Here is a 115,343-nt window from a genome sequence, read left to right as displayed (position 1 = left end):
CTATAGTTTTTTTGACAGATAAATCGGCTGTACAGCCTGTAGTTGCTAGAGATACAACAACTGGCTCAGAAGGTGATGGGTCATCACAGTTCCCTGTATTAGTGGGAATATAAAAAGCATAATAAGTACCTACACCTACTTTGGTAGGCTCTGTAACAAGAGTACCTGCTGCACGGTTATTAGAAGTATACCACTCGATAGTATATCCATCAATCCCACTGCCTACAATAGCTTCCAAATTAAGATTTGCAGTTGTATTAGGACAAATTTCAACATTTTGTACATCTACTGTTGTGGGCGCACCGCAAATAGTCAATTCGTAAGTATCACCAAAGTTGTATTTAGATTCATTTGTACTCCCCGTGCTCCCTCCTCCCATACTTCCTTTGGTACTATGCCCCACATAACCAAATTTTTTAGAGCATTGTTTAACGGTCACCGTAGTATGCCCACCAGTTTCCACAGCAATTAAAACATCATTACTATTTAAACCTCCTGGCATATAAATAGGATCAAAAGCGCCAGTTCCTGTTCCTGCTCCAATCATCAGCCCATTATTAGTCCCCCAGGCATAAAGCTTACCTTCTTTTGTTAGCACGTTAATTGCCGCTCCACCACTATTTCCAGGATTATCATGTTCTTGCGGGCTTATCCAGGCTATTGGGTCCATATAATCTGTAAGAGAACTACTTTTCCTAACGCGCACCCAAGTGTTCGAACTTGTCGTATTATTAAAATTCCCTAATTGCTTCTGAGAATTATTTCCCATACTATATAGCCTGCCTTCTGTACCATCCATCAACACATAATAGCTTACAGCCGATGAGGTCTGTGTCATACCAATCATTTTCGGTTTTGATCCCGCTTGAATATCTGAAGGAAGACTAATTTCCGTCGCATAGGCTTTATTAGTAGCATTACCATTGTTTATATAAGTACCTGTACCCCAAGTATAAACCTTACCACTTCGTGTTAGCGCCATCATAGCACGGGATGTGCCCCTAACGGCGATTACGTCATTTAAAGGATTATTTTCAGCTGTTTGAACACGGGTCCACTTCGTACCATCATTTCCCGTCTTTCCGTCACCGTTCTTAGCATTAGAGTTCGACAGCATATAAGCTGCCCCTCCATGTGTTACAATAGCTAAAGTTTTATGTGAGCCAAAGAGCATTTTCACATCGCAAGGTTCTACACCACTAGGCATACCGTTAGCTCTGCCATCTACACTAACTTTTCCAAATGAACTGCTACTCCTTAGTGAAGTAGCTATGATATTGCCAGGACTTCCCCAAGCATAAAGACCATCCTTAGTGAGCAATACAAATTGCTCAGAAGTTCCACTACTTCCTCCTGCAAACTTTAGCACTGGGGAAGTAAGCGAGCTATGAAAATTACTATTTAAAACTGTAGGCGTATAGAGGTTATCAGCCGAAGCACTGATACCTTCTCCCCATACTTTTACAGTACCATCTGTCTCTCGGACCATACTACTGTGGAACGTAGAAATCATGTTGTCATATTCGATTGTACTAGGATCGTTTGATAATAAAAACGCATTATCGTTACAACCCCCAACGCAATTTCCCTGCGCTTGCACATTAGCCATGAGGCTCTGCCCAAACACAAAAAAGAGAACTAAGTATAAAATTCGATTCATATTAATTAATGAATTAGTTTGCTAAATGAAAAACGGTTCAATAATTGCGTATATCTTTTTGGACATTTTCTATACAACTTAAAAGCTGTAAAGAGTTCCTATTTTTTATCATAGGATAAAATAAAATGTCCTGGCATTTGCCGGGTAAATAGATTAACATTTTTATTGATACAGTTTGTTAGTAAAAAGCCTACATCTACTCAAAAACCGAGTATATGTATGCCCTTTTTAAAATTCGCACAAAGATGTATAAAGAAAACTAGATAGAATGTCTCATTTTCGATAATCGATAATAATTTCAAAATTTGAGACATTTTATTTTTCATAAAAAACTAATAAACAACTTTTTATGAAACACAATAAAATCAAAAACTTGTCTATCCGATTACCGAAAATGAACATTTGAGTATCTAAAACACTGTAGACATTCGACTACATAGTGCCATTTTTTGTAGTATAAGCGCGCACTTACCACTTTTTTATCTCAAAATTCATCACTTACCATTACTAGGAAAAAAGGTGAAAAAGCAGTTCTCTACCCAACATATTTCAGACTAAAAAAGGCTAAAATAAGTGAACACTCACCACGCAACTCTGTGCTAAAAAAAGGAGACTTTCTTCATTTTTATCAGGAAAAGCATATGCTAAAAAATGTTAAATATTTTGCAGTGGATACAAAACATATTTATATTTGTACTATCATAATTTAGGTTTATAATTGGTTAGTTTAAAAGGTTTTCATTCTCCCCGTTTGAAAACCTTTTTTTGTTTAACGCCTATAATTTCTAAATCATCATAAGCATACGTACATACAATATTTTTTAAAACAGCATTAAAATAAAGGCAAAAAGCCCAGTATTATTGGGCTTTTTACTATTCCTAATGGGTAAATACTCGCGTATTTCTGATAAAATAATACTACAGGCTTTTTATCAAAAGGAAAACCTCTTGGTTTTCTTCCCATAAACCATACACCAGCGCCTTTAGCTGGGCAAGTGCTTTTCGGCTTTCTGTCCCCCTTCCCTCCCCCGTAAGCATCGTGACGGGTGCAATACAACCCAAAAGCTCTTTCATAGCATCATTGGCTGCATGGATCAGTATAGCCTCCCGTTTCACTACATTCGGAATACCGATCTGTTCGCCATGTTTAAAATACTTGTGTTTTATCAGTTTATACCGCCCTTCAGGTATACAGCTTAGGCGCTGTATATTATTGCGCCAGGGCAATTCTATGGTATGGCATATATGCTCGCCCTGATAACGTATTGTGCCGTTTGTTCCCTGTGCTCCATAAACCCGTTGGAGAACTAGAGTTTTTTGCTTCATCATCTTTTTTTATTCTTATTCAGCCAGCTGTGCAACAATTTGCTCACCGCAAAACTTACGGCAGCACCAATAGCTGCGAGCACCACCGTGCGTAGAATATCTGCTGCCGGCAAGTGAAATAAAATCGAGCAGAGGGTACCACCAAGGGTACCCATCTGCACATCGTTGAACAGTTTCACTGTTCATCCTCCGCTTTTTGCTTCTCCGCCTCCGCTCCTTTCTTAGGCGGCGGGTTGTTGCTTACGTAATCTGCCACACCAAGTAGCCAGCCTACATAACGAACACCGATCCGCAGGGCTGCGGGAAGCTTGACAGGCGCAAGCAGTACAACATCTACCGCGTTGCGCAAAACTTTCATCAGTTTCTTCATCTGCCCCTCCCCTACCTAATTAAGAATTTCACCACCTGGCTCCAGTCTCCGGCTCCCATTCTATTTACTGCACGCACACGTACCTCGTAGTAGGAACCCGATTTTAAGGGAGCGATAATATTCCCCTTTGAAGATGTGGTAATCAACCGATCGCTCCACTCTTCCTCCATTTCGCTTGCTCGCCTGTAGGTGTATTCATAAATAAGCGTATCCTGCTGTTTCTCAAAATCGAGCCTTACTTGCCCCATTTGCCTACCATCGGACAGCTTCACACTTTCCACCTGTTTAGGCACTAAAGCTGGAGCTGTGTTTCCAACTATTCCAAAGCCCGAACTCAATAACGTGGATAGCTGGCCTTTTGCTATTGAATTGACGTAATGCCCTAGCTGCTGCATAGCCTCTTCAAGGATGGGTCTGCTTTCGTTTTTTAAAGCCGTATCTTCCGGCGAGCCTCTTTTGCGGGCGGCTTTTAACTTTGTTGTAAAATCATCGATCAAACTTTCGATATCCTCCAGTTCGGGCACAGGGCTAGGAAAATTAATATTTTCTTTCATTGCTCCGATGATGGTATTCACCAGGACTAAAAATGCATCGTCTGTCATCCGTGAAAAACTGATGCCTACTCTTTGGATTCTTGCCATTTTCTATTTTTTTAAAACGCTTATAGCGTTGGTTTAACATTTGTTCTTTTTTCCTCGCGAGATCATCGAACAATACAAACGTACATCGCCTATACACGGCAAATAGAATAGTGGCACGACTTGGCAGATATTGGCAATATTTGGCTATAACACAACGATATTTCAGAAAAAAAAGCCCCTAAACCGCTATTTTGAATACATACATAGCCATCTCGCACACATACATAGCCGTTAAGTATATTACATAAACGATTTGCGCACCTATCATAGAGCACAAAGAACAGTACATGGAACCTACATGTAATTACATGACGGCCAATTTCTGCAAAATAACAGCTCGCACAAGAACTTGGCGCTTAAAGAACAATACATAAACAGCAAAGGCTAATTACATACACGTGATGTATACATACTTAGCCTTCTAAGAATAAAACTTTGCTGCGTTTTGATCATACATGAGCTTCATGTAGTTGCAAAATGCTTCATGTACAGTGCGCTAGCCGCTCAAAAAGACAGCGCTAGCTCTATTGTACGGCAACAAAACCGTTCCTTCAAACCCGTCCTTTACGCCGGCTTTCTTCCAAAGCTTTCACTATATCTTGCTCATAATACTGATCGGCGCCGCTAAGGCGCATAGGGTCGAGCAAACCCCGATCTAGGTTACGGCTATACGTACGTTCGCTCATGCCGAGTTTGTCAATAACTTCTCGTTTGCTAAGGATTGACCGTTCCAGAAAAGGAACTGTTTCATGGCTACGTTTTTCTTTGATTTCGTGCAGCAATCTGATAATTTCCTGCAAAGCCGACAAAATGTTCTGCATTAACTTCATCATTTTAGACATAAGATTACAGACCCAAACCGAAACGAGACAGTGCCTGCTTACACAAACAAAGCTCTAGGATCTAGGGTTAAACATTTTTTTAATTAAAAGGCTGCCGTCAGTAGTCGAACAACTCTTCACGGCAGATAGGCAATAATTGGTCTCTATTTTTAAAACAATCTGCTACCTTTTTTCTAAACCGAGGGCTCACTGTAGTTACTTTTTCCCAAGCCTCTACAATAGCCAGTTGGTTTGTTTTCATCAATTCTAAAATCTGTGGTTCAACATCCAGTACATATTTCTTCACAAAACCGGGCTGGAAATACCACATATTAATATATACTCCTCTCTTGATTGGAACAAACCATTTCTTGTTGACCCATTTTGTTATAACGGATGAGGTTTGCTTAAATAATATGAACTCGCCGGTGTTGGTAATCATTCCGGAGCCCTGCCCTCCAAAAAACAATATCACTATATCGCATGTAGCTATCGCCCGACGATTAGAATAAGGCGTTGAGTAATTCGTATACAAGTCGTTTGTTAACATTTCCACTCCTCCTGCACATTAAAAAGCATAGATTTAATCTTAGCCAATAAATTAATATCAACAAACAGACAACTTTCTAACAGGAAAATTTTTGATTTAACCGACAAAGCCATCGTAGGCTGTAGCGAAGCAGAATGCTTAAAGAATGGTTTTGAGTACATAATAATAGGTTTTAATTAAAAAAAACTGCTCTGGCACATCAAAAAGACGCACTCACCTGTAAAACACTTGTTTTTAGATGTTTATAATTGTTGTTTTAGTTTATCAAACATATATATAAATTAATATTAAAACAAAACAGCCAACAGCGGCATAACAACCATTTTATAGAAAACGCCTTTTTAAACATTCTGCGCCTAGCCCTTCATATACCGAAACGATGAGGGGCTTTGTAACAAAACATATATGCAAAAGTCTTTACATATAAAACTATCCGATTATTTTGAGGCTACTGGTGCCAGCGATGCAGGAAACGCTACGCCCAGTTTACTAATGAAAGGCGCAGAGCTTACGCATTGGAGAAAAGGTTGCAACACGATTATCGAACAAGAGTTTAACGGCAAGTATGGATACCTCTACAGCTACGAGATAAACACAGTTGAGGAAATACAGATTCCTGTCCATGTAGCAAAAAATGACTTGCATGTGCTTTACCTTATGGAAGGCAGCTCTCCGCTTACGGTTTATACTTCGGCTGGTGCCAGGCTCTGCACCATTACGCCCAAAAGAGCCCGCTACCTTTATTTGCCTAGCGGCAACTATAAAATTGGCCTGCCCGTAGGTTATGCTTTACTTTTCGGTTTTTATTTTGATGGGAGTATCTTCCGTATGGGCAGCGAGCGTCCTTTTCGCTTTCTGCATAAGGTCATTTCAGACTATATTAAAAAAAGCCTTTCGCCCACTTACAGCATAGACTTTCACGTTGGGGCCGAAACCATTGCGCATATCAAGTATTTATGCAGCCAGCTGCGAAAGGGTGATTTCAACAACGAGTCGTTTATTTTTAACGAATTAAGCCGCCTGGTCATTCTATCCAGACAAAAGGTTTTTACCGAATATGAGCGCACCTCAGACCCCGAATTGCTCTTAAAAATATGCCGGAAGCGGCTACAAAAAGGCATCACTTTAAGCGGTAACATGACCAAAATAAAAGATATAGCCGTTGAGCTCCGTGTAAGTGTAGAGCACCTGAGCAGGCTCCATAAAAAACTATATAACGAAAATCTGAGTGACTACCGCAACCACCTGCTTATAGCCCATATCAAAGATTTACTATCCAGCCCCTACTCGCTGCTAGAAATAAGCATACAAGCCCGCTTTCATGGCCCAAACGAACTGACACGCTTTTTTAAAAAACACACTGGTCTTACTCCTCTTGAATATAGGCTTAGAAAGCCTTAACACGGCCATATATCCTAAATATCAAGTTTGGCATGTGCCTCATATCAAGTTTAGCATACCAACAGTCTTGTTATCAACACTATATTTGGGTTAACATATTATCTAAAAAACGAGAAGCAAGCAAAAGGAGGTAAAATATGCAAAGACAAACATTTCCGACTATCTGCTAAAGCAGGACTTTGGGCAACGTACCGAGAAAGAAGCTCCTGCCGAGATAGCAAAACAGACCCCTCGACCCTTTCAGAGGAAAAAGAAAGGACCAAACAATTTAAATTCAATTATCATGATCACAATTAAAAAAAGTGGGCTACGTGCCTTAAAAATTACGCTGTTCACATTGCTTATTATAAGCAGCTTGGCCATCATCGTCAAAGCTATGAACAGCAACAGCGAAGTAAAAGTAGTGGGTAAAACAACGGTAACAACTACTACTTGGTATTTTACAGGTGGAGAACATGACGACCCTTTAGATCCAAACAACTACTCCTTAACACCTCCAGCATCAGCCTGCGATCATGTTAAGGAGCAGATATGTGAGATCAACGCTCCTAATGTGGGTGGTAAACCAGACATGGCAGCACCTGTATCGGACAAACCTACAGAAACAGTTTACCAACAAATAAACGATGCTCAACTTTCTCTAACAGAAGAAGGTCGAGAACCGACCTTGAACGAAACTGTTACTGCTTTCCGCTCAATTCTTCCTTAAAAAAGGAAGTATAATGTCGCAGACTGGTCTGCGACATTATATTTTATATTAAATTTTGTTCATAGATATCCCATAACATTATTGTCCGTGGAATCGGATATATATACTGGATGGCACGAGGAAGAAGCTCATACTTTTCCAATTCTCCTTGAAAGTCAAACTCCCTTACCAATTTCGTCTCCAAACCACTTTCTTGATTAAGCCTGCGCAGATCACTCCATCTAAGGCCTCTACGAGGAAACTGTTTCCGTCTCTCTAACAATACATCTTTTAACAACTTATCTCTATTGGTGGGCACGTATGCAACGAACTCACCTTGTGCCCATCTTTTTTCTATCAATGCATTTAGCAATTGAGTACCTACGGTAATATCCCCGACTCGGGCCTCACACTCTGCTCTAATCAAATACAACTCATCAGTAGCTATTCCTGCAAAGTATGATGCTGCCGTACCATTATAATAACCTTTAAAAATAATATCTCCTGCGGCTGACTTGTTAAAAAACAGCTTCTTTCGCAAATCATTATCCTCATAAAGGTCAAACAAGCTTTTAGGTATATGAGCTCTAGCTGCCGTTAAAAGAAGTCCATTTGCTGTAAAAGAATAGTAAATAATCTCCTCATGAAAAACAGTAAAAGGAAAGGACTTATCTCTTTCAATACTATTATAATCGATTAAATTACTTTTCATTTTTAGCGCCTCTTCCGCTGCTAGATTTGCTTCACTAAAGAGATTCATATATAAATATGTCCGTGCCAATGCGGCGTAAGCTGCAGCTTTCGATGGCCTCGTAGGCAATGACACACTCTCTGGCAGCAAAACAGTAGCATGCAATAAATCATCAATAATCAAACTATAAGTTTCGGTGAGTGATGATCGAGCTATTTTTAGATTAAAATCTGAAGACAATCTTAAAGGAAGTCCTAGCTCCTCTTCACTCGTCTCTCGGTCATAAGGTTTACAATATATTTGAGAGAGCGCTAAATAGGCATAAGCACGCACAAATAGCGCTTCGCCACGTATCGTCTCTTTCTCTACTTTGCTTCCATCTACTCCTCTATCAAGAGCTTCTAATACTACATTACACATCATAATAGTTTTATAGGGAGAAGTCCAACTCCCTATATCACTCCTTAACTCACTCCGCTGCCAAGTGTAAATTAGTTGTTCAGCCTCTGGTCGTGATTTCAAAACCTCTGGTCGTACGTAAATATCGTCATTACCCATTTCTAATAATGCAGGCGCATATCTAATAATCTGGTCTTCATTATCTAACAGGGCCCTTAGATCTTTTAATGTTTCCGGAATAGCTAATCGACTGTTCGGTTTTTTATCTAAAAAATCGGAACAAGACAAAAACAGCATTAAACTTATGATGCTATATATTCTTACTTTTATCATTGATCTTAATTTTAAAATTTACAATTAATACCTAATGTATACCTACGAGAAGGTGGCACGCCTATATAATCAGGATCTAGGCCTTGGCTATTTGCTGACCACAATATAGCTACGTTATTCACGGAAGCAAACATCGAAATCGTAGCTTTTAATTTTCTTACAAAAGGTTTAAAGGTGTAATTTAAATTGACATCTTGCAATCGAATAACATCTCCTTTTTCAATATTAGCTTCTGAGTTCAAATAAAACTGATCTCTTGCGGAAGCTGCCGGATATACCATAGAAGGAACATTAGTTGTTAACTCATCGCCTAGCTTTTGCCATCTTTTTGAAAAATCACCATGTCCTGCCCATGAGTTGAACAGGCTACTGTAACTTATCGTTTCTTTTTGAAAATAATGACCGAGTTTATAGCTGATCAAGAATGAGAAATCAATATTTTTCCATGAAACAGACTGCTTTAAAGATCCATAAATTGGCGGTAGTCCCGAACCATAATATATTGCTCTCTGTAAGGAGTCTGTATACATTTTTTGATACTGCTTTGATATTTCGCCATCAAGCCAACCTCTTGGATCGCCGTTATCAGGATCTAACCCGGCCGAGCGTAGTGCAAAAACTGGATAAAGCCTTTTATCAGGCAGTGGTTGCAGACTTCTCCCTGTATGTGTCACATAACTATTTGCTGAAGAAACACTACCTCGATACTCCTGGACAATATCCTTAACAAAAGAGACAAAAGCTGTAGTCACAAGTTTTAGATTTCCTACAGCTTGTCTAGAAGTCAGTTTAATATCCCAACCACTTCCTTGCAGAACGCCCACATTTCTTGTAACACTATTCAAACCGGCTGTAGGATCAATATTATCGACAGATAACAGATCAGTAGATTTTTTATTAAAAAACTCAACCGACCCTGAAAGCCTATGAGCAAACAAATCAAAAGTTAAAGCTACATTTAGCATTCGTACGTTTTCCCACTTCAATGATGGATTCGGAAGTGAACTTATCATAGCTCTAGGAAAAGGAGTTACACTACCGCTCGCTCCTGAAGAATAGCTTATAGTTGGTAAGCTTGTTGAAACCCCTCCGGAATTACCGCTATGTCCGTAAGTAGTCCGCAAACGTAAACCATTAACCCAACCTATACCTTTTATAAATTGCTCCTTATCTAACTGCCATGCTACACCAGCAGACCATAGAGGATTCCATTTATCATTTGTATTGACTCCAAATAAATTAGAAGCATCTCTCCTTGCCGAAAAAGATGTTATATAACGATCTTTCCAAGTATAGGATGCATTTGTGAAAAACGAAACAAATCGACGCGTATTTTCATTAACACCCTGCACATACGGTATACGCGAATTGCCTGAAAGTCCATCAAAAACAGGATAAAAATTTACCACATCAACTTGTTGCCCGGTCATTAATATAGGGTCATAACCATATATCGTGTGATTTGCTATATTTGTTATGACAGAAGAAAGCTCCCCACCAATTATAGCACCAATACTATGTTGAGATTCTGAAAAACTTTTATCAATATTCAAACTTCCCCTCCACTTATGGCTATTAAACTTCTCATTACCCAACTGATTAATTGCACCTAATGGTACAATATGATTTATCTCTCCATTATTTATTTGTGTAAATCTATTAATCAAGTTTCGGGTATAAAAAGCATCTTTTGGTTGTATAAATTCGCTATCACCACGTTGTCCTTGATAGTTATAAACAGTATTTAATCTCAACCATTTTGTAGGTCTATAGTTAATTTGAAGCTGCATATCCATTTGTTGACGTCTACTGTTACCCATACTTTCCCCGACTTCATCTAATGGAATGAACCGCCAATCAAGTAATTGAGAAGTTATTAATGATTCAATATACTTGCTATTATATTGATAAGGAACATCTAAATGTTCTCCCTGACTATTTTTCAATTGCATATAGGGATACATTCTGGTTTTCCCTCCTCCTGGACTAAAATTATATTCCATAGGATTAGCATCATATGCTGATTTAGATTGTACAAAGGTTAATCGAGTAGATAGATCAACCTTATCTATAAGTCGCATTTCGTTTTGCAAGTTAATAGAGATAGTATTGCTTGCATCTTTAACCTTACTACCTCTACTATCATTATAAGCTAAGGATAGTCTATAGCCACTATAATCATTACCATTTGCTATAGAGATCGCATACTGTTGAAGTACTGTATTCTTATAAAGGTATTTTTGTAGTTCATCCCTATAGTCAACTTTCTTCCAGTCTGAAATTTGTTTTTCCATGTCATCAGTTGATAGAGCTCCGTTAAAGTTAGCATACAACATTTCTACTACAGGAGAAAAAATAGTAGTCTTTGTATTCAAGTTATTATAACTAGCATCATAAAATCGATTATCGAACAACATCTTTTCGACTTCAATAAAATCAGCAGAACTGATCATTGACAGCTCTTTAATTCTAACCTTACCTACCGAAGTATAATTTGACAAAAAATTAATAGAAGGTTTAGTTGCGTCCGGCTTTTTCAAATTAATAACAATGACACCATTGCCAGCCCTAGCCCCCCAAATCGATGTTGCAGCGGCATCTTTAAGGATAGTTACAGAAGCTACATCATCAGGATTTATATCCTCTATATTTCCCTCGTAAGGAAAGTTATCTACGACAATTAGTGGTCCGAGCAAGACCTCTGACATCGTATTGATCCCACGGACATTAATTTTTGCTTTACCTGTCCTATTATCATATTGTAAACCGGGCACCTGTCCTTCTAATTTATCTAAAACATTAGTGGAAGTTCGTAAACTTAAGTCCTTGGCGTTAATCTGCTCAAAACTACCTGTCGCTCGTTCTTTTGCTATTGTCTGATACCCTGTACTAACAACTTCCACCTCTTCAATCGAACGATCCACGGGCACCATAACAACCACATTATCTTTCTCAAAAAGAGAAACCTTTACAACTTTATTTTCATACGCTAGATGGGTGATAACTATTTCTTGTTCTTGATTAGTAGCAGTTATTTTAAAAAAACCTTCATCATCGGACAGGACAAAACTACCTTCTAAATATTTTACAAAAATTTTAGCCCCACTGATTGGCCTACTATCTTCATCTATAATCTTGCCTATCAGATGTTTTTGTGCATGAGTCATTAACGAACTCCATAAAAAAAGCAACACTATTATTATTCTCATTTACCGTCAATAAAAGGTGCAACATAATTTCTATCCAAGAGATTTCGAAAGGTTCGCAATTGCAGAACTCCTAAACTGTTTATCCACGCATAATGTGGATATGAGGTTGATGGAAGAATGGAAGCGAGATAATCATCCTCGATAATTGTTTCAAAATGTTCGATACCGAATTTTTTAAAAAAACCTTTTTGATACAAAGTGTTTATTTTATCAAAATCTTCACGTGTCTTTTTGCTATTAACCATAACTACTACCAGATCATCAGCATATTCATCTATAAAAGTTCTTATATCTTTCTGATGTAATAAGCATCGGGAACAGCCAGAGAACCAAAAATCCATCACCAGCATTTTTCCTTTATGTTCTTCTAATGTCTTACGGACAGTGTCCCCATTGACATAAAAGAGATGTTCTTTTGTCCAAAAATTCACTGGGACACCTCTTCCTATTCTCACCTCCTCTTGGCTAGTTGCCCCGCTTTGACGGGGCTCCTGAGCCTGTGCTTCCATAATGGAAGCAAAACTAAACAGCACACAAAATATTGTTAACAGCACCGCAGCATTACTTCTTCCGTCACTGCGAGCAATGCGAAGCAGTCTCTCTTTTACAACTCCCTTTTCTCTATTATCCCTATCCAGGAAATAGCCAGTTGTCCCGCGGGCGCGGGACTCCTGAACATTACAACTAAACTGATAATAAAACTTGCCTAAAAAAGACAGTATTAGGCATCTAAAGCCACTTAGGGAAGGGTCAGAGTATTTTTCGAGGGGTTTATTTAGGGCATACCTATCCCCTTTGCGTAAAAATCGCATCATAATCATTTGGTTTTTAAATCTATTTTTTAATAAATAAGTTAATAACCGACTTCCCTGCCCATGCTAAAAGCATAGGCAATGGTATATATTTTGGAATAATAGAAAATCAAGCTATCTTTAAGTGCAAAATAAAAATAAGACCGATTATTATTAACCCAAAAACAAGGTACACCATGTTTTAGTTGGAAAGTCGGTAAACAGATCTATCAGGACAGTTCAAACCCCTTTTGGCTTTTGAGCTGACAACTGGGTATTATTTAATACCGCAAGCTGTGGAAATGGCTTACGCCTCCTCCCCTTTTATACCTGTTTTATTTTAGCACAGCTTAGTCCGGAGGACAACACACGTTCTTTAAGAGTACATTTTGGGAATACCAAGACGACCGACGAGATATCGGTAGCTGATGGCTTTTGTTGGTTTTAAAATTCGTTCTCATAATTTTTAAAGTTTATGATAACGATGAAACTCGAAAAGATTGAAGAATCAAAAATTGGTATTGTAAACCAATAAAACACTCCAAAGCTCTGGTCGTGGTACCGCTAGGACCTCCTTGATAAATCAAGGCTCCACAGAGACTGATATGGAGCGCCTTATTGGCTCAAATATATAAATATAATTTGAATCCAATAATAAGGCGACACCACGTTCAACTCATATGGAAAATTAGCGGTTTTCGACCATGAGTGACATCGTTATTGAAAGCACGTAGCCTTCATTAATTGTCGCGTTTATAATAACTAATACAAATATAAGAAATATTTTTCACTTAGTCGATAGCGCGACGAGTTTATTTTTTCACTTTTTTAAACGAATTATGAATAGAAATATTGGACTAGATACTTACAAAGTATATTTAGTAGATTTTTTGTCAATAAAATTTTTAGATACCTATAAAGTAAATGGCCAAGAAGTTGCCAGAGATATCTATGCTAATGAGGCAGGTGTTGCTGGATCAACGTTATCAAAAATAAAACAGAGAAAACTGTATGACATGCCAATTTCAACGCTTTATAAAATATGTAAATTTGAAAATTACTCCATAAAGGATTTCTTTATCGAATTTGAAGCCTATCTGCAAGAAAAAGAAACTGAAACAATGAAGTAGGATTTCACTTAAGGCAATAGCCTAAAACCAATTAAAACGTCGAAAAAAACATGAGTAAAAGTAGAACTTTGCAAGTCCAAGAAATAAATGTAAATTTTAAAGTAATTGATAACAAGGATTACATATCGCTAACTGATATTGCTAAATACAGGAATCAACTCGAGCCCTTTTCAGTTATCAACAACTGGCTACGTACACGGAGTACCATTGAATATCTAGGTTTATGGGAAAAGTTAAATAATCTCGTTTTTAAACCTATCGAATTCGAGAGGTTTAGAACTGAATCGGGAAGCAACTATTTTACACTGTCCCCTCAACGTTGGATTGACGAAACAAATGCAATAGGTATCATTTCAAAATCTGGCCGGTATGGTGGTACTTTTGCGCACAAGGATATAGCTTTTGAATTTGCCTCTTGGATTTCACCAGAATTCAAGCTCTATTTAATAACAGAATTTCAACGTCTTAAAGACGAAGAGAGCAGCCGCCTTAAATTGGACTGGAATCTGCAACGGACTTTGGCAAAAGTGAACTACCATATACATACCGATGCAATAAAAGAAAATCTCATTCCGGATAAAATCACTAAGCAACAGATGGGGCTTGTATATGCTACAGAAGCGGATCTGCTAAACATGGCTCTTTTTGGTGTGACGGCCAAAGAATGGCGTGAAGCTAACCCTGAACTGAAAGGTAATATGAGGGATGAAGCTACAATAGAACAACTGGTCGTACTGAGCAATCTCGAAAGCATTAATGCATTACTCATCCAACAGGGACTACCACAGAGCAATAGACTAATCGAACTAAACAAAGTAGCCATCACGCAGATGAAATCGTTGTTACAGAGCGAAGCTATTAAAAAACTGAAACAATGAAGTAGGACTTCACTTAGGGCAATGGTCTAAAACTAATCATTCCCGTCGCCTTCAAGGAAGCGGGGAAAAAGTAATAATAAATAGATTAAGCCTAGCACTATAAGCTTGTAATACAACAGACCTTGTTTTAGAAGAATGTTGGAGGAAATAAGAAAAGGGTTACCATAAAATGATAACCCTTCAAAATATCTAAGGAAGAGAGTTAAATCGCGGAATTGTATCCAGAACCAAGATAACCTAGTCTTCCTTTTTTATCTTTAGTATACTTAACGTATCTTTATGTCAATTGTAAAACCTAGTACAAAGATACATTTTTTTTTAAAATGCAAGTAATCAATCACAAAAATAGTATACTGACCATATCTCAACGTTTTTTTATTGAAAAAATTGTCGAAATGCTTTATATGGGGACAATAGATTCTTACCGAGTGAGGCTAAATAATCCCTTAACAGTAATGGAAGAACTAAGGTATTGTTTGCAAGAGTTTAAGAATGGAAGAATAAAGCATTTTCAAACGATCAAAGCTAAAGAAACGAAAAAATATGCCCTAATTGATGAGTGTATAACTTCTCTTGCATTAGAGCCAAACTATTTGAGCTTTGGAAGCATATCTCAAAATTATCTGAATAATATCCTAAAAAACATTGATGAACATAATTACCTTAAAGTAATATCTTGTCTCAATGTATTACAAAAAGAAAATACTGACTATTTATCCCATATCATCGCAGGACTAAAACAATTGATCGCAAGCAATGATAATTCAATCGAGGTACTGGAAAAAATTGATGTCTCATTAAATATCTTATTAAGTCAGTTAATAAATATTGGATACTCTAAAGGTTACCTTTATAAAATTGCTTACGGAATTTTTGTAAACTCCCTTACGATGGATAAAAATTTTGAAGATCATTTTGAAAATTTTGAACAAAAAATCAATCATCCACCAAAAGAGTATCTAGTTATATTCAGAATGGATACAACCGATCAGGTGTATTCTGCTATCACTGATATTGTAACAGAAAGCTTTCAACTAGAAGATACTATCAACGGAATCGAGTTAATGGGGAATAGGCAAAATGAGTTCAATAATTTCAACTCGCAGCACGCTAACAGAAAATTCCTCAAATGCAATGTAACTGCGACAGATTATCTAGCGGCATTAAAAAAAGCCAGAAGTGTTCTTTCGGAATATCTCGATGTTATCAATCTCGGTTTCGCGGACGAAAACCTGAATATTCACAATCGTGTATTGGTGATAGATAATGATAATCCTGGCGCTGGGGATTTTCAAAATAATATAAACATACTTGATGGAAAGTACAAAGTTGCTATGGACCATTATCAACAATTTACTAGTAAGATTCCAGCGATATTAAATAATGTAGATATCCCCAATGAAACAAAAGATAAAATTAAGTCTGCTGTAAGATATCTACGGTTGGGAAATCAGTCAACTGAGGTAGAACATAAATTTATAAACTACTGGATAGGTCTAGAGTATCTTTTTTCAAACTATGAAAGTCAAAACACGATTAATAGAATAAAAGACCACTTTATAAATGCTCATGCTAGGGCTTATGTCAAAAGAAATTGCTTTGCTCTCCTAAAAGCTATAAATCAACTGAGTAATGCCGATAAACAAAAGATTCCTTTATTTACCAATGAATTAGCGAACTTTCTTAATCCAGATCTATACATACAAATCGAATCTGAATTGTCGGCACAACATCCGTTATTAGCCTATAGAACTAAGAAACTGTCTAAATGGTTTACCTAAAGAGACGGACCATTATCAGCTACAAAATATCTCAACAAACATAAAATAAATCTTGAAATTCACTTTACTAGAATATACCGTCTCCGAAATGAAATAATTCATGATGCAGCGACCAACACAAACAATGAACATATAACTTCCAACCTAAGATATTACTTAACATTCATTCTAAATGAGATAATTGACTACCTACATACAAACACGGTCTCTATTGAAGACTATTTCATATCAAATGAGATCGAGATAGGGAATATTGAACTTCATGGAAATATGCTTTCTGACATATTCAACATCAACTGTTCACTTGATTTTATAAATTAGAGGTTAGTAGTGATAAATACGGGAAAAAAAGCGATATTTCGCAAGGAACTCTTTCTAGACTAAAAAAAGGGGAAGGCTACGATGTGCCGACTTCTACAATATAAAGTAGGATTTCACTTAGGGCAACAGCCTAAAACCAATTATAACCTTGGGGAATTATGAGTAAAATAAAATATTGCAGGTTCAGATTAAGTATCGCTACTTATAAGCAAGTTTTTAAAGAGAATGAGTAGAAAAATGTAAATAACCCCATGCTAGTGCTTCAATGTTTGAAGTACTGACATTAACAATTGTTTGCCATACGAGCACTTATGCTACCGAGCTTATATATCTAATTTATGGAAGAGTAGCTAAAAGCTCCTTAGCAGGGACCTCTTTGATCTCACCGTCGATTTTTACGACCAAACTCTCGCCTTTGGCTGCACTTTCTTCGGCTAACTTTCGAAGTGCCTTTTGAACACCGCCACGGATACGCTCTCCCAAAGCGATTGTACTATTTTTTACATCTTCATTTGCTTTAGTCATTGTATTCTGCTTTTAATCTAAACCAAAGTTCGTTATTTACAATTGATTCTCCAAATTCGTGTCCTTGGGCAATAATCTCAGGCAAGAGATCCATATTATCAAAAACAAACCAGCGATCACATATTGGAAGATAAAGATTAAATAGATTAGTCAATCCTCTATGGTATCGCCGCTCAACAACATCATCTGGAATGTGATGAAGTAGGATTTCACTTAGGGCAACAGCCTAAAACCAATTATAACCTTGAGGAATTATGAGTAAGAATAAAAAGATTAACGTATGAAGGTAAAAAAATCACCATTATATTAGATAATGAAAAAGAATGGGGCATGTATATACTACAGAAAAAGGAGATGTGAACAAGTATATATACAAACCACAGCAGCGTTAACAACTTCAACCCAAGGTATATTAATCAGAATCACTAAAGTACAGAAGCTTAGATGAAAATATCGTATCTTTGTTATATTGATGCAATGAATATGACAACTTGGTATTGCTTATTATCTGGCATAACCAAATGGTGTTAAATAAAATTGAAAGGAAAATTGATTATGGAAGCAATATTATTACATCCAGAAAATAAGGAACAATTGGAGGCAATAAAAGCAGTTGCTAAAGCACTCAAGATGAAGTTTGAGACTACAGCTTCTGATTACAGCCCCTATAATCCGGATTTTGTAGATAAAATAAAGAAGGGGGACAAAGATTTGAAAGAGGGCAAAGGACGGTCAGTAACTCTTGAAGAACTTGATCGCTTATGGAAATAATATATCTCCCCGAAGCTGAAGGAGACCTCAACTATTGGATAAAAACAGGAAACAAAGCAATCCTTAAGAAAATAGCCCAACTCACCAAATCTATCCTTGAGAATTCCTATTAAGGACTAGGCAAACCAGAAGCCTTAAAATATGATTTAGCGCCAAAATGGTCAAGAAGAATCACTCATGAACATCGATACATTTATCACATTCAAGACAATAAATTATACGTCTATTCCCTAAAAGGACATTACAAATAGCTTTTCAGCTTCATCGTAAAACTAGAAAGTTCCAGCAATTCCTAAAAAACAAATTTATAACGCCATAAAAAACTGATGGTGTAGTGGTTAGTAGAGATAAATACGCAGAAAAAAGTAATTTTTCGCAAGGAACTCTTTCAAGACTAAAAAAAGAGGAAGGCTACGATGTGCCGACTTCTACAATATGAAGTAGGATTTCACTGAGAGCAATAAACTAAAAACGTAGCCCTGAAAAATAATGTAACATCTTACGAGGTTATTTATTTGCAATATATTCTCCGGCTCTTTTACCAGTAAAAATGCAACCACCTAAGAACGTCCCCTCCAACGCCCTATACCCATGTACACCCCCGCCACCAAAACCAGCTGCCTCTCCCACTGCATACAAACCTTTTATAATATCCCCCTCAGTGTTAAACACTTCGCCATTTAAGTTTGTCTCAATGCCACCTAGAGTTTTCCTAGTTAATAAGTGCAAACGCACTGCAATTAAAGGTCCGTTTTTACTATCCAAGATCTTGTGGGGTTTTGCAGTTCTAGCCAACTTATCGCCAAGATATTTTCTCGTATTTTTAAGATAATTCATTTGAATATCCTTTCCATACTTATTGTCTAGCTCTCGATCTCTCTCCTCGATCTGTTCTTTGATATGCTCATATATTAATAAATTATTTCCAGCAAGAGTATTCATCTGGCTTATTAAGTCTTTTAGGTTGTCGGCTACAATAAAATCTTCACCGTGTTCTTTAAAGTTTTCGACGGGTTTGGTAGCGTTTTTACCAAAAAGCCGACTGATCACTAACAGCAAGTCTTTATTTGTCAAATCTGGGTTCTGTTCAGAACCAGAAAGGGCAAATTCTTTCTTTATAATTTTCTGTGTAAGAATAAACCAAGAATATTCATAACCTGTTTCTTGAATATGCTTCAAGGTTCCCAACGTATCAAACCCGGGATAAAAAGGAGAAGGAAAACGTTTTCCGGTTGCATCTAACCAAATTGAAGAAGGCCCTGGCAAGATACGAATACCATGATTACTCCAAATGGGGTTCCAGTTTTTTACCCCTTCCGTATAGTGCCACATCCTATCCTTATTGATCACCCGCGCTCCGGCTTCTTCAGCCACCTCTATCATTTTTCCATCGACGTAATCGGGCACACCACAAATCATCTGCTGGGGTGCTTTTTTCAATCGCTGTGGCCAATTTCGTTTTACCTGTTCAAAATTAGCCCCAATGCCCCCAGAAGCGATGATAACTTCACTAGCCCGAAAAGTAAATTTACCTACTACTTCACGATTTGTTTTTTCGCCACGAGGCTTAGAATCTGCTGCTAAAATATCCCCTTCAACCCCTTGAACTTGCCCATCCTTTATAAGCAAACGGGTAACTCGGCGTCGAAATCGAAATGTTAATAATCCTTTCGCCTTTGCTTCATAAGCTTTATCTACAAAAGGTTTGATAACGGCAGGTCCAGTACCCCAAGTTACATGAAATCGGGGTACAGAGTTTCCGTGACCACTAGCGTCGCCTGCACCTCGCTCGGCCCACCCAACGATTGGAAAAAATTTGAGACCAAGCTCTGTAACGTACTTGTATTTGTCATAGGCCGCAAACCGGACATACGCATCAGCCCACTGCCTAGGCCAAAAATCATCAGGCCTATCAAAACCGGCTGTACCTTTCCAATCTTGCACGCCCAACTCATAAGAATCCCTCACCCCCATTCTACGCTGTAACGGGCTATTGATAAAAAACAACCCTCCGAACGACCAATAGGCCTGCCCTCCTATATTGGCCTCGGTTTCTTGATCGAGTAACACAACTTTCTTGCCTGCTTTAGTAATTTCATATGCAGCAACCAAACCAGACAAACCACTACCAATAATAACAACACAATCTTCAATCATAATTTAATTATTTAGGTACTCTGAAGATAAGCACTTTATATCAAAAAAAGAACAGAACAAAACCTCACAAAAAACAACACCAAAATCGATTGGCGTATTTATTGTACGTATGTATTTTATGAAGAAGTATATTACCTATTTGGCGGCAGTTATCGTTGCATTATCCACAGTGTCCTGCTATACCAGTAAGCAACATCCACACGGTCATCTTCCACCAGGACAGGCAAAAAAGGTTTATGGCGATAAATCTGCGAAAAGACATGCACCGGGGCAACAGAAGAAAAAACATAAAAAACCAAAGCATCATAAACACGACGCTTACTACCCCTCGAATTATAAGCACTAAGAGGAACTCTCTTGTTTACAGACTTTCAACAAGCCGTCGGTTTTTAAAAACGGACATGAGACTATCAGCTGCGTAACATCAACAGCAGGTTGTTTGCAAAATAAGGCGTTCATTAATCACATATAAAGTAAAACATACTGCAGTTTGGATAATACCATTATTCATTAAAAAAGCTACACCACTACAATTTTTAAAAAAATGTAATGGTGTAGCTTTTTAAAATTATGGCTAGGCACTACCGCAAACTGTGCGGTTATTTAACCTGCATTTCTAGACGTTCTTTCATTAATACAGTATTCTTGCCTATGGTGTATTCATAGGATAATAAAAATACGTTAATCACCCTACCGTACGACTCTTCAATCTCAAAACTATTGGGATAGTTAGTGTCGCCATCGACCATCGTGACTTTTATATCTTTGTATGGTTTTACAGTGACACTATTATCTTCGTTAACTTCTAAAATAATAGACTTCTCGTTGATACTCTTTTCAGTAGAACTAAATGTCTCATTACCTGCCACCACTCGAACTTTATTTTTACTTAACGGAAACATTTTTTTATTGCCCGCAGTCACCATACCATTAGCCATACCAGACATGCTATAAAATGAATTTTGCGCCAAAGAAGCGTAATCATTTTTAATCAGCACTTGGTAGAGTATGGTGTTTTTATTTTCATTTATTTCGACTCCTTCTCTGCCCGTCATTTTCAGACCAATAAAATATGTAGAGTCAGGCGACAGGCCCTCTGGGTTTAATTTAACCATTGTGCGCCCGGTCCGTTCACCAGCTTTTACCTGAATTGAATAGTTTTCAATTTCATATTTATCTGCTGGCAATAACTTAGCATAGAGCCGCTCGTCGCCGTAAAATTGCGACCAATTGTATTTATCAAGCGGAGCCTGATCTTCGGTTAAATCTACATTCAGATCTTGCGTAGGTGCTTGCGTACCTCCAACTGAGACGCTAATGTATCCTAACACCTCCCCGTCCACCAAAGCCACTTCTTCTTCAAAAATATTATGCTGGCCACTGCTTATTAAAGCAACGACATTTTTATACATTTCCTTTTCAAATATTGCATTATCATTGCAGGCTGAAAAAAGAAAGGAAAGTCCTATCAGCATCCAACTAGTTCTTTTCATCATCTTATACTATTTTCTTACTTTACATTTTCGATTAGTAACCAGGGTTTTGATCAAGAGAAGGTAGCCTTCTCAATTCTGTTCTCGGTATAGGTACCCAAATAGCTCTTTTATTAACAACCCTAGATAAGAAAGAAGAAGTAGCTGGTATGACGCGCTGATAATATGTTTCTTTCGTTGCGCCATCGGGGTTCATGCCTCGCATAGGCTCACGCTCTGTTTCTTCATAGATGCCCCACCGACGGACGTCATAATAGCGTCTATTCTCCCATAAAAACTCAACCATTCTTTCTCTTTCTAGTTGCTGCTGCACATCATCTCTACTTGCTAACTGCGCATCGGACAACCCAGGTAATCCAGCTCTGTAACGCACCTGGTTAAAAGAACCTTTAATTGCTTCTACATCGCGGCTTACTGTATAGGTTTGATCATCCAACTGCACTGTATGGCTTCCAGTAAGATTATTCAATGCTTCGGCATAGCTCAGTAAGATTTCAGCATATCTGATAATAGGATATGATTTTTCCATTCGCCGAGCTCCCGTTCCTTGAAAAGCATCCATAGGGTGTGCAAATTTCTTGATCACGTAACCCGTAATCGGATAGTTGGGCGAAGATGCTGTTACCCCTCCACGTCCATCAACATCTTGATAGTAATATTTAGCCACATGATTATTACGTGTCGAACTTGATAGCGCCTGCCAAACAGCCTCGTTAAAACCTATAGAAGCATAAAAACGCATTTCTCGATTGGCATACATATTATATACCCCTGATCTAAGCGGATAATCGGAGAAGTTTCTCGGCTCGGTAGTAAAGCCAGTCTCGGAGTAATAACCATCTGCTAAGGCTTGTTCTTTTGTCCGCCCGTCATCCATTAAATAGGCATCAACCACTTTCTGTGTCACAGAAAAACGTCCCCAACCACCTAATGACGGAGGAAAAGCTCCTTGGTTGATTGTCGTATTTATATAATTTGTATTTCTACCCCAAATCAATTCAGGATTGATGGCAGACACAGCCTCACCTGTAAAGATATTAGAATATGATTTGAATGGGTCAATCCCTGCTGCACCATTAGGATAGTTTCCATAAAACTTAGGATCGACATTTACGCCTGCAGGCAATGTCGGGGTTTTATCGTCGCTAGGCGTAGTATACAGCTTGTACATGCCCATTTCCATAACACGCTTAGCTGCTGCTGCTGCTACAGCCCATCTTTTTTCGTCGTATTCTTGCGAAACGTAGTGTACACCATCGGTAGAGCGTGTCCATGCGCCAAAATATGAGTTGGCAACTGGACCACCATTAAATAATGGACTAGCATGAATCAAGCGGAGACGCGCAATTAAAGCTAAGGCAGCACCTTTTGTTGGGCGGCCAAAATCTAAAATGGCAGTTTCGCGAGGAAGTAATAAAGCTGCTTTCTCCAATTCAGAGCAAGTATACTCCATAGCTTCGTCGTAAGTAGCTCTCGGGCGGTCGTAATATTCAATAGATTCATTGGTATTGACAATTTCATCGCCTAGTATAATTGGAGGCCCATAATCGATTAAAAGATTATAGTAAGCATACGCCCTGATAAAACGTGTGTAGCCCTCAATTCTCACTCGATCATCATTGGTTAAATCACGTGGTTGATCTAAATTTTGGAGAATATTATTTGTTTTACGAATAATCTTATAATAATTACCCCATTGATTGAGGTTGGGGCTCGAATCGCCAAAAAAATCAGAAGTAATACGTCCCGTAGCAAAGTCCATCCCATAATAAATATTACTAGAACCACTACCTGTTAAACCGTTAAAACCTTCATCCGTAGCCATAGGACCAGGCGTAAAACCATTACGTATAGTCTGAGCTTCGTCAGGAAACAGAGCGGCAGCGCCCCACATATAGGCCTCCATATAACGGGCATTCGTAAACGCAGAGTCGATATTAAACTCATCGTCGAAATAATCGTCAATATTCAGATAGTCTTTACAGGATGTTGCAAAGAGAATTACATGAACGATCAAAATTGCCTTTACTATTTTATTTGTGATATTATGTCTCATTTCTGCTGCTTTCTCTTAAAAGTTGATATAAACTTGGAGTGAATATGTAGATGGTATTGGGTATTTTCTGCCGTTATGTTCGGCTTGTTCAGGGTCATAAATCTTCACCTGATCCCATACGTATAAATTGTTACCGACAAACTGCAAATCCATTGACGAAACCCCAACCCTTCTTAAAAAGTCTTGATTTAACCTGTAACTAAGCGTTACTTCCTGTAGACGTAAATACTTAGAGTTTCCCTGCCAAAAGGTCGATCTCTGCGTGTTATTGGTATTATTGCCATATTGCAGACGAGGAAAACGAGCGTTAGGATTTTCTGCCAAAGCAGGATCTATACCGTTGGCTAAAGCGTAGTCCATAGGAATCCATCTGTTCGCAGGATCTGCCACCATACTGAGCACATTGCCGCTCGTGCCACCATAAAAAGGAACATACCCCATACCCCCATAGAAAAACGGAGTGTTACCTGTTCCTTTGAATAAAACACCTAATGTTAGGTTTTTATAGTTAAACTCCCCTCCTATACCATACATTAATAGCGGATAATTGTTATGAGCCAATGGAACCATATCTAACTTATCGATAACACCATCACCGTTGACATCTTTGTATTTAATATCTCCGGGCATAACGTTGCCGAAAGTCTGTTTCGGACTGTATTTAATATCAGCATCATCTTTAAACAAGCCAATAGCTTGATAACCGCGAAGCGCATTAAGTGGATAACCTTTATATTCTAAATAAGAATGCTCTAAATAGGCCTGTTCCCAATTTTGTACTTCATTTTTAGAATAGGTAAAATTGCCTCGGATCGTAAAACCATAGTCTTTAGATATTTTTGCAGAATAGCTGATATTACCGTCAGCTCCAGAGCTTTTCATCTTACCGACATTTGCAAAAGGGCTGGTTACGACACCCACATAGTCTGGCACCTGGACTCTCTTTTGAAATATTCCGTTTCGCTGATCTTTAAAGAAATCGACCACAAAATCAATCTTATTATTAAATAACTTCCCCTCAATACCTATATTAGATTTAATTGCCCTTTCCCACGCTAGATTATCAGCTCCGATCCTATTTTCATGAATTGTTTCTATACCAGGTACTCCCCATATATTCGCTGTACCTTCGTTAGCCTTTGTCAGGTATGGAAAACGAACATCAGAGATACGGTCATTACCTACAGAACCGTAAGAACCTCTAATTTTAAAATAATTCAACCAAGGCATAGATTCTTGGACAAACTTATAGCTAGAAGGTACCCACCCCATTGCAATAGATGGGAAGAACCCATATTGTCTGCCTGGCTGGAAGTTTTCTGAACCGGTATAACCAAAGTTAACATCTAAGAGGTAAGTATCTCGAAAGCCATAAGTCAAACGACTTGACACCCCTTGATAGCGTAATGGAATGGCTGACAAGTTATTGGTAGCATCTTTTGTATCTTTTGCATCACTAATATAATAATATATTAAAGCTGATGTACGGTGATCTTTACCAAAAACCTGATCGTAGTTTACGACTGACTCAAAGTGATATTTTCGGAACTGTCTAGTCGATCTAGTGTAGGACGCTTTCTGTTCTTGAACAGTTTCTTGCATAATAAGCTCGCCATTATAATCGCGCCCAAGCGCTCTATAAAGCGGCGGCTGAACACGCCTGCGCTCTTCGAAGTAACTATTAATATCATAAGCTCCCTGCACCCTAAATTTAAGCCCTTTTAATAAACTCGAAAGGTCTTGATTTAATGCGAGTGTAGCTTTTCCTTTATACACTTGGTCTGACGCTTTTCCTGTGCGGTTGATCATCACATAAGGTGAAGACCCATCGCCCGTACCGATGGCTGGGAAAAGACCATTTGAATACTGCGTTGGAACTGCCAAAGGAGTTAATCGGGCCTGCGCACCCCATATATAATCGGTATTGGCCAGCCCCGGCTGATCTAACTTTGATAGAAAACCATCTGATCCTAAGTAAACCTTAGTGGTGGGCGTTAAATTGACGTCTAAGTTTATTCTATAGTTATAATTATTAAAACCAACATTGGAACTATACACACTATTTTTATCAACCTTGTAAGCTGCAGTTTGGCTATTACCACCCAGACTTAAAAAATAGCGTGCTACTTCTGTACCGCCACGACCACTAGCATAAAAACTCTTACGCCAGAATGTTTTGTTCATTATTTCATCTTGCCAGCTTACATCAGGATACATGTCCAAATCTAAACCATCGCGAATGATGCCCATTTCGGTCTCGTCATATAGAGGACCTTCCCCGCGCACTATAGCCGCTTCATTAGCTAATGTTGCATAATCATTAGCACGTAAATATTTTGGCAGACGATTTAGAGTTGACAAAGTTGTATTTACACGTCCTGTGATCTGAATTCTATCAACCAATCCCTTTTTGGTCGTCACGAGGACAACACCATTCGCTCCACGTACACCATATACTGCTGTAGCAGAAGCGTCTTTCAAAATAGAAAAGCTCTCAATATCGGCCGGGTCTATCGTGTTCAGGTCGCCTTCCAAACCATCGATCAGAACAAGCGCACTGCTATTTGCTCCAAAAGTACCTATACCACGCACCCAGAAGTCAGCTATGTTTTTACCTGGCTCGCCACTCCCCTGCAAAGAGATGACACCAGCAGCACGTCCTCCTAATAAATTAGTGATTGATGGTGCGGGAGTCTGTAAGTCTTTCGTGTCAACAGTAGTAATCGCGCCGACAGAACTGATTTTTCTTTCAACCGCTCCTAACCCCACAACAACAACCTCATCAATAGCCGAACTTTTCTCAGTAAGTTGAATTCTCAGTCCAGCTACGGACTCAATGGCCAGATGCTCAAAAGGCTCGTAACCAACAATACTAACTACAATTTTATCGCCGTAGGTTACTTCAATATTAAACTTCCCTTGATTATCAGTTGATCCCCCGGTACTTGGTTTGTCTTTTAGATAGACAGATACATTACGTAACGGACCGCCCACTTCATCAAGCACAGTCCCGCTAATGGTTAACTTTTTTCCTTGCTGCCCATACGTGATACTAACGCACACACACAACAAAAAACACAAAATTTTAATTACTCTCATTATTATAATCTTACGGATTAGCTTTATTATTCGATAACTAGTTTACGGATGCGTGCATTTCCCCAATCGGCCACATAAATATCACCGTCATCATTAACAGCAACACCCCATGGGTCTTTAAATAATGACTCAATAGGCCCGCCATCTTTATAGCCAGATTTTCCGGGCTGTCCTGCCACAGTAGTCACAATGTTATCTGCAGAAACCATACGAATACAGTGGTTTCCATAATCGGCAACGAACATATTGCCATCATTATCAAATTTGATATCTTTAGGATAATTGAATAAGGCGTCTTCCAACGGCCCATCGCGAAACCCACTACCCCCTGGAGCATTTAAACGCTTAAAACCACCCGTACCATCAGGGTCACGAAGATCTAACACAGAGATACCTTGCCTAAATTCGGTTGGATTAGCATTAGAATGCAGTGTTATGTACAAGAGCCACGGCTTTGCTGGATTAATTGCCTGACCGTACTGCGAGCCGTAAGGCCCTTGATGTACAATCTTTGCTTCTAAAGTATTCGGGTTGATTTGAGCAACTTTACCATCACGGAAACGAGTGTATAGGTTACCGTCCCAAGGACTAAACGTAATAAAATTTTTATAGCGATCTCCATCAACAATAGAGTTTACATCAGCGGGAGAGAATTTCACGTTCTTTTGTCGTGGGTACCAAGCTTCGCGCGGATCGAACGTGAACATAACTTCTTTTACCGACTCATGTGCTGCCGTGAGTATCCCGGTTTCACGATCTACTGTCAAACCGTTAGCAAATAAAACTCTTTCTGCAGCTACAGCCTCGATCAGGGGAGTTACTACGTTTTGGCGCTCGCTGATACGGGCTACACCAAAAGTTCCGCCATCTCGCCATGACATAAAGATATTCCCCTCAGCATCCAATTCTAGATATTTACCATAGACCTCTGCTGCCGATAATGGACCTGCTGTAAACCTTTTCTCTCCGTTGCCAGTGACTGTACTTACCTGTGCCTGAATATTATATAAAAAAGAATTATCGTAGGTCATAGAATCCTTTCCGACAACCACCGATATTCGTGGATCGTCGCCTGGCAGACGAGGAACAATAGCATAAATACGCTCGCCGCTAGAAGATACTACAGAGGCTTTAGTATTGTTGAAATATACCTTAATCTTACTAGGATCTGTTCCAAAGTTACTACCATCTAAAAGAATTTTGTCACGCGCACCACCTTCTACAGGGTGGAACGAAGTTAAGGAAATAGGCTTGTTAGGATCGTGCTGTATCTCCAGTGTTGTCTCGGCAGCATCCTCTTTACAGGAGTACAAAGAAAGTGAAATCAGACACGACCAGAACGTCGTTCGGAAAATTTTAAAATGAATACCCATTGGTTTCTTCATCGTATTAAAAATTATTGATATTAAACTATATTTATCTATCATGAGTACTATGCGCAGTCTGTAAACACGTGATCTACATACCTACGCTATAAGAAAATTTCATTTTATACGTTCCTATTCATAAACCTTAGCTTTAAAAAACGGGAACAGCTTTGTTAATAATTTCAATTCAAATACAGTATGTATCTAAAATTCTTGCTTTAGTTCCTGTTGAACTAAAAAAACAAACCCTTTCATACTTACAATTTCATAAACGATATACCTCTATTTCTCACATCTGCCGATTTAACAAAAAGTTAATACAGAAAATTCAGTAACTAACATTAAACATTAAAAAACTACATTATTGCTTGTGAGATGTAGAAAATAATTGCTTCACGGCTAATATAACCGTGTAAAACAGAAAACAAAAAGCCAAACAGAGACTTAATAGTTTAATAATATCGACTTAACTATTACGCAATACAAGAGAGAGAGTTTTCAAAAGATTGTGATGCGACTTCTATACATCGCTGAAAGTCTGCTGCAGCAACAGCTTAAACTGTTGTACTGTAGGCTTAAAGAAAGAGGAGATTTGTGAAAGAAGTCAAAATAAAAAAAGCCGTCAGACGAACCCAACGACTTTATAAATTCAATTGTTTTTCTGACCGATTATTACTGCTTAGCTGCCCAAACTTCGATCTCGATTTTAAGGGTTTCGAGTCCCAGCCCTTTTCTATAAACAAAGCAGTAATAAACCTACGCATTTTCAAAAAAAAGGAGAGACTTCAGCTGATTGAAACCTCTCCACTATTAGAAACAATAAATAAAAAATTCTAATCTTCTAAACGTCCAAATTTACCAGCCTGAAAATCTTCCATAGCTTGAACTATCTCCTCTTGAGTATTCATTACAAAAGGCCCGTAAGAAACTATAGGTTCGTCAATGGGTTCGCCACTCATAACCAGTACAACCGCATCAGCTGTGGCTGTTACAGTAAACTCTTCAGCATTATTCTCGAACAGTACAAGATGATCTGTTGGGACATCTTCCTCATTATTTACACGTATGCTTCCTTCAACAACTAAAAGTGCTGTATTAAAACCTGTGGAAAAACTTAATGGAACTTCTCCCCCTTTGTTTAACCGAAGATTTAACAAATAAAGAGGAGTAAACGTAGAAGCACTTCCTAATACATCTTTATAATTACCAGCTATTACCTCTACATAACCACCTTCATTTGGAAGGTCGTATTTAGCGATATCAGCATTACGGATGCCTTGATATTTTGGTGTAGACATTTTATCCTTGGCTGGCAAATTAACCCATAGCTGGACCATGTGAAAATCGCCTCCCTCTTTACTGAAAGTTTCTTCGTGATATTCTTTATGCAAAACACCGGAAGCAGCTGTCATCCATTGTACGTCTCCCTCGGCAATCACGCCGCCACCGCCACTACTATCACCATGTGCCACTCGACCTTTATAGGCGATTGTGACTGTCTCGAACCCACGATGTGGATGTACCCCAACCCCACGAGGGGTATCAGTAGGTGGAAAGTAAAACTTGGAATTATAATCCATCAAAATAAACGGATTCATCCGCTTTTGATCCAAACCTGCTGCGCCAGGAATAAAGTTGTGAACTCTAAATCCATCGCCTACAAAATGTGGAGCGCTTGGTTTTACTATTCTTTCAATTTTTCTTGTAGCCATAATCAATTGTATCTGATTTATTTAGTACAAAAATACAGCCAATAACAAGCAAAAGCATTACCATAGGTTAAGAAAGAAATACAGGAAATTTAGGATATAAAAAAAGCCTCTCGTTTCGGAGAGGCTTTATAAATCTGGGGTGGATAATCGGGTTCGAACCGACGACCCCTAGAACCACAATCTAGTGCTCTAACCAGCTGAGCTATATCCACCGTGATTTTGATGATACAAAAGTAGGATAATAATCGATATCATCCAAATATAATTAACACAAAAACACAGTTAAAAAGCGAATAAGTTCATTTCTAATGAGATAATTTAACACAAACTATTTTCAACCATTTATTCTAACCTAATATAGGGGGCAAACAATGCTAAAAGCTCCCTATGCATACAAAAATAACACGGAGAGAGCTCGCTCTAAAAACGCTTTAAAAGCAAATGGATTATATATTCCTTCCATATTAGCAACAAGCAGTAAACATAAACCGGATGCTATAGTATCGGGTAAATTGTTGTAATAAAAAAAAGGCTGCCCTTTAGAAAAAGTGACAGCCTCTTAAAGTTATATAGGGTTTTTCTTAAATCAACTCCACACTACGCTTTACAAAAGAAGTAAGGTCTGCGCCTGTCAATAAACCACGCGATAATAAAGCTAAATCAAAAGCCTGTTTAGCCAATTGTTCTCCTTCTTGTTCTGTGCTTTCCAAGATACGTTTCACCAATGGGTGATTACCATTAACTGTTACTTTATAGCTGTCTGGTATCGTGCCGTAGAAGCCCATGCCACCGCCACCGGTTTTTGCCATATCTTTCATACGACGCATAAACTCATCCATCGTAACAGAAACAGGAAGTTCATCTGTCGCAAGCGCTTCGATTTCAACTTTCATATCCGCTCTTGATATCGCTTTCTCAAAAATAGAAGAAGCTTGCTTGCTTTCCTCTTCAGATAGCACTAGCTCCACCTTTTCGTCTTTCTGAATAAGTTTATCAATCGTGTCGGCATCAACACGCTTGGCTTGGATTTTCTCGCCGCCTTTTTGCTCCAGATAACCTACAAAGTGTGTATCAAGCTGACCATCCAAGACAAGCACATCATAGCCTTTTGCTTTTGCTGATGCAATAAAGCTATCCTGCTGCGCTACGTCACTACTGTATAAGTAGATGATATTACCATCTTTATCGACCTGAATATCTTTTACTTTTTCGTAATATTCTTTCAGTGTATAGCTTTCCTTAGCCGTATTTTCAATTAAGCAGAAGTCATTTGCTTTCTCTGCAAACTTCTCATCGCTCAACATACCATATTTGATAAACAAGCTGATGTCATTCCATTTTTCTTCAAAGTTCTTACGATCCTGTTTAAAGATTTCGTTCAACTTATCAGCTACCTTACGGGTAATGTAGTTATTGATCTTTTTAACATTACTATCTGCCTGTAAGAACGAACGAGACACGTTCAGTGGAATGTCTGGCGAGTCAATCACACCTTGTAAAAGCATTAAAAACTCAGGAACAATGTCCTTAACTTCTTCTGTAATGAAAACCTGACGGGAGTACAACTGTATTTTGTTACGCTGTATATCCATCTCATTTTTCACTTTCGGGAAGTATAAAATCCCTGTTAAGTTGAACGGATAATCGACGTTTAAGTGAATCCAGAATAAAGGCTCATCCATAGAATACGGATACAGCTCACGATAGAAAGCTAAGTAATCTTCATCTGTCAGATCAGCAGGTGCTTTCGTCCAAGCTGGGTTCGTATTGTTGATAATATTATCAACCTCTACCGACGTGTATTTTGGTTTGCCTTCTTCGTCTTCGCCGTCGGGCTGAGACTCTGTTTTTGTCCCGAAACGAACAGGAACAGGCAAAAAGCGTGCATATTTATTTAATATTTCGCTAATTCTGTTTTGGCTTAAAAACTCGGCAGACTCCTCATTAATATGTAAAATAACATCCGTACCACGATCTGTACGTGTGCCTGCTGAAATTTCGTAAGATGTACTACCATCACAAGTCCAGTGCGCTGAAACTGCTCCATCTTGGTAAGACAAAGAATCAATCTCTACACGATCTGCTACCATAAATGCAGAGTAGAAGCCTAAACCAAAACGCCCGATAATCTCGTTTGCATCGTTAGCTTCTTTAAACTTCTCCATAAATTCAGTAGCTCCTGAAAAAGCAACCTGATTGATATATTTTTTAATTTCTTCGGCAGTCATACCTATACCACGATCAGAAATTGTAATCGTTTTAGCCGCTTCATCAAGCTTAACATCAACTGTCACGTCCCCAACTTCTCCCTGAAACTGCCCTAAAGAGGACAAGCGCTTAATCTTCTGGGAAGCATCCACAGCGTTAGAAACCAACTCACGCAAAAAGATCTCGTTATCCGAGTATAAGAACTTTTTTATCACCGGGAAGATATTCTCCGTGTGAATCGAAATAGTACCTTTTTCTTCCATATTATATTTTGTATTTATTATTTACGATTTGTAACCATTAATAGGCTTATCAATGTATATTCCAAAGCAACACTATAGGACAGGTTGACAGTCTTAAGCTTCTTTTTGTCAGTTTTTTGCTTTAAACACAAAAGAGACTGCTTATACAGGCAGTCTCTCAAATAACTTAACGATACGTTAGTCTTATTTCCCGATACAGAACTTAGAGAAAATATTTTCCAATAAATCATCCGTTGTTACCGTTCCGGTTATTTCACCTAAATGATATAGCGATTGACGAATATCCATCGCTAAAAAATCAGAAGTCACAGGATTATCAATGCCATAAAGCACCCGATCTAATGATTCTAAAGTAAGCTGCAGAGCTTCTACGTGCCTTATATTGGTTACCATCACGTCGTCGGTATTGATTTTAGAAAGGTTTACTTGGTTTAAAAGCTCTTCTTTTAATTCATCTATCCCTTCTTTTTCCTTAGCCGATATATAGAGCGGGCTTAAAATTTGATAAGTTTTCTTCTGCTCTACGGTCAAAAGATCAGCCTTATTGATAAGCGTTACATAAGGTATTCCGAGTTCATCAACTTCTTTTATCTGTTCTTGAACCTCTTCAATCTGATCCTGCAAAGGGTCAAATAAATAAATTATCAAACGCGCTTGTTTCATTTTCTCACGCGTGCGTTCTACCCCCTTCGCTTCGATGACATCGACTGTCTCACGGATGCCGGCCGTATCGATAAATCGAAAAGTAATGCCATTTATATTAATTTCATCCTCTATAGTATCCCGTGTGGTTCCAGCAATATCAGACACAATGGCCCGCTCTTCATTCAGCAGCGCATTTAAAAGCGTCGATTTACCCACATTAGGCTTACCAGCTATAACCACCGGAACACCATTCTTTAAAACATTTCCTTGCTCGAAAGAATCAATAAGCTTACGAATTACCTGGTGAATATTTTTCACTAAAGACTTCAACTGATCTCTATTTGCAAACTCTACATCCTCCTCGGCAAAATCAAGCTCCAATTCAATTAAGGATGCAAAATGCACTAGATCTTCACGCAATTGTTTCAGCTGGTTTGAAAAACCACCACGCATCTGCTGCATAGCAACCTGATGAGAAGCGGCAGAGTTAGATGCAATAAGATCGGCTACAGCCTCGGCTTGGGACAAATCTAAACCACCATTCAAAAATGCCCGAAGCGTAAATTCTCCTGCACGCGCAGCTCTTGCCCCTTGCTTCATTAACAAACCGATTACACGTTCTATGATATACTTAGAGTTGTGCGTAGAAATTTCCACGACATGTTCTTTTGTATACGAATTGGGCCCCACAAACAAAGAAACCAATACCTCATCGATAACCTCCTCTCCATCACGGATAGTTCCGAAATGAATCGTATGCGAGGGCTGAAGAAGCAAATCTTTACCTTTAAAAACCTTATTCACAATCTGTATAGCCTTCTCTCCCGAAAGACGTATCACAGCTATAGCACCATTGGCTCCGGGTGAGGTGGCCAATGCAACAATTGTATCCTGAGCGATTATTTCTGCCGACATAGCGCAAAGGTACTAAATTGTATGTACAGCCTTTGGCATTGCCTTAAAATTTAGACAAAACGAACGCTTAAAAAATAGTTAACATCTATTTAACATTTACCTTACATTTAAAACACATATTAAAGCTAAATTTACAACAAGGCAAGATCCTTGAATTCAACATATGATCAAAAAATATATTCCTCGAGATATCAGCTGGTTAAGCTTCAATGGCAGAGTATTACAAGAAGCAGAGGACATTACTGTACCATTAGCAGAACGTATCAAGTTTTTGGGGATTTTTTCCAACAACTTGGATGAGTTTTTTCGCGTGCGTGTCGCTGGTTTAAAACGTGCTATGCTGTATAGCGAAAAAGATGCTAAAGAAATATTCTATGACACCCCACAAGCTATATTAGAAGAACTAAATAAACGTGTTATAAAGCAACAACAAAGATTTGATAAAGCATGGCTGGACATACAAAAAGAGATGGCCAAAGAAAAGGTATTTATCAAAGCTGCGCACCAGCTGGATGAAAAACAACAGCAATTTGTAAAAGAATACTATGCAGAAGAAGTAGAGTCGAATGTTATCCCACTGATGCTGGACGAATCACGCCCAATGCCGTATCTGAGGGACAAAAGCCTATATCTGGGCATAGCAATGCGTAAAGCAGATTGGGAATATGAGACTAAACTAGCCGCCATTGAAGTACCGACTGGAAGTAACGGAAGATTCATTATACTGCCTTCTCCGAAAAGCGAAAAACATGTTATATTGCTAGAAGATGTCATTAAATTAAATCTGCCCTATATTTTTTCTTATTTCGGATTCGACAGCTTTAAAGCCAATTCTTTTAAAGTAACTAAAGATGCTGAATTTGATATCGACAATGATATCAATACGACTTTAGTAGAAAAAATAGAAAAAGGAGTAAAGAACCGCCGGAAAGGTAAACCTACCCGATTTGTATTTGACAAAGAGATGGATCCAAACCTACTGGAATTTATTGTACGTAAACTTAATCTTTCTAAAAAAGACAGTATTATCCCAGGGCAAAAAATACACAATTTTAAACATTTCATGGACTTCCCTAAGGTGTTTAAAACCAAAGCCCAATCAAAAGATAGAACTCCTTTCGACCATCCGGATTTTGACGGCAAACAACGTATCAGTGATGTATTAATGACTAAGGATGTTCTATTATCTTTCCCTTACCATAATTTCCACCCTGTTATTGACATGCTGCGCGAAGCAGCCATAGACCCACATGTGCGCTCTATACACATTACGGTATACCGAATGGCTAAAAACTCTAAAATTGCAAATGCATTGGTCAATGCAGCTAGAAACGGAAAAGAAGTGGTGGTTATGCTCGAACTTCGTGCCCGTTTTGATGAAGAGAACAATTTGGAATGGAAAGATATATTTGAAGTAGAAGGTATTAAAGTTTTACTGGGCATACCCCATAAAAAAGTACATGCAAAGCTCTGTATAATTAAAAAAAGAGTACAAAACACCACAGTACAATATGGTTTTGTGAGTACAGGCAATATCAATGAAAAAACAGCAAAAATATATGGCGATTATTGCTTAATGACCAGCAACCGTTCTACAATGGCCGATATTAATAAAATTTTTTCAGCACTAAAAAAAGTAAAACCAGATATTTACCAGGATTTACTGCCTTGCAGAACATTAATCGTCTGCCCCACAGATATGCGCACAGCAATCATCAATCATATTGACCATGAAATAAAAGAAGCGCTAGCCGGAAAGAAAGCACACATGGTGGTTAAAGTGAACTCTTTAAGCGACAAGATTCTTATAAAAAAACTATATGAAGCTGCCGAAGCAGGTGTTATAATCGAGCTCATAGTTAGAGGAATATACTGCGCGACCAATCAAAAGAAATTTAAAACACCTATTAATGCAATAAGCATTGTAGACGAATATTTGGAGCATGCTCGTGTAATGTATTTTTATGCCTCAGGCAAACAGTTTGTATACATATCTTCGGCAGATTGGATGACTAGAAACCTAGATCATCGGGTCGAAGCGGCTGTTCGAATCACGAACAAAAAGATTAAAAATGAACTGATAGACATGTTGGCTCTACAATTAAAAGACAACATAAAAGCACGACAACTGAACAACGAGCTGAGTAATAATTATGTCACGAATGATCATCCACCTCATCGCTCACAGATAGAAATATATAAATATCTGGCAGCAAAAAATCAGGATGTTAAAAACAAATAAAAGGGGGCATCATAGTTCTCACTATCTTTTTAAAGCAAAAAAAAATAAAATTCAGGGTATTCGGATAAAGATATTAACTACATCACAAAAGTTTAAAAACAGATAAATAAAATAGTTTTTCTGACCATCTTATTACAATAGTCAATATTTTGAATAGGAAATTGACCTACATTTGTTGTATGTTCAAAATCCTTCATTTAACAGTTATAGAGATTCTCGTACTCGTATTCACGGGTACACTTGTTGGCAGCGCTGTAGTGATCGCATTGATCGATGTTGACTGGTTCGAAAACGTATATGCGGTAGAAGATGGATTCGTAGAGAACTGGACATTAGTCCCACTACTGATTGCAGCTCTTTACGCCATCGTCCGCGCAATCAAACTGAAAAACACAAAGAATAGATCTTTTATAGCGACATTAGCACTCATCGCCATTTTCTCTGTTTTTATAGCAGGCGAAGAAATCAGTTGGGGTCAACGAATATTTAATGTAGAAAGCTCTGAGTTTTTTCAAAAACACAATGCACAGGGAGAAACCAATCTTCATAATATGGTGGTGGGTAGCACTAAAATAAATAAATTGATCTTCTCCCAACTAATGGTTGTCTCGATTGGTTTTTATCTCTTAATACTACCCTTTCTATACCGTAAAAAAGAAAAAGTAAAACAGTTTTGCGACCACATTGGTATACCTATAGCCCGTAATTACCAAATCATTGCTTGTTTACTATTATTTATATCCATTAGCCTGATACCGTCAGGTAAAAATGCAGAAATACTAGAAGCAGGTATAACAGGTTTATTTTTATTGATTTTTTTATTCCCGCTCAATAAACATATATATGAAGTATATCCAGCAATAAGATTATAGGGGATTAAAACAGTAGATAACCTCCTGCTTATATAATATAATAGCCTGCAATCTTTTTAGATGCAGGCTATACTTTTACACAAAATTATATAAATGATTTTCTAACTATAATTCTTGATGTCGCCCAAATGCTCTACATCTTTCAGATCATAAGGGGTTTCTTGGTATACAAAATAGTTAAGCCAATTATTAAACAACAGATTAGCATGTCCCGTCCAGCGCACTAAAGGTGGGTTGGAAGGATTGTCATCTACATAGTAATTATCGGGCACGGCTATTTCCTGTCCTTTTTCTAAATCCCTTTTGTATTCTTCATCCAAAGTAAGCGGAGCATATTCAGAATGACCTGTTAAGTAAAACTCTCTGCCACCACGGGAAGAAATTATCGCAACACCAGCGTCTGCAGATTCCGATAAAATATCGACTCCGTCAATCGCTTTTAAATTCTCTTTTTTAATGGTTGTATGTCTACTGTGAGGAATATAAAACTCATCATCAAACCCTCTAAACAAAGGATGCATCTTATCTGCTGCTGTATGTTTAAAAACACCGAAAAGCTTATTATCCAAGGCATCTTTCTCTACTCCATAAAAATGATACAAAGCTGCTTGCGAGGCCCAACAGATGTAAAGTGTTGATGTAACATGCTTTCTTGCCCAGTCCATGATGGTAGTTAATTCATCCCAGTAGGTAACTTCTTTGAAACGCAGCATTTCAACCGGAGCCCCCGTAATAATCATGCCGTCATAATAGTTTTCCTTTATATCACCAAACCCTTTATAAAAAAGTTCCAAATGTTCTTCCGGAGTATTTTTAGACACATGCGTTTCTAAACGAAGAAACTCAACCTCTACCTGCAATGGATTATTAGATAAAAGACGTACAAAGTCAGTTTCCGTGGATATTTTGATGGGCATTAAATTTAAAATCAACATACGCATCGGTCGAATATCCTGTGCATTTGCACGCAAATCACTCATCACAAAAATATTCTCTTTCTTAAGCAGCTCAATAGCTGGCAAATTATCTGGTATTTTGACTGGCATATTCTGTTCTCGGTTGTAGTGTATTAAATCGCAAAAATAGAAAGAATAAATGGTATCCTAAAAAGGATAACTGTTTTAGTAAGACAGACCAAGAAAGAGAAACTCATTTTAAGCCGTGGGCTCCAAAAATTAAATACACTGCATTATAATCATTTATAGGAAAAAACATACCTTTGCAGCAATGAAAAAAATCACAGATTATAGGAAGCTTTTAAACGTAGACAAAACGGCTGACCTCAAAACGTTAAAATCAAGCTACCGTAACATCATGAAAGAATGTCACCCTGACAAGTTTGTAAATGATGAAGAAGGTAGAATCGAGGCCGAAGAAAAAAGCACGAAAATCATTGAAGCTTACCACTTCTTAATCAGTATTTGCCCCGAAACAATAGAGCAACAATTGCCGATTTATCAAGAGTCGATTGCAAACTCTGCTATTACAGATTACGACTGGAAATCACATGTGCTTGAAATCACGTTTCAGGATGGCAGTAAATATGAGTATTTCGGAGTAACAAAAAATGAATATATTAAATTTATCAATGCCGATTCTATCGGTCGTTTTGCTAGACGACATATTTTCTATAGTTACCCTTACCGTAATGTTTTAAAGACAACAGAAGCACCACAATAAAAAAAATGACTTATCTAGTTGCCTATAAAAGAAAAAACTAGATAAGTCATTTGCGTAAAACAGGATTATTTTCCCCAAATATTCCCCAACTGCTTAGCTGTTTCTATTAAATTATCTTTTGTATTAAGTAAAGCTGTTGACAACGTGCAAGGCCCATCCCCTATCGTAAAAATACCATCAAAGAGGTCAGTAAATGAAGATTCTAACGACAAAGGTCGCTTTCCTGTTAGAGCAAGCACAGGCAGCTTATACTCTTTTGCCAATTTAGCGACAGCATAAGGCGCCTTCCCATGTAAAGTCTGCTCGTCAAAAGCCCCCTCTCCTGTAACTACAAACGTGGCAGTTTCTAATTTCTGCCTAAAGCCCGTAAGCTCCAGAAAATGGCTAGCTCCATCTAAAAGCGTGGCATTTCCTAACGCAAATAATGCTGCAGCCACCCCTCCCGCTGCACCTCCTCCTTGCAGCCTTTCAAGATGTACTATATCTTTGCCTGCTAAAAGGTTAAAATAGTTTTTATAAATAAACTCGAGTATATCAAGATCACTATCTGCTGCCCCTTTTTGGGGAGCAAACATACGCAGCCCTCCATGCCTGCCGAAAAGCACATTGTCCACATCACACAAAACCTGTACCTCACTCGCTAAAAAGCGAGAGTCAATAGACAACAGATCTATTTCAACTAACGTTTTCAATGCCTCTGGTGTTGCCTCTAATTCCTGCCCGGCACTATCTAAAAATCGAGCGCCCAAAGCTTTTAGCAGCCCTGCCCCACCGTCGACTGTGGCTGTCCCGCCAACACCAACAACGAACTTCCGCACTCCTCGGTTTAGTGCATCCATAAACATTTGTCCTGTTCCGTAGGTAGAAGCATTAAATAAATCCAAAGAACGTCCCGCTAGAAGATGTATACCTGATGCACTTGCCAAATCGATAACTGCGACTGTTTCGTTATGTATAAGACCATAGGTGGCCTCTACATCTTTCCCTAAGGGATCCATAACCTGCAAACTCAATGTTTTCCCTCCGAAATATGCAACAAGCAAACTACCGGTACCCGTGCCACCATCACCTACAGGAAAAAGCGTACAAGCACAGTCTAGCTTGCTCAAATGAAATCCTTCTGCTATGGCCTCTGCTGCTTCGGTAGCTGAAAGCGCATGCTTAAATGCATTCGGAGCGATAACAATGCGGGCTACCTTACTATCCATCTATACGCGGTTTACTGCGGCACCTTTACTAAAAGCCTTCACATTGCCGATCAAGATTTGCATACAACGTCCTCTAGCTTCCTTCGTTGCCCACGCAATATGTGGAGTAATTAAACAATTTTTCGCACCAAAAAGTGGATGATCAACCTCCGGCGGTTCTTGACGCAACACATCCACACCCGCTCCTGCTATCAAACCTTCGTTCAGCGCATCGGCTAACGCTTTTGCATCAATCAGCCCACCTCTGGAAGTATTGATAAGTAACGAAGTACTTTTCATTTTACGGATAGACTCCGCATTAATGAGGTTTTCTGTTTGTGGCGTCAATGGGCAATGCAAACTTATAACATCTGATTTTGTCAGCAGTTCTTCCAAGCCCACCCACTTAAAGTTTTTTCGATGAGATTGATCCGTTTCTGTACGACTATGAGCCATAACTTGCATACCTAAGGCTAATGCTACATCAGCAACACCTTGCCCAATAGCGCCAAAACCTACAATACCCAGTGTTTTTTCTGACAGCTCAACTAAGGGGTAATCCCAAAAACAAAAATCAGGAGAAGCAGCCCATTTTCCTTCCATAACCGCATCACTATGCCTTTGTACACGAAAACACAATTCCATTAAAAGCGAAAAAGTCAATTGTACAACAGATGCTGTGCTATAGCCGGGAACATTTGTAACAATAATATCCCGGGCGCGAGCAGCTTCTAAATCGATAATATTATAGCCGGTAGCCATCACTCCAATATATTTTAAACGATCAAGCTGAGCAATTACCGAACTGCTTAGCGGCACTTTATTGGTCAGGACAACATCTGCATCGAAGGCTCTTTCGACAATAAGGTCTACAGAAGTACGGTCATAAATGACAACATCTCCGAATTGTTCAAGAGCTGCCCAACTTAAATCGCCCGGGTTGAGCGCATATCCATCTAATACAACAATCTTCATAACGAAATTTTATATTATATATATAAACTTATTACAGATACAAGATAAAAATATAATTTCAATAGACGTAAATCGTCATGGTATTAATATGCTTTGTATTAATTAAAATATATTTAGGTATTTACAAAGAAGACTACTACTTTTGTAGTGTATTCAGAATTGCATTCAAGCAATACCAACCGAGTGTAGGCACTACGGTGGTAAAACAATACGGGTATCATACCAAAATAAACGTTATTTAACGCCTATTTTCACCCTTAATTATTCTCTGAATACAATTTTATGGTTTAACTCTTTAAATTAAAATTGTATGTCAACATCAACACATTTAGCTAATCATCTACAGGATAAATTTAGCAGCTACTCTGTACATGAGCTGATCACGCTCAATAATGACTTGGTAGAAAATGGAGTTTGGGGCTCTTCGCGATCTACCTTTCGGAATGCAGTGCTACAGGCTCTAGCAAAAAAAGGTGTAAACCTATCCCCCATTATTTGTAAAGCAGACGGCTTCAGTATTATACAGATAGTTAAAATAGAGCTGATCGAAAACAACGCTGTCCCGATCAATACCTAAAAGGCTTTAATGTTTTTTTTAGTACTTTGCATCGTTTCACATAACTACTGGTTGATAAGCTCAGCCTAATTAACCAGTACCACTAACAAAACAACGCATGAAAGCAGTAAAAACCCCTGAACAAATACCTGCACTTTTTGCTGAAGCATGGAACGATTACGATGCTCAGGGAATTGCCGATCTATTTGCTGAGGATGCAGATTTTGTAAACGTAACAGGTTTATGGTGGCAGCAGAAAAAGGATATTTTCAAAGCCCATGATTATGGGCTGACCGTCATTTTTAAAAATTCAATTTTAAAAATTATAAAAACGAAAGTACGCTACCTCAGTAACGATGTAGCGATCGTGCACGCTAAAATAAAATTAATAGATCAAAGTCCTTCATCAGACGGTGTGATACCGCAACCACGCACAACAGTTTTCACTTTTGTCGTTAAAAAAGAAAATAATAGCTGGTTATGCTACGCTGCACAAAACACAGATATACAACCTGGTAAAGAAACTTTCATCCGCAAAGAAAATGGCGAGTATGAAGCAGTAAACTACCGATCAGATAGCGCCAGTAAAGCAAAAGAGCCTAACCAATGACTGCCCATGTAATCATCATCAGCGATATTATTAAGCGAAAATGACAAGTGCTCATTGGCCAGTGGCACCAGTGTAGCATCCAACTCGGTCAGCACGCCTGAGATGCCATATAGACAAGTCGCTCTACTAAAATTTAGGCCGTCCAGATGCACTAGCTTGCCATCAGTTCGATCACTGACCGCTACCGGCTTTAAAGTTTTAATATCATTTTCAAAAAGCTCAGGTATAAAACGAAGCAACCATTTTCGATATTCGTCTTTTTCCATCACTTTACTCATTAAATAAGCTTCTTCTAAACAGGGAGAAAGAAAATCATAGCCACTTGGTTCATAGGCCAAATCACAGTTTCTATCTTCGCTATAATACCGCACGCTGTGTTTTCTGATGGCCTCCACTAAACGGGCATCACCAGTAGCCATACCATAATCATACATCAAGCTTAGGCTGAAAGCTGTATTGTCATGTTGACCAGTGCGTATAGGATAATACAACTTAGGTAAATACTCCTGTGTCCTCTCAGATAATAGTGTGACTAGGGGCTGTAAGACATTAGCCCAACGTTTAGCATCTTCATCTTCCCAACCTAACAGCTCCTGCTGCAGCTTAAACAGCCAAGCCCAACCATAAGTTCGCTCGAAAGATAAGTTGTTTTCATCTTTAAAGAATGCTAATTCAACCTCTAGATTTTCCTTTGTAATATGTGCATTCAACACTTCCCGTACGGAAGAATCAACATCAAGCTGAGGATAATCTTTTAATAAACGTACAATAGACCAATAACCATGTACAGAAGAATGCCAATCAAAGCAGCCGTAAAATATAGGCCTTAACGCCTTAGGCCCTTTCAGGTCTGCTACGCTGCCCAAGACCTGCCCCATTTTATTAGGATATTCAATGGTAAGACAATGGGTAGGAAGATCAAATATTTTCCGAGCTGTTGCTTCATCCAGCTTCAATCTAGATGCTTTTTCAGGAATACTTCCTTCCATTTGCACAGCATTACCACATGCAAGGAAAAATGTGCACATGCACAAATAGACCATTTTTTTTATACAATTGTTCATTGGGTCAATAATAATTTTAACGTATACGTATCTTAAAGATAAGGATTTAATAGGAGGAATACCGTTAATTTATAGAAAATCATTTTTTTATGAAAATGGTAAAGTTTTACTTTTCAGGCATTACTTTATAAGTTGGGTCGTCATCCATAATATCAATTACAACGACACCTTGGGCATTTTGTAGCAACAGACGGCAATCATTGCTGAGGCCCCGTAATCGCAATTTTTTATTTGCTTTGCCATATTTTTCGCTTAGTTTGTGCAAAGCATCTATCGCAGACATATCAGCAACTCTACTTTCTTTGAAATCCACTATGACTTGATCAGGATCATTGATAACATCAAACTTTTCTAAGAAGGTGGCCGTGGAGGCAAAAAATAAAGGCCCATAAATCTCATAATGCTTAACCCCTTCTTGATCAATATATTTTCTAGCACGTATGCGTTTTGCGTTATCCCAGGCAAATACCAAAGCAGAAACCACTACGCCTACCAATACCGCCAGAGCTAGGTTGTGTAATAAAACTGTAATCGCAGCTACAAGTATGCCTACAAAAATGTCAGCCCGAGGAAATTTATTAATAATTCGGAAACTCACCCATTGAAATGTTTTAATAGCAACAATCATCATAACTCCTACTAAAGCTGCCATCGGTATTTGTTCAATAAAAGGCGATGCCACAAGGATGACAAATAAAATAGCTATAGCACCCACAGCCGCAGATATACGAGTACGCGCACCTGCATTTAAGTTGACGAGCGTCTGTGCAACCATAGCACAGCCCCCCATACCACCAAAGAAACCATTCACAATATTTGCTGTCCCCTGTGCCATAGCTTCTTGATTGGATCTTCCCTTGGTATTAGTGATCTCATCAACCATATTCAGTGTCAACAGGCTTTCTATAAGCCCAACACCCGCCATTACTAAAGCATAGGGAAATATCAATTGTAGCGTTTGCCAGGTGAATGGCACATTGGGCAAACTAAAAGACGGTAATGAACCTCCTACCGAAGCAATATCCAAAACAATTTTAGTGTCGATCTTAAAAACCGCAACCAAACCAAAAACCAATAATATAGCTACTAAGGAGGCAGGAACAGCTTTTGTAATTTTGGGCCAAACCAAGACGATAGCCACAGTCAGTAAAGTCAAACCCAACATGGTATACAATGCTTCGCCACTCATCCAGACGCTAGGATCATCCACAACACGAAACTGCTGCAACTGCGCCATGAAAATAATAATAGCCAGACCATTTAAAAAGCCATACATAACGGGTTGCGGTATAAGCCGAACAAACTTTCCCAGTCGAAATATACCAACCAAAAGCTGCAATACACCGGCAAGAACAACTGCTGCAAATAGGTATTGAACCCCATGGGTTGCAGCCAGTGCTATAAGTACAACGACCGTAGCACCTGCCCCACCAGACACCATGCCTGGACGTCCACCTAAAAAGGCTGTAACAAGCCCCATTAAAAAAGCTGCATAAAGCCCCGTTAAAGGTGACAAACCTGCCAGAATTGCAAAAGATAACGACTCTGGGATCATGGTCATCGCTACCGTTAAACCCGCAAGAACTTCATTCTTTATGTTAATGTTATGTAATATTTTATATCTTAAGGTACTATCCATCTTAATTCGATCAATCGCTTCGTGTTAAGCCTGTATACTAGCAGTTATTTAATATAGGTGTAAATCATCGCTGATTTTCAAGATGCTAAAGGTACTAATTTTAAGCATCAGCTAAATCTATTTTTAACAATACAATGCATTAATGCTATAAATGCATAGCAACTTTACAAGGATGTTTAGAGATAAATTTTCAATATTTCAAAATAAATTACTACTTTCGTTCTAAATCATGTATAACAAGTGAAGTCATTATTTGTCACCATATTTTTATTAGTACCGTATCTTATGCTGAGCATACAAAGTGTGGCAAATATAAATATGCCACAACACGATAATGAGATGATGAGCTGCTGTACAGATGAAACCGAAGAAAACACAAGCATGGATTGCTGCAACACTCCCGAAAATAACGAACAGGATTGCGGCAGTAGTTCTTGTGACGAAATGGGCTGTAACATTCCTTTACAGCTAAAAAACCTATATCCAACACTTCTTTTCAGTTTTGACAAAGTAACGGTAACAGACGAGCTAAGTTTTAGTTTAAAAGATCGAAACATCGTTACAGTCAATTTAGAAAGCATTTGGAACCCTCCGAAATTTATTTCTTAATAAGCTTTTTTCCGCAGTAACACACAGTTAATTGCCCGAACGGCATAACATGTAAAATGTACTACGCAGTGTATTTCTGTGCATTTAACATTTAACTGTGTTATTGAATTTCACTTATTAAGATTTTTCAAACATGAAAAGATATACCTGTCCTATGCATTCGCAGATTATAAAGGACGAACCAGGTAATTGTCCGCTTTGCGGTATGAGTCTTGTTGCCATGGGCGGAACAACACAATCCCATGCACATCATCATACGAATAACGGACACAATAAACACGAAGGGCATCACACTAGCGAATTTTTACAACGCTTTTGGGTTTCCATGGTTTTAACAATTCCAATATTATTGTTGTCGGAAATGATACAGCAATGGTTTGGTTTCAAAATCAGTTTCGCAGGAGACAAGTACGTACTATTTGCCCTAGGAACATTTCTATATGTATATGGTGGTTCGCCTTTTCTTAAAGGAATGATAGGCGAAATAAAAGCTAAAGCTATTGGTATGATGACCTTAGTAGCCTTAGCAATATCCGTAGCCTACTTGTATAGTGCGGCAGTTATATTTGGCTTAGCAGGCATGGACTTTTTTTGGGAGCTCGCAACACTGATTGATATTATGTTGCTTGGGCACTGGTTGGAAATGCGCTCGCAGACAGCTGCCTCGAAAGCTTTGCAGTCGCTTGTTGCTCTACTTCCTTCCACCGTGCGAATAGAAAAAGGAGACGAGATTGTTGAAGTTTCTTTAGATCACTTACATTCAGACGATATTTTTATCATACGACCTGGAGAAAAAATACCAGCCGATGGTGCAGTAGTTGCGGGCCATTCCTATGTAAATGAAAGCTTCCTTACGGGAGAAAGCGTCCCCATTAAAAAAGAAGATGGAAATAAAGTAATCGCAGGTTCCATTAACGGTGATGGGATGCTTAAAGTGCGAGCCACCGGAGTTGGTAAAGACAGTTATTTGAATAAAGTTATCAACCTCGTCCAAGAAGCACAAGAAACAAAGTCTAAAACACAGAACCTGGCAGACACAGTTGCTAAGTGGCTAACCTACATTGCTATTCTAGCGGGTTCAATGACATTTTTATACTGGTATAGTAGCGGTGTAAGTTTAAGCTATGCACTTGAACGTATGGTTACAGTCATGGTAACCGCATGTCCACATGCTTTAGGAGTAGCTATACCTTTGGTTGTTTCCATATCGACTACATTATCTGCTACAAATGGTCTATTGATCAGAAACCGAACAGCCTTTGAAATAGCAAGAAATATAGATATTATAGTTTTTGATAAAACAGGAACACTTACAAAAGGTTCGCATGTAATACATCACATCATTCCACTTAATACTGCATACGATGAGCAACAAATTATTCAATATGCGGCGGCAGCACAACAGCACTCAGAACACCATATTGCAAAAGGTATTTTAAATTACCTAACTGAGAAAAAGTGGGAATTATGGTCCTCATCTGATTTTGAATATATGCAAGGTATGGGCGTAAAAAGTCAGGTTAATGATAAGTTAATTGTCGCTGCCGGACCAAATTATTTTAAAACTAATAATATCGATATACCTGATATCCCGATACAAATCAATCAGTCTGTTGAAACAGTAAATTTTCTTCTTATTGATGGCACTCCTGTAGGTATTATCACTTTTGCTGATACTATCCGAGAGGGAGCAAAAGAAACGATAGATTCCTTAAAGGACATGGGCATCCAAACACACCTATTAACAGGGGATAATGAACATATCGCAAAATATGTATGCGAAAGTTTAAACATGGATGGCTATATGTCAAGCATATTACCTCACCAAAAACAAGAAAAAATCAAAGACTTTCAAGCGCAAGGCTCTATCGTGGCTATGACAGGCGATGGTGTGAATGACGCTCCTGCACTAGCACAAGCAAATGTCGGCATTGCTGTAGGTTCTGGTACAGACGTAGCCGCCGAAACTGCTGATATTATACTTGTACACAGTGACCCCAGAGATGTGGTTAAAATTATAGACTTCGCTAAACGCAGTTATAAAAAGATGATACAAAACATTGCATGGGCAGTAGGTTATAATATCATCGCCATTCCACTCGCCGCTGGAGTATTGGCGCCTCATTTTATATTAAGCCCGGCTATAGGTGCAATCCTTATGAGTTTAAGTACCATAATTGTAGCTTTCAATGCCAGCCTTTTAAAAATTAACAAGAAATAATCATTCAGAATGATCAATCAAATTATAAAGTTTTTTTTAGAGAACAGACTTGTTACCTTTCTTTTGATGGTGGGCATCTTCCTTGGCGGCATTATTATGTCTCCTTTTCAATGGCAGATACCCTTCATCCCCTCCGATCCAGTCGCAGTTGATGCACTACCAGATATTGGAGAAAACCAACAAATAGTTTTCACAGAATGGGAAGGTCGATCACCTCAGGATATTGAGGATCAAATAACATATCCCTTAACAACTTCTCTACTTGGACTGCCCGGCGTTAAAGATGTGCGCAGCTCGTCAATGCAGGGGTTTTCCTCTATATCTGTAATATTTGAAGACGATATAGAGTTTTATTGGTCCCGGTCCCGCATTCTAGAGAAACTAAATTCATTACCATCTGGCTTAATACCGGACGGTACAAAACCAACCCTAGGCCCAGACGCTACCGCACTCGGACAAGTATACTGGTACACACTAGAGGGACGCGACAAAGACGGGAATCCAGCGGGTGGCTGGGACTTGCATGAAGTACGTAATGTTCAAGATTTTTTCGTTAAGTATGCACTGAATGCTGTTGAGGGTGTCTCTGAGGTAGCGTCAATAGGTGGTAATGTTCAAGAGTATCAAGTCGATGTAGACCCGGCAGCTTTACGTAAATATGGTATTTCTATCAGTGAAATTGGAGATGTTGTGAGCCGGTCAAACAGAGATGTTGGCGCACAAACAATGGAAATTAACCAAGCGGAATACCTTATTCGTGGACTAGGTTATATTAAAAGTATAGCCGATATAGAACAAGCGGTCGTCAAAGAAGTAAATGCTGTTCCGATACGAGTGGGGCAACTTGCAAAAATAAATTTAGGCCCGGCAGCTAAACGGGGCTCACTGGATAAAGACGGAGCCGAAGTGGTCGGCGGTGTGGTCGTCAGCCGATACGGATCAAATCCAATGGCAGTTATACAATCATTAAAAGATAAAATAGAAGAAATATCCCCAGGCCTTCCCAGTAAGACGTTATCAGACGGACGAGAGAGTAAACTAACGATCGTTCCATTCTATGATCGTTCGGAACTTATTTATGAAACACTGGACACTTTAAAAGATGCCTTAGCGCTGCAAGTACTGATTACCGTACTGGTTATCATCGTTATGGTATATAATCTACGTATGTCTATAGTGATTTCCTCACTACTACCTTTCGGTGTTTTACTAGTATTTATGGCAATGAAAGGTTTTGGTATTGATGCGAATATTGTAGCTTTATCAGGTATTGCTATTGCCATTGGTACGATGGTTGACTTAGGCATCATTCTATCTGAAAATGTTATTAAAAAAATGGATAGTAAGCCTGAGCAAAGCCTAGTTGATCAAATATATGAAGGTGCTAAAGAGGTGTCTTCGGCAATCATTACAGCCGTTGCTACTACAGCCATTAGTTTCCTTCCTGTTTTCACATTGCAAGCAGCAGAGGGTAAACTATTCGGCCCCTTAGCTTATACAAAAACTTTTGCCATAGTAGCAGCACTGATTGTTGCCTTATTTATATTACCTACGTTAATCTATTGGTTATTTGATCTTAAAATACGCACCAAAAAGTTCACAACAGCCTTTCATATCATTTTAATTGCGATTGCTGTTTTAGGACTCATCAATAGCATATATACAGGGTCTATTGTACTCATTGCTTTTGCTGTTATTGGACTCATAAAAACACATACGCACGTAGAGCCACAAAACAAATGGTTGGCATTAATATGGACACATATTGAAATTATTCTCGTTGCCTTACTCGTAGCTAGCGCACTTACATCTTATTGGATGCCGCTGGGTACTGTGAAAGGCTGGACACTAAACTTTATATTTGTTATCTGTTTAACCGCTTTGATTTTAGGCTTCTTTCAATGGATACAGTATAGTTTCACCAGTATATTACGCTGGTGTTTAGTCCATAAAAAGGCATTCTTAGCACTACCCATAACCTTAGTTGCTTTCGGGATAGTTATATGGTTTGGTTTTTCGTCTGTGTTTGGCTTTATAGAGAAAGGCTTCGATAAGATGAACTATAACATCCGAGCAAACAAAGCTTGGTCTGCTATCGCGCATACTTTTCCAGGTGTTGGTAACGAATTCATGCCTGCCCTCGACGAAGGGACTTTCTTGTTAATGCCAACTTCTATGCCCCATTCAGGCGTAGAATACAACCAAAAAGTTGTTGCCCAACTGGATCAGCTAATCAGCAGTATCCCTGAGGTGGAAATGACCGTCGGAAAATTGGGTAGAGCGGAATCACCTATGGATCCGGCTCCTGTTTCTATGTTTGAGAACGTGATTAACTATAAAAGTGAATTTGCAATAAAAGATGGCAAACAGTTGCGTTTTAAAACAAATAAAAAAGGACACTTTATTACTTCAACTGGAGATACTTTAAGCAATGATGCGATATTAGAAAGTGGGCAATCTACTGAAATCCTGATTGCAGACGCTAGAGGGCTACCCTTCCGAAATTGGCGCAGCAGCATCCGAAACCCCAATGATATTTGGAATGAGGTTACACGTGTTGCTAAAATACCAGGTGTGACTTCTGCGCCAAAACTACAACCTATAGAAACACGTATCGTCATGTTGGCAACAGGTATGAGTGCCCCTATGGGAATAAAAGTTCATGGTCCGAGTTTAGAAAGTATAGAATCTTTCGGGATGGATTTGGAAGGACTACTAAAAGGAATACCAAGCGTTAAGAAAGAAGCCGTCTTTGCCGAACGTGTAGTAGGAAAACCTTATATACATTTAGACATAGATAGACACAGCTTGGGCCGTTACGGATTGACAATAGAAGATGTTCAGTCGACTATTGAAACAGCCATTGGGGGAATGACCGTTACGACAACTGTAGAGGGGCGTCAGCGTTATAACGTACGTGTACGCTATCCACGCGCACTGCGGGATGACCCGAACGAGCTGGAGAATATTATGGTATCTAACAGTAAGGGCTTACAAATACCTTTAGGAAATGTTGTAAAAATAGAATACACACAAGGTCCGCAAGAAATAAAAAGTGAGAACACTTTCTTGACTAGCTATGTTCTCTTTGATAAACAGGATGGTTTTGCCGAAACTAATGTTGCGAATGATGTATACCGCACTATCGAAGAACAGATTGCTGAACGGAAAATTACCGTACCAGAGGGCGTCACCTACGAAATAGCAGGAAACTACGAAAACCAAGTGCGTGCACAAAAACGTTTTGCTTTTATTATTCCCTTGGTTTTAATTGTAGTTTTTCTAATTCTTTATTTCCAATTCCGCTCTGTTGCTACTTCTTTTATGGTTTTCACCTCTATAGCTCTAGCTTTTACAGGCGGTTTTATTTTAATCTGGCTATATGGTCAATCTTGGTTTTTAGATTTTCACATTTTCGGAGTACCGATGCAGCAACTTTTTCAGGTTCAGACAATCAATCTTAGTGTCGCTGTATGGGTAGGTTTTATTGCGCTATTTGGATTAGCAACAGATGATGGCGTACTGATGGCAACCTACCTTGATCAGTCCTTCGCTGATAGTAAACCCACAAGCATTGAAGAAATCCGTGAAAAGGTAATTGATGGAGCAGCGAAACGAATAAGACCTGCTGTCATGACATCAGCAACAACTATTATTGCCTTATTGCCCGTTTTAACTTCAGCTGGGCGAGGTTCGGATATTATGATCCCAATGGCCATTCCTGCTTTCGGAGGAATGTTAATGGCTTGCATTACCTTCTACATCGTTCCGACATTATATGCCATACAAAAAGAAAAACAATTTAAGAAAAGTAATAAATGAGCACGAAATTTTTAGCAGCCTTATTATTATTAGGCTTTACATATAAGGCTTCGGCACAAAGTTTAGAGCACTTCGTGGAATTGGCAATGGATAACCATCCGCAGCTAAAAAGTGAACTAACAAAACACGAAGCCCTGAAAACACAGGAGGAACAGGCTAGTAAATGGCAAGATCCTTCTTTAAGTGTAGGGTTCAACCCTTCATCAAGTAGCATGGAACGTTTGAACGTATCATTAATGCAAAATTTCGCTTGGTTTGGCACTACTAAATTACAAAAAGAAGCCAGCAGAGTCGCTGTACGAAGTAATTACCAAAATATTGCTGCTTTACAAAAACAAATCATGGTTGATGTAAGTACGCTTTATTATGATATTCAGGAGGCAGAACAACTCATAAGCCTGCAAAAGAAAAATGTACAGGTTTATAGCGAGTTTGAAAAATTAGCTACCCATAAATTATCAACTGCAAAAGGCAATATGGTCGATGTAGTGCGTGCAGAGTTGGCAAAAGAAAATGCAGCTATACAAATAACATTATTGGAACAAAAAAAAGAAGCATTAGTGTACGGTTTAAATCGTCTGGTACAGCGTAATGAAAACGAACCGATACAGATAGAGTCACAGCGCTACAAAGCTATTTTACGAGAAGCAGATATCAATACACACCCCGAAATACAGGCAATTACACTAAAGAAGGAGGAGATGGATGTACGTACAAAAGTAGCAGAAAAAGAAAGCCTACCTACAATTGGTCTAGGAGTAGAATATATGCGTATGAACCCTGCACGCAACGACTTCATGCCCATGGTAAGTATGTCTATCCCGATTTTTAGAAAAAAATATAAAGCTAAAATACAGGAAACTAAATTGCTAGGCGAAGCCTATGAACAAGAAAGGGATTGGGCGATCAACCAACTGTATAGAGAGCGTAACCAAATCGAAAACCAATTAATACAAGCAAATCAAGAATTGGATCTATACAGCAAACAAATTGAAAAAGTAAAAAAAGCCAAGGAATTACTCTTGACATATTATAGTACTGCAGGACAAGATTTTGAAGAGTTATTACGCTTACAGCAGGAAGAATTTTCCTATGAGAACATTCTTATCACTACACAGGCAACTGCTCTGAAATTAGAAAAACAATCCGAATACCTACACTTTAGCTCACTGAAATAACAGACTGGTTATGGAAAATATAATAGACAAAATAAAAAATATCGATAAAAGAAACTGGATCATTATACTCGTCGTCTTAATCGTGGGTATTTTTATAGGCCAAATGTTATCTGGTAAAAAAGAGGAATCCAGCGAAAACATTATAGCATCCGTTGATAGTGAAACAATATGGACCTGCTCTATGCATCCGCAAATTCGACAAGACCACCCAGGTACTTGTCCATTATGTGGTATGGACCTTACGCCACTAGAAGATGAAGAAGAGTCTGATCTACCGGTAGAAGCTCTTCGGATGTCACCCACGGCTATGCAACTGGCAAACATACATACCATGAGCGTACAAACAGGCGATATTGAAAAAGATATTCGTTTGGCAGGAAAGATAAATTTAGACCCTCGCTATACCTTTTCACAGAACGCGCACATACCTGGCCGTGTGGAAGAACTTTATGTAAACACTTTAGGTGAGTATGTAAAAGCCGGCCAACAGATCGCTGTCATTTACTCGCCCGAATTAATTAACGCACAAAAAGAACTTTTACAAGCTTACCAAAACAAAGATAATTATCCTGGAATGTATGAAGCTGTTCGTGAAAAGCTATTACTTTGGAAGATACAACCACAGCAAATAGACAATATGATTACTAAAGGCGTCGTCGTAGAAAACATGCCTATATTTGCTAATCATAATGGGTATATGGTAGAGAAACTAATCGACAAGGGAGATTATCTACAAGCTGGCTCGCCCATTTTCAAACTAGCACAGCTGAATAACCTATGGGGAGAATTTGACATTTACGAAAAAGATGCATCATTTGTAAAAAGAGGAATGAATATCCTTTATGACCTTCCCTCTATGCCAGGCAAAGAGTTTAAAGCTACTATAGACTTTATTGAGCCCATACTCAACCCCGAAACACGTACATTAAAAGCGCGAATACTTATTAAAAATCCCAACTTAGATTTTAAGCCCGAGATGTTGATAAACGGTTTAGTGCAATCAAAATTAGCGCTGGGAACAAACAAAATTGTGGTGCCAAAAACTGCGGTAATGTGGACAGGTAAGCATTCTGTGGTTTACATCAAACATGCCACCGAAAAAAATGTCGGTTTTGAAATGCGACCAGTTGTATTAGGAGCATCATTGGATGAAAGCTATGTCATAGAAGAGGGCTTGGAAGTAGGTGAAGAAATTGTTGTAGAAGGTACTTTTAGTGTAGATGCAGCTGCCCAGCTTGCTAACAAACCCAGCATGATGAACCATGTGCATCCTGCTACCCAACGTTTAAATATGCCAAAACTAAGTTTAACACTGGATCAGCAATCGATTTTCAGCCCAATTATGGAACGCTACTTTAAAATCAAAGACGCCCTGGTAAACGATGATTTCGCAAATGCCAAGAAAGAATACCTGAGCTTAACAGGATTATGGAACAAAGATAACTTAATGAAATTGCCACATGAAGCACATAATGCATTAAGTAAAGCATCAGAGAAAAATGCGCTTAAAACCAGTGAAATCACTAAATCAAACAACATAGATCAACTCAGGACAAACTTTCATGAGCTATCCAATGTTTTTATAGAATTAGTAGAAGCCATAGGTCCTCTCGGTCAAAATATGTACCTACAACATTGTCCAATGGCAAATAATGATCAAGGAGCAGATTGGCTTAGTAAGGAAGATCAAGTATTAAACCCTTACTATGGAGCATCTATGTTAAAATGTGGGGAAGTTAAGAAAACAATAAAATAAATAAACTTATAAAACTTTATCTAAATTAAATTATCATGAAAAAAACACTATTAATGGCTTTTATCGCCGCATTGATCTTTGCTTCATGCAATCCGTCAAGTAATTCGGAAACGAAAACAGAAGTAGCCCACCATGACGATCACGACCACAGTCATGCTGATCACGACCATGCTAAAGACAAGGGGGATTATGAGCTAACAGAAGTGACGAAATCTGACGCTGCTGCTCCCGTCTTAGATGCATACTTTGCAATCAAAAAAGCTTTACAAGAAGATAACCAAGCAGAAGCTGCAAAAGCTGGTGAAGCCCTAACGGCCAGTCTATCCAACCTATCAGGAAGTGGATCATCTGAAGTAAAAGAGATTATTGAGGTTATTAAAGAGCACGGTGAGCATATTGCTAAAAGTGACATAACTCATCAAAGAGAACATTTTGAACCACTCGGTCACGACATGAAAGATCTTATTAAAAATGTTGGTGCGGACCGTGAAATATACGAACAGTATTGCCCTATGTATAACGACAATAAAGGAGGTATGTGGTTGAGCAATCAAGAAGAGCTATTAAACCCATTATTTGGTAGTTCGATGTTAAAGTGTGGAACAACAAAACAAAAAATATCACCTCAAGGCTAATAGTCTAAAAGGTTGGTAGTAAGCATTTTTCTACCAACCTTTACATATTATTCCGATCAATTGATTTAGACAAAAGACAATGTCAAAGAAGAACACTTTAAAGAGAATTCTGGGACTCATTGCAATCTTTATCACAGCACTACAGTTCATCCCTACTAAAAAAAATGAACGAAAAATAGCGACAGCTAGCGATTTTATAAAGATATATAAAACACCAAAAACTATTGCATCTATTTTAATTGCAGCTTGTTACGACTGTCATAGCCATACTACCAAATACCCCTGGTACAGTTACATTCAACCTTTTACCTATTTTATGCAAAAGCATATTGTAGAAGGAAAAGCTGAACTTAATTTTTCTGAATTTGACAACTATTCACATCGAATGAAGAAGAATAAATTGAGAGCTATTGTCAACGAAATTGAAAAGGGAACAATGCCACTACCTTCGTACCAATGGCTCAATAAAAATGGTAACCTCTCGAAAGAAGACAAAACGCAACTTCTCCTATGGTTTGAAAACATCAAATAAAAATTAACCAAAACTCCTCTATAAATCATTTTTCTAGATACCAACCTTCGGTAAAATGCTGTTAGGGCAACTTACTTTGAAGATGCTTATTTAAATTAATTCTAAACAAATGCATTAGAACAGATTTCCCTGAAAGGAAGCCTGTTTATTAATAAGCTGGAGTTTGTGCTTTATAGCAAAGACAATCTCTATTTCAAATATAGTTATTAACGCAAAACATGAGATTTTATCTAATTTTACTTTTTATTAGTTTACTACCAACAAGCGTATTATTTGCTCAAATACGTATTGTTGGAAAAACAATGAACACTTCAGGAAACAACCTCCATCAAGTTACCGTGAATTTGTTAACTCTTCCTGATTCTACAAGGTACAGCCAGACACACAGTGATGAAAATGGACATTTTTCTTTTCACATAGATAAAGAAGGTTCCTACGTTATAAAATATAGTTACGTTGGCTTCAAACCGCTATTAAGCAGAACAATACATGCTAAAAAAAATGACTATATAGAACTCATTCCTGCACAATTGCTAGAAGAAATACATACGCTAGACAATTTTAATGTACGGGCTAAACGTCCTGCCCTAAAACAAGAGATCGACCGATTGGTCATTGATGTGGAAGGTAGTATTAGTGCGGAAGGTAATAATGTTTTAGAATTATTGGAAAAAACACCAGGTGTTATCTCGGATGGAAAAGGCAACTTTTCCATACAGGGCCGAACCGGCGCAAAAATAAAAATTGATGGACGTGACATATATATAAGTGGTAACCAGCTGAACAATATGTTAAAAGGCTTACAGGCACGTGATATAGCTCGCCTCGAGCTCATGAGTAGCCCGTCTGCAAAAGAAGATGCTGAAGGTAGTGCAGGTGCTATTAATATAATTACAAAAAAAAATAATCGATCAGGCTGGGGCGGCGATATATTTTTAAGAGGAGGCGCCTCGAGAGAACCACAAGGTAGTACCGGCGGGGGTATACACTATAAAACGCAAAAAATTAATGTATTTACCAATGCGAGCTGGGGCTTCGAAGAAGCTAGTGCTTCGAAAACTATAGAACGTCATTTTAATAATAAAAATGGCAGTATGATAAATAGGCAGTTGCAGACCGAATCTATGCACACAAAACCTGCAAAATACCACAGCATACACACCGGATTGCTTTTCCAACCCGATAGTAACCAAACAATAGAAGCCAGCCTCAATTGGATCAAAGGCAATTTTGTAACAACAAATGACATTCTGAACCAATTGCAGCAATCACCGTCTGCAATATTTCAAAATCAGGCAAATAGTAAAAGTCGTTTTGATGAAGGCTACAACAACCTGACTTTTAACATAAATTATCTGCACAAATATAATCGGGACAAACATTTTCTAAAAGCCAATATTGATTATGCACCCCACAGTAATAAGTATGATAACAGGGTGAATACAAACTTTTTAAATGAACAAAGCCCTACAAAATCAGGCCGACACAATATCCAGAATCTGACGAATACAACCTACGCAGCACGTGTAGATTACAGTCTACCAGTATCGAAAGAACAGCATATAGAATTAGGCTGGAAAGCTTCATACCTAGCTATTGATAATAATACGCGCAACGATACACTAACCGGGGCTACTTGGCAAATTGATAATAAAGCAAGTAATAATTTCAAATACAGCCAACATGTTCAAGCATCTTACTTTATTTATACGGGTAAAATCAATTCTTTTGAATATCAGGTCGGTTTACGTGGGGAATTTACAGCTTTCAAAGCCGATCAACGTACGCTAGATCAGGTTTTAAAGAAAAATAGGTTCGACTTATTTCCAAATGCATATACCATATATCATATTAATGAATTTCATTTTATACGTAGTTCTCTAAGTAGCCGGATTGAGCGCCCCGGCGATCATGAAGTAAATATATTCCGTATCTATGACGATTATTTCACGTATACCGAGGGGAATGCAAACTTAAAACCCGAAAAAAGCAATATAATAGAACTAGGGCATGGCTATAAAAATAAACTATTCACCACAGCGAGTATAAGCATAGGTTCTGATATTATCCGGTATGTGACAAGGCAAGGAGAATCAGCGAATCAACTATTTACGAGACCGGAAAATATTGGTTCGTTTCGAAATTATAGCTTGGGGTGGATGTACAATAATCAATTTACAAATTATTGGAGCGGTAGTCATTATGCAAATGTTTTCCATAATGATTACTCGGGAGAAATAGACGAACAATCGTTAAGTACGAAGGGCACAAACTGGAATATACACTCTAAACATAATATACAAATAAAATGGGGTATGCAATCCGAAGTCACGGCTTATTACAACTCAGGAATAACGACAGGAGCACGAAAAAATAAACAAACCTATGGTGTAGACATTGCTTTGGAAAAAAAGATGTTTAATGAAAAAGCTACTGTAAAGTTAGCAGCTCATGGCATAATTCGTAATGCAAAGACACAGTACACAAGTACTTTCGACAATATAATAATTTACAACACCTTGAGACCAGATAATAGGAAAGTGCTGCTTTCTCTAAATTATAGATTTGGTGATTAAGATGAAAAAATATTTTAACCCCTCGGTGTAAGGACAACACCGAGGATAATAACAATAATCAACTGTTTACTATATCAATAAGAAATAATTCAAAAACATTATTTATAAAGATTCTAAATAATGTATATTTGCAGAGATTTGGAAACTACACAGGACAAAAATAGTATGGCCATAACGACCGATAGCTTCGCTGATTTATTTCAGGACTATTGGCAACGCATGTACTTATTTGCATTGAAAACCACGGAAGATGAAGAGGATGCCAAAGAAATTGTTCAAGACGTATTCAAATCTTTATGGGAACGGAGAGAAGTACTCGCTATTAAAGATGTTGAACGCTATTTATTACGTTCTGTAAAATTACGGACATTTGAGCATATCCGTAACAAAGTGAGAAGACAAAAGCATCACGACTATATACGCACAGAGAGCATGTCAGTATATGAAGAAGACAGTTTGTCAATAAAAGAGTTGCAGCATAAACTACGACAGATTATAGATAGTTTACCACAACGTTGTAAACATGTTTTCCAAATGAGTCGAGATCAAGGTTTGACCAATAAAGAAATTGCACAACAGCTCCTGATTAGCGAACGTGCTGTTGAATACCATATCAGTAGAGCTTTGGTAACATTACGCGAACACTTCGGAAAAAACAAATGAATCTAGCTCAAAGAAAACCAAAGTTATTTGAAATAGTTGTATTTTTGTAGTTCATATCATTTAACGCACCATCCCGATCTGTAGAAAACAGCAATATGAAGGTAGATAAAGCTCTTCTGGAAAAATATGAATTAGGACGTTGCACTCCAGAGGAGATTGTTGCTATAGAAGAATGGTTAGTAAACGATGAGTGGGACGATATCCCGGACACTACTGTAGAAGCTAAAATCGGGGGAGAGATCTGGCAAGCTATTCATAATAAGCCTGAAAGTAAGCGTCCTTTAAAACGTCCTGCTTTCATATTACAAACTAAGGTACGAACGTTTGCTGGTGCGGCAGCCATTTTAATTCTTTTCTTTTACTTCTTTACATTATTAACCAAAGATTCTTTTAATGAAGATCATAATGTAAAAGCTACAAATACAGAAAAATCTCCTATTCTAGTAGAAAAAGACTTTTTTGATGTTTTATTAAGTAGTAACAGTGAGGCAATTATTAACCTTAAAAAAGGCTGTATTTCTCTTTCGGGAAATGTTTTATTTAAACCTAAACGTGACTTTTCATTACAGGATCGAGATAGCAGTCATGTTTTCAACTTTAAAAGTGGTTTAGTCTATATTTTATCTAAAGATATACGGACAAATAAATTACTGGTTTTCTCCGAAAGCGAGCTCAATTATTTACCTCCAATTATGCGGCGTCATTATCTTCAACAATTTCCGACAACATAAACAAGTAAAAGCTGTATTATGAAGATAATTAATTGTGCAATAAAAGGGATATGTTTTGGTCTTATAACGGTCTTATTCGTTTCGTGTTATAAACCCACAGAAAAAACAATATCTATTCAAGATAAAGAATATGCGCTATATTTACTTTACAAAGATCGTAGTGCCGGTTTTGCTTTATTTGATAAATTTAATGAAGAATCCGTATTTACATATGTAAAAAACCCCAGCCAAGGTTTTAACCGAGAATATATAAAAAAGGAAAGATCATTTTATCAACATAATTATCGAAATGGTTTTTTTGTCCATTATGAGTTCAATGAGGATGGGCAACTAGCTGGTAAAGACTCTATTTCGCTTAAAAACTTAAGTATAGATAATTTTCTATGGAAAAATAAGTCTGATACCCTTATACTGTTTACTGTCGACTTACACAACAACGGTGTAGGTCATATGCACATCCTAAAAACAAAACCATTACAACTAATTCGGAAAGAAATATTACCCCTTCCTAAACCTCAAAATGATTATAATATATTAAGTATAGGTGTATCCGATTTAGAAGGAGATAACCTCTGGATAGGTTATTCTTACAGTAAGTTTACAAGTAGCACAGACTATACCACAGCTAATAAAATGTATTATGCTAATTTTAATTTTACAGCAATAAAAGAACCGGTCGTACAGGAAGATTTACGATCTACCTACCCTGGAGGAGTAAATACAGTACAAACTTATCAGGCTAAAAACGAGAAAGGTGACTTATACTTCATGAGTTGTCCGGGGATCGCTTTAGGAAATACGACACAATTACCAACTGCTATTTTCAGAAAGTTAGCGAAATCTAATAAGGTGGACACAAACTATATGATTAACATATCAGATAAAATAGGAAATCATGCCTATGGATTCTGGTATATTGGGGAGCAAAAAGCAATTATACGCGCTGAACAAAAAGAAAAATACAAAGACTTCGCAGAGCATCATCTTGTTTTTCAATTTGAATACTATGTCGTAGATCTCCTAACAGGAGATTTGGAAAAGATAAATATCCCAGCTGATAAAGGAACACGCAAAGAAACAGTACTGATAGAAGATAATATTGTATACCTAGCAATCGATAGTCAAGATGAAAACCATAGCTTATGGAGCTTCGATCCGAATACAGGTGAAACGAAGCACATACACAGCCTAGACCCAGATATTGATTTCATTCTTCGCCTTGATAAAATAAATTAAATTTTCTTTTACAATACACCTTCGGTTAAAGAGCACATAGGCTACTGTCTTATGTATATTTAATCTAAATAAGATGTGTAATTTAAAATGGGCACTATGCCTATTCGTTTTTTTATTTATTTTCCGTTCCCATGCGCAGCAAACAACGCTTAACGGGCAAGTGGTATCATTAGAAAATAGAGCTATTGCGGGAGCTACTGTTAAACTTGTTCAAACACAACAAATAGCTCTTACCGATAGCACTGGAAGATATCATTTTGAAAAAATAACTCCCGGATCATATACTATCGAAGTCAATTCGCTAGGTTACTATAGCAAACAACAAACACTTCGTATCAATCAGAATGCTTCTCTAAACTTTGTATTAACTACAAATAATAAAGCATTGGAAAATGTGAACGTACAAGGTAAAAGTATCGCCAACAAGGTACGTGATCTCGGCTTTAATGTAAATGTCATCGAAACAAAATCTTATGCGAATAGCAATGTAGACATTAACCAGATACTGAACCGCAGCACAGGTGTTAAAATAAGAGAAGAAGGTGGGTTAGGTTCTAATTATACTTTTTCTATTAATGGCCTTTCTGGAAATCATGTTAAATTTTTTATTGATGGAATTCCGATCGAGGCCTATGGTAGCGGTATGTCTTTTAATAATATACCTGTTAATATAGTCAAGCGTATCGAAGTGTATAAAGGAGCGATTCCTCCCCACCTGGCTACAGATGCTCTAGGTGGTGCTGTAGATATTATTACGAACAAAGACTTGGGAAAAGCTATTGACCTGAGTTATAGCGTAGGTTCGTTCAACACACACCGAGGCGCAGCCAGTATAAATTATACACTACCAAAGTCTGGCATCCACATGAATTTCAACTCCTACTATAACTATTCAGATAATAATTATAGGATGCGTAATAACCCAGCTGCGAAAGTATTCTTGGAGGTTCCTACCGAAGATTTAACAGGTTTTGACACGCTGTCGTCCGCTCGACGTTTCCATGATGGGTACAAATCATATATGACACAATTGGAAGCCGGGGTATCAAACAAAAAATGGGCTGACATTTTTGTCGTAGGTTTAACATATAATGATAATTACAAAGAGATGCAGACGGGGGCCACCCAAGAAAAAGTAATAGGTCATGTTAATGAGACGAGCAATAGTCTTATACCGAGTATTCGGTATCGAAAGAACAGGTTGCTCATTGATGGATTATCTACATCCCTGTTTGCAAATTTTGCAAATGACAAATCAGTGGTAACTGACACAAGCTCTTGGAACACTTACCGCTGGAATGGGAAACCTGAAAACTATGCCCCAAATAAAGGAGAATTAGGAACAGAAAAATCAATCCGACACTACTCTGGATATAACAATCTGGCCCAAGCCACTTTAAATTACCAAGCTGCGGATCAACACCACATTAACTTTAATTATATGTACAACAGTAATTATAGAAAAAGTTATGATGAAATAGACCCTTATAATCACAGCAAAGAACAGAGCAATCGCGTGAATAAGCATATTATCGGGCTCAATTACGGTACAGAATTATTCAACAAAAGATGGAAAAGCAATGCTTTTGGGAAATATTACAGTTTTTCAGGTAACGTTGCTGCAGAAGGAGAAACAAAGAATAACCAATCAAAGAGTTATTTAGGCTATGGGTTGGCATCTAGTTTTTTCATAACGCCTGACTTAGGTATAAAAGCATCTTATGAACATGCCTACAGGTTGCCTACTTTGGTCGAACTGTTTGGCAACGGCACGCAAGTCCAGGGAAACCCAAAGCTTGAGCCAGAGAATAGTGATAATTATAACCTAGGGCTATTTTTAAATAAACAGATTGATCCAAAACATCACCTTTCTATTAATGTGAGTAGTTTTTACAGAAATGCCAAAAATTATATTCACAGTACCCCCGCCTTAGATAATAGTAGTGGTTCAGGAACTTTTCGTTCATTTTACAATTTTGGAGGTATTAAAGTCGAAGGTGCTGAATTTGAAACAACATATAGCTACAGTAGTCTACTGCGGTTCACCGCTAACCTAAGTTATGAAAGTGCTGTCGATAGAGAGCGTTATGTACAAGGAACCAACAGACCAAAAATAACTTACAAAAATAGAATACCAGACAAGCCGTGGCTCTATGGCAATACAAACCTTATAGTGGGGCAAGATGACCTTATAGGTAAAAACACCCGTTTAGAGTTCAACTGGTACATGCAGTTTATTAATGAATATTCCTACAACTGGTCAAAGTTAGGAGATAAATCAACAAACTTCTACATACCTCCTCAATGGATTCAGAATATAGGAGTTACATACTCTATCTTAAACGGACGTTATAACTTTTCATTGGAAGGCAAGAATATCACAGATCGTATTGCATACGATAATGCCAAACTGCAAAAGCCTGGACGATCAGTTTCTTTAAAGTTTCGATATAATTTAAATTTCATATAAAATCATGCAAACAAATTACTTAAAAAAAAGCGTACGTGCATTAGCATTGAGCTTCAGTGCTTTTGCTATATTATCAGCCTGTAGCAGTGATAAAGATGGTGGAGATACCCCTACCCCAGTTGCAGATCCTGAATTTGCTGTAGCTATAGGTACGGATAATGGTAGATATTTATTACCGATACAAGATTTAATGTCAGGCAAAATATCTCCAGTAGGACAAGGAACAAACGTATCAACTATATTTACATGGGAAGAGAATATTATTCAAAAAGGAAGAGATTTCTACCATGTTAATCCTGACGCTTCAAAATTTGGGAAATATCGCTTTGAAGATGGAGTTTTGAAAACTGTTAAGGAAATTCCTTTTTCACATCTTCCATCGCTGTATATCGGCTGGCACATATGGATCGATGATGCGAACCTTATGGTCGGCCCTAGAGGAAGCAATCACTATGCTATTATCAATGTAAAAGATATGGCAGTTACGAAAAGTGGAGAGTTTGACCGTAAAGATATTCCTGAAAAGTTTAACCGCCGTGTTTATTCGGTAATACCGAGAGGAAATAAGTTAATCATTGGTTTTGACCTGTACAACGAAGAAACACAAAAAACTAATAGAAAATCATATACTGCAGAACTAGATTACCCGAGCTTAACAAACCTTAAAGTAACAGGTGAAGATAGCAAATCGGCTCCATTGGGTGCTTTACGAAATGGCTATCTAGGTCATCTTGATTCGGAAGGAGATACCTATATCTTAACACACCCGATTCCGTTGGGCGCAGGCTATGAAGAGTTGCCAACTGCATTTTATCGCGTAAATAAAAATGATAATAAATTAGATCCAAATTACTTCTTTAACATCTCTAATTTATTAAATGGAGACCAGCAACTAGGAGTAGTAGATTTAGGTAACAGTAAAGTCCTGCTTATTAATGCGCACGACACAAAGACGCATGTTAAAGAATGGAACGATTGGTGGTATGCGGCTATGTGGCAATATGTGGTCGTAGATATTAAAGCCAAAAAAATTGTACGGAAATTAGACTTCCCATTATTAGGCAATTCACGTTCTGCAGTAGTTCATCAGGGGAAAGCCTATATTGCAGTAAACGATCCGACTGCCGACGCAGTATACGTCTGGGAATATGACTCAAATACCGATAAACTTACTAAAGGGGCTAAGATTGAAGGTGCGGATGGAGACACACCTATGCTTTATAAATTAAACTAACGCTATAAAAAAGATGAGCACCTTATAATTACCGATAATTATAAGGTGCTTTTTAGTAATACAAAATGAAAAAAATCATATTGCAAATCAATGCATGGCTTCATCTTTGGTTAGGACTTATTTCGGGAATAATTGTCATCATACTATCAATAACAGGTTGTGTTCTTGTCTTTGAACTTGATATTAAGCAAGCCCTATATCCCTATATGACCGTAGATAAACGTTCGACAGATGAACAAGCGCCACCCAGCATATTATACAAAAAGATAAAAGAAAAGTATCCAGAAAAAGAAGTGGCTAGCGTATGGTATTATGGGCTCGACAAATCAGTTAAAGCTTCAATTGAACACAGTGACACATTGATTTACCTAAACCCTTATACAGGTGAAATATTGGCAGAAGTTGATCATGAGGATATTTTTCACATCATGGATGAAGGGCATCGCAATTTATGGTTAGGCTATACCATTGGCCGCCCTATTGTAGGCTGGGCTACTTTTCTGTTCTTTCTCATTAGTTTATCAGGCGTTGTTCTATGGTGGCCCAAACGATGGAATAAGAGGCACTTAAAGCAGGCTTTTACAATAAATTGGAAAAATAAATGGAAACGTATAAATTACGATCTCCACAATGTACTTGGTTTTTATTCTCTAACCTTGGCACTGTTGATGTCCATTACCGGCCTAATAATGTCTTTTCCTTGGATGCGACAGACCATTATGTGGCTGAGCGGAGGCTTACCCACGCATCCAAAGACTGAGGAGGTAAATAGAGTAGAGCAAGAATCACAATTACTACCTTTAGATGCCCTTGTTGTAGCCGATAGTATATGGCATAAAGTACGTAAAGAAATAGCTACATTAAATAAAGAAGCCGTCATTATTCATTTTCCTGAAGAAGATGAAAAAACAGTATATGCTTGTACAGATATGCATAGCGGCAGATGGCGTGACCTTAGTTTTGACAGAAACACACTTGAGCTACTTCCCCGTACACAAAAAATAATTAAAGATGCCAACGCAGCAGAGTGGATATCACGTTCAAATTATGCTTTACATACCGGTTTTATAGGAGGGTTCGGAACAAAAGTTTTATATTTTACAGCGAGTTTAATATGTGCTTCATTGCCAATAACCGGTTTTTATGTATGGTGGGGTAAAAAACGGAAAAGTAAGAAAAAATGAAATGAGTATCTTTACTAGTATGGATTTGGTTATGTTTTATCATCATAAAATAAAGCAGTCCTCCAAACATATGAAGTTTTCGTGTTTTCATTAATACAATAACACATGAATATTCCATAAGATAGGTATAAGGACAATAAGGCTTACTAACTCCTGAATATTTTATATTTGTTTCAAGAGTTTAATTAAGAATGAATAAGAGATTAATAATTACATATGAAAAGACATATCATTCTATACACAGCCGCTTCGTTGATATTTGCGCTGGGTTGCGTACCAAATAAAAGTACCGACCGAGACAGCAATAAACAACCAAATAAAGGTTTACAACCTCCTACTATTGAAGATACACTAGACAGTACAGAGCTTTCGACGGATAAAGCTAAAATACCACGCCCTAAAAATATTAATAAAATAAGCGGTTCACAAATAAGAAACTATAGTAACGACATATTTAATATGCCGACATTAACACTAAAACCAATAACCAAAAACAATGGAAATGAACAAGTAAAAGCTATTGTCGTAAATACAGATATTATAAAAGAGACTATTCCCGACACTATACGACTGCGTTTATTTAACTATAGTGAAGAAAAAATACAGACAGGTCTTCATCATGAATTAATGTACTGGACAAGAGATAACTGGAAGAAAATAGTATATCCACAACCTATTGTCACACCAGATATAGGATATAGTTTGGCTTCAGGACAAAGCAGTGATTTTATTATTCCGTTATTTCCAGATCAATATAGTTTTCAAAAAGGAAAATATAGGGTGGTTAAATATTATTTCAAAGAAAAACAACAAGCACCTAAAAAAACATTGCATGCATATGCTGAGTTTGAAATTAAATAGACAAAAAAAAGCGGTGTAATATACACCGCCTTTTAAAGGTTACTATTTCAAATTGTCTCTATAGACTTGTGCTTTTTTTACTTCTGTCTGAATATCTTTACGGGATGCATCATAGCTTAATACCTTCTCGTAATCGATAACGGCTTTGTTATAAGCATCTGTTGCTTGATCTTTATTATAATTATCCATCTCTTTTGTTCCTTTCAAAATACCCAAATCACGGTAAGCGATTGCTCTGTTCTGATATAGTTTAGGGTCGTTTGCGTCAATTGCAATAGCTTTACTATAATCTTCGATAGCCGTTTTTAGATATTTTTCTTTTATTGTAGCGCTTAATTTACTATTAGGCTCAACCGCTAATTTTGTAGCTGCCATACCTTTATAATATAACGCTGAGGTATGTCTAGGCTCAATAGTCAATACGGTTTCAAAAGTACTGATAGCAGACTTAAAGTTACCGTTATGAAACTGCGAGTAGCCCAATAAATACTGTACATCAGGGTCTTTGCTTTCTTCTGGTAAAGCTTTAAGCAAATGTTTTTCAGCTTCTTTAAAATTACCGGCAGATAAAGCTTTATCCGCTAGACGAACATTTGCATTTTTATGTTCTGCTTTTTCCTGCCCTTGAGCAGCCAATGTCATTAAAGCTAAAGCCAATGACGTAACTCCTATCCTGATACTTCTCATTTCTTTACTCAAAAATATACGCTTCATATGTATTTATTTATTTCATGAGCTCGCAAAAGCTCTGTTTTTCCCTTACTGTGTAAATATTATTATTAATTAGCAGTTCTCATTGTTAATACTGCTGATTAACTTTACAATCCAATATATCACTACATGCCAAAATATGCAAAATTTACATATAAGTAAAATTCTACTATTTATTTCATCTGTACAATACGAAGTTATTAACATTTCCACATTTTACACAAAAAATGCATTCAAATGTTCATCTTTGCATTATCAAAATAATAACACACTCTCTTAATTTGTTTGCAGAAATAGCATTTTTTTTAATTTGGCATTGCTCTTGCAATTATAGAGTAACTATTTGAATATTATAAGTAATAGCAAAAAATCTGACATCTTGTCGGGTTAACACATATATATATGAACAAAAACGACACGTTTGATATCAACCATGTACTATCTGTCATAAATGAGGATACGGAATTTTTTCCACTATTAAGTTCTCAAGATGAAGAAGAAATGAGCAAAGCTGATATCCCTGAAGTTTTACCGATACTTCCCTTACGCAATACAGTTTTATTTCCTGGAGTTGTAATCCCTATAACAGTTGGTCGAGATAAATCGATAAAATTAATTAAGGAGGCTTACAAAGGAGACCGCACTATAGGTGTGGTTGCACAAAAAGACATGAATACGGAAGACCCTACTCTAGAACAACTTAACAAGGTAGGGACAGTTGCAAATATTATTAAAATATTGCAAATGCCTGATGGCAATACAACGGTAATTATACAAGGGAAACAACGTTTTAAAATAGAGGAAATTGTTTCTACAGAGCCTTATTTAAAAGGTAGAGTAGAACGTGTCCCAGAAGATAAGCCAAAAGTATCCAGCAAAGAGTTTAAGGCTTTAATTTCATCTATTAAAGAATTAGCGTTACAAATTATTCAGCTGTCTCCGAATTTACCAAGTGAAGCAGGTTTGGCAATCAAAAACATTGAGAGCCCAACATTTTTGGTAAACTTTATATCTTCCAATTTATCGTTAGAAACAGAACAAAAACAAACCCTACTCGAAACAAAAGACTTTGTTAAAAGAGCAAAAAATTTACTTGAACATCTGACTACTGAAATACAGATGCTAGAGCTGAAGAACCAAATTCAGAACAAAGTCCGTATAGATCTTGACAAACAACAGCGTGATTATTTCTTAAGCCAACAGTTAAAAACTATACAGGAAGAGTTGGGGGGAAACACACCTGATTTAGAAATAGAAGAACTACACAAACGCTCTAGAAGTAAAAAGTGGCCGGAAGACGTTCAAAAACATTTTGACAAAGAGTTAGAAAAACTTGGACGCATCAACCCTGCTGCTGCAGATTATTCTGTGCAAATAAACTATCTAGAACTCTTACTAGACTTGCCATGGGCTGAGTTTACCAAAGATAATTTTGATCTAAACCGAGCTGTTAAAGTATTGGATAAAGATCATTATGGTCTAGAAAAAGTGAAGCAACGCATCATTGAATATTTAGCTGTTTTAAAACTTAAAAATGATATGCGTGCGCCTATTTTATGCTTAGTAGGCCCCCCGGGAGTTGGTAAAACTTCACTTGGAAAATCCATAGCAAAAGCACTTGGCCGTAAATATACCCGTATGGCATTAGGAGGGGTACGAGATGAAGCGGAGATAAGAGGGCACCGAAAAACATATATAGGTGCTATGCCCGGACGAATCATACAATCCCTGAAAAAGGCGGGCGCATCTAATCCTGTCTTTGTTTTAGATGAAATCGATAAACTAGGAGCAGATTTTAAAGGAGACCCTTCTTCTGCCCTATTGGAAGTTTTAGATCCGGAACAAAATACTAGTTTTTATGACCATTATGTAGAAATGGAATATGACCTTTCAAAAATAATGTTCATTGCAACAGCAAACTCTTTAAACAGTATACAGCCCGCGCTGCTTGATCGAATGGAGATTATTGAAGTAAATGGCTATACTATCGAAGAAAAAATTGAAATAGCAAAAAAACACCTTCTTCCAAAACAACTTGAACTCCACGGTTTAACACGCAAACAAGCATCGTTAAACAACAAAGTGATCGAAAAAATAATCGAAGAATATACCCGTGAATCAGGTGTAAGAGGACTAGAAAAGAAAATAGGCTCTATCGTACGCGGTGTGGCAACGCGTATCGTTATGGAAAGGGAATATAATCCTAAAATAGATCCGGCTATGGTACTCGAAATTTTAGGAGCACCAATCTTTGACAAAGATCTTTACGAAGACAATGAAGTTGCGGGAGTGGTAACAGGATTAGCTTGGACCTCAGTTGGAGGTGATATCCTATTTATTGAATCAAGCCTAAGTCCAGGTAAAGGAAAATTAAGCTTAACAGGTAATTTAGGTGATGTGATGAAAGAGTCGGCAGCTCTAGCAATGGCTTACCTACGTTCGCATGCCGATCAATTCGGTATCGACTATAGAGTATTTGACAAATGGGATGTAAACATTCACGTACCTGCAGGGGCAACACCTAAAGACGGTCCATCTGCAGGCATAACCATGTTAACAGCTTTAACTTCACTTTTCACACAAAGAAAAGTAAAAGAAAAGTTAGCTATGACAGGCGAAATAACACTACGGGGACGTGTACTTCCTGTTGGTGGAATAAAGGAAAAAATACTCGCAGCAAAACGGGCAAACATCAAAGAAATCATTTTATGCAAGGCTAATGAAAAGGACATTTTGGAGATTAAAGAAGATTATATAAAAGATCTCACATTTCACTATGTTACTTACATGTCAGAAGTTATCGAACTCAGTTTATTAGATCAAAAAGTAAAAAAACCGATTGATTTAACAAGCAATTTAGATTAAGAATAAAGGCGGAGATAAATTTCCGCCTTTATTCTTTTAAATATTTAATTTTAATAACAACTATAAAAAAACACCCTTACCCCTATGCTTGACTCGTTCATCAAACGTAGTGTCGCCTCCCATGTACTTATTTATATCATTCGTTGTATGATCGGCTTTGTAATAGGCTATCTTTTGTATACACGGGTAACCGAATTTGAGTTATTTTGGTCGTTCCTTTCCATTATGCTCGTAATTTCTCCGGAAGAAAAAGACTCAAAAAGATTATCTATCGAACGATTCAAGTCTAACTTCGTTGGCTCTACTGTAGCTCTCCTTTGTATATTAACCTATGGCGATTCATTTTTTGTCATTATGGTAGGTATCGTTATCACAATTCTTGTCTGCCGCCTATTTAATATCATGAATATGGCAAGAGTCGCTATAGTTGCTCTTTTAGTAATTATGATCCCAAATCATGGAGCCGACTTATCATACACACCAATCCTCCGATCAGTTTCTGTTGGGATAGGGTGTCTAATAGGTTTGCTGATTGTTATTTCAACATCTTACCTTGTCCGCCCGCTCCGCAAGAAATACGACTTACCTATCGACTAGGTGTATAACAAAATATAGTGATAAAAAACACCTGTTTTTATAAAAGACGCTTTTTATCACTAAGCTCTAACATTACAAATTACTCTCTATTGCCTTAACTTCTTCTCGATACAAATCAATAGGCTTATCTAATAGTACAGCTATAACAGTGACATTTTCGTCAAGTCGAGATTCAGGAATATCTATATAAACAATTCCAGGAGTCGAACTCCAGTACAATTTATTATATATACTGTGTTCTATCATGGACCCTTCACCAACTATACGAATACGAGCAATGGTATTTTTAAGCCCTTTAACTGCTATGGGTCCGGTAGGTTTACCTTTTACGAATAAATAAAGAGTTTGCTTATCTTCTGACAGTGCTGAATAACCTGCATAATGACCATCTTCCATTCCTGGATTTGCATAACTTAATACCTCAGCATGTTTGCGCACCCAATCTTTCACATTGGATGATTCAAAGACAATACTTTCGTCCAAATACTCAGCATCGACACTTAATTTTTCTGCGAACAGATTTGAACCGTAATCAGTCCATTTAACCAAATAATCTATCTGTTCCTCATCTGTTCCTTTTTGAGCGAGCCTCAGCAAGGTTGGTTGCTCACTTTTCTTATCCAAAGTAAAGTTTGGTTTCTCTTTAAAGTCTACAGCTACAACGGTAACAGCCAGATCAAAATCAGCTTGATCTAAAAATGCTCTTAAATTACCCTCACTGTGCGTAAAATCTATTTTTTTATTATTAGCTACCAGACGGACTGATTCGGGCTTTGTATGTAGACCTGCAATATCTAAACTACTTTTCACCTCATCCAAGTAGATAAAAAGCGTTTTACCATCCTTAGAGAAAGCATTTTTATCGCGAAGGTATTTATCTTCAACTCCTGCTTTTGTACCATAGATAGCTTCGTGATATTTACCTGTCCAACGCTTTAGCTCTTTTAAGATTGCTACTTGTTCTGACGGAATACTACCATCGGCTTTCGGTCCTATATCTAATAAAAGATTCCCTCCCATAGCAATACAATCCACCAATGTACGTACAATCATATTTGGCGTTTTATAATGTTTGTCAAAAGGTTGATAGCCCCAAGAATCATTCATTGTATAGCACAATTCCCAATAACGGCTTGCGGGCTTTACAACAGGAATACCCTGCTCAGGTGTCTCATAATCACCTTGTCCATGGAGTCTCGAATTGACAATAATATTTGGATTATAATTCCGCAGAAGTTTCATCGTTCCGGTAGCCTCCCATTCTGTGGCACTATGCTCCCAATCTCCATCAAACCATAATAAATCAGGAGAATATTGCTGCGATAGTTCTTCTAGTTGCTGCTGATAATAATGCACATACTTATTCCACAATTTTGGCTCAGCCGCCAATTCATAACGTTTTCGAACTCTTGTTTTTATATCATAATAGGGATGACTCCAATCAGGTAGCGAATAATACAATCCAGTTTTTAAACCTGTTTTTTTCAATTCCTCTATAAAAGGTGTCAATACATCGCGCTTCGCTGCTGTGTGTCTTACTGTGGTCAATGCTTCTGCAGCCTGACTATCCCAAAGAGAAACACCATCATGATGCTTAGAAGTAATAACAGCATACTTAGCCCCTGCCTCCTTTATAAGCTTAACCCAGTCTTGCGGTTGATAATTTTCCGCTGTAAAACCATTTAATTGTTTAAGATAGTTTTCATGACTAGTATAGTTATTAAAGAACGACCAAGATTCGGATAAACCATCCACAGCATATATTCCCCAATGGATAAAAATACCTAATTTAGCATCATCAAACCATTCCATTTTTTCGGAAATCGGTAATTCGGTAGTCGTTTGAGCAGATACTCCATTTGTAAAAGATGCCAAAAGTAAAGACAACAACAAACTGTTTTTTATTTTCATATTAGCTTTTTCCCAATAGTTAGTGTATTAACCAACCACATAATGGTTGACTTTTAATAATAAAAGCTGAATATAAATAAATTTAGATATTTAATCGTTTTTTATGTACTTGAAAATAAAAAAATGCAGACTTGATCATCTCATTAAACGGGGTAAAAACTTATAGATAGAGCAATTGATTCTTTTAAATACTTTATTAAATTGATTATTTCAGTACTTTTGAGGGAATGATCGAACTGTATACAGATGGGGCGTCAAGTGGAAACCCTGGGCCTGGAGGATATGGCACTATTTTAAGGACAATATACCAGGGTGATAATGCCTTATACCGAGGAAAACTCATTGAAAAAGAATTTATGGGTGGTTTCCGTCGCACAACAAATAACAGAATGGAGCTCATGGCTGTTATTGTTGGACTGGAAGCCCTAAAGAGTATAAACCAACAAGTCACTATTTACTCAGATTCTAAATATGTAATTGATGCTATAGATAAGAAATGGGTATACGGATGGATGAAAAAAGGTTTTCAAGGCAAAAAAAACAAAGACCTATGGCTTCGTTTAATGAACCTGTATAAACACCATCAAGTGAAACTAGTTTGGGTAAAAGGACACGCAGGCCACCCTTTAAACGAACGCTGTGACCAACTTGCTGTAAAAGCTTCGAAAGATAAAGAGAATTGGGAGATAGATTCAGTTTTCGAAATAGAGGAGAAAAAAGAACAATAAGAATGTATAATAAACTACGGAACCCTTAATTGGTTCCGTAACTTGTTTTTACCGTAATATTAGCCGTTTTATTGCGCGAAGTGGTATTAAATACCCCTCCATATGAATACTCTTCATTATCATTTTGTCCGGTAATTTGAAAAATACCCAAATCAGCACGCACTAAACTTCCCAACGAAGAACCCGCTTGTTTAGCAATATTTTCAGCACGCTGTTTCGCATTATCCGAAGCCTGTGATATAAGTTCCAACTTCAAATCCTCTAAGCGCGAATAATAATAATTAGGCGTATTTGAACTGAGTTCCAAGCCCTGAGAGATTAGCGTTGAAATCTCGCGAGAAGCATTATCAACTTTATCCAATTCCTTAGACTCTACACTTACATTCTGTGATAAACTATATCCTGTAAACGTATTATAACTATTGCCATTTCCATCAGAATGATAAGAAAACTCTCTATTAATGTTAACTGCATTAAAGAGAATTTCTTTCGCATCAATTCCCTGCCCTACTAAGAACTGTTTAACCAACTCTCTGTCTTGTCTAAGCTGTTCAGATGCCTGACTTAAATCCATAGACTTACGACTATAATCTGCCGACCACTTTACGATATCTGACTCAAAGTCTTTTTTAGCATTTCCAGTTACATTTATTGTGTTATTAACACGATACTTATACTTATATGCATTACTAAGTATTAAAGAAAAAATAATCAATGCAATCCCTCCAATGCATGCAATAATAATATTACTTGATTTCATAGTTATCTTTTTTTATTTCCCATATTTAATATAATACGGTACGCCGCCTTTACAAATTGACAAAATCTTTAACAATAAACAAGATGCAGCATTTTAGCGTTATACGTCACAAAAACACTTCTAGCTATTGATTATATAAAATTATATATTTTACAGCTTATTATTATCTATTTTTTTTCATATTTTGAGCAATTACATAGAAATTAATAATATCAATGCATACCAAAATAACAGCTCTTGGTTTAAGCTTACTGCTAACCAATGCTTTAATAGCGCAAAAAAAGCCCATTGATCATACAGTTTATGATTCGTGGGAAAGTGTTCAAAATGCCACCATAAGTAGAAGTGGACAATTCATTTATTACCAAATAGAACCCCAAGAGGGTGATGGTAAATTGGAATTAAAAAACAGCAAAAACCAATTACTATTAACTGCAGATCGAGCAAAAAATGTAGTACTCACACAGGATGAAGATTACCTGTTAGCAACAATAAGCCCTACGTTTGCAGAAACAAGAGAGGCGAAAATAAAAAAGAAAAAGCCGGATAATATGCCTAAAGATTCTTTACTTATTTTCAATGTCAAGAAAAATGAACAAGAAAAAATAGCGTCAGTAAAATCTTATAAAACAGCGCAAAACAATAATAATTTCCTCGCCTACCTTCAAGAGCAAAAGCTTTCACAAGACAGTACAAATACAAAAAAAGAGACGACAGTTCCAGTACTTGTCTTAAAAAACCTATCAACGGGAGACACAAGCAGATTTACTCACACCGACCAATATGTATTTAGTCAAGATGAAAAATACTTAGCCTTTACCAAAAAGGGACAAGAAAAAGACTCACTTTTTAATGATGCTGGACTATATATGTACGATATCGCAGCTAAAAATTTAAAAAAAATAAGTACAGGTACGGGCAATTATAAAGAACTACGCTTTGATGATCAAAGCCAACAGTTTATCTTTCTCGCAGATAAAAGTCCTGAAAAATCATTAAATAAAAATTTCAAGCTCTATTATTACACGAATGCATTAGATAGTGCACATGTAATTACAGATCAAAATAGCCAAGGCGTGCCACAGAACTGGCAAGTTAGTGGAGACGGCTCCCTAGTATTTAGTGCAACCGGAAATAAAATATTTTTAGGACTTGCCCCTATTCCTAAAGTTAAAGACACAACACTGGTTGATTTTGAACATGCTAACGTTGACATATGGCATTGGCAAGATGACTATCTACAATCACAACAATTGGTAAATCTTAAAAGAGACCAGAGCAAAAATTTTGTTGCAGTTATCTATCCAAAAGAAAATAACAGATTGATCTCGCTTGTTGATGACAGTTTTAACCATACCACTTTTACAGACGAAAGGGATAACGAATGGATGCTTGCAACAACAGATATCAATAGAAGGATAAGTGCGCAATGGGAGGGCAATACGCAATCCGACGTATATCTTGTTTCAACTTCCACTGGTAACAAAAAACTTGTTGTAAAAGATCTTTTAGGCGCAAGTTATTTAGACCCCCGTGGTAATTTTGTTCTTTATTTTGATTCAAAAACATCTAATTTATTCAGTTACGATATCCAAAAGAACACAACCACGCAATTAAACGATGGGGTTCCTGTGAGCTTCTCGAATGAAGAAAACGATATGCCGATGAACCCGTCGCCATACGGTATCGCAGGGTGGTCTGCAGATGGTAAAGGTGTATTTATTTATGATCGATACGACATTTGGTATTTCGACTTTTCAGGCAAACAAAAACGTATCGCAACAAATGGAGATGGACGGGCACGTAAAATAGTGTACCGTTATTTACATCTCGAACCAAGAGACAATCCACGATACAGATCAATAATCATCCCGGACAAAAAACAGATATACTTAACAGCATTTGATGAAACCACAAAACAAAATGGTTTTTACCGCATAAACTCTAATAGACAGCAACGTCCATCAGAAATTTTAATGTCACAACATACATATAAAACAGTTCGGACATCAAAAGATCACAAATTATTCCTCTATACAAAAGAGAATTATCAGTCTGCACCAAATTTATTTATGAGTAGCAATTTTAAATCGGATGAACCGCTAACAGCTATTAATCAAAAACAAGCTGAATATAATTGGGGAACAGCCGAGCTCGTAAGATGGACCACTCCAGGTGGGCATCAAGCAGAAGGCATTTTATACAAACCGGAAAATTTTGACCCCAATAAACAGTACCCTATTATTGCTTATTTTTACGAAAGATTATCCGACGGATTATATACTTACCATCCGCCAGCCCCTACTCCCTCACGATTGAACATTCCTTATTACGTTAGTAACGAATATTTAGTTTTTGCTCCAGACATTCGCTACGAAATCGGCCACCCTGGTAAAGCAGCTGAAGAATATGTCAACTCAGGCATGAATGAACTCTCAAAACTCCCTTGGGTAGATGGAAGTAAAATGGCGATACAGGGGCAAAGCTGGGGCGGTTATCAAGTAGCCCACCTTATTACCCGAACAGATATGTATGCTGCCGCTTGGGCAGGCGCTCCAGTTGTGAACATGACCTCTGCTTACGGGGGCATACGTTGGGCGACAGGTATGAATAGACAATTTCAATATGAACGTACACAATCTAGAATAGGACAAAACTTATGGGAGGCTCACGATCTTTATATAGAAAATTCTCCTTTATTCTACTTAGATCGTGTCAGCACACCGGTTGCCATTATGCACAATGATAATGATGGTGCCGTACCTTGGTATCAAGGCATAGAAATGTTTACAGCATTAAGACGTTTGCAAAAACCTGTTTGGCTTTTAAATTACAATAATGACGAACACAATTTAATAAAAAGACAAAACAGAAAAGACATACAAATAAGGCAATCTCAGTTTTTTGACCACTTTTTAAAGGAAAAACCCGCACCAAAATGGATAAAAACCGGAATACCTGCTATAGAAAAAGGAATAGACTGGGGTTTTGAACAATAAACATTGATTTCAACTACAAAAAAGGCTTTCATTTTTTCATGAAGGCCTTTTTTGTAACCAAAAGACTAAGTGAAGTTATTTTTTAGAAAAAAAACAACACATTTTTAAAAATATAATGTAATTTTACACCATAAAACCAAAAAAGAAGCAAAATAAATCAACAAAATGGGAAACCTTAGATTTAAAGCTACAGAGTCCGCCACTTCACGGTCCCTGCAAGACATCAAAAAGATCGAATCTTCAAAGCCAACCACTATTTACGGTAAAAATGTATTTACAATTGCGAAAATGAAAGACTATCTTTCAAAAAACACGCAAAAAGAGTTAGTACAGCTTATAGAAGGAGGCCATCAAATTTCAAGAGAAGTAGCTGATCATGTGGCACAAGCTATGAAAACTTGGGCTATCTCCAATGGAGCATCACATTACACCCATTGGTTTCAACCTCTTACCGGAACAACGGCAGAGAAACATGATGCTTTTTTTGAACCCGATGAAAATGGAGAAGCTATTGAAAAGTTTTCAAGCGACTCTTTAGTACAACAAGAACCAGATGCTTCATCATTTCCGAGCGGTGGTATCCGTAATACTTTTGAGGCTCGTGGCTACACAGCTTGGGATCCTTCCTCGCCAGCCTTTATATTTGAAACATTTGCGGGTAAAACATTATGTATACCTACTGTTTTTGTTTCATACACAGGGGAGTCTCTTGACTATAAAGCACCTCTTCTAAAAGCCAATGCAGCAATAGATAAAGCTGCTACAGAAGTTGTCCAATACTTTGATCGGTCAGTCACTAAGGTCAACACCTCTCTAGGTATTGAACAGGAATATTTTTTAGTAGATATCTCATTATATAATGCTCGACCTGATTTACAATTAACCGGGCGAACACTATTTGGTCATATGTCTGCTAAAGGACAGCAATTAGAAGATCATTACTTTGGTTCCATACCAGAGCGTGTTCTCGCTTATATGGTAGATCTAGAAAACGAAGCTTTAAAATTAGGCATCCCCTTAAAAACCAGACATAATGAAGTTGCTCCTTCACAATTTGAATGTGCACCAATGTTTGAAGAGATAAATTTAGCTATCGATCACAACCAGCTTCTTATGAATCTGATGGAACAAGTCGCATCACGCCATAATTTTAAAGTCCTTTTACATGAGAAACCATATAGTGGTGTTAACGGTTCTGGCAAACATAATAACTGGTCGTTAGTTACAAACACAGGGGTTAATCTATTATCCCCGGGAAAAACACCAAAGAACAATTTAATGTTCTTAACATTTTTCATTAATACTATTAAAGCCGTTTATGAACATGCAGATCTCTTACGTGCCTCCATTGCTAGCCACAGCAACGATCATCGCTTAGGTGCTAACGAAGCCCCTCCGGCTATTATTTCCATTTTTCTAGGGACTCAACTGGATGAAATATTAGACGAAGTAGAGTCGGCCAGAGTTGCAAAAAAGGTTAAAAATGAAGCTAGTTTATGGCATGGCATTCCTAAAATACCAGAATTAAAACTTGATAATACCGACCGCAACCGTACATCACCTTTTGCATTTACAGGTAATAAGTTTGAATTTAGAGCAGTAGGATCTTCTGCAAATTCGGCACAGCCAATGACAATTTTAAATGCAATCGTAGCCGCACAGCTTAGAGAGTTTAAAATTGAAGTGGACAAACAGATAAAAAAAGATGTAAAAAAAGATCTAGCTATATTAAATATTCTCCGTAAATATATTAAAGACTCAAAAGCGATTCGTTTTGAAGGTAACGGTTACAGTGAAGAATGGGCTATCGAAGCAGCGGAACGCGGTCTATCTAATATACAATCTACACCCAAAGCTTTAGACGTATATATAAAAGAAGAGACTATCACCCTACTTGAAAACATGGGTATCTATAACCGCCGAGAGTCTGAAGCACGTCATGAAATTCTACTGGAAAATTTCTTTAAAAAGATACAAATTGAAGCACGCGTTATAGGAGAAGTAGTGACAAACCAAATTGCTCCGGCATGCTTCGTTTATCAAAATGACTTAATTACAAATGTACAGGGCTTAAAGGGCTTAGGCTTATCAAAAGAAGCGTATAGTTCACAATTAAACTTAATTGAACGTATATCCAATCACACCAATATTATATTGCAAAAAGCAGAAGAAATGCGTCAAGCAAGAAAAACAGCTAATAATATAGAGGACATGCGTTCGCGTGCTATTGCTTACGACGAAATAGTTAAACCGTACTTTGACCTCATCCGATACCACGTCAATAAGCTGGAAAAAGTAATTGATGATGCCAAATGGCCATTACCGAAACTACGTGAGCTATTATTTTTAAAATAACAGACATACAACATAGCACTCATCAGCGTTATCGTTTTAAACAAATATAAAGCTTGAAGAGTGCTATGTTTTTATAAATAGAGAGTTATAGCCTTTTAAAAAGGAAATTATTAAGTAGTGCTCGATAAGCATTAGCTATTTTCATCATACCAACGTCATTTGGATGAGAAAAATCAACAGTAGATTCGATATCTAATCCAATATCAGCATTGCTTAACCGATAAATATTTTTCATTCCCTGATCTTCTAGTCTTTTAAAGACTTTCCTAGCCACTGCAGTCGTCAATTCACGCTGTTTACTAAAATCGTTATTTAATATGTTCGGATTAAAACCAGCACTGGTTTCTGTCAATATGATAGGTGTTTCAGGTCTTTTATTTCTCAAAAATTGAACTGCATTCATAATTAAAGAATCAAGTTCTTTCTCATTCCTTTCTGCACCTAAGACTAAATTAGGCAAACAATCCAAGACAAAAACTGCTGCATCCTGTTGCGCCATTAACTCTAAAATTGGCTGTTCTAATTTCCCATTTCCCGAAAAAGCTAAATTCACAACTGGTCTTCTTAAATAGCGTTGCAATATATTTGTCCAGCCTAAACCTGGCCGTGTAGCACAAGCCCCTTGAGCAATAGATGTCCCATAAATTACAATCGGCCGTTGCTCATCCTTCATAAATGTTAATGTATTATTAACAGGAACACCAATTTCCATCCACTCTATCGTGTTGTATAATGGTAGATATAACTCATAAATACGCTCGTTGCTACTGCCTATTCCTACAAAAGAATAAGTTATCGTATCCGAAAAACTATAATTTCCAATAGCCCAGTTCCAGGTTTTTGTGTTTTTATTAAAAGCATACAGATCCAACCCACTCACACCTGTTGCAGGCATATGAGGCATGCTATGCGCTCCTTTCACTGTATACCGAACCTTTATATCTTCGCTATCGGTGGTAAAACGTATGGATAAACCTGCACTATTTGTTCCCAAAGACCAAACAGGTTTCCGCACCATTTTCTCTAGCTGACTAGGCAGACGATTATAGGCAACTAGCTCATCACTATTTACACGCCCTAAAAGTGCATTATTCTGTAAAGGATCATACCACGTATAATTTGCTTGAGCAAAAGAAAAAACAGCTAACAGCAGTCCAAAAAAACTTAATACTAATTTTTTATAGGTCATAATTTGATATTTGTTTAGCTAAGATATAGATTTTCCGTAAATTAGAGCATGAAAATACTAGCTTTCGCCGGCAGCAATAGCTCCACTTCGATAAATAAACGTTTGATAAGTAGCGTTGCAAAATATTATAAAGAACCCGATGACATCATTGAAGTTCTTGATCTTAACGACTATGAAGTACCTATATTTTCAGTTGACCGTGAAAGAGACAACGGCATTCCCGAACTAATTATAGCTTTTTCAAAAAAAATGGACAATGCAGATTTCCTATTGATTTCCTTAGCTGAAAACAATGGAAACTATACCGTTGCCTATAAAAACATAGTGGATTGGCTATCTCGTATAAAAGGCCGAAAGATCTTTAATAATAAGCCTATTTTTTTATTGGCAACAAGCGATGGAAGAAGAGGTGCACAAACTGTATTAGACATTGCTACAGCACGAATACCTTTTGACGGTGGCGAAATCTTAGAAACATTCAGTTTACCGAGCTTTCGCGAAAACTTTGAAGAGGGAAAAGGTGTTATTAGTATACAGCACAGGAGTCAATTAGAAGCAAAAGTTCGCAAAACGAAACGTCTTTTGCAAGCTAAACTTGGCAAATAAAAGATAATAACGAGTAAACATATTTAAAAATAAATATTATGGAAAAAAAAGTATTATTAATCGTAGGCGATTACGTTGAAGACTATGAAGCTATGGTACCTTTTCAAGCCATGGGATCTATTGGTATAAAAGTAGATGCAATTGCTCCGGACCGTAAAAAAGGAGACGTTGTACCAACAGCTGTTCATGATTTCACGGGCGATCAAACCTATATAGAATTACGTGGTCATAATTTCGCTATCAACAAAGATTTTGAGAGCGTAGATCCCAGTGAGTATGATGGCTTATATATAGCAGGTGGTAGATCAGCCGAATACATTCGACTAAATAAGAAAGTCATCGAATTTACACAACACTTCTTTGAAAAGAATAAGCCTGTTGCTGCCATATGTCACGGAATACAGGTATTAACTACAGCGCAGGTCTTAAAGGACAGAACACTTACAGCTTACGTAGCAGTTGGCCCTGATATCGAATTAGCTGGGGGTACTTGGAAAAACATACCAGCTGACCAAGCTATTGTTGATGGCAACCTAGTGACATCACCTGCTTGGCCCGGACATCAAGCGATTTTAAAAGAATTCTATAAATTACTAGGTATTACGATAACAACTTAATGAAAAAAAGTAAAAAACTGTGGTGGATCGCAGCTGGTCTAAGTGTCATTCTTTTATATGGCATATGGGAGGCTTTCAACCAACCTTCCATAAAAGACTTACCAGGAGACTTTAAGGAAACCGCTTTCGTTCGAAATGAACAAAATAAGGGAGGCATAATACGTATTTATGCCGTATCAGTGGGAGATATTCAAAATGCAAACTATGAAGCCTGTGCCGATCTTTTTCCAACAAACGATTATGGTAGCATCACCAAAATATATTTCTTTGATAAAAAGAAAGGTTTTCCCAAAGAACTATCCCTTGAGGCACCACACTATGATACAAATAGATACGAGGCCATAATGATTTTAAAAAGAACAGGAAACGAAAAATAATATAAAAGAGCGCTTTTGCAGGATTCAAACTGCCAAAAGTGCTTTTATTTTAAATCCGGGACTTCATATTGATTTTTCTTCTATCGATCGTTGCGCTACAAATTCTGTGGGAGAAACTTTCATGATATTTTTAAATACCCGGTTAAAATGTACCGCAGTATTAAAACCGCATTGGTAAGCAGCTTCCGAAATACTTTCTACTCTTTTATTAACGAGCAACTGACATGCTTTCTCCACCCGTACCTCGTTTAAAAAAGTGACAAAAGTCTTTTGTGTATGCTTTTTAAAAAACTTGCAGAAAGCTGTAGAAGTCATATGAATTAAAGAAGAAACCTCATCAACAGTTAAATTACGTTTATAATTGTCAAGTGCATATTTTATTACTGTATTAATACGAATTCCATCCGACTCATGAAAATCCAATTGTGTTAAACCCGAATAAAGCGATATCAGATCTTTCTCACGCTGTAAAATCAAAGAGAAAACCTCCAATACACGCATTAGTTTTTTAGACCCTTTTTCATGTTTCAAGTTTCTGAAAAGATCTCTTAAATTCAGTCCTAATGAGCCTGACAACATTTTGCTAGACTCTAAATGATAAAACAAATTTTTGATGGCTGACAACTCTGCCATATTAAAAAATGTTTCTAGCTTATCAAGTGAAAAGAAAAGATGGACAATATGTACATTTGTAGCAGCAATTACACTATTCTCTTTATAAAAAAGATGTGGATCGTTCGGCTTAATCAAAAAAACGTCTCCTTCATCTCCCGTACGTAACAAATTCCCAATCATAAGAGAACCGCTTCCCTTTACAATATAGCTTATCTGAAACTCACGGTGTCTATGATAGTATCCGTAAAACTCGCCAATATCTTCCATAACATAAAAAGCATCTTCACCATAAGTAGGTACAGTAAATTCAATAGGTTTGCGCGTTTCTTGGATTTTCATTTTTCAACTGAGAAAACTCTTTTAAAAGAATCCAGTCCCGCATAAAGCGAGACTGGAAGATACTTATTAATACTGAATAAATAATTCAATCATGCATAAATTAACCTAAAAAGGGATATCTATAATCTGTGTCTGGATTAAAAGTCTCTTTTATTGTACGTGGTGAAACCCAACGTAATAAGTTAATCATTGAACCGGCTTTATCATTAGTACCTGAACCTCTCGCTCCTCCAAAAGGCTGTTGACCAACTACTGCTCCAGTACACTTATCATTGATATAGAAATTACCAGCTGCATTACGTAAAGCATGTGTAGCTTCATCAATAGCATAACGACATTGCGAAATAATAGATCCTGTTAAGGCATAAATTGATGTTGTATCCACCATTTTCAATGTTTCTTCCCACTTCTCATCTTCGTACACATAAATAGTCAATACAGGTCCAAAAAGCTCTTCAGACATGGTCTCATAATCATGCTTTTTCGCAACAATAACGGTTGGATGTATGAAATATCCTTTAGTTTTATCATAATCTCCGCCAATTACGACTTCTGCATCTGCTGACTCTTTAGCTCTCTCTATATAACTTGTTATTTTATCAAATGATTTCTCATCAATAACCGCATTAATAAAATTACTAAAATCCTCTGTACCACCTATTTTAAAAGAACTGATATCCTTCTCCATCTTAGCTTTTAGTGCATTCCATAATGACTTAGGAACATAAGCACGTGAAGCTGCAGAACATTTCTGACCTTGGTATTCAAAAGCTCCTCTTACTAAAGCAGTATTCAACACATCTAGGTCTGCGGATGGGTGTGCCAAAATAAAATCTTTACCGCCAGTTTCACCTACAATACGCGGGTAAGTTTTATAGTTATGAATCTGTTCACCTATTGTTTTCCATATATCTTGGAACACACCTGTCGACCCAGTAAAGTGAATACCTGAGAATTCAGGGTGTTTAAAAATCACATCACCTGCATCCGGCCCGGACACATAAATTAAGTTAATTACACCATCAGGTAACCCTGCTTCCTGAAAAATTTCCATTAACACATGAGCTGAGTATATCTGTGCATTGGAAGGTTTCCATACCACAACATTACCCATCATAGCAACACAAGAAGGTAAATTACCAGCAATTGCCGTAAAGTTAAAAGGAGTCAAAGCAAATACAAAACCTTCTAACGGCCTTTGCTCAACACGGTTCCATACACCTTTACTATTTGCGGGAGGCTGCTGTCTATAAATTTCAGTCATGTACGCCACGTTAAAACGTAAGAAGTCTGTAAATTCACAGGCCGAATCAATTTCAGCTTGATATGGATTCTTAGACTGCGCTAACATAGTAGCCGCATTTAATTTATAACGATATTTTGTAGAAGCTAACTCAGCAGCTTTTAAAAATATAGCTGCGCGCTGTTCCCAAGCTAAAGCTTCCCACTTTGGTTTTGCCGCTAATGCCGCATCAATAGCCGCAGTTACGTGTGTTTTTTCACCTTTATGGTAATAACCTAAAGTATGCTGATGATCATGCGGTGGGGACATTTTCCCTTTATTATCTGTACGCACTTCTTGGCCACCTATATACATAGGAATATCAGCTTCTTTTCCTCTAGCTTCCTTTATAGCTGCTTGTAACAACTCTCTCTCTTTAGTTCCTGCTGCATACGAATACACTGGCTCGTTGCTCGGTACAGGCACATTAAAAAATCCCTTTAACATAATTGTGATATTTTAAATTTACTATAAAGTTAACCATACTATCTAATATATATTTTACAAAAAATAGCATCGATTAAACACATTTTGCCAGAACACATGTAATTAACCACCAATAAAGCCAAAATATGTTGACACAAAACTTCTTTAGTGAAAACATTATATATAATAAAAAGTTTTATTTTTATATTTTTAATAATCTAAATATCAATATAAATGCAGGCAAAAGAATATAAAGATTTTGTTCTAAACTATAAAGAAAGCCTAGTCCAGCAATTTTCTCACTATAAAATGCTGCCAGATCACGTATTTTCATAACTTGAAGACTCACATTTTTTTATAAAATCCAATCTATATAGCAACAATATCGCTCATATAATTCAACATTTAGCTGGAAATATTACTTCTCGTTGGACTGATTTCTTAACTACGGATGGGGAGAAAGAGAGTAGGAATCGAGATCAAGAATTTGAAGATAATATACAATCTAAAGAAGAACTCATACAAATTTGGGAGAAAGCTTGGGAAATTCTTTTGACAGGACTCAAACAATTAAAAACTACAGATTGGAGAAAGACAGTGTATATAAGAAAAGAAGCTCATACTGTATTGGAAGCTATTAACAGTCAGCTTGCACATTGCTCCTATCATATTGGACAAATTGTTTTCTATAGTAAATCACTACTAAAAGAAAACTGGAACCCCTTATCCATCCCTAGAGGAGAATCAGAAAAGTATAAAAAAAAGCCTTTTATATTTCCTGCTCTATAAGGTGAAAATAAGCTAGAGTGCTAACCTATTTTTTTAGACACATTATGTTAATACTTTATATTAAACACACGAAATACTTTGGACCAAAGCCATATTGGCCCTATAGTAATCAATTGCCAAACACTCTTTGAAGTAGGCTTCATTTGTTCTCTCCGCACTGACAAAAGCAAACCAACTAAACCGATAATAGTTAACACCCCAGTAATTATCCAAACAGCAACTCCTCCAGCACGTTCATAATACTCAAGTTGCACAATTAAATAACTCATAACACCTACTGTAAAAAGCATAGCATATGATAAAGTAGGAGCAAGCTTAAGGTATAAATAAATCATGATAGCAATATAGAAAGAACCCCAGTTAAGAAAGGTATGCATATTCATCCTTACAAGAAAATCAAATTGTGGAAAAGGAATCATCCATATCAATCCTTGTACTCCAAAAAAAAATAAAAAGAGAAAAACAGCATAAATAACACCATTATTAGTAGAAAACTGTTTATCAAGCATAACAAAATACTGATCTACTTTTCTTACTTCTTCGTGCTTTAATGCCGCTTTTCTCCCTTTTTCTTTCATCTCGCTAAGTTACGCAATTATCAAGTAATTTTTGAAAAATATAAACTTAGCCCAATTTTAAAGTTTTATCCTCTTCGCGTTTGTTAATCCAATAAAAAACAATAGGAATAATAGTAAAAGAAAGTAGCAAACAAGTAATCAAACCTCCTACTATCATAATAGCTAATGGTTTTTGGATTTCCGCCCCCATACCCGTTGAAATCGCAGCAGGTAGTAGCCCCATTGATCCCATCAATGCAATCATAACAACAGGCCGAATTCTACTCCTTACTCCCTTTTCAATAGCTTTTAATAAAGGTTTTCCTTTGCGAATATTATCACGCATAACACCAATCAGAACAATCCCATCAATTGTAGCTACACCGAATAAAATGATAAAACCTATCCCCGCTGATATTCCAAAAATAGTCCCCGTGAACCACAAGGATAAAAAGCCTCCAATAAATGCAAAAGGTAAGGTCAATGAAGCAGCCAATGTATCTCGAACATTGCCGAAATTAAAATATAAAAGCAGTAATATCAATACTAAACAAACAGGTACTACCAAAGCTAATTGTTTAGCTGCCCTTTCTTTGCTTTCAAATTCACCAGCCCATTCCATTTTATAACTATGTGGCAATTTCACATCTTGCGCTACCACGTGTTTAGCTTCATCAATAGTACTACCCAAATCACGTCCTTCAATACTAAAACCTACAGCTATGTAACGACTATTTCCTTCTCTGTAAATAAAGGCAGGGCCAGTTTCATAACTTACCGTAGCAATTTCCTGTAAAGGGACACTCTGCCCGTTTATAGTAGGAATAAGAATATTTTTGATCTTTTCTGGGGAGTCTCTATATGACTCTTGGAAACGTAATACTACATCAAATTGCCTATCATCTTCATAAAATTTCGTTGCAGCTTCACCACCGATCGTCATCGCAATTACTGCCTGAACATCTGCTGTAAATATGCCATACTTTGCCATCTTCGAATCATGTAATTGTATACGCAATTCGGGTAGTCCTATATTTTTATAAACATTTATATCTGTAATTCCCTCAACCTTAGTAATAGCTGCGGCCACATGGTCAGCATGTTCCTCCAAAGCATATAAATCATTCCCGAATATTTTAATCACCAAAGCACTTTTCACCCCCGCTACATACTCCTCCACATTATCCTGAATAGGCTGACTAAATCCAAAGCTAACGCCAGGATAATGATCAAGTTGTTCACGAATTTCCTGTATAATATCCTGCTTACTTAATTTTGGGCGCCAATCTTTTTCATCTTTCAGTTGTACATTAAACTCTATGTTAAAAAAGCCTGTTGGATCGGTTCCATCATTTGGTCTACCTGTTTGGGTAAGGATAAATTCGACCTCCTCAGTCTCATTCATTTTAGACTTCATCTCATGCGTCAAGCGTAAGGATTCTTTTAAACTCACACTATTAGGCAATGTTGCTCGTATATATATAGCTCCCTCGTTAAGCTTGGGTAAAAACTCAGATCCATAATGCATAAATTTAAAAACACACAAGGTTAATAGCCCAACAAAAAAAGCAAGAGTTAAGGTCTTGTATTTAAAAGCAAGAGCATGTAAACCATAAATAGTTTTATTAAAGAATCGGGTAATAAAGTTTTCTTTCTCATCTACTGCCTTAGTAAATAACAAACGACACATTGCCGGCACATAGGTAAGACTCAAAATCAATGATCCTAAAAGTGCATAACCTAACGTAAATGCTAAAGGTGTAAACATTTTACCTTCTACTTTTTGAAAAGAGAAAATAGGAAGTAAAGCAACAATCAAAATAACAAGTGCGAAAAAAATATAAGAAGCTACGCTACCTGCACTTTTCTTTATAAGCCCGAGTTTACTCATCTTTGCAAAACGTTCTGGTCCAACCCGATGAGATAAGCCCGCCAGACCAACAAATACAGTTTCAACGATAACCAATGTCCCCTCAAGCAACAAGCCAAAATCCAGAGATCCCATAGAGATAAGATTCGCAGGCAGCCCCTGTATCTTAAGCATAATAATGGCAAAAAGAAAAGATAATGGAATAACAGTAGCTACGATAAATGTTGATTTCCAGTTATATAAAAATATAAAAACGATTAATGAGACTAAGAGCACACCTTCTATCATATTTTTAGCCACTGTTTTAACTGTAGTATTAACTAAAGTCGTACGATCTATAATTGGTTTGATATGTATATTTGAAGGTAAAATATCTTCATTCAACTCATCAATTTTCTTTTTTAAGCTCTTAATAACCTGTGATGGATTTTCTCCTCTCAGCATTACAACAATACCCTGCACCAAATCGTCATTCTCATTATACCCAACTTGCCCCAACCGTGGCTTAGCAGACACAACGACATCTGCTACATTCTTTATTAATACCGGAGTCGTACCATTTAGGCTTACTGTGATATTTTCAATATCTTCCAATTTGTCTAATAACCCCACACCACGCACTACATAAGCCTGTTCTCCCTGCTCAATAACATCCCCACCTACGTTGACATTCGATTTAGAAACAGCTTCATAGACATCTAATGGTGATAAATCATAATTCTTCAATTCAGCTGGATGTATCCGAATCTCATATATTTTCTCTTCACCACCAAAACTAACGATATCAGCAACTCCTGCTACAGCCAATAATTCCCGCTCTATTACCCAGTCTTGAATAGCTGTTTGTTCTTTAATAGACATATCGCCCTCGAGTACATACCTAAATATTTCACCTGTTGCTCCCGACGGTGGCTCAATCTCTGCATCAGCACCACTAGGCAGGTCAACGCCAGCCAACTTATTAGAAGCATATTGCTGAGCGTAAAAATCATCAACTCCATCTTCAAATTGAACAGTAACCACAGATAAACCAAACAAAGAAATAGAGCGAACATCCGTTTTATGAGGTATACTATTCATCTCCTTAGAGATGGGAAGGGTAACTAGTTTTTCAATTTCTTCAGCACTACGCCCCGGCCATTGTGTAATAATACGGGCACGCGTATTCGTTACGTCAGGAAATGCTTCGATGGCTGTATGACTCAATGCATAAAGACCAGCAAAGAACAACACCATAACTGAAAACATTACAAACGCTGCATTACGTAAAGAAAACGTAACAATATTTTGTACAAATTTGTTCATAAATTATTTATCTTTTTCTTACTATTGCTCTCTATATCTTTAAATTTTAAAGACGATCCATTTTGATCTATTAATTCATAAGTTGCTCAAAAACAAGCAACACATTTGAAGACAATAAACGCTCATCTTTCACAAACTGCTCTTGCACAAAATAATGTTCCTCATTACTAGCCAAAATTGTAACCTCTCGAGCTTCTAATTCACAATCAGATTTATATACGACTACATATTCTTTATTGTTATAATATATACGAGACTGCTTAGGGATTGCTCGTGCAATACCTAGATCACTACGACGATTAATTAAAATATCCGCACTTAGACCTGGCATCAACATTAAATTCTGGTTATCCAAAACGACACGTGCTTTAATAACATGTTCGTCATCATCAAAAACATTATAAATTTTATCAATCTTGCCATTGTAAAGCTGATCAGGATAAGCAATAGTACGGACCTTCACTTCGTCGCCAACATGAACATAACGCAGGTTGCTAGCATAAATATTTACCATAACCCAAACTTGCTTCAGGTTAGAAATAGAAAATAAAGGATCACTATCTTCAGTCAAACTCTGTCCTTTACTAATAGACTTCTGTATGATATAACCATTTTTAGGTGCTGATATTTGAAACATACCAGACCCTACAGATTTATAAAGCTGTAGCCCTTGTTCAATCTTATCCAACTCTATAATAGCACTTTCTAAATTATGCTCTGCCTCTAGTAACTCAGGAATAGCCAATAAACCATCAGCTGCTAACTCTTTTTTTGAAGCTACCTGTTGCTTTAATAAATCGATTTGATTTTTTTGGAATTTCTGCTGTTGTTGCAGCTCCTGGATTTGTGTTGAACGTACTGTTGCCAACACCTGATTTTCTTGTACATAATCTCCCAATTCAAAATTCACCTTTTCTACCAAGCCACCCAACAAACTTCTAAAAGCGACTAAATCATTCTCATTATATTCTATCTTACCGGGAAGTGTAAGCTGCTCTTCAACCGGCAACTCTTTCACGACTTCTATTTTTGTAGTTTCTTTAAGCTTGTCATTCAAACAAAAAGAAACTTTTTCTTGGTGCCCTTCTGCAGATTCATTACCTACGGTTTGACAAGCCTGTAACAAGGAGATGCTCACGGCAATACCTAGATAAAATGTTTTTATGTTCATCTGTAAAAAATCTATTTTTAAACTACTATATGGAATACGCATACGTATTTATATTTAATTGTAAACGGAATTTTAAACTTTTTTAGTTAAAATCTCTTCCTACTAACTGCTGTAAATCTTCATAGGTACTAAAATAATTTCGCCACAACTCTTGCTGCGCTTGATAAGCTTCACGATAGGCCTCTATATAATCTATGAATTCAATTAGTGTAAGCTGCTTATTATACAAGTGCTTTTTATAGCTCTCCAGTAACTGCTTCTGATCTACGGTTTCAAGCTCTTGCCAATTGTGTAAAGATGTTTCATAGTTTTTCAATTGTTTGAGCAAACGAGATAACTCCATTTCTACTTGAGAAGTAGCACTCATATTGGCTAACTTATGTTGCTCTATTTGATATTGAGCTATTTTAATATTACCCTTATTACGATTGAAAATGGGAAGATCTATCTGTAAACCTAGCCCCACAAAATTTTGCATAGTACCACTTCCCCTATCATATAAAACCTGTGCCGTAACATCAGGTTTACGCTCTGCTTTTTCTAAATTCAATTGTTGATGAGCTATCACCCCTTCATTCTTCAAAAGAAGTAAGTTAATATTAGATTCTTTAGCTAAAGCATATACATCGGCAGGTAATTGAGCAAATAGATCCGCGTGCTTATCTGCAAAAACTAAATCAGCAACAGTTAGTGTGGGCATTTGTGTTAAAACGCGTAAAGTGGTAAGTGACTCTTCCAATTCAGTATCAATATCCAATTGTTCTTTGTAAAGAGATATCAATTCTACTTGAATTCTATAATAGTCTGCTTTAGATACATTGAGCTTATCACTTTGTCTTCCATATTGTAGTTTTAGTTGTTCAAAAAGAGTAATAGCATCTTTTAACTGTTCTAAACTTGTGTTATACAATTGTACAGCATAAAAATGCTGACGCAATTCCTTTTTCAACTCAAGAAGTAACTCTTCAAACTCTAAAGCAGCAGTTTCTTTTTCCAACTTACGAATCGCAACTCGTTTTTTACGCTTACCAGCAGTTTCAATAAGCTGCTCCAATTCGACTGCGAACTGCTGATTTTTACCATATTTACCAATTAAGGGAGACATAGTTTCTGCAGTCGAATTTGCCCATAAATTCACCTCGGATATGCTAAAGGAAGGATTACTCCACAGTTTCTCTTGTATAATTGCAGCTTCTAACTTTTGAATATCAAAGCGTTGTGCTAGAATACTAAAGTTTTCTCGTAAAAACTGTTCTTCGAGTTTTTGTAAATCATATGTTTGACTTTGTGTCTGATTTACACATACAGTTAATAATAATAATAGATATAAATACTTCACGGCTAAAACTTTTGTTACAAAGCTAACCGGTACAAATTAGAGAGAGTTTTGAGATAGATTAGAATACGGTTAGAGTTTTAAAATCTCAGGGTAATATTCGTTCCCTGATTGCCTGAATATATAGACATCTTAACCTGATGCATATTAAAAATAATATTAGCTATAGAAAGTCCCACTCCTTTTCCTTGGTAGTTAGAAGCATTTGTACCTCTGTAAAAATTCTGTGTAATCTGTGGAATATCTTCAGCTAAAATACCAATACCTTTATCTTGGATAGAAAGCTCTAATTTACTGTTTTCCACGGTTAACTCAATCTTCACCAACTGATTATCAGAGTACTTAACAGCGTTACTCAATAAGTTCCGCAAAGCAAGCTCCAAGAGTTTATCATTGCCTTCCAACTCAAGGTAAGTAGGATCATCCACCTGCAGATTAACTTCTATTTGCGCCTGATGATAAATCGTCATATCTTCGACAAGTTGCCAAATAATTTCATCAATGCGGATACGTTCAAAATCAAAACTCGTTTTAGCTCCTGACAAAAGCATCATCTGCTCTAATGCTTCTTGCAGATCGAACGCATACCCTTTGAGAAGTACAATAACTTCTTTATACTCCTTCTCCGATCGTTCTTTATTTTGTGTCACTTCCAAAGTGCCTAATAACGCAGCTATAGGTGTTCGAAGTTCGTGTGAAACATAATCAATAAAATTCTTTTGTACCTTAAACGTTTCTGCAATACGATCTACGAAATGATTATAAGTTTTTACAAGGTCTTGAATTTCAGCATAAGCATTACTAATGCTAAGTGGCTGATTAAAATTTCGACTATCTCTCTTTCCGATCTGTTGAATCACATCAACTATCGGGCGATAAGCAAAACGTCCCAGATAATTAGAAAATAAATAAATAACAACTACTCCAAATAAAAAAGCGCCAAGTAAAACTTGTAATAAGCTTTGCATTTGTTCATTAAACTCTTCCTTTGACTCCCGAGAAATCACCACAAAATCCCCTTGATTGTCTTCATAATATATCCCGTAATAAAAGTTATTATCAGAATTTAAGAATGCACTTCCTTCTTTACGAACACGTTCAACAAAGTTTTCTGACAAAGCAGTAACTGACCGCATATTGCCTCGTACCAATTCATTCAAACTATCAATCAGGACGACATCACTCATACTGATTTCACGCTCGACCTGCCTCTTTATCTGCGAATGCTCAGCTAACGACAGTTCATCCTGCTCTAAATAGTAAATAGCAATAAGCAAAGCTTTACTTGACAAAGATTTCTGTTCTTTTGAAATCATCTGTCTTTGATACGAAAAATAAATAACAACAGAAAAACCTACCGTTATCATCGTAAAAATAACTACTGAATATAGTGAAAGCCGTTGCTGTAATTTCATAATTGTAGTTTAAAAACATACCCCACACCTTTTACAGTATGTATATATTTTTCATCTCCCTTATCAAGCTTGTTACGTAAATAAGATATATATACATCAACAACATTCGAATGATTATCAAAGTTAATCCCCCATACCGCATTTAAGATTTGAAAACGACTAACTGGTTTATCTACATTCTTTATCAAATAGACAAGCAATTTATATTCTCTAGGCGAAAGATCTACCAAATTTCCATCTAAAGTAACTTCGTATTTATCCAAGTTAATACGCAAACTACCAAACACCTGCTCAACAATATTATCCTGTTGTTGCTGTTGATATTGCTGCCGTCTTGTTAAGGCTTTTATACGAGAAATAAGCTCCTCAAAATGAAATGGCTTAGTTAAATAATCGTCAGCACCATAATCTAATGCCGACACCTTATCCTGCACAGCATTTAACGCACTGAGCATGAGAATAGGAACGTACTTTTTCTTATAGCGTAAAGTCTGTACCAATTGAAGACCATCCATCCCTGGCAACATAACATCTAATATAATAAGATCCCATTCCAAGTTGCTGTAATTCTCCAAAAAATCTTCTGCACTAGCACACAGGGTAACTAAGTATCCCTGTTCCTCTAAACCTTTTACTAAAAAACTACTTATTCGCTTATCGTCTTCGACAACTAAAATCTGCATAATTCGTTCACCTATTTTCTATGCTAATATCGATTATACTTAAGTAAAATATACCTACTCATAATATGTTTACTTTCAAAACTACGAAATGAAAAATAAAATTATACATAACATCATAAAAAAGGCCCTACCGAAAACGATAGGACCTTCCTCTTACATTTATTTTTCTTCTTATTTAGCGTAAGAAACAGATCTTGTTTCACGGATAACCGTCACTTTAATCTGTCCTGGATATGTCATCTCCGTCTGAATACGATTTGAAATATCTGCAGCTAATATTTCCGACTGTGCATCAGTTACTTTTTCAGATTCAACCACAACACGAAGTTCACGCCCAGCTTGAATAGCAAAAGTCTTTTCCACACCAGGATAAGATAATGCCAATTCCTCCAGCTCTTTCAAACGCTTAATATAGCTTTCAACCACCTCACGGCGAGCTCCAGGTCTTGCTCCCGATATAGCATCACAAGCCTGTACTACAGGAGAAATCAAAGAAGTCATTTCAATTTCATCATGGTGGGCTCCTATTGCATTACATACATCAGGATGCTCTTTATACTTTTCGGCTAACTGCATACCTAAAATAGCGTGTGGCAATTCAGGATTATCATCAGGCACCTTACCAATATCATGCAACAGCCCAGCACGCTTAGCATGTTTCACATTTAAACCTAATTCTGCGGCCATAGTAGCAGCAAAATTAGCAACCTCACGAGAGTGCTGCAACAAATTCTGACCATAGGAAGAGCGGTAACGCATACGTCCTACCATACGGATCAATTCTGGGTGCAAACCATGAATGCCTAAATCAATAGCAGTTCTTTCTCCTATTTCTACTATTTCATCTTCAATCTGGTTCCTTGTTTTACCGACTACCTCTTCAATTCTTGCCGGATGTATACGTCCATCAGTGACCAAACGATGTAACGACAAACGTGCAATTTCACGGCGAACTGGGTCAAAACCAGACAAGATAATAGCTTCCGGAGTATCATCAACTATAATTTCTACACCTGTCGCAGCCTCCAAAGCACGTATATTACGTCCCTCACGACCGATAATGCGTCCTTTTACCTCGTCATTCTCAATATTAAAGATCGATACTGTATTTTCTATCGCAGACTCTGTAGCTGTACGCTGTATAGTCTGTATAACTACTTTTTTTGCTTCTTTAGATGCCGTCAGTTTTGCTTCATCAACAATATCTTTAATCTGTATTATCGCCTCTGAACGTGCTTCCTCACGCAATGTATTAACCAATTGTTCTTTCGCTTCCTCAGCAGAAAGCCCTGCAATACTTTCTAATTGTTTAATCTGTTGGTTTTTTAATTGGTCAATTTCGGCACTTCTGTTCTCGTTAAGTTCAATCAACTGATCTAACTTTTTACTACGATTATCCAGTTCCTGTTTCTCTCTATTTACATTCTCCAGCTTTTGATTAAAAGATTGCTCTTTCTGTCGGATAGTGTTCTCTTTTTGAGTTAAGCTATTATTACGTTGATTAACGTCCTTTTCATGCTCAGCTTTTAGTTGCAAAAATTTTTCTTTTGCCTCTAATGAACGTTGCTTCTTATAGTGATCAGCTTGCTGCTGCCCCTCTTTAATGATTTTATCCGCTTTTTCTTTTGCTGATTGCTCTTGTTTCTTAAATACTTGTTGCAATAAGAAACGACCAATAACAACACCTATTATGAGCGAAATTATAATCGAAATTGTTGTTGATAACTCCATTTTATATAAAAATTAATTCATGTTTTCATTTTTAAACAAAAAAAAACCGCAATTAAATATACAGGTCCCATGTATTATAAACTTCGATTACACATGATTTGAGCAATTGATCATGACCTAGATGGCTTTCGCAAAATGGCCTTCATCTTTGTTCGCTCGTGATATTGAAGCGTTAAGTTTAAAATAGTGACAACCCGAATTTAATTGCGGCAAATTCGTCGTTATAAAGCTCTAAAATTTTAAAGAACGATATTTATTTACTAAAGAATTGTGTTAATAATGTATCCAGTTCGTGTACTTTCTCCTCCAAACCCTCTTCATGACTTTTTGCATTCCGTTCTGCTTTTATCATACCTGTAGCGTATTGTAATATACACATAGAAAGCAGATCTTGCTTATCACGAACTGCATAATTCTCTTGCAATTCTTTAATTTTTTCATTAACCAATTTCGCTGCGTGTCGGATTATTTCCTCTTCTTCAACCGTTACTCTTAACGGATAAACACGATCAGCGATATTTATTTTTATGGAAATTTCTCCCATCTTTATGAGCTTAAAATAACGTAACAGACCTCTTCCACCAACTTCCTCACTTCAACAAGCCTATACATCTGTCTATTTCTCGCACAAAATCGTTAATTTTTTGTTTTGTGTCAAGTATTTTTTCATCTATCCCACTTCTATCAACCTTTGAGTCATCCAATGTCTTTGCAACTGCAACAACTTTGAGCTTTTCCTCTAATTCTTTGTTTTTTGAAGAACTTGTCTCAAAAGCTACTTGCAACGATTGTAACTCTAATTTCAAGAGGTCATTCTCCTCTTGTAAGGCATCGCACATCTCCATAAGATTTTTCGTTTTCTCAACGATAACACTCATTTGTGCAGATAGTGTGGCCATATTTATTTTCGCAATTAAACTATTTTACACGACACTTAGCGCACAACCGCTCCAGTATCTTTCTCAAAGTTAACAATTAATTTTTTAATTATCCCCTCTATTTGTTTATCATTTAATGTTTTTTCCTCATCTTGCAAAATAAAACTCAGCGCATATGATTTCTTCCCTTTCGGGAGCTTATCGCCTTTATAAACATCAAATATATTTACCTCTTTTAAAAGTTTACGTTCAGTCTTCAATGCAAGATTCCTTAATGTTTCAAACGTTACATCATCATCTAGCAACAATGCCAAATCACGGCGAACTTCTGGAAAACGTGAAACTTCTTTATACTTAATACTATTTTTACGTATAGAACGAACAACCAAATCCCAATCAAAACTTGCAAAGAAAGCTTTACCGTCTATATCAGCTTTATTCAAGTTTTTAGCAGATACTGCACCAAAACTCACTAAAGGCCTATCCCCTTTCAAGTAAGTCAAACCATAATCAAAATGTGAAGTATCACTTTCCACTACCTTTAACCCCTGAATATTCAAACGCTTAATAATGCTATCTACTGCAGCTTTCAAGTGATAAAAATTAGTCTTCTGATCCTCTACACTCCAATGCTTTTCTTGATATGAACCTGATATACAAAGTGACAATATTTGCTGTTCTTTATAGACATCACCATTCTTAAAATAAACTTTCCCATACTCAAAATACTTAGCATTAGCGTGCTTACGTTTTTGATTATAAGACAATGTCGTTAAAGCAGAAAAAAGTAAATTTTGACGCAACGTATCCAAATCAGAACTCAAAGGATTTACCAAACGCACTGCTGACTCTTCGTCATCCGCATAATCCAACTTAGTTAACGAATTATTCATTATTTCTCGATAACCATTCGCCACCAATAAATCAGCTACCTGGTTAAATAACAATTCTTTATCTGGCTTTTCTGTAGTATTCAAAGAAGATTTTATCTGCAACTTCAGATCTATATTATTGTATCCATAGATTCGCAACACCTCTTCGATAACATCAACCTCACGTGTGACATCAACTTTATAAACAGGCACACGCACTTCTAGGTCTTCAACACTTTCTTTTAAAATTTCAATACCTAAAGCCAAAATAATATCGCGTATTTCCTCTCTTGGAATAGCTTGACCAATCAATTGCTGAACGCGTTGATAATTAACTGTAAACTCATAAGGCTTTATAGCTTCAGGATAAATATCGGTGCACGCAGAGTCTATATGACCACCGGCAATCTCTTGAATCAATAACGCAGCCTTTTGTAAAGCATAAACAGTTATCTCAGGATCTGTCCCTCGTTCAAAACGAAATGACGAATCTGTTTTTAACCCATGTCTTTTCGAAGTTTTACGAACAGAACGTGCATTAAAATAGGCAGACTCTAAAAATATACGTGTTGTATCCGCCGAAACCCCGGAGTACTCTCCCCCGAAGACTCCTGCAATACACATTGGTTTTTCAGCATCAGCAATAATTAAATCCTCATCTGACAAATTTCGATCTACTCCATCCAATGTTCTAAAAGCCTCGCCTTCCGTAGCTAAACGTACAACGACCTCATTTCCGAAAATTTTATCAGCATCAAAAGCATGCAGTGGTTGCCCTAAATCATGTAATATAAAGTTCGTTACATCAACAATATTATTTAAAGGACGAATACCAATAACATTTAGCTTCTCTTTCAACCAATCAGGCGACTCCTTCACCTCCACCCCTGTGATTACTAATCCCGAATAACGGGGTGCTAGCTCTGGTGACTCTACACGAACCAAAATAGGCGTGTGCTCCTCCGCAGCAAACTCCGCTACGGAATAAGGTTTTACTTCGCTTCTTAAATAGGCTGCAATATCGCGAGCTACTCCTAAATGGGAAGCAGCATCAGCACGATTAGGTGTTAAGCCTATTTCATAACGATAATCATCTTGAATATTATAATAATCTTTTACTAGAGATCCTATAGCAACCTGTTCGTTTAATTCAACTATACCTGCATGTGAATTTCCTAACCCAATCTCGTCCTCCCCACACAACATACCTTCGGAAACTTCTCCTCTTATTTTTGACTTTGTAATTTTAAATGGCTCTCCAACCATAGGGTGACAAATAGCGCCTACAGGAGCAACAATCACTTTTAATCCTTTACGAACATTTGGAGCACCACACACTATATGAAGTAATTCCCTTCCCCCTATATCGACAGTCGTCACTTTAAGTTTATCAGCATTAGGGTGTTGCTCACAACTTTTCACTTCTCCAACAACCAAACCTTCCAAACCACCAGGGATAGCTTGAACCTTCTCCAACATTTCAACTTCCAGACCAATATCTGTTAGGATAAGAGATAACTCTTCTGGAGTTTTATTTATATCAATATGATTCTTAAGCCAATTATACGAAATATTCATTTTCCCTATTTTAAAGGTACAAAGATAGAACTTTTAGACAAAAAACTCGTTTATATGAGCCATAAAACACTACAATTTTGTTTTTAGTTATTTTTCAAATACTAGCTAGCTCATATCTCCGACCTATCAAATTATTAATAACTGCATTATTACAGTTGCTTAACTATACGTTATGACTCATATACGTTATTCGCTAATGAAGCCTCTAAAGTTCCATTATGTTACTTAACTATATAACAATTATACTCCCTTTAATAAAAATAAATATTGTTATTAAAGGTTCAAAAAAAGAGAAGATCAAAACAGACATCCTGTTTACAATATAATTCCCTATTTATTTCAACTACATCATCAAAATATTACGTAAATTTGTACTTTGATTTGAATAACGTTCAAAATTACATAGTTATAATGATTCATTTCTTTGTGAACCCTAGCGACACTGTTTATAGTGTGCAAACCCAAGCCGAACTATCTCAAGAAGATAGCTTGAAACTAAGCTGGCTCTTCGGAAACGCCAAAAAACTCGACACTAAAACACTTCATGATTACTACGTGGGCCCGCGCGCAGCGATGGTAACCCCTTGGAGCACAAATGCTGTAGAAATAACCCAAAACATGGGTATTAAAGGCATTATTAGAATCGAAGAGTTCAATAAAGTAACAGAGGATTTTACAGATTTTGATCCTATGATTTCCCAAAAGTTCACGGCATTAACGCAAGAATTGTTTGATATAGCGATTGATCCAGAACCAATACAAGAAATAAGCGATATTAGAGCTTATAATAAACAGGAAGGCCTAGCATTGAACGAAGAAGAGGTAGAATACCTAAACAACCTCAGTACAAAAATAAACAGAAAACTAACAGATTCTGAAGTGTTTGCTTTCTCTCAAGCAAATTCAGAACATTGTCGCCATAAAATTTTCAATGGCACTTTCATAATAGATGGTAAAGAGAAAACCTCCTCACTATTTAAACTGATAAAAAAAACCTCAGAAACTAATCCCAACAGCATTGTATCTGCATATAAGGATAATGTCGCCTTTATTAAGGGACCTCGTATCACTCAGTTTGCTCCTAAAACGGGAGATAAAGCTGATTTTTATACTGAAAAAGAATTTGACTCTGTCATTTCTCTCAAAGCTGAAACACACAATTTTCCTACCACAGTAGAACCGTTTTCAGGCGCTGCGACAGGTTCGGGAGGAGAAATACGCGATAGACTAGCAGGAGGTCAAGGATCACTACCTTTAGCCGGAACTGCAGTATACATGACTTCTTACTCACGCCTTAATGAAGACCGTCCTTGGGAAAAAGCGATGAAGGAACGCAACTGGCTTTATCAAACACCTATTGATATATTAATCAAAGCGTCTAATGGAGCTTCCGATTTTGGAAATAAATTTGGTCAGCCCCTTATCACAGGTTCAATATTAACATTTGAGCATGAAGAAGAGGGGAGAAAATTAGGTTATGACAAAGTAATAATGCAAGCCGGCGGAATCGGTTATGCCAAATTAGATCAAGCGAAAAAGAAAACTCCTAAAGAAGGCGATAAAATTGTTATACTGGGAGGTGAAAACTACCGAATAGGTATGGGGGGAGCTGCCGTCTCATCCGCAGATACGGGAGCTTTTGGTTCTGGCATAGAGTTGAACGCTATACAGCGCTCCAATCCTGAAATGCAAAAAAGAGCAGCTAACGCTATTCGTGCATTTGTAGAGTCTGATAATAACCCCATCGTGTCTATACATGATCATGGCGCTGGCGGTCATCTAAATTGCCTATCGGAACTAGTAGAAGAAACAGGAGGTTTAATAGATCTAGACAAACTACCTGTAGGTGATCCTACACTGTCTGCTAAAGAAATAATCGGAAACGAATCCCAAGAACGCATGGGGTTAGTTATTGCCGAAAAAGATATAGAGACATTAAACCGAGTTGCTGAACGTGAACGAGCTCCTATCTACAGTGTTGGAGATGTTACAAACGATCAAAGGTTTACCTTTAAATCTTCTACCACAGGCGAAAAACCAATGGATTACGATTTAGCAGATTTCTTTGGTTCATCTCCAAAAACGTTAATGACAGACACAATCGTAGATAGAAAATACGACGACATCACTTATCTCACAGCTAACATACCGGATTATTTAAATAAAGTATTACAATTAGAAGCAGTAGCTTCTAAAGATTGGTTAACTAACAAGGTTGATCGTTGCGTCGGTGGGCGTGTGGCTAAACAACAATGCGTAGGTCCACTACAATTACCATTAAATAACGTAGGGGTTATGGCTTTAGACTATAAATCCAAAGAAGGTATAGCCACAACAATCGGTCACTCTCCACTTACAGCATTAATAGACCCTGTGATTGGGTCGCGTAACGCTATTGGTGAAGCACTGTCCAATATTATATTCGCTCCGATAAAAGATGGCTTAAAAGGCGTTTCTCTATCGGCCAACTGGATGTGGCCTTGTAACAATCCGGGAGAAGACGCACGTTTATATCAAGCTGTTGAAGCTTGTTCGAATTTTGCAATAGAATTAGGTATCAATATCCCAACAGGTAAAGACTCCTTGTCTATGAAGCAAAAATACCCTAACGGAGAGGATGTTATTGCACCAGGTACACTTATTATATCTGCGGCAGGAAACTGTATAGATATTAACAAAGTAATAGAACCTGTTCTATCTAAAAATGCTGGATCAATCTACTACATTAACCTATCAAAAGACAGTTTTAAATTAGGTGGCTCTTCATTTGCTCAAATCAACAACAGAATAGGAGCAGAAGCACCTAGTATACAGGACGCTGCATACTTCAAGAAAGCCTTCAATACAATACAAGACCTTATTCTTAACAATCAGATAGTGGCAGGTCACGATGTCGGTTCAGGAGGTTTAGTAACCACTTTGCTTGAATTAACGTTTGCTGATGTTTCATTAGGAGCACAATACGACCTTTCTAATTTAGGAGAGACTGACACTGTAAAAGTTTTGTTCAACGAAAATATTGCATTAGTAATTCAAGCTAAAGATGATGAGATATTTGAACAAACTACTAAGAAGGCAGGGATAGAGGTTGTAAAAATTGGACGTGCTACGGAGAAGTCAAATGTCAGTTTTAAAAATGGAACCGATACTTTCAATTTTGATGTAACAGAGATAAGGGATACTTGGTTTAAGACATCATACCTGCTCGATCAAAAACAATCGAAAAACGGAACTGCAACAGAACGGTTTAACAACTATAAAAAACAACCTTTACAATTTGCCTTCCCTGTTCACTTTGATGGCAAAAAACCCGTTATTAGCACTACCAAACCACGCCCAAAAGCAGCCATCATCCGTGAAAAAGGCTCAAACTCAGAACGTGAAATGGCTAATGCTATGTTCCTTGCTGGTTTTGATGTAAAAGATATACATATGACCGATCTGATATCAGGACGTGAAAACTTAGAAGATGTACAGTTTATCGGCGCAGTAGGCGGCTTCTCTAACTCAGATGTATTGGGGTCAGCCAAAGGTTGGGCTGGAGCATTCCTCTATAATGAAAAGGCAAGAAAAGCGCTCAAAAATTTCTTTGCACGTCCAGACACTTTATCTGTCGGCATTTGTAACGGTTGCCAATTATTTATGGAACTGGAACTTATAAATCCAGAACATGAAGTTCATGCAAAAATGGCACATAACAACTCACAAAAACACGAATCAAACTTTATTTCTGTAGAAATACAAAAGAACAACTCAGTGATGTTATCTACACTTGCAGGCACCAAATTAGGTGTATGGATTTCTCATGGTGAAGGAAAATTTAAATTCCCTTATTCTGAGGATGAATATAATATTGCTGCGAAATATGCGTACGCTGAATACCCACACAATCCAAACGGCTCAGACTTTAACACGGCAATGCTATGTGACAAATCAGGACGCCACTTGGTAACAATGCCACATATTGAGCGTTCTATATTCCAATGGAATTGGGCCAACTATCCGTCAAATAGAAATGACGAAGTCACCCCATGGCTAGAGGCTTTTGTTAACGCCAGACAGTGGATCGAAAAAGAGAACAGCAAATAATAACATTTATTGTAAAAGGCAGATCTAAAAAATCTGCTTTTTATTTTTTCTTCTTATGGCCCTACTATTGATAATCTCGATCTAATTTATTTTTTTAAACCTCTGCATAAAATAAGCAGTAATCGGTAATAATAAAAAGGTAAATACCCCAAGACCATATCCTCCCACACGACCTATAATATAACTTATAAATAACACAAAAGGAGGATAAAAAATTAATAATGTTAAAAAAAACACTCCCTCAAAGTCTTTAGACTTACCGACACGATGTTTTATATAATTATATAAAAATTTATAAATATGTCTATGAAGTAAGTAGCCAATTTGGGCTAAAAAATTCATAACATTATAAAGAATAACTGGAGGATTATCCACGGTACCTACTGGTACAACGCTTTCTTGCATCATTTTCTCACGTACTTCAAAGATCACTTTAGCACTTTGGATCTCTTGTCGCTCAATATATTCAGTAGTATCTACAAGAGTCTTAAAGTCAATTTCTACTCCCCTACGACCTCCAGCAAAAGCTCCATACGTCAGTACACATGGTCTTAATTGAAGTGGCACACCTTCTTTATATGCACGCTCTAAAAGAGAAATAATACTCCCATTATAAAAAGGAGCCAAAGTCACCTCACTATGTTGAGTTGATTTAAATTCTGGAAACAATAAAATATGTTTTTTGCCTTTTAGTTGTCTAATAGACTCATCGTAGGTAAAATCATTACGTACACTAAAATCTGCACAATCTCTACGCCCATAAATCGGTAACATATATAACTTACGAAACAATACATCAAATATTGTTTTTTTAAAAAGCCTCCCACTTACTAAAAAAAAGTACCGATAAGGCGAATAGGCTGCGATAACTAAAGCATCCAATAATCCGTTAGGATTTGTCGACACGACAACTGTAGGCATCTTAATATCTTCTACGTCAAAGGCTGGTTTCCGAATAACAGGAAAATACCAATACAGTCCAACACGGACATACCATTTTAAAATATAATAAAACATAGATTATAACCATTGCTTAACTCAAACCTACCTATATAAAAACACAAAACCACTAAAGATTACAAAACATTCTAAACTGTACATTAAACAGCTTTTGCAAAAAACAGTTTTAATAATTCTATGATATTATTTTTTCTTCCACTTTTTTAGACTTAATTTGGTCTACAAATTAATATATACAGAGTTCGGATATATCTCCTAAAAACTCAGTGGCTGAACATAAAATAACAAAAGAAAAAACGTAATATGAAGATCATCGGAATTATACCAGCAAGGTATGACTCTACTCGTTTTCCCGGAAAGCCTTTAATTGATATAGATGGCATGACAATGATTGAACGGGTATACAAGCAAGTAAAAAAATGTGAAAGCCTTCATGAAATAATAGTGGCTACAGACGATCAACGTATTGCAGAACACGTTAACAAATTTGGAGGCAAAGTTATTATGACTTCCAAAGCACATCAATCGGGTACAGATCGTTGTGCAGAAGTGATCAGTAAAATAACAGGCTATGATGTCGCCATCAATATACAGGGAGATGAACCCTATATAAATCCAAATCAGATCGACCAACTTGCAGCATTATTTCAAGATTCAACTATCGACATCGGTACTTTAGTTAAACGTATAAATCAAGAATCGGAACTATTCAATGAAAACATTCCAAAAGTCGTGTTTAATGTAAACAGCATAGCGCTTTATTTTTCACGACACCCCATTCCCTTTCAACGCGGTATTGAACAAAATAAATGGCTAAAAAATCACACGTACTTTAAACATATCGGCATTTATGGCTACAGAATTAAGACATTAAATGAAATCACAAATCTTCCAGTATCTTCTTTCGAACAATCCGAAGGATTAGAACAACTGCGTTGGTTACAAAATGGCTACACAATAAAACTAGCCGAAACTAACCTAGAAACCATCGCTGTTGATCGCCCCGAAGACCTAGAAGCTATTAAGAAGGTGTACTTTAATAAATAAACCTTCTATTCTGTATTCCTTCCATAACTGCTATATATCCCGAAGCCTCTTCCTTATACTTCGGGATTAACCTAACTATAAAATTATTATCTTTGTGACATGAACAAATACGCGGTTATTTTTGATATGGATGGAGTAATGTGATGCAAGAGACTCTATACCAATAGATTGCAGAACCTTAAATTATCTTCACAAAACACTTACAAAACACACATCACTTCACCCTATTTAGGCGCTGATCTCCTCCGTTATATTCCCTATCTCCACTACCCTTCCATGTTTCCCATGTGTACAGGATCTCGTCTCTACCAATCACTTTCTGTTTTTTGCTTCTCTATACCTCTTTTAAAGAGAACAATTAGAGAATAAAAATGATCGTTATATGCCTCACTTTTTTTATTATATGCTTCTAATCTTCTTTTACTCTTACCTATATTCTGCCTTTCACTCTGCTCTAATAATTCAAATGGTATTTCTGTATTTCTTCTAGGATTAGATAGTTCGTCAATATATATAATATCGTATAGCCTAATTCGAACTCTTTCATCTTTAGAATCTATTCTAACTGAAAACTTAAATTTACGAGGCAACTTTAATAGATTTTTAAAATCTCTAACGAAACTAGTAACACCTTTTCCTACAATAATTCCAGACTCTGAATCATCAGACTGCACCACATAATTAGCATTAACAAATGCATCTGCTATAGAAATCTTTGAAAACGAATACAACTCATCTTTACTGCTGCCAGGAAAATCAAATATATGCTCGTAAACTATCCTATCATCTACATAAGGAATATCCTGAGCTTTTGATACGGCAGCAATAGCACTTATAAAAAATAATACTAGAATTAATTGTTTCATATCTATCTGTCTGATGTTTTTTAATATAGAATTAAGTCACCTTTTGACCTGATAAAATAAACGTCTATTATTTTAACTGCTAATTCATCTGATATCCCTAAGGACTTTTGCAAATACTCTATTACATTCTTTTCTGTGTCATCTAAAATACCATCAGACATTAAAACTTCCACTATAAAACAGAATAATGTATCTCGTCTATCTTCTGTAATAAATGCTACACAAGTATCTATAACCGAATTCCCTCCTGATAATTCTACACTATGATACGCCCGCCTATAGGGCTGCATAACCAAATCAGTATGAGTGGTATCAAACCAAGATTTAAAAACCATAAACCTGTTTAGCATATCCTGCTCCATTTCAGATATACTACCATCACTCATAGCGCAAGCAACAAAAATTCCTACCCAAGCCTCTTGTTCATTCCTAGGTACAAATACATTATTCGATCCACTTGAATCCCCCCCAAAGAACTTATTAAATAAACCCATAGTTTTTATTAGTTAGTTTTTAATTACCATTTCCCTCTGATAAACACGCTTTACCTCTTTTAGATATATTGGTTTAACAGGGTTATAATCTTCATTTAATGATCTAAGATAAATATAATCATCCTCAATGTTAACAAACTCCTTAAGTATTATGCCATCTATAGTTTGAAAAACATAAGACCTTCCTTTAACTAAGTGATTGAAATTCTCAATAGGCGTTCCTATAAAATACTCCCCTGGAACATATTCAGTAAGCATACTTAAGCCTTCTATTTCAAATGCAAAACACTCTGAACCAATAAAAGGAAAATAGACTTTTTCTATATTCTGTTCCATTACTATGTCGTCACCATACCCCTCTAAAAATCCACCCTGAGCCTTAATAGGAACAACCCACATATTCGCAGAGCCACTACCTTTAAACAATGCTGGCTTTGCATTAGACTTGCTCAAATCATCACCCCATATCTCTTCCTCCGACAAGCCTAAACCTTTAGTTATCTTCACAACTTGCCGATGGTCTAATCTATCTTTCTTAAACCATTTATGAATAGTATCTCTACTTATTTCTATACGACTTGCAGCTTCAGTGGCTGAAATATTAAGTTCCGCAATTTTTTTTTGAAATCTTTCTCCCTGATAATCAATCATGTATAAAAAAGTGTAAGTTTTAAGCTTACAAATACTTGCAAGTGCAATAAAAATGCCCTTACTTTGTGTAAGTGATTGTAAGTTTACGTTTTCAAATGCAATGCAAAGGTAGCACTTTCGGTCACACATAGTAATATTTAGTAACTTTTAATAATACAAATGTATGATAAATGACATTGTTATGACAGGGATACCCAACAGAGCCAAAGGTAAGACCGAACCTGTCAGAAATATTGTAAGAATGCTTAATCCTGATCAATACACTAAGGTCAATAATTATGGATACGCTAAAAACCTAAAGCTATCTCTATCAAAAGAGTTTCCTAATCGAGAATACGTTGTTTGGAAAGATAGTTCTAACATTTTTATAGGGAGGATTGCATAATGAATCAACTAACCAACATTCAACAGACAATGTCAAGCCGTGAGATTGCGGAATTGACAGGCAAAAATCATCAACATGTACTTAGAGATATTCAGGTACTAAACGATAATTACGAAAAACTATCACTGTCCAAAGTTGGACAGTCGACTTACAAAGCTGATAACGGACAACAGTACAGACAATACGAACTAACCAAGATGCAGACTATTGATCTAATGACTGGCTACAATATTGAGCTACGTATCAAAATAAATCGTCGCTGGGAAGAGCTAGAAAACAAAGATCAATTTCAGGTCCCGTCCTCTATGTCTGAGGCTCTACGATTGGCAGCTAACCAGGCGGAGCAGATCGAGCAGCAGCAAAAGCAATTAGACGAACAAAAACCAAAGGTTGTATTTGCTGATTCGGTAACGCAAGCTTTCAACTCTATTCTTATTCGCGAACTAGCTGTTATCCTTGCTCAAAATGGTATTGATATCGGGGAAAAGAGATTATTCGAGTATCTCCGAAACAATGGATTCCTTATTAAACGTGAAGGAAAGGATAAGAACACGCCTACACAGAAATCAATTGAATTAGGCCTATTCACTATTGCTGAAAGAACATTCAATAACTCTCAAGGCTCATTTATCGCTAAAACCACATACGTAACAGGGAGAGGTCAACAGTATTTTATAAACAAATTTCTTACTGGACGCTCAGTAAACTAAAACAAAATAACATCTGATTAACAGATAATTAAGCTATCAAAACGAGATAGTCAGGCGTGAGCTATGCCTTTTAAATCAGCTCAATCACAGGGGATAACTGGCGAAGCGGTTCGATTCACGCACTCCCCTACTACTTAAAAAAGTTCTTTGACATATTGATATCCTTAGCAGAAGCCGATGAATGGTAACAACACGGGTGGAGCTTAAAATAATACCGATTTCAGGAATTCGGGAGCTTGAAATACAGCGAGCTAATAAACCTGAATAGTCAGTTAGGTTAGTCAATTAAAATAAAGGAGGCGTGGCGGAATTGGTAGACGCTAACGACGGAGTGAGAAAGGCTATATTATACTGTAAGAACACCCCTTTCATACAGGTTCGAATCCTGTCGCCTCCACTCCCATTAGAGCCAAACTTAAGGTGTTTTGACGGCTAATAACTTAAACACCACTAAGCCCGATATCATGTCGGGCTTTCTTTTTTGAAAACTAAAAAACTACAAATATGGACAACATCACAATAAGTCTACAAGACTTAAAGGCTGTTATTACTTCAATCATATCCGATGAACGTATTGACAAGATACTGCAACGGCCTCAGCTAAGCTTTACAGAGTCTTGCAGGCTATACGGAGAGCATCGGATAAGGAAGTATATCAAATCAGGATTACTAAAGCCGGCGAGTAAAAATGGAAGCGGAAGCATTACCTATTACTCTCATAAAAAAATAATAGAGCTCACTCAAAAGAGCTTTCACCATCTAAACGAATTTAAGATATGAAAAGATTTATTAGAAAACACGTAAGACGTGTGAATGCCTGGTGGATATATCTTTCACCCGAAGCGCAGGATGGAGCAAGGTTTTTAGGGCAGATGTTTATTCTAGCTGTAGCCTTTTCTTTTTTGCTCAAAATACTAATACTAATCATGCTAAATAACTCTTAAAGATATGAGTATCTATAAAAAACTATTAGAAATACAGAAATCTGTTAGGGGATTTGGCAAGGATAAAAGAGGTCACAATTACGACTACGTATCAGGATCAAAAATATTAAGTCACATACGTGCAAAAATGGACGATCTAGGGTTGCTGTTAAAACAGGAAGTATTAGATATCGCAAACCAACGGCATGACTACAAAACAAAGTTTGGTGAAAAATCTGAAATACTATCTAAGGTAGATATGCGATTCACCTGGATAGATGTTGAAACGGGAGAAAAAGATGTTAATCTTTTCGGAGCCAACGGCATGAACGATTTTGATAAAGGAGTAGGAAGCGCATTGACCTATGCAGAACGCTATTTTCTTCTTAAATATTTTCACATCCCTACAGATGAAGATGATATCGATAACCCCGATAGCAAGGCTATCCCTACAGATGAAGATGATAAGGTCCCACCTCCGCCTGTTCATAAACCTCAAACAATAACAGAAAAGCAATTCAATTCTGCATTAGCTAGGATAAACAAAGGAGAAAAGGACGTTATTAAAACAACTCAGTCTCACAATATTTTTATACCCCCTACTCAACTGCAAGTCTTGAGAGAGGCAGAAAAAAACTATAAACCCGCAAAATAATGAATGTATTTGAATTAAACCCAGACTACATAGGAGCTAAAGAGTCCTATATAAACACCCTGCAAGATAAGTATGCGGATGGCAGCTTATACTTATCATACTCGTCATTATCTAATTTCAGAAAATCACCAAAGCATTTTCTTGACTACAAAATGAAAGTCGATGAAGATACCGATAGTATGATATTAGGCCAAGCACTACATTGCTTAGTGTTAGAGCCTCACAAGTTCAATGACTCGTTTGCTTCAGCACCAGAGTGTGACCGCAGGACAAAAGAAGGTAAAGCCATATACAGCCAATTCTTGGAAGAAAGTAAGGGAAAGACGGTTCTAACAAACAACATGTACCAAACTGCTGTAGAAATGGCAATATCTGTACTTTCCAATGAAGAAGCTAAAAAACTAATTGACGGAGCACACACCAAAGAAAAACGAATTGACTGGGAAGCATACGGATTCAAGTTTCTCTCATTTCTTGATGGTGATAGTGAAAATTATGTTTTTGACCTTAAAATGATGCCAGATGCAGACCCTAAAAAGGTACAAAGAGAAATATTGAGTCGTTGCTTATGGCTTCAAGGAGGTATGTATCTAAAAGCTCTTGAAGAGGATAAAGACTATTTCATCATAGCCGTAGACAAAAAAGGAAATGTATCAGTCCATTTTCTTATGCCATCCCTTATAGACTATGGTAAATCAGAATTACGCAGACTTTGCGAGGACTTCGAAGACTGCTTAAGCACTAACAGTTGGTTAAAATCTTATGAATACAGAAGTCACAACGGAATATACCCAATTGATAAGCCACAGTATAACATCTAACAAGATGCTGTTATACTACGCTGAAAAGCTATACAATGAAACAGATCCTACAATGAAGAAGGTCTACTTCAACACTTTAATAAGATTATTAAATGGCATCGTGGGAGCTTCATAAGTACTACAGAGGTGTATGCTTACCAATGATAAAGAGCAGGCTTAACCATCTTAAAGCTTGCTCTTTTCGTTTGAACAATATCCAAACACATCAATTAATAAAATGGCTGACAAACACAGAGTCTACAGCCAAATTCGATAACAAAAGGTATTTGGAATTTTTAGAAAATGTATGGTGCATTGGCGCTCATATCGGTATAGTAATTCCAGACCCTAACGAGCAAACCGAAATGCAAAAACTAAAAGAACTACATGAATTATTGTACACCATATATTTTAAATCCAGAGATTTTATAAAAGGGAAAAATATATACAATATCGGACCAGAAATCAAAATAACTATTGGTAATAATAGTGCATCTATTAATTGCTATCTATTTACCGAATATCATATCGAAATATCTGTTTTCACACATGAAGAAATAACAAAGAGCTTGATATCTGTCACTCCTGAGTTTAATGACAAATATGTCTACGAAATAATTCAGAAAATAAACGACTTGTACAATTCAGAAATCAATCCCAAAATAAATAAGGAAAACAGATTATCCGTTATAGATAGCCAAATTGAAAATCTAACCAAAGAAAAACAAATACTTGAAAATGAATAAATAACATACAAAATGAGTAAAAAATTAAAATACTTAGAAGAGGATGAGTTAGACAAAACGCATCCTTACCGAATTACAGCGCCAACATTCAACCTTGATGTTGCTCGACTATCTACAGAAATATAGGCTAGAAAATACTTTGAAGAAGTATCTAGTCTTGGACATCAGGTAATATTAAGTGTAATTACCTCCAGAAGAGCCAAAATAATTGCATACGCAGCACCATCATTAACCAATAATAGAAAGGAGTAACAAATGTTAGATAGCCAAGGTTGGGTAAAGATGCATCGCAGCCTCTTAGATTGGGAATGGTACAGAGACACCAATACAAAGTGTCTGTTTTTACACCTACTACTAAAGGCTAATCATAAAGAAAAAAGGTATCAAGGGTCAATCATAAAAAGAGGTCAATTAGTTACAGGAAGGGAAGTTTTAGCTGCTGAAATTTCAATGACAGTACAGCAAATTCGCACTTCACTAACTAAGCTAAAATCAACCAACGAAATAACCATCAAAACAACCAACAAAGGTACGGTTATAACTATCGTTAACTACGATTTTTATCAAAGTGGAGAAGACGAGCAACCAACAAAACAACCAACGAGTAACCAACGGATAACCAACAAACAACCAACGGATAACCAACAAGTAACCACTAACAAGAATGTAAAGAATATAAAGAATGATAAGAATGAAAGAATGAAAGAAGTTTTTAGGGGCGCTGAAGCGCAAAAAAAAATTGATAAAAACTATGGTTCTGAGGAATCAACTTTAGATGATTTAAATTCTGAAAAAGAAAAAAGTTCCGCTAAAAAAGAAAAAGTTTTTGGTAAGCCTGAATTTAAGAAAGCTCTACTAGATGAAGGGGTGCTCGAACAACATGCTGACGATTGGATAAAAGTTCGAACTGCTAAACGTGCATCTTTCACCCAAACGGTTATTGACAGCTTGATTAAAGAATGTAGGCAAAATGATTACCCAGTTGCAGACGCCGTTAGGGTTTCAGCAGAGCAGTCATGGCAAGGGTTCAAATTTAGTTGGATTAAAAACATAGAAAACTATGGAAAACAAGAAACAAGAAATACAGCCGCCCAATCAAGGCAACAAAGGGTTGACGATGTCAGGGAGTTCCGCCTCGCTAATCAGCAAGCTCTTGCCGAGCGGTTGCAGAAGCATATCTCAGGCGATAACTAGCGGACAACCATCGATAGCAAAAATAAACAAGCAAGATCCAGTTATCGCAAACAGCGTCCTTGTTGAGTTCATAACTGATATGGTGGAGTTCCTTAACGTTGGTAAGATTATGAACCCGCCACAAATCGAACAAACAGCGGTTTATGTTCTCCAATATTTCCCCCACTTGAATTTAGCAGATTTAAAGCTCTTTTTTGACAAAATGAAGCTAGGACATTACGGCAAGTTCTATGATAGCGTAGACGGCCAGTTAATACTGTCTAAGATGGAGGAATATAGTCAAGATAGAATGAATGAGTTCGAACAGATAAGAATGAGGCAACACAAGGATGATTTAAAGAATAACCCTATAGGTTCCGGGTATCACCCTAATGTTGTTGAGGCTATGCGAAAAGCTGTTGGTCAAAAGAAACCTTTTCAAATCGACGAAAAAGAAAAACCTCCTTTGTCAGAAGCTCAAATGTTTCATCAAAGATGCTTAAGACAGTTCGATAATTTGTATATAAAATATGGGGCTCAACTTTCCTCTATTAGATTTTTAGTTTTTGGAAAGAAAAGATATTCGATTGAAACATTTTTGGAAAGAAAAATAATAAATAGAGAAAACTTTTATAATCAAGAATATGAATAAAACACTAGAAAACGTATATGTAGTAATATACAGTAAAAAGCATCTTAAAGAAGCTATAAAATGGCTTCAACACTACGGACAAGATATTGAATGTGACATAAGGCACGATTGGGAAAACGAAAACAACTACCTGTCTATAAACGCAGGTTCTTTTGGATTGCGACAAATAAACAAAGATGGGTATTATGAGGTGTCTCTAAATCAACTCATTGAAATGGTAGTTGATAAGGAGAGTGAAAAATATTCACATGGTGATATTATACTCAAAGGATCATTCCTAGGTTCAGTTTTCAATTCTGGAATTAAACTACATGGTGTAGACAAATTCGCTGATTTAAAGAAAGCTCATGCAGAAGGGGCGGTGATTGAGTTCAAAGACCGTCATGGCGATTGGCAATATGCTCCATTTCCATCTTGGGAAGAACCCAACGAATACCGCATCAAACCTGAACCAAAAGCAACGATGGGCGACTACGTAGTGACAGAACTTAAGAGCGATTCGGTAAAAGGTTTCTACGCTCACCGAATTGAACTTCAAGAAAGTGCGGATAACCTTAATCGGGAAGATGCTTTACACAACTTCAAAGTAATCACAAAAGAGAAGTTTGAGGAGTTGAGAAAGGAAGCTTTTGATTAGGGTAGGCATAAAGCCTCTATCTGTTAACGAGGCTTGGCAGGGAAAACGATTTAAGACACCGAAGTATAGCAAGTATGAAAGAGACTTGCTTTTTTTATTGCCTAAAATATCTCTTCCTACCCCACCTTACCGCATCACATTTGAATTTGGTTTATCGTCAAAATTAGCTGATTGGGATAACCCTATAAAGCCTACTCAAGACGTTATGCAAAAGAAATACGGATTTGATGATAAGGATATCGTCGAAGCTCACGTAACTAAGAAGTTGACCAAGAAAGGTCAAGAGTATTTTAAATTTTTAATTGAAACAGTATGAATGCAGAGGCTATTGCAGATGCTATACTTGAAGAGCGTTTTTTAAGCAAAGAGAAGTTAACCACAATACTTGATATTAACTTTTCTCTTTGGAAACAGGCTTACAAAACATCTCCTGAATTAGATAGCGAAATAGGAAGTAGAAGGGCTTTATTATTGAGTGAACAACAAAAGATTATTGAAGAAAAATCAATTTTAGACAATAGGATTCTATCTCTAAAGCTAAAGAAACAAGGCGGAGATTGGGTAAGTAACGAGGCTTATTTGTCTTTAAAATTAAAAACATCATCACTTAGGTCTTCTTTACGAGCAATAGCTCAACAACTGTCAACATTGAAGTCAGTAGAAAAGAAAATAAATGCTGAAAGATCTAATGAAGATAATAGACTTATGCTGAAAAACATTCTATTTTTTATTTCAGAGGAATTCGGAGAAAAAAAACGCAATGAGTACATAGCTAGGTCTAGAGAAATTATTGATCACTATGATTAAACGCAAAACAGCCGAGTGTATCGAATGCGGTAACGCTCGGCTAATCTATTCAAAAAAGATGTGCGGTTACTGTTACCAAAAGCAAAGAAAGAAAACTCCCCTACCCCGACCTAAAAAGCAAATAGCAAAATTTTCTAAGAAGTCTCTGGACCATCTTAAGCGGTACCGAAAGCTAAGAGACAAGTTCTTGCTTGAAAATCCTGTCTGTATGTATCCAGGATGCAAAAGTAGAGAAGTTACGCTTCATCACGCTAAAGGCCGAATAGGAAACCTACTAACAGACAAAAGATTCTTTAAATCACTTTGTTGGCCACATCACCAGTATATAGAACACAACCCAGACCTAGCCCGAAAGTTAGGTCTTTCATTTTACAGAACAATATCTAATTAAAATATCATGAACAAAGTAAAAATTAACATCAACGGAAAAGAAGTAGAAATTGAATTGACAG

Annotated in this window: 93 protein-coding genes, 2 tRNA genes, 2 pseudogenes and 1 riboswitch (1 of these 98 running past the window's edge); of the genes and pseudogenes, 53 read left to right on the top strand and 44 right to left on the bottom strand. The window is 37.1% G+C overall.

Annotated elements, in window-relative coordinates; all coding sequences use genetic code 11:
* The 6 genes from ORI89_RS17970 to ORI89_RS17945 all read right to left on the bottom strand — a co-directional run.
* Positions 1-1,660, bottom strand: part of the annotated coding region (locus ORI89_RS17970; RefSeq protein WP_268231904.1) for a DUF7507 domain-containing protein (this coding region is incomplete at its 3' end). The annotated region extends 4,977 nt beyond the left edge of the window; 1,660 of its 6,637 annotated nt are in view.
* Between the two features lie 918 nt (positions 1,661-2,578).
* Entirely contained in the window at positions 2,579-2,989 is a 411-nt protein-coding gene (locus ORI89_RS17965; protein ID WP_268231903.1) for a DUF5675 family protein, read from the bottom strand.
* A 172-nt stretch (positions 2,990-3,161) separates the two neighbouring features.
* Positions 3,162-3,356 carry a hypothetical protein gene (locus ORI89_RS17960; protein ID WP_268231902.1) on the bottom strand — a complete coding sequence of 65 codons (195 nt, stop codon included), beginning with the start codon at positions 3,354-3,356 and terminating at the stop codon, positions 3,162-3,164.
* Between the two features lie 11 nt (positions 3,357-3,367).
* Positions 3,368-3,997: a fibronectin type III domain-containing protein gene (locus tag ORI89_RS17955; protein WP_268231901.1), complete on the bottom strand. Its 630-nt coding sequence runs from the start codon at positions 3,995-3,997 to the stop codon at positions 3,368-3,370.
* Positions 3,998-4,548: 551 nt separating this feature from the next.
* The gene (locus tag ORI89_RS17950) at positions 4,549-4,818 is read right to left on the bottom strand and encodes a hypothetical protein (RefSeq protein ID WP_268231900.1); all 270 of its coding nucleotides are present in this window, start codon (positions 4,816-4,818) and stop codon (positions 4,549-4,551) included.
* A gap of 118 nt (positions 4,819-4,936) precedes the next feature.
* A complete protein-coding gene (locus tag ORI89_RS17945; RefSeq protein WP_268231899.1) occupies positions 4,937-5,374 on the bottom strand; it encodes a hypothetical protein in 438 nt (145 codons plus the stop codon).
* Between the two features lie 399 nt (positions 5,375-5,773).
* Here ORI89_RS17945 and ORI89_RS17940 point away from each other — a divergent pair, with 399 nt between their 5' ends.
* Together ORI89_RS17940 and ORI89_RS17935 are read left to right on the top strand one after the other, a co-directional pair.
* Entirely contained in the window at positions 5,774-6,769 is a 996-nt protein-coding gene (locus ORI89_RS17940) for a helix-turn-helix domain-containing protein (RefSeq protein ID WP_268231898.1), read from the top strand.
* A 283-nt stretch (positions 6,770-7,052) separates the two neighbouring features.
* Positions 7,053-7,478: a hypothetical protein gene (locus tag ORI89_RS17935; RefSeq protein ID WP_268231897.1), complete on the top strand. Its 426-nt coding sequence runs from the start codon at positions 7,053-7,055 to the stop codon at positions 7,476-7,478.
* A gap of 43 nt (positions 7,479-7,521) precedes the next feature.
* On the opposite strand, the gene ORI89_RS17930 is transcribed toward ORI89_RS17935, so the two are convergent.
* The 3 genes from ORI89_RS17930 to ORI89_RS17920 are packed head-to-tail and all read right to left on the bottom strand — an operon-like array spanning position 7,522 to position 12,904.
* Positions 7,522-8,880, bottom strand: coding sequence for a RagB/SusD family nutrient uptake outer membrane protein (locus ORI89_RS17930; protein ID WP_268231896.1), 1,359 nt, complete (start codon positions 8,878-8,880; stop codon positions 7,522-7,524).
* 11 nt (positions 8,881-8,891) lie between these two features.
* On the bottom strand, positions 8,892-12,089 hold the full coding sequence (locus ORI89_RS17925; protein WP_268231895.1) for a SusC/RagA family TonB-linked outer membrane protein: 3,198 nt from the start codon (positions 12,087-12,089) through the stop codon (positions 8,892-8,894).
* The gene (locus ORI89_RS17920) at positions 12,086-12,904 is read right to left on the bottom strand and encodes a TlpA family protein disulfide reductase (RefSeq protein WP_268231894.1); all 819 of its coding nucleotides are present in this window, start codon (positions 12,902-12,904) and stop codon (positions 12,086-12,088) included. The genes ORI89_RS17925 and ORI89_RS17920 overlap by 4 nt, the downstream gene beginning before the upstream one ends.
* Before the next feature lie 815 nt (positions 12,905-13,719).
* On the opposite strand from ORI89_RS17920, the gene ORI89_RS17915 reads away from it, so the two are divergent.
* From ORI89_RS17915 to ORI89_RS17905, 3 genes are all read left to right on the top strand, one after another.
* Positions 13,720-14,010 carry a helix-turn-helix domain-containing protein gene (locus tag ORI89_RS17915; protein ID WP_268231893.1) on the top strand — a complete coding sequence of 97 codons (291 nt, stop codon included), beginning with the start codon at positions 13,720-13,722 and terminating at the stop codon, positions 14,008-14,010.
* Between the two features lie 50 nt (positions 14,011-14,060).
* Positions 14,061-14,888 carry a KilA-N domain-containing protein gene (locus ORI89_RS17910; protein ID WP_268231892.1) on the top strand — a complete coding sequence of 276 codons (828 nt, stop codon included), beginning with the start codon at positions 14,061-14,063 and terminating at the stop codon, positions 14,886-14,888.
* Positions 14,889-15,211: 323 nt separating this feature from the next.
* Positions 15,212-16,669, top strand: a complete 1,458-nt coding sequence (locus ORI89_RS17905) for a hypothetical protein (RefSeq protein ID WP_268231891.1) — start codon at positions 15,212-15,214, stop codon at positions 16,667-16,669.
* A gap of 657 nt (positions 16,670-17,326) precedes the next feature.
* Here ORI89_RS17905 and ORI89_RS17900 read toward each other — a convergent pair.
* The gene (locus ORI89_RS17900) at positions 17,327-17,515 is read right to left on the bottom strand and encodes a hypothetical protein (RefSeq protein WP_268231890.1); all 189 of its coding nucleotides are present in this window, start codon (positions 17,513-17,515) and stop codon (positions 17,327-17,329) included.
* A 555-nt stretch (positions 17,516-18,070) separates the two neighbouring features.
* Between ORI89_RS17900 and ORI89_RS17895 the strand changes: the two genes are divergently transcribed.
* The 3 genes and pseudogenes from ORI89_RS17895 to ORI89_RS19315 all read left to right on the top strand — a co-directional run.
* The gene (locus tag ORI89_RS17895) at positions 18,071-18,286 is read left to right on the top strand and encodes a DUF2683 family protein (protein WP_268231889.1); all 216 of its coding nucleotides are present in this window, start codon (positions 18,071-18,073) and stop codon (positions 18,284-18,286) included.
* Positions 18,277-18,399 (top strand): hypothetical protein, encoded by a 123-nt coding sequence (locus tag ORI89_RS17890; RefSeq protein WP_268231888.1) that lies wholly within the window; start codon positions 18,277-18,279, stop codon positions 18,397-18,399. The genes ORI89_RS17895 and ORI89_RS17890 overlap by 10 nt, the downstream gene beginning before the upstream one ends.
* 12 nt (positions 18,400-18,411) lie before the next feature.
* Positions 18,412-18,537: pseudogene (locus tag ORI89_RS19315) on the top strand (type II toxin-antitoxin system YoeB family toxin); the annotation flags it as partial.
* A 256-nt stretch (positions 18,538-18,793) separates the two neighbouring features.
* Here the strand turns inward: ORI89_RS19315 and ORI89_RS17885 are convergent.
* Complete coding sequence (locus ORI89_RS17885) at positions 18,794-20,443, bottom strand: FAD-binding dehydrogenase (protein WP_268231887.1); 1,650 nt, start codon at positions 20,441-20,443, stop codon at positions 18,794-18,796.
* Positions 20,444-20,561: 118 nt separating this feature from the next.
* On the opposite strand from ORI89_RS17885, the gene ORI89_RS17880 reads away from it, so the two are divergent.
* On the top strand, positions 20,562-20,789 hold the full coding sequence (locus ORI89_RS17880; RefSeq protein WP_268231886.1) for a quinol oxidase subunit 4: 228 nt from the start codon (positions 20,562-20,564) through the stop codon (positions 20,787-20,789).
* 253 nt (positions 20,790-21,042) lie between these two features.
* On the opposite strand, the gene ORI89_RS17875 is transcribed toward ORI89_RS17880, so the two are convergent.
* From ORI89_RS17875 to mnmE, 8 genes are all read right to left on the bottom strand, one after another.
* Positions 21,043-21,939, bottom strand: coding sequence for a BT_3044 domain-containing protein (locus tag ORI89_RS17875; protein WP_268231885.1), 897 nt, complete (start codon positions 21,937-21,939; stop codon positions 21,043-21,045).
* 31 nt (positions 21,940-21,970) lie between these two features.
* The gene (locus ORI89_RS17870; protein WP_268231884.1) at positions 21,971-23,992 is read right to left on the bottom strand and encodes a RagB/SusD family nutrient uptake outer membrane protein; all 2,022 of its coding nucleotides are present in this window, start codon (positions 23,990-23,992) and stop codon (positions 21,971-21,973) included.
* Positions 23,993-24,007: 15 nt separating this feature from the next.
* Positions 24,008-27,091, bottom strand: a complete 3,084-nt coding sequence (locus tag ORI89_RS17865; RefSeq protein WP_268231883.1) for a SusC/RagA family TonB-linked outer membrane protein — start codon at positions 27,089-27,091, stop codon at positions 24,008-24,010.
* A 26-nt stretch (positions 27,092-27,117) separates the two neighbouring features.
* Positions 27,118-28,476, bottom strand: coding sequence for an IPT/TIG domain-containing protein (locus ORI89_RS17860; protein WP_268231882.1), 1,359 nt, complete (start codon positions 28,474-28,476; stop codon positions 27,118-27,120).
* Positions 28,477-29,291: 815 nt separating this feature from the next.
* Positions 29,292-30,170, bottom strand: a complete 879-nt coding sequence (locus ORI89_RS17855; protein ID WP_268231881.1) for a pirin family protein — start codon at positions 30,168-30,170, stop codon at positions 29,292-29,294.
* A gap of 135 nt (positions 30,171-30,305) precedes the next feature.
* Positions 30,306-30,382 (bottom strand) — tRNA-His (locus ORI89_RS17850).
* 369 nt (positions 30,383-30,751) lie between these two features.
* Entirely contained in the window at positions 30,752-32,641 is a 1,890-nt protein-coding gene (gene htpG / locus ORI89_RS17845) for a molecular chaperone HtpG (protein ID WP_268231880.1), read from the bottom strand.
* Between the two features lie 183 nt (positions 32,642-32,824).
* Positions 32,825-34,201 carry a tRNA uridine-5-carboxymethylaminomethyl(34) synthesis GTPase MnmE gene (mnmE, locus tag ORI89_RS17840; RefSeq protein ID WP_268231879.1) on the bottom strand — a complete coding sequence of 459 codons (1,377 nt, stop codon included), beginning with the start codon at positions 34,199-34,201 and terminating at the stop codon, positions 32,825-32,827.
* A 163-nt stretch (positions 34,202-34,364) separates the two neighbouring features.
* Here mnmE and ppk1 point away from each other — a divergent pair, with 163 nt between their 5' ends.
* Positions 34,365-36,443, top strand: a complete 2,079-nt coding sequence (gene ppk1, locus ORI89_RS17835; RefSeq protein WP_268231878.1) for a polyphosphate kinase 1 — start codon at positions 34,365-34,367, stop codon at positions 36,441-36,443.
* Positions 36,444-36,622: 179 nt separating this feature from the next.
* The gene (locus ORI89_RS17830; RefSeq protein WP_268231877.1) at positions 36,623-37,315 is read left to right on the top strand and encodes a hypothetical protein; all 693 of its coding nucleotides are present in this window, start codon (positions 36,623-36,625) and stop codon (positions 37,313-37,315) included.
* A gap of 101 nt (positions 37,316-37,416) precedes the next feature.
* Here the strand turns inward: ORI89_RS17830 and metA are convergent, their stop codons facing one another.
* Entirely contained in the window at positions 37,417-38,361 is a 945-nt protein-coding gene (metA, locus tag ORI89_RS17825) for a homoserine O-acetyltransferase MetA (RefSeq protein WP_268231876.1), read from the bottom strand.
* Positions 38,362-38,542: 181 nt separating this feature from the next.
* Here metA and ORI89_RS17820 point away from each other — a divergent pair, with 181 nt between their 5' ends.
* Positions 38,543-38,995 carry a KTSC domain-containing protein gene (locus ORI89_RS17820; protein ID WP_268231875.1) on the top strand — a complete coding sequence of 151 codons (453 nt, stop codon included), beginning with the start codon at positions 38,543-38,545 and terminating at the stop codon, positions 38,993-38,995.
* A gap of 65 nt (positions 38,996-39,060) precedes the next feature.
* Here the strand turns inward: ORI89_RS17820 and ORI89_RS17815 are convergent, their stop codons facing one another.
* Both ORI89_RS17815 and ORI89_RS17810 read right to left on the bottom strand, forming a co-directional pair.
* Entirely contained in the window at positions 39,061-40,203 is a 1,143-nt protein-coding gene (locus ORI89_RS17815; protein WP_268231874.1) for a glycerate kinase family protein, read from the bottom strand.
* The gene (locus ORI89_RS17810) at positions 40,204-41,157 is read right to left on the bottom strand and encodes a D-2-hydroxyacid dehydrogenase (RefSeq protein WP_268231873.1); all 954 of its coding nucleotides are present in this window, start codon (positions 41,155-41,157) and stop codon (positions 40,204-40,206) included.
* A gap of 144 nt (positions 41,158-41,301) precedes the next feature.
* Positions 41,302-41,397, top strand: a riboswitch (SAM-I-IV-variant riboswitch).
* Between the two features lie 70 nt (positions 41,398-41,467).
* On the opposite strand from ORI89_RS17810, the gene ORI89_RS17805 reads away from it, so the two are divergent.
* Positions 41,468-41,734, top strand: coding sequence for a hypothetical protein (locus tag ORI89_RS17805; RefSeq protein ID WP_268231872.1), 267 nt, complete (start codon positions 41,468-41,470; stop codon positions 41,732-41,734).
* A 97-nt stretch (positions 41,735-41,831) separates the two neighbouring features.
* Positions 41,832-42,323, top strand: a complete 492-nt coding sequence (locus ORI89_RS17800) for an SgcJ/EcaC family oxidoreductase (protein WP_268231871.1) — start codon at positions 41,832-41,834, stop codon at positions 42,321-42,323.
* On the opposite strand, the gene ORI89_RS17795 is transcribed toward ORI89_RS17800, so the two are convergent.
* Positions 42,278-43,351 (bottom strand): DUF2891 domain-containing protein, encoded by a 1,074-nt coding sequence (locus tag ORI89_RS17795; protein ID WP_268231870.1) that lies wholly within the window; start codon positions 43,349-43,351, stop codon positions 42,278-42,280. The two genes, ORI89_RS17800 and ORI89_RS17795, sit on opposite strands and share 46 nt — an antisense overlap.
* A gap of 142 nt (positions 43,352-43,493) precedes the next feature.
* A complete protein-coding gene (locus ORI89_RS17790; RefSeq protein ID WP_268231869.1) occupies positions 43,494-45,026 on the bottom strand; it encodes a SulP family inorganic anion transporter in 1,533 nt (510 codons plus the stop codon).
* A 303-nt stretch (positions 45,027-45,329) separates the two neighbouring features.
* Between ORI89_RS17790 and ORI89_RS17785 the strand changes: the two genes are divergently transcribed.
* The 15 genes from ORI89_RS17785 to ORI89_RS17715 all read left to right on the top strand — a co-directional run bounded on the left by ORI89_RS17785 (position 45,330) and on the right by ORI89_RS17715 (position 66,734).
* The gene (locus ORI89_RS17785) at positions 45,330-45,635 is read left to right on the top strand and encodes a hypothetical protein (RefSeq protein WP_268231868.1); all 306 of its coding nucleotides are present in this window, start codon (positions 45,330-45,332) and stop codon (positions 45,633-45,635) included.
* A 133-nt stretch (positions 45,636-45,768) separates the two neighbouring features.
* Positions 45,769-47,856 (top strand): heavy metal translocating P-type ATPase, encoded by a 2,088-nt coding sequence (locus tag ORI89_RS17780; protein ID WP_268231867.1) that lies wholly within the window; start codon positions 45,769-45,771, stop codon positions 47,854-47,856.
* Between the two features lie 9 nt (positions 47,857-47,865).
* Positions 47,866-51,678, top strand: coding sequence for an efflux RND transporter permease subunit (locus ORI89_RS17775; RefSeq protein ID WP_268231866.1), 3,813 nt, complete (start codon positions 47,866-47,868; stop codon positions 51,676-51,678).
* Positions 51,675-52,856, top strand: coding sequence for a TolC family protein (locus ORI89_RS17770; RefSeq protein WP_268231865.1), 1,182 nt, complete (start codon positions 51,675-51,677; stop codon positions 52,854-52,856). Before ORI89_RS17775 ends, ORI89_RS17770 begins: the two co-directional genes overlap by 4 nt.
* A gap of 10 nt (positions 52,857-52,866) precedes the next feature.
* A complete protein-coding gene (locus ORI89_RS17765) occupies positions 52,867-54,612 on the top strand; it encodes an efflux RND transporter periplasmic adaptor subunit (RefSeq protein WP_268231864.1) in 1,746 nt (581 codons plus the stop codon).
* 35 nt (positions 54,613-54,647) lie between these two features.
* Complete coding sequence (locus ORI89_RS17760) at positions 54,648-55,247, top strand: DUF3347 domain-containing protein (protein WP_268231863.1); 600 nt, start codon at positions 54,648-54,650, stop codon at positions 55,245-55,247.
* A 79-nt stretch (positions 55,248-55,326) separates the two neighbouring features.
* Positions 55,327-55,779: a heme-binding domain-containing protein gene (locus ORI89_RS17755; RefSeq protein ID WP_268231862.1), complete on the top strand. Its 453-nt coding sequence runs from the start codon at positions 55,327-55,329 to the stop codon at positions 55,777-55,779.
* A 218-nt stretch (positions 55,780-55,997) separates the two neighbouring features.
* Positions 55,998-58,355, top strand: a complete 2,358-nt coding sequence (locus ORI89_RS17750) for an outer membrane beta-barrel family protein (protein WP_268231861.1) — start codon at positions 55,998-56,000, stop codon at positions 58,353-58,355.
* Between the two features lie 120 nt (positions 58,356-58,475).
* Positions 58,476-59,018, top strand: coding sequence for an RNA polymerase sigma-70 factor (locus ORI89_RS17745; protein WP_268231860.1), 543 nt, complete (start codon positions 58,476-58,478; stop codon positions 59,016-59,018).
* 95 nt (positions 59,019-59,113) lie between these two features.
* The gene (locus tag ORI89_RS17740; RefSeq protein ID WP_268231859.1) at positions 59,114-59,749 is read left to right on the top strand and encodes a hypothetical protein; all 636 of its coding nucleotides are present in this window, start codon (positions 59,114-59,116) and stop codon (positions 59,747-59,749) included.
* A gap of 18 nt (positions 59,750-59,767) precedes the next feature.
* Positions 59,768-60,985 carry a DUF4374 domain-containing protein gene (locus ORI89_RS17735; RefSeq protein WP_268231858.1) on the top strand — a complete coding sequence of 406 codons (1,218 nt, stop codon included), beginning with the start codon at positions 59,768-59,770 and terminating at the stop codon, positions 60,983-60,985.
* Positions 60,986-61,058: 73 nt separating this feature from the next.
* Positions 61,059-63,455, top strand: coding sequence for a TonB-dependent receptor (locus tag ORI89_RS17730; RefSeq protein ID WP_268231857.1), 2,397 nt, complete (start codon positions 61,059-61,061; stop codon positions 63,453-63,455).
* 4 nt (positions 63,456-63,459) lie between these two features.
* Positions 63,460-64,689 (top strand): hypothetical protein, encoded by a 1,230-nt coding sequence (locus ORI89_RS17725; protein ID WP_268231856.1) that lies wholly within the window; start codon positions 63,460-63,462, stop codon positions 64,687-64,689.
* 65 nt (positions 64,690-64,754) lie between these two features.
* Entirely contained in the window at positions 64,755-65,873 is a 1,119-nt protein-coding gene (locus ORI89_RS17720; protein WP_268231855.1) for a PepSY-associated TM helix domain-containing protein, read from the top strand.
* Positions 65,874-66,089: 216 nt separating this feature from the next.
* The gene (locus tag ORI89_RS17715) at positions 66,090-66,734 is read left to right on the top strand and encodes an immunoglobulin-like domain-containing protein (RefSeq protein WP_268231854.1); all 645 of its coding nucleotides are present in this window, start codon (positions 66,090-66,092) and stop codon (positions 66,732-66,734) included.
* A 42-nt stretch (positions 66,735-66,776) separates the two neighbouring features.
* Here ORI89_RS17715 and ORI89_RS17710 read toward each other — a convergent pair whose 3' ends face one another.
* Positions 66,777-67,448: a tetratricopeptide repeat protein gene (locus ORI89_RS17710; RefSeq protein ID WP_268231853.1), complete on the bottom strand. Its 672-nt coding sequence runs from the start codon at positions 67,446-67,448 to the stop codon at positions 66,777-66,779.
* Between the two features lie 399 nt (positions 67,449-67,847).
* Here ORI89_RS17710 and lon point away from each other — a divergent pair, with 399 nt between their 5' ends.
* Together lon and ORI89_RS17700 are read left to right on the top strand one after the other, a co-directional pair.
* Entirely contained in the window at positions 67,848-70,310 is a 2,463-nt protein-coding gene (lon, locus tag ORI89_RS17705) for an endopeptidase La (protein WP_268231852.1), read from the top strand.
* A gap of 147 nt (positions 70,311-70,457) precedes the next feature.
* Positions 70,458-70,907: an FUSC family protein gene (locus tag ORI89_RS17700; RefSeq protein ID WP_268231851.1), complete on the top strand. Its 450-nt coding sequence runs from the start codon at positions 70,458-70,460 to the stop codon at positions 70,905-70,907.
* 72 nt (positions 70,908-70,979) lie between these two features.
* Here ORI89_RS17700 and ORI89_RS17695 read toward each other — a convergent pair whose 3' ends face one another.
* Positions 70,980-72,818: an alpha-L-fucosidase gene (locus ORI89_RS17695; RefSeq protein WP_268231850.1), complete on the bottom strand. Its 1,839-nt coding sequence runs from the start codon at positions 72,816-72,818 to the stop codon at positions 70,980-70,982.
* A gap of 227 nt (positions 72,819-73,045) precedes the next feature.
* Here ORI89_RS17695 and rnhA point away from each other — a divergent pair, with 227 nt between their 5' ends.
* Positions 73,046-73,546 carry a ribonuclease HI gene (gene rnhA / locus ORI89_RS17690; RefSeq protein ID WP_268231849.1) on the top strand — a complete coding sequence of 167 codons (501 nt, stop codon included), beginning with the start codon at positions 73,046-73,048 and terminating at the stop codon, positions 73,544-73,546.
* A 25-nt stretch (positions 73,547-73,571) separates the two neighbouring features.
* On the opposite strand, the gene ORI89_RS17685 is transcribed toward rnhA, so the two are convergent.
* The gene (locus ORI89_RS17685; protein WP_268231848.1) at positions 73,572-74,306 is read right to left on the bottom strand and encodes an SIMPL domain-containing protein; all 735 of its coding nucleotides are present in this window, start codon (positions 74,304-74,306) and stop codon (positions 73,572-73,574) included.
* A gap of 215 nt (positions 74,307-74,521) precedes the next feature.
* Here ORI89_RS17685 and ORI89_RS17680 point away from each other — a divergent pair, with 215 nt between their 5' ends.
* A complete protein-coding gene (locus ORI89_RS17680; RefSeq protein WP_268231847.1) occupies positions 74,522-77,305 on the top strand; it encodes a S9 family peptidase in 2,784 nt (927 codons plus the stop codon).
* Between the two features lie 165 nt (positions 77,306-77,470).
* Complete coding sequence (locus ORI89_RS17675) at positions 77,471-79,660, top strand: glutamine synthetase III family protein (protein WP_268231846.1); 2,190 nt, start codon at positions 77,471-77,473, stop codon at positions 79,658-79,660.
* 85 nt (positions 79,661-79,745) lie between these two features.
* Here the strand turns inward: ORI89_RS17675 and ORI89_RS17670 are convergent, their stop codons facing one another.
* Positions 79,746-80,849, bottom strand: coding sequence for an SGNH/GDSL hydrolase family protein (locus ORI89_RS17670; protein ID WP_268231845.1), 1,104 nt, complete (start codon positions 80,847-80,849; stop codon positions 79,746-79,748).
* A 48-nt stretch (positions 80,850-80,897) separates the two neighbouring features.
* On the opposite strand from ORI89_RS17670, the gene ORI89_RS17665 reads away from it, so the two are divergent.
* Genes ORI89_RS17665 through ORI89_RS17655 form a run of 3 tightly spaced genes read left to right on the top strand, consistent with a single transcriptional unit; the run spans position 80,898 to position 82,449 of the window.
* Complete coding sequence (locus ORI89_RS17665; protein ID WP_268231844.1) at positions 80,898-81,455, top strand: NADPH-dependent FMN reductase; 558 nt, start codon at positions 80,898-80,900, stop codon at positions 81,453-81,455.
* 38 nt (positions 81,456-81,493) lie between these two features.
* Positions 81,494-82,072 (top strand): DJ-1/PfpI family protein, encoded by a 579-nt coding sequence (locus ORI89_RS17660; RefSeq protein WP_268231843.1) that lies wholly within the window; start codon positions 81,494-81,496, stop codon positions 82,070-82,072.
* Positions 82,072-82,449 carry a hypothetical protein gene (locus tag ORI89_RS17655; protein ID WP_268231842.1) on the top strand — a complete coding sequence of 126 codons (378 nt, stop codon included), beginning with the start codon at positions 82,072-82,074 and terminating at the stop codon, positions 82,447-82,449. The genes ORI89_RS17660 and ORI89_RS17655 overlap by 1 nt, the downstream gene beginning before the upstream one ends.
* 63 nt (positions 82,450-82,512) lie before the next feature.
* Here the strand turns inward: ORI89_RS17655 and ORI89_RS17650 are convergent, their stop codons facing one another.
* Both ORI89_RS17650 and pruA read right to left on the bottom strand, forming a co-directional pair.
* A complete protein-coding gene (locus ORI89_RS17650) occupies positions 82,513-83,403 on the bottom strand; it encodes an AraC family transcriptional regulator (RefSeq protein ID WP_268231841.1) in 891 nt (296 codons plus the stop codon).
* Positions 83,404-83,503: 100 nt separating this feature from the next.
* Positions 83,504-85,132, bottom strand: coding sequence for an L-glutamate gamma-semialdehyde dehydrogenase (gene pruA / locus ORI89_RS17645; protein WP_268231840.1), 1,629 nt, complete (start codon positions 85,130-85,132; stop codon positions 83,504-83,506).
* 330 nt (positions 85,133-85,462) lie between these two features.
* On the opposite strand from pruA, the pseudogene ORI89_RS17640 reads away from it, so the two are divergent.
* Positions 85,463-85,900: pseudogene (locus tag ORI89_RS17640) on the top strand (DUF1572 family protein); the annotation flags it as partial.
* Positions 85,901-85,947: 47 nt separating this feature from the next.
* Here ORI89_RS17640 and ORI89_RS17635 read toward each other — a convergent pair.
* The 10 genes from ORI89_RS17635 to pheT form a co-directional block, all read right to left on the bottom strand.
* Positions 85,948-86,478 (bottom strand): hypothetical protein, encoded by a 531-nt coding sequence (locus tag ORI89_RS17635; RefSeq protein WP_268231839.1) that lies wholly within the window; start codon positions 86,476-86,478, stop codon positions 85,948-85,950.
* A gap of 46 nt (positions 86,479-86,524) precedes the next feature.
* Positions 86,525-89,632 (bottom strand): efflux RND transporter permease subunit, encoded by a 3,108-nt coding sequence (locus ORI89_RS17630; protein ID WP_268231838.1) that lies wholly within the window; start codon positions 89,630-89,632, stop codon positions 86,525-86,527.
* 70 nt (positions 89,633-89,702) lie between these two features.
* Positions 89,703-90,845 (bottom strand): efflux RND transporter periplasmic adaptor subunit, encoded by a 1,143-nt coding sequence (locus tag ORI89_RS17625; protein ID WP_268231837.1) that lies wholly within the window; start codon positions 90,843-90,845, stop codon positions 89,703-89,705.
* Between the two features lie 40 nt (positions 90,846-90,885).
* Positions 90,886-92,142 (bottom strand): TolC family protein, encoded by a 1,257-nt coding sequence (locus ORI89_RS17620; protein ID WP_268231836.1) that lies wholly within the window; start codon positions 92,140-92,142, stop codon positions 90,886-90,888.
* A gap of 77 nt (positions 92,143-92,219) precedes the next feature.
* Positions 92,220-93,554 carry a sensor histidine kinase gene (locus tag ORI89_RS17615; RefSeq protein WP_268231835.1) on the bottom strand — a complete coding sequence of 445 codons (1,335 nt, stop codon included), beginning with the start codon at positions 93,552-93,554 and terminating at the stop codon, positions 92,220-92,222.
* The gene (locus tag ORI89_RS17610; RefSeq protein ID WP_268231834.1) at positions 93,551-94,237 is read right to left on the bottom strand and encodes a response regulator transcription factor; all 687 of its coding nucleotides are present in this window, start codon (positions 94,235-94,237) and stop codon (positions 93,551-93,553) included. The genes ORI89_RS17615 and ORI89_RS17610 overlap by 4 nt, the downstream gene beginning before the upstream one ends.
* 171 nt (positions 94,238-94,408) lie before the next feature.
* On the bottom strand, positions 94,409-95,968 hold the full coding sequence (rny, locus tag ORI89_RS17605; RefSeq protein ID WP_268231833.1) for a ribonuclease Y: 1,560 nt from the start codon (positions 95,966-95,968) through the stop codon (positions 94,409-94,411).
* 253 nt (positions 95,969-96,221) lie between these two features.
* The gene (locus ORI89_RS17600) at positions 96,222-96,512 is read right to left on the bottom strand and encodes a cell division protein ZapA (RefSeq protein WP_268231832.1); all 291 of its coding nucleotides are present in this window, start codon (positions 96,510-96,512) and stop codon (positions 96,222-96,224) included.
* A gap of 46 nt (positions 96,513-96,558) precedes the next feature.
* The gene (locus ORI89_RS17595; protein WP_268231831.1) at positions 96,559-96,867 is read right to left on the bottom strand and encodes a hypothetical protein; all 309 of its coding nucleotides are present in this window, start codon (positions 96,865-96,867) and stop codon (positions 96,559-96,561) included.
* A 35-nt stretch (positions 96,868-96,902) separates the two neighbouring features.
* Complete coding sequence (gene pheT, locus ORI89_RS17590; protein WP_268231830.1) at positions 96,903-99,296, bottom strand: phenylalanine--tRNA ligase subunit beta; 2,394 nt, start codon at positions 99,294-99,296, stop codon at positions 96,903-96,905.
* Positions 99,297-99,707: 411 nt separating this feature from the next.
* Between pheT and purL the strand changes: the two genes are divergently transcribed.
* Complete coding sequence (gene purL, locus ORI89_RS17585) at positions 99,708-103,385, top strand: phosphoribosylformylglycinamidine synthase (protein WP_268231829.1); 3,678 nt, start codon at positions 99,708-99,710, stop codon at positions 103,383-103,385.
* Positions 103,386-103,466: 81 nt separating this feature from the next.
* On the opposite strand, the gene ORI89_RS17580 is transcribed toward purL, so the two are convergent.
* Entirely contained in the window at positions 103,467-104,402 is a 936-nt protein-coding gene (locus ORI89_RS17580; RefSeq protein ID WP_268231828.1) for a hypothetical protein, read from the bottom strand.
* Between the two features lie 246 nt (positions 104,403-104,648).
* On the opposite strand from ORI89_RS17580, the gene kdsB reads away from it, so the two are divergent.
* Positions 104,649-105,392 (top strand): 3-deoxy-manno-octulosonate cytidylyltransferase, encoded by a 744-nt coding sequence (gene kdsB / locus ORI89_RS17575; protein WP_268231827.1) that lies wholly within the window; start codon positions 104,649-104,651, stop codon positions 105,390-105,392.
* Between the two features lie 305 nt (positions 105,393-105,697).
* Here kdsB and ORI89_RS17570 read toward each other — a convergent pair whose 3' ends face one another.
* Genes ORI89_RS17570 through ORI89_RS17560 form a run of 3 tightly spaced genes read right to left on the bottom strand, consistent with a single transcriptional unit; the run spans position 105,698 to position 107,403 of the window.
* Positions 105,698-106,258, bottom strand: coding sequence for a DUF4468 domain-containing protein (locus tag ORI89_RS17570; protein ID WP_268231826.1), 561 nt, complete (start codon positions 106,256-106,258; stop codon positions 105,698-105,700).
* Between the two features lie 20 nt (positions 106,259-106,278).
* A complete protein-coding gene (locus ORI89_RS17565) occupies positions 106,279-106,752 on the bottom strand; it encodes a tellurite resistance TerB family protein (protein WP_268231825.1) in 474 nt (157 codons plus the stop codon).
* 12 nt (positions 106,753-106,764) lie between these two features.
* Positions 106,765-107,403: a LexA family transcriptional regulator gene (locus ORI89_RS17560; protein ID WP_268231824.1), complete on the bottom strand. Its 639-nt coding sequence runs from the start codon at positions 107,401-107,403 to the stop codon at positions 106,765-106,767.
* A 163-nt stretch (positions 107,404-107,566) separates the two neighbouring features.
* Here ORI89_RS17560 and ORI89_RS17555 point away from each other — a divergent pair, with 163 nt between their 5' ends.
* The 13 genes from ORI89_RS17555 to ORI89_RS17500 all read left to right on the top strand — a co-directional run bounded on the left by ORI89_RS17555 (position 107,567) and on the right by ORI89_RS17500 (position 114,891).
* Positions 107,567-107,788 (top strand): hypothetical protein, encoded by a 222-nt coding sequence (locus ORI89_RS17555; protein WP_268231823.1) that lies wholly within the window; start codon positions 107,567-107,569, stop codon positions 107,786-107,788.
* On the top strand, positions 107,788-108,498 hold the full coding sequence (locus ORI89_RS17550; RefSeq protein ID WP_268231822.1) for a phage antirepressor KilAC domain-containing protein: 711 nt from the start codon (positions 107,788-107,790) through the stop codon (positions 108,496-108,498). The genes ORI89_RS17555 and ORI89_RS17550 overlap by 1 nt, the downstream gene beginning before the upstream one ends.
* A gap of 295 nt (positions 108,499-108,793) precedes the next feature.
* Positions 108,794-108,895: transfer RNA gene (locus ORI89_RS17545), tRNA-OTHER, on the top strand.
* A 107-nt stretch (positions 108,896-109,002) separates the two neighbouring features.
* The gene (locus ORI89_RS17540; protein WP_268231821.1) at positions 109,003-109,278 is read left to right on the top strand and encodes a hypothetical protein; all 276 of its coding nucleotides are present in this window, start codon (positions 109,003-109,005) and stop codon (positions 109,276-109,278) included.
* Entirely contained in the window at positions 109,275-109,442 is a 168-nt protein-coding gene (locus tag ORI89_RS17535) for a hypothetical protein (RefSeq protein ID WP_268231820.1), read from the top strand. The genes ORI89_RS17540 and ORI89_RS17535 overlap by 4 nt, the downstream gene beginning before the upstream one ends.
* Positions 109,443-109,446: 4 nt before the next feature.
* The gene (locus ORI89_RS17530) at positions 109,447-110,076 is read left to right on the top strand and encodes an ERF family protein (RefSeq protein ID WP_268231819.1); all 630 of its coding nucleotides are present in this window, start codon (positions 109,447-109,449) and stop codon (positions 110,074-110,076) included.
* The gene (locus ORI89_RS17525; RefSeq protein ID WP_268231818.1) at positions 110,076-110,897 is read left to right on the top strand and encodes a PD-(D/E)XK nuclease-like domain-containing protein; all 822 of its coding nucleotides are present in this window, start codon (positions 110,076-110,078) and stop codon (positions 110,895-110,897) included. Before ORI89_RS17530 ends, ORI89_RS17525 begins: the two co-directional genes overlap by 1 nt.
* 140 nt (positions 110,898-111,037) lie before the next feature.
* Positions 111,038-111,622, top strand: coding sequence for a hypothetical protein (locus ORI89_RS17520; RefSeq protein WP_268231817.1), 585 nt, complete (start codon positions 111,038-111,040; stop codon positions 111,620-111,622).
* 450 nt (positions 111,623-112,072) lie between these two features.
* Positions 112,073-112,816, top strand: coding sequence for a hypothetical protein (locus ORI89_RS19220; RefSeq protein WP_326494329.1), 744 nt, complete (start codon positions 112,073-112,075; stop codon positions 112,814-112,816).
* A complete protein-coding gene (locus ORI89_RS17515; protein ID WP_326494328.1) occupies positions 112,740-113,447 on the top strand; it encodes a DUF6633 family protein in 708 nt (235 codons plus the stop codon). Before ORI89_RS19220 ends, ORI89_RS17515 begins: the two co-directional genes overlap by 77 nt.
* Positions 113,440-114,084, top strand: a complete 645-nt coding sequence (locus tag ORI89_RS17510) for a hypothetical protein (protein ID WP_268231815.1) — start codon at positions 113,440-113,442, stop codon at positions 114,082-114,084. The genes ORI89_RS17515 and ORI89_RS17510 overlap by 8 nt, the downstream gene beginning before the upstream one ends.
* The gene (locus ORI89_RS17505; RefSeq protein WP_268231814.1) at positions 114,077-114,400 is read left to right on the top strand and encodes a hypothetical protein; all 324 of its coding nucleotides are present in this window, start codon (positions 114,077-114,079) and stop codon (positions 114,398-114,400) included. The genes ORI89_RS17510 and ORI89_RS17505 overlap by 8 nt, the downstream gene beginning before the upstream one ends.
* Complete coding sequence (locus ORI89_RS17500; protein WP_268231813.1) at positions 114,397-114,891, top strand: hypothetical protein; 495 nt, start codon at positions 114,397-114,399, stop codon at positions 114,889-114,891. Before ORI89_RS17505 ends, ORI89_RS17500 begins: the two co-directional genes overlap by 4 nt.
* The last annotated feature ends 452 nt before the right edge of the window (positions 114,892-115,343 follow it).

Source organism: Sphingobacterium sp. UT-1RO-CII-1 (assembly GCF_026711005.1).
In the GTDB taxonomy this organism is placed as follows: domain Bacteria; phylum Bacteroidota; class Bacteroidia; order Sphingobacteriales; family Sphingobacteriaceae; genus Sphingobacterium.
The sequence above is the reverse complement of the archived record's forward strand: the minus strand, read 5'-3'. Positions and strand labels throughout refer to the sequence as shown.

Coding starts and splice junctions, on each gene's coding strand:
- ORI89_RS17595 (WP_268231831.1), bottom strand. CDS start 96,867: ATGGCCACACTATCTGCACAAATGAGTGTTATCGTTGAGAAAACGAAA.
- ORI89_RS17565 (WP_268231825.1), bottom strand. CDS start 106,752: ATGGGTTTATTTAATAAGTTCTTTGGGGGGGATTCAAGTGGATCGAAT.
- ORI89_RS17810 (WP_268231873.1), bottom strand. CDS start 41,157: ATGAAGATTGTTGTATTAGATGGATATGCGCTCAACCCGGGCGATTTA.
- mnmE (WP_268231879.1), bottom strand. CDS start 34,201: ATGTCGGCAGAAATAATCGCTCAGGATACAATTGTTGCATTGGCCACC.
- ORI89_RS17665 (WP_268231844.1), top strand. CDS start 80,898: ATGAAAATACTAGCTTTCGCCGGCAGCAATAGCTCCACTTCGATAAAT.
- ppk1 (WP_268231878.1), top strand. CDS start 34,365: ATGATCAAAAAATATATTCCTCGAGATATCAGCTGGTTAAGCTTCAAT.
- ORI89_RS17535 (WP_268231820.1), top strand. CDS start 109,275: ATGAAAAGATTTATTAGAAAACACGTAAGACGTGTGAATGCCTGGTGG.
- ORI89_RS17560 (WP_268231824.1), bottom strand. CDS start 107,403: ATGATTGATTATCAGGGAGAAAGATTTCAAAAAAAAATTGCGGAACTT.
- ORI89_RS17900 (WP_268231890.1), bottom strand. CDS start 17,515: ATGACTAAAGCAAATGAAGATGTAAAAAATAGTACAATCGCTTTGGGA.
- pheT (WP_268231830.1), bottom strand. CDS start 99,296: ATGAATATTTCGTATAATTGGCTTAAGAATCATATTGATATAAATAAA.
- ORI89_RS17655 (WP_268231842.1), top strand. CDS start 82,072: ATGAAAAAAAGTAAAAAACTGTGGTGGATCGCAGCTGGTCTAAGTGTC.
- ORI89_RS17815 (WP_268231874.1), bottom strand. CDS start 40,203: ATGGATAGTAAGGTAGCCCGCATTGTTATCGCTCCGAATGCATTTAAG.
- ORI89_RS17660 (WP_268231843.1), top strand. CDS start 81,494: ATGGAAAAAAAAGTATTATTAATCGTAGGCGATTACGTTGAAGACTAT.
- ORI89_RS17770 (WP_268231865.1), top strand. CDS start 51,675: ATGAGCACGAAATTTTTAGCAGCCTTATTATTATTAGGCTTTACATAT.
- lon (WP_268231852.1), top strand. CDS start 67,848: ATGAACAAAAACGACACGTTTGATATCAACCATGTACTATCTGTCATA.
- ORI89_RS17515 (WP_326494328.1), top strand. CDS start 112,740: ATGTCAGGGAGTTCCGCCTCGCTAATCAGCAAGCTCTTGCCGAGCGGT.
- metA (WP_268231876.1), bottom strand. CDS start 38,361: ATGCCAGTCAAAATACCAGATAATTTGCCAGCTATTGAGCTGCTTAAG.
- ORI89_RS17755 (WP_268231862.1), top strand. CDS start 55,327: ATGTCAAAGAAGAACACTTTAAAGAGAATTCTGGGACTCATTGCAATC.
- ORI89_RS17935 (WP_268231897.1), top strand. CDS start 7,053: ATGATCACAATTAAAAAAAGTGGGCTACGTGCCTTAAAAATTACGCTG.
- ORI89_RS17920 (WP_268231894.1), bottom strand. CDS start 12,904: ATGATGCGATTTTTACGCAAAGGGGATAGGTATGCCCTAAATAAACCC.
- ORI89_RS17865 (WP_268231883.1), bottom strand. CDS start 27,091: ATGAGAGTAATTAAAATTTTGTGTTTTTTGTTGTGTGTGTGCGTTAGT.
- ORI89_RS17910 (WP_268231892.1), top strand. CDS start 14,061: ATGAGTAAAAGTAGAACTTTGCAAGTCCAAGAAATAAATGTAAATTTT.
- ORI89_RS17790 (WP_268231869.1), bottom strand. CDS start 45,026: ATGGATAGTACCTTAAGATATAAAATATTACATAACATTAACATAAAG.
- ORI89_RS17765 (WP_268231864.1), top strand. CDS start 52,867: ATGGAAAATATAATAGACAAAATAAAAAATATCGATAAAAGAAACTGG.
- ORI89_RS17775 (WP_268231866.1), top strand. CDS start 47,866: ATGATCAATCAAATTATAAAGTTTTTTTTAGAGAACAGACTTGTTACC.
- ORI89_RS17830 (WP_268231877.1), top strand. CDS start 36,623: ATGTTCAAAATCCTTCATTTAACAGTTATAGAGATTCTCGTACTCGTA.
- rny (WP_268231833.1), bottom strand. CDS start 95,968: ATGGAGTTATCAACAACAATTTCGATTATAATTTCGCTCATAATAGGT.
- ORI89_RS19220 (WP_326494329.1), top strand. CDS start 112,073: ATGACAGTACAGCAAATTCGCACTTCACTAACTAAGCTAAAATCAACC.
- ORI89_RS17905 (WP_268231891.1), top strand. CDS start 15,212: ATGCAAGTAATCAATCACAAAAATAGTATACTGACCATATCTCAACGT.
- kdsB (WP_268231827.1), top strand. CDS start 104,649: ATGAAGATCATCGGAATTATACCAGCAAGGTATGACTCTACTCGTTTT.
- ORI89_RS17940 (WP_268231898.1), top strand. CDS start 5,774: ATGCAAAAGTCTTTACATATAAAACTATCCGATTATTTTGAGGCTACT.
- ORI89_RS17525 (WP_268231818.1), top strand. CDS start 110,076: ATGAATGTATTTGAATTAAACCCAGACTACATAGGAGCTAAAGAGTCC.
- ORI89_RS17885 (WP_268231887.1), bottom strand. CDS start 20,443: ATGATTGAAGATTGTGTTGTTATTATTGGTAGTGGTTTGTCTGGTTTG.
- ORI89_RS17955 (WP_268231901.1), bottom strand. CDS start 3,997: ATGGCAAGAATCCAAAGAGTAGGCATCAGTTTTTCACGGATGACAGAC.
- ORI89_RS17805 (WP_268231872.1), top strand. CDS start 41,468: ATGTCAACATCAACACATTTAGCTAATCATCTACAGGATAAATTTAGC.
- ORI89_RS17555 (WP_268231823.1), top strand. CDS start 107,567: ATGATAAATGACATTGTTATGACAGGGATACCCAACAGAGCCAAAGGT.
- ORI89_RS17870 (WP_268231884.1), bottom strand. CDS start 23,992: ATGAGACATAATATCACAAATAAAATAGTAAAGGCAATTTTGATCGTT.
- ORI89_RS17715 (WP_268231854.1), top strand. CDS start 66,090: ATGAAAAGACATATCATTCTATACACAGCCGCTTCGTTGATATTTGCG.
- ORI89_RS17750 (WP_268231861.1), top strand. CDS start 55,998: ATGAGATTTTATCTAATTTTACTTTTTATTAGTTTACTACCAACAAGC.
- ORI89_RS17500 (WP_268231813.1), top strand. CDS start 114,397: ATGAATGCAGAGGCTATTGCAGATGCTATACTTGAAGAGCGTTTTTTA.
- ORI89_RS17695 (WP_268231850.1), bottom strand. CDS start 72,818: ATGAAAATAAAAAACAGTTTGTTGTTGTCTTTACTTTTGGCATCTTTT.
- ORI89_RS17570 (WP_268231826.1), bottom strand. CDS start 106,258: ATGAAACAATTAATTCTAGTATTATTTTTTATAAGTGCTATTGCTGCC.
- ORI89_RS17530 (WP_268231819.1), top strand. CDS start 109,447: ATGAGTATCTATAAAAAACTATTAGAAATACAGAAATCTGTTAGGGGA.
- ORI89_RS17860 (WP_268231882.1), bottom strand. CDS start 28,476: ATGAAGAAACCAATGGGTATTCATTTTAAAATTTTCCGAACGACGTTC.
- ORI89_RS17675 (WP_268231846.1), top strand. CDS start 77,471: ATGGGAAACCTTAGATTTAAAGCTACAGAGTCCGCCACTTCACGGTCC.
- ORI89_RS17650 (WP_268231841.1), bottom strand. CDS start 83,403: ATGAAAATCCAAGAAACGCGCAAACCTATTGAATTTACTGTACCTACT.
- ORI89_RS17890 (WP_268231888.1), top strand. CDS start 18,277: ATGGAAATAATATATCTCCCCGAAGCTGAAGGAGACCTCAACTATTGG.
- rnhA (WP_268231849.1), top strand. CDS start 73,046: ATGATCGAACTGTATACAGATGGGGCGTCAAGTGGAAACCCTGGGCCT.
- ORI89_RS17960 (WP_268231902.1), bottom strand. CDS start 3,356: ATGAAGAAACTGATGAAAGTTTTGCGCAACGCGGTAGATGTTGTACTG.
- ORI89_RS17625 (WP_268231837.1), bottom strand. CDS start 90,845: ATGCGTATTCCATATAGTAGTTTAAAAATAGATTTTTTACAGATGAAC.
- ORI89_RS17820 (WP_268231875.1), top strand. CDS start 38,543: ATGAAAAAAATCACAGATTATAGGAAGCTTTTAAACGTAGACAAAACG.
- ORI89_RS17520 (WP_268231817.1), top strand. CDS start 111,038: ATGATAAAGAGCAGGCTTAACCATCTTAAAGCTTGCTCTTTTCGTTTG.
- ORI89_RS17540 (WP_268231821.1), top strand. CDS start 109,003: ATGGACAACATCACAATAAGTCTACAAGACTTAAAGGCTGTTATTACT.
- ORI89_RS17780 (WP_268231867.1), top strand. CDS start 45,769: ATGAAAAGATATACCTGTCCTATGCATTCGCAGATTATAAAGGACGAA.
- ORI89_RS17950 (WP_268231900.1), bottom strand. CDS start 4,818: ATGCAGAACATTTTGTCGGCTTTGCAGGAAATTATCAGATTGCTGCAC.
- ORI89_RS17685 (WP_268231848.1), bottom strand. CDS start 74,306: ATGAAATCAAGTAATATTATTATTGCATGCATTGGAGGGATTGCATTG.
- ORI89_RS17795 (WP_268231870.1), bottom strand. CDS start 43,351: ATGTGCACATTTTTCCTTGCATGTGGTAATGCTGTGCAAATGGAAGGA.
- ORI89_RS17710 (WP_268231853.1), bottom strand. CDS start 67,448: ATGAAGCGTATATTTTTGAGTAAAGAAATGAGAAGTATCAGGATAGGA.
- ORI89_RS17930 (WP_268231896.1), bottom strand. CDS start 8,880: ATGATAAAAGTAAGAATATATAGCATCATAAGTTTAATGCTGTTTTTG.
- ORI89_RS17550 (WP_268231822.1), top strand. CDS start 107,788: ATGAATCAACTAACCAACATTCAACAGACAATGTCAAGCCGTGAGATT.
- ORI89_RS17915 (WP_268231893.1), top strand. CDS start 13,720: ATGAATAGAAATATTGGACTAGATACTTACAAAGTATATTTAGTAGAT.
- ORI89_RS17855 (WP_268231881.1), bottom strand. CDS start 30,170: ATGGCTACAAGAAAAATTGAAAGAATAGTAAAACCAAGCGCTCCACAT.
- ORI89_RS17700 (WP_268231851.1), top strand. CDS start 70,458: ATGATCGGCTTTGTAATAGGCTATCTTTTGTATACACGGGTAACCGAA.
- purL (WP_268231829.1), top strand. CDS start 99,708: ATGATTCATTTCTTTGTGAACCCTAGCGACACTGTTTATAGTGTGCAA.
- ORI89_RS17745 (WP_268231860.1), top strand. CDS start 58,476: ATGTATATTTGCAGAGATTTGGAAACTACACAGGACAAAAATAGTATG.
- ORI89_RS17965 (WP_268231903.1), bottom strand. CDS start 2,989: ATGATGAAGCAAAAAACTCTAGTTCTCCAACGGGTTTATGGAGCACAG.
- ORI89_RS17730 (WP_268231857.1), top strand. CDS start 61,059: ATGTGTAATTTAAAATGGGCACTATGCCTATTCGTTTTTTTATTTATT.
- ORI89_RS17630 (WP_268231838.1), bottom strand. CDS start 89,632: ATGAACAAATTTGTACAAAATATTGTTACGTTTTCTTTACGTAATGCA.
- htpG (WP_268231880.1), bottom strand. CDS start 32,641: ATGGAAGAAAAAGGTACTATTTCGATTCACACGGAGAATATCTTCCCG.
- ORI89_RS17600 (WP_268231832.1), bottom strand. CDS start 96,512: ATGGGAGAAATTTCCATAAAAATAAATATCGCTGATCGTGTTTATCCG.
- pruA (WP_268231840.1), bottom strand. CDS start 85,132: ATGTTAAAGGGATTTTTTAATGTGCCTGTACCGAGCAACGAGCCAGTG.
- ORI89_RS17735 (WP_268231858.1), top strand. CDS start 59,768: ATGAAGATAATTAATTGTGCAATAAAAGGGATATGTTTTGGTCTTATA.
- ORI89_RS17615 (WP_268231835.1), bottom strand. CDS start 93,554: ATGAAATTACAGCAACGGCTTTCACTATATTCAGTAGTTATTTTTACG.
- ORI89_RS17510 (WP_268231815.1), top strand. CDS start 113,440: ATGAATAAAACACTAGAAAACGTATATGTAGTAATATACAGTAAAAAG.
- ORI89_RS17680 (WP_268231847.1), top strand. CDS start 74,522: ATGCATACCAAAATAACAGCTCTTGGTTTAAGCTTACTGCTAACCAAT.
- ORI89_RS17895 (WP_268231889.1), top strand. CDS start 18,071: ATGGAAGCAATATTATTACATCCAGAAAATAAGGAACAATTGGAGGCA.
- ORI89_RS17725 (WP_268231856.1), top strand. CDS start 63,460: ATGCAAACAAATTACTTAAAAAAAAGCGTACGTGCATTAGCATTGAGC.
- ORI89_RS17800 (WP_268231871.1), top strand. CDS start 41,832: ATGAAAGCAGTAAAAACCCCTGAACAAATACCTGCACTTTTTGCTGAA.
- ORI89_RS17580 (WP_268231828.1), bottom strand. CDS start 104,402: ATGTTTTATTATATTTTAAAATGGTATGTCCGTGTTGGACTGTATTGG.
- ORI89_RS17610 (WP_268231834.1), bottom strand. CDS start 94,237: ATGCAGATTTTAGTTGTCGAAGACGATAAGCGAATAAGTAGTTTTTTA.
- ORI89_RS17925 (WP_268231895.1), bottom strand. CDS start 12,089: ATGAGAATAATAATAGTGTTGCTTTTTTTATGGAGTTCGTTAATGACT.
- ORI89_RS17740 (WP_268231859.1), top strand. CDS start 59,114: ATGAAGGTAGATAAAGCTCTTCTGGAAAAATATGAATTAGGACGTTGC.
- ORI89_RS17635 (WP_268231839.1), bottom strand. CDS start 86,478: ATGAAAGAAAAAGGGAGAAAAGCGGCATTAAAGCACGAAGAAGTAAGA.
- ORI89_RS17720 (WP_268231855.1), top strand. CDS start 64,755: ATGAAAAAAATCATATTGCAAATCAATGCATGGCTTCATCTTTGGTTA.
- ORI89_RS17875 (WP_268231885.1), bottom strand. CDS start 21,939: ATGATGAAAAGAACTAGTTGGATGCTGATAGGACTTTCCTTTCTTTTT.
- ORI89_RS17880 (WP_268231886.1), top strand. CDS start 20,562: ATGAAGAAGTATATTACCTATTTGGCGGCAGTTATCGTTGCATTATCC.
- ORI89_RS17760 (WP_268231863.1), top strand. CDS start 54,648: ATGAAAAAAACACTATTAATGGCTTTTATCGCCGCATTGATCTTTGCT.
- ORI89_RS17670 (WP_268231845.1), bottom strand. CDS start 80,849: ATGACCTATAAAAAATTAGTATTAAGTTTTTTTGGACTGCTGTTAGCT.